Below are 115,343 nucleotides of genomic sequence, written 5' to 3' on the forward strand. Positions count from 1 at the left end.
CGCTACCGGCCCCGGTGATTACGTAGGTTTTCACCTCATTCATGGCCTGGGTACTCGGTTGTGTTGAGGATTCTGCTGAATGAGCCAACCGGGAAGTTCGACCACTGCCCTAGATCATCACCCGTATGGCCGCAAATCTTTCCGTCGCTGCGGTGTTGCTTCAGGTCGATCAGCACCAGCCCGAGCGTAGGAATGATCTTTTCCCGCCATACGAACAGATAGAGCTCGTTCTCCAGCTTGAAATAATGGCAGCGGTCCGTATCGGCCAGCCCACGTTCAACGCCACTCAGGCAATGCCAGCTGTAGAGGTTTTCGTTGAGATAGATGTGTTCATAAACCTCATGAGGACTGTAGGCGTAGCAGTTGCGGATGCCGACCAGTTCGTGGGTCGGCTGATGTGGGTGATTCGCTTCCGACGGTGATGTACCTGAATAAAGGCCCTGTATCGTTCCATGAGTGAACTGCGCCGAGACTGGCGTCAGATCCTGGCCCGACAAGGCACACCTGAACAGATCGCTGCGCTGATCATCCTGCGTTGGGAGCTGCCCGTAGACCCGCGTGAAAACGCCTTGCTTCACGTCCAGCACGAGGCTGATCGAGGCAGTGGAGGTGTCGGTCTGCTGAAGGAAGTCGATCAGGTAGATCCCTTCTCGGATGGAAGTGACACGAGAGGCCGCCTCGTGAGATATCGAGTGGTCTGCTGAGGACCAGCCAACCGCATTTTGGCTGAAGCGGTAGGTAATGGATTCGCCGGACGGGCCGTCGAGCACTAGCGTCCTGCCGTTGAGGTCGTTCGAGACAGGCAATGTGTAGTTGTCGAGGTTGAAGCCATCGGACAGTGCGCCTACGGTGATCCAGTCCTGTTGTTGGGTCATGTCATACACTCCGTTTGATAGGTCAGGTCATCATCCACCAGCGGCCTGGCGCCCGGTATCAACCAGATGGTTGAGGTCGTCAGGAGAACGCTCACAGAAACAGGTACCGGATCAATTCAGTGCGGTTCGTGACGTTGAACTTGCGATACAGGTTATTCAGGTGCGTTTTAACGGTCGGTAGTCCCATATCCAGATGCCGCGCCAGCGCCTTGTTGCTCAGGCCATCCTTGAGTGCCAACGCAATGTCCTGCTCTCGAGGCGTCAGGCCGGTCAGGCGGGCTGTCTCGCCAGGTTCATGGATGAAGGCCAACGGCAGCGTAAGCTCCAGTAGACTTTGCAGGCCTGTCAGCCGCTCTATCTCTTCGGCTGTAAATGCGCCTAGTGCCCGTGTGCGCAGAAGCGAGATACCAAATGCCGGCCGTCCGGCCTGATAGGTCAGGATTTCGATGACATCGCAAATGGAGTAGGTATCGAGAAAGGTGGCGTATCGGCGCGAGCGATGTGCTTCTTGCCGAGTCGCTGCCACGCTGAGGGGAACGACTGCCAATCCCAGTTCGTGACAGCAGATGGGCCGCAGCGGATCAAATTCGCGGTAGACGTCCAGGTAGCACTGATGTACCTGAGGCGTCATAGTCAGCAGCTCGTAGTGGTGAGCCTCAAGCTGCTGATTTACCTGATAGAGCACGGCAGAGGAAGCCGGTACGATTCGCGTTACCGCCTGTAGGCATCGCTGTTTGCCTTCAGTGGCCGGCATCATGACGAAGGTCTGCCTGGGCTCTGATTTATGCAGCCGCGAGGTAGTGTTTGACAAACCCATCACTGACGACTTCCCACAGGACAGGTGTGCCCTTGGTGACAGACCAGCTGTCTCCGGTCTTGTAATGGGTACTTTTGCCCGTGGATTCGTCAGTCAGGATGACCTCACCATAAACAACCGTTGCCTGCTCATTGAACGGGTACACCATTCGGAACTTGCTTTTAGTGGTACCAAAATAAGCAGAGCTGACCGGATCGGTCGGCGCACCAAAGGTCATCTTGCCAAAGCACTTGCCGTCGCCTTCCAGGATTTCCGAACCCAGATCCGCTACGGTGCCCCAGGCTTCAAGATCGGTCAGTGCGGTGCCTTGTTTAACAGTGAATAACGACATGAAATGGTCCTTTTCGTTAAGGGGAAATATCAGCGGCGGCCTGTCATGTAGCCGGCGCTCTGATGCATGATCTTGCCCAGGCTGCAGATAACCGGGCGGAAATGGTCCTTGCCTATGATGTTGCTATGGCGAACCGAGCTGATCAGGTCGTAGCGGGCAGAACCCTCGCTCATGCCCTCAGACAGAACCTTGCAAATAATGTGGCTTGGCGTTACGCCGAAGCCTGAATAGCCCTGTACGTAGAACGCATTGGGCCGGCCGGACAAGGTGCCGATCTGGGGGAATAGATTGGCACCGCATGCCATCGGGCCACCCCAGGCCAGATCGATCTTCACGTCCTTGAGGTATGGGAAGATCTTGAGCATCAGATTGCGGTTCCAGGCCTTCAGGTCTTTGGGGATATAGTCGAGATAAGGCGTAGCAGCGCCAAATAGCAACCGGTTCTCGGCCGTAACGCGGTAATAGTCAATGACCGGGCGGATATCGCTGTAGGCCCCACGGATTGGGCTGATGCGTTCGATCAACTCATCCGAGAGCGGCTCGGTCATGATCTGGAACGCATAGGTGTTGATCGTTTTGGTATGGAGTTCCGGCTCCAGCTTGTTGAGGAAGCTGTCGCATGCCCAAAGCAGCTTGCTTGCCCTGACAGAGCCCTGCCCGGTGCGCACAGTGATCCGCTCACCATACTCAACGGCAAGGGCAGGGCTGTGCTCGAAGATCTTGACGCCATAGCTGGCTAGCGCCTTGGCCTCGCCCAATAGCAGGTTAAGTGAATGAACATGACCGCCGCCCATGTGCAACAGGGCGCTGGTGTAGGCTTCCGATCCAATGATGCGGCGGACTTCCGAGCCTGTCAGCAAGGCAATCTCGTGGCCGGAGTTCAGTGATTTGAACTCTTTCTCCCAGGTGCGTAGTGTCTTTTCCTGGCGTGCGTTAAAGCCCATGTAGCCATAGCCATGATGGAAGTCCGCATCGATATCGTATTTCTGAATCCGGCCCTTGATGATGTCAGCGCCTTTGTCACTGATCTCGAAAATAGTCTTGAGGCCGTCTTCACCTACCTGGTTCTTTATCTTGTCCAGGTCATGACCAATACCCGCCATGATCTGTCCGCCATTACGGCCCGTGCCGCCAAAGCCCAGGTAACGACCTTCGAGCACCACGATATTGGTGATGCCTTTCTCGGCTAGCTCAAGAGCGGTATTGATTCCTGAAAAGCCGCCTCCGATCACAACGACGTCGGCTTCGATGTCCGCATCGAGCGTTGGGAAGCTCAAATTGTATTTCTTGGTAGCGGTGTAATAGGTAGGCGTTTCTATTGTAATCATGGGGCTGCCTGGACGAACGAAAATAAAAGTGACCGTTTGAGCCACGCTAGCAAGCTCATGCCTCTATTAATGCAGCGTTCGGGTGGCAAGAATTGTTCCTGGCTGCCATGGGACTTGATCCTCGCTGCCGACCCGCCTTGACAGCATCCAAATCGTCCGCAACGACGTGATGTTGTGCAGCGGGCTCATCTACTAATGTGTAGCGTGACGTACCGTTTTGCGTCTTACTGCCGAGCCGCCATACCAAGCAGGCATCACTTATGTGGAGGCTACGGGTTTAATCAGGCGAAAGGGGGAGGGGTAGCGTTTGCAGGTACATTATGCGTGCGAGGCTGGAGCGCAGCAGACGGATCGTCCTGATGAATCGATACGCATCGGTGAGGTTTACGGCCCGTTCCCTCAAAAGGCGCTGGGAGTACCGCTCAGACGCCAGGCACCCCCTAGTTAGCTGCAAGCCGTTTAAGAAACGTCGCCGTTAGGCCTCCTGCACAAACACATCTCCAAGCCTTATTGTAATTTGCTTGATAATACCAGCCCATAAAAGAGCTTTCTTTTTCAGCCACTATTGGGTAATAGACAAAGCAAGACAGGCAACCGAAAGGGTGGTACGCGTCGCGTATCAGGGAATCGGCCTGCGTTCGGGCAAAATAGCGTTAAAAGAGCTGGTAGCTAACCGTCCAGTCGCACGTCGGGGTTTCCACGGCAACGACCATCAACCAATCACGGCCCTGGCCGTCTGGTTTGCTTGCAGAAAACAGGGTCGACAGGCGATTTCCATACACCGAGCCTTTATCGAGGCGCCAGGAGCGACCATAGCTTTCAACGCTTTGCAGGCACTCCAGTATCAGCCGGCCGGCCGGCTCCTTTAAAAGCTCGTACGTATTGCTAATAAAGTGACTCATACCTTGTTTGCTCCCTTTCAGTTCACTTCACCACCCGAACCCAAACTGCTCCCTGATACAACAGGCAGACCTTATCGCTAGACATGATCACATCGTGAAAATTTCGTGAAAAAAATGTAAATAGATTATTGGCTGGCTGCAAAGCACGGCGTACAGTCTGGATACGGAAATGCCAGAGTTCGTTGATATGGATCAGCCTTTTCCACGCGGCTACCCAGGTGCGCTTGATCAAAGTGCTGCAATGACATGCCTATCCCTTATATGAGCCCACCCATGAGTATCCAGCCTGCGCCATTGAAGCCCGAGAATCCGGACCAGCCGACCCTTTACAGTCGCACCGCTCAGTCGGACATCGAAGTCTTCAGGTTTGAGCAAGACGCAATTATGGTTGTGCGCAGTTCCGGCTCAGAAGCGTCTGAATCCACAGGTGAGGTTGATACTGCCGCGCTGCAGGCTCTGCTGGTTTCGCAGGAGATAAATGTCTCGCGAGCTTTTCTGCTTTGTCAGAAACACCCAGGCAGCTGGGCCTGTTATGACTATCGATGCGGTGAACTCTCAGCGGTCCGATTGCTGGAGCAGGATGGTCTCAGCGTATTGGCTTACATTTGTGATGAGTTGGAACTCAACGAGTATCCACGGGAGCTGGTGGATCAGATGTGCCGGAGCGAGGCGGGCAAGGTATCGTGACAACTACGGGCGATACCTCAGTTAAGTTCGAGTATGCCCTCACGAACAATCAATAGCGCCAATCCTATCAACGCTAATCCTTCAAGCTGAAGCATAGGGTCCAGCGGGTCGAATGCCAGGCAACCTGCACCGCTCAGGCAGAGTAATGTACCCAGAGCAAACAGCATTGCGGTTATCCTCCGTGATCATTATCAGGATCTGCTTTTACATTACGTAGTCATTTTACTCTAAGCCGTACGCCTTTTCAGTGGGTCGTCAAGTGATTCGCAAGCAAGGACGAAACGGCGCTGCAAGGATTGACAGGCGTTAAATCAAAAATGGTTACCTGAATGTGTGGGTAGCGTGCTCTGGCTGGGACTGGGTGACAGGGCCAGTCGCTGCTTTTAACGTCTCGTGTACTGTATGGGGTCTGATGAAAACTTTATAGTCACGGGGTTCAGAGATTTTTTTAAGGAGCCAGTCATGACGTTTGCGCGGCTTTGTCGTAGCGCGGTTGTCGTTGCGTTGATTCTCTATGGGGTTCAAGGTGTACGAGAAGGTTTCAATCCCCTTCACTGGTCCTCTCGAGACGTATTCGTCCTGCTGAGTGCATGGGCGATTTATCTGGTCATTCTGGTGGGTGAATCATGGCGTCGGGGACGGCATCAGCGATAAGGCTGTTCAACAAAAGAGAAGTCCGTCACAGGTGTGTGCACTTAACTGCAATCAGGTCGACAAGCGGTCTGTGACTTGGTGAACTTGTGGAGGCAATTTGACACTTATATGCCAGCATTGCGTGCCATCTCGCAATGCTCCTTAATGGTCAAATAGCAAAACGCAGGTGATGTGATGCTGGCGCGAGTAGTTGCTCTTTTGGTGTGCATGGCCACAGGATTGATAGTAGCAGACTGGCTGGGACTGATAAGCAGGGTTTCGGCGCTTACACTGTCTGGCACCCTCAGCGTTGTAACGATGCTTTTTGCGTTAACAATTTCCGCACTCTACATCTATACCCGCCTGGATTGATTTCGTTCCATCAGGTTGCCTAGCGCTGGATAACCGGCAACGTGCTCAGAACTATTCATTGACTGAACGATACTGCAAATAGCACAAAGGGAGCCTAAGCTCCCTTTCAACCATGCTGCACGATGCCTTTTGTTTTTCTTGTATGGCCCTAAGCAACCCCTGGATGCTTCGGATGCATTATGTTGTCTTTAAGTGAACGGATTACTTTAGACACTTCACAAGTTCTAAAATGATCAGTTCGCTTCGCCACTTTCAATCTTGTTTTTGTTGTTTTGAAGTGATCTGTTTTATTTGTTGTTCTTGTTATACCAAGAATAAAGCAGGTGCCGTGCCAACTTTAAAAAATCCTTATTAATCAGTGATTTGAAGGTTTGGCCTGTTTTGGTGTTCCGATGCTGTTCCTGATTTCGTTACGCATTGACCCAGCACTGTCACCATGGCGTAACAGGATTGTTACGAAGGGCTTATCAGGCAGTTACCGGCAGGCTCAAACACACTGGGTCTTCAACAGCTCAAGCCCGAACGCCTTCTTCTCTTAGCCACTGATTGATCATTGCATGCGTTTTCGGCGCAGGCGTGATTAAGCATAGAGTGCTTTCGCTGGAGCCTGGACGATGTTGATGCAGGCACACAGCTCCATCGTAACGAACGATCCCCCGGGAGCGGATAAGGGTATCAATCGCCTGATGGCTATTGTTAACGTCTTGTCATCAATCATGTGCCTGTCTGAATGCCATTATGCAGCGCACTAACGCGACGGTCGCTTGTCCCACCCCCTAATGAGCTCGTTGGAGTCGAGCCTGTATCTGGAATAGGGGAGTCGGAAGGCATTCCATGATTGTTTACATTGTGATGAGCAGGCGCGCCGTATGATGCTGGTGCTGATTGTCGTACTGCCGCTGCTTGGCAGCCTGTTACCTGTAGTGTTTGATCGGGGCGGTCGACGCCTGCCTGCCATTGCGGCCTCGATACCCGCGGCGATTGCCTTCTTCATCCTGTTGAATTTGCGCTCCAGGTTGGCAGAGGGAGCCGCCATCACTGTTTCGTACACATGGCTGGAAAACCTGAGCTTCAACCTGAGCCTTCGTCTGGACGGGCTGAGTTTTCTTTTTGCCTTGCTGATTCTGGGGATCGGCCTTCTGGTCATTCTCTACGCGCGATACTACCTATCGTCTGAGGAGGCCATTGGACGATTCTACAGCTACCTGCTGTTATTCATGGCAGCCATGCTGGGGGTCGTTCTTTCCGAAAACGTGCTGCTGATGCTCGTCTTCTGGGAAATCACCAGTCTTTCCTCGTTTCTGCTAATCGGTTTCTGGTCCCATCGCTCCGACTCGCGGCGCGGGGCGCGAATGGCCCTGACGATTACTTCAGGCGGGGGGCTTGCCCTGTTGGCAGGCATACTGTTGCTGGGGCACATTGCAGGCAGCTTCGAGCTGAGCCACATCCTGGTTTCCGGCTCACGTATCGTCGAACATCCTCTCTATCCGCTGATGCTGGTGCTGATTCTGCTAGGTGCCTTTACCAAGTCTGCCCAGTTTCCGTTCCACTTCTGGCTTCCTCACGCGATGGCAGCGCCCACGCCTGTTTCAGCCTATCTGCACTCAGCCACCATGGTTAAGGCTGGCATTTATCTCATGGCACGCCTGTATCCGGCTATTTCAGGTACAGATGAATGGTTCTATATCGTCAGCCTTACCGGGTTGGTTACCCTGGTGCTCGGGTCAGCCATGGCCTTCTTTCAGCAAGACCTTAAAGGGCTATTGGCCTATTCTACCATCAGCCATCTGGGCCTTATCACCTTGCTGTTCGGGCTGGATACCGACATGAGTTCGGTAGCTGCCATCTTCCACACCATCAACCATGCGACGTTCAAGGCCTCACTGTTCATGGCGGCCGGGATCATCGATCATGAGACGGGTACGCGTGACCTGCGTCGGCTGGGAGGGCTCTACCGTTACATGCCGCATACGGCATTGCTTGCGATCGTCGCGTCGTTGTCGATGGCAGGAGTGCCGTTACTCAACGGTTTCCTGAGCAAGGAAATGTTTTTGAGTGAGACCCTGGAGCAAGGGTTGCTGGGCCCGTTCAACTGGGTCATTCCCGTCGTCTCCACCATTGCCAATCTGCTCACCATGGCATATTCCGTACGCTTCATTCATCAGGCGTTTCTGGACAAGACGCCTGATCCCTCGGCAATGCCTCACTTTCCACCCCATGAACCGCCGTTCTGGATGCGCGCGCCGGTCAATATCCTCGTCTTGCTGTGTGTCCTGGTAGGTCTGATGCCTGAGCAGACCGTAGGCGATCTACTTGCGCTGGCGGCACGGGTTTCATTAGGCGGACCGTTACCCGAATACAGTCTGGCCCTCTGGCATGGGTTCAATCTGCCTCTTGTCATGAGCCTCATTGCGCTGGGCGGTGGCGTACTGCTTTACTTTGGAATGCAGCGTCCCCTGTTTCGCCTGTATAACCAACTTCCTGATGCCGAAGCGCGGGATGTGTTCGAGGGCGCAATCCAGTGTCTGGTCCGGCTGACCGTCCTGTTTACCGAACGTGTAGAGAACGGCTCGCTACAACGATACATGACGCTTATGCTGATAGGCGTACTGCTCGTAACCGGGAGTGCCTTGTGGGATCTCGAGGTAGTGACGGGGCCGGTGGCGATGACTCCACTCGACCCGGTTACCTCGGCAGGGCTGGTGATTCTTATGGCCGCCTCGATTTCAGTCGTCCTGTTCCACCGTCGGCGGTTGCAAGCCATCGTCTTTAGCAGTGTAGCCGGATTGATGGTGTCTCTGCTGTTTGCCCGGTTCTCGGCGCCTGATCTGGCATTGACTCAGTTGTCGGTTGAGGTTGTCACCACGGTCCTGCTGGTACTGGCACTGTTCTTCCTGCCCTGGCATACACCGCGTGAATCCTCCGCACTACGAAGAGGACGGGACGGCCTACTGGCGGTGGGATGCGGGGGATTGGTTTCTTTGCTGGCCTATGCGGTACTGACGCGGCCCTACGAGAGCATTGCGCAGTTCTTCCTGGACCGGAGCGTACCGGAAGGCGGCGGCAGTAACGTCGTCAATGTGATTCTAGTGGACTTTCGGGGGTTCGATACGCTGGGCGAAATCAGCGTACTGGCCATTACCGGCATCGCCGTCTACGCCATGCTGGACGGGCTAAACCCTAAACTTCCCGAGCGGGGGCTGGGTGGGTACCCCTGGATACGTGATCGGCACCCTCTGATGCTCAAGGTTATGGCCAAGCTCCTACTACCGCTGGCCCTGCTGGTTTCCGTCTTTATATTTCTGCGTGGCCATCAGTTGCCCGGTGGCGGCTTTATAGCTGGCCTGATCACAACGGCAGCGTTGATCCTGCAGTACATTGCCAGTGGGCTTCGTTGGACGACTGCACGCTTGCCTCTCGATTATCGCCGCCTGGCAGGCAGCGGCATTTTGCTGGCCGGGGCGACAGGGCTGGTCGCATGGTTGTTTGGCAAGCCCTTCCTGACCTCTGGGTTCACGCACCTGCATATTCCAGTGATCGGTGACGTCGAACTGGCCAGCGCGACGCTGTTTGATCTGGGCGTCTACCTAACCGTTGTAGGCTCCTCGTTGCTGACACTGGCGCATTTGGCCTCAAGCGGCCGACCGCAAGAGGAGGGCGTGTCCTGATGGAACTGTTATTTGCCATCACCTTGGGTGTGCTGACAGCGAGCGGTGTTTATCTGATGCTACGTGGACGTACGTTCCCGGTCGTACTGGGAATGACCCTGATCACTTATTCTGTGAATCTTTTTCTTTTTGCCATGGGGCGCTTGTCGACCGGTGCTGCCCCCATCATTGGTCAAAGCCAGACCTATGCTGACCCCTTGCCCCAAGCGCTGGTGCTGACTGCCATCGTCATCAGCTTTGCGATGACAGCATTCGTGCTAGTGCTGTCCATCCGTGCGGTTTGCGAACTTGGAAATGATCACGTGGACGGAGAGGAACAATGAGTCATGTGATCATCCTGCCGATTCTACTGCCGCTTTTCAGCGGGGCGGCCCTGTTACTGTTCAATAGTATGACATCGCAAAACAAACGGTACTTTTCAGCGTTGGCTACCCTTCTGCTGATCCCGCTGTCAGCGTGGCTGATCACTGTTGCTGCCCGCGATGAAATCGTAACCTACACCCTCGGTAACTGGTCGGCTCCCTTTGGCATTCTGCTGGTGCTGGATCGGCTGAGTGCGGTTATGGTGCTGATTACATCGGTTCTGGCAAGTGGTGCCATACTCTATGCCTGCCAGGGCGACGATGCTCGCGGCCCTAATTTTCATGCGTTATTCCAGTTTCAGGTAGCCGGCCTGAATGGTGCCTTTCTTACCGGCGACCTGTTCAATCTGTATGTCTTCTTCGAAATCCTGCTGATCGCCTCCTACGCACTGCTGTTGCACGGCGGTGGCAAGGAGCGCACAAGTGCGGGCCTGCACTACATACTGCTTAATCTCCTGGGCTCGTCGTTGTTTCTGGTGGCCGTAGGCGTGCTGTATGGGCTGCTAGGCACCCTGAACATGGCACATCTGTCTGAACGCATTGCACAGGTAGGGCCGGACGATGCCCCGCTGATTGCAGCCGCCGGGCTCCTGCTACTGTTAGTCTTTGCACTCAAGGCGGCCCTGCTACCTCTGTACTTCTGGCTACCACGTGCCTACGCAGGGGCAACGGCTCCGGTCGCTGCATTGTTCGCCGTGATGACAAAGGTCGGTGTATATTCGATTTTGCGTATCTATGCGCTGCTGTTCGGCCCTGACGCCGGAGCATTATCCCATCTGGCGCAACCCTTGCTGTGGCCTCTGGCCTTGCTGACCCTTGCCCTGGGGTCCATTGGTGCCCTGGCGGCGCGCCAACTTCAGGAACTGGTGGCTTATTTGGTGCTGGTATCGGTGGGGCTGCTGTTGGCTGGCATGTCGCTGGGACGTGTGGAATCGATCTCGGCTTGTCTGTTCTACTTGATTCATACCACATGGATTACCGGAGGGCTCTTCCTGCTCAGTGATATGGTCGCCAGGCAGCGAGGGGAAACCGGGGCCCGACTGGAGAAAGGGCCTACCCTGCGACAGCCCATGCTTCTGGGCAGCCTGTTTTTCATCGGGGCGGTGTCCATGGCGGGCCTGCCGCCGTTTTCAGGATTTTTTGGCAAACTGCTGATCCTGAAGTTTGCACCACTTTCGGAGGCGCGCTGGCTCTGGCCGGTATTGCTGATCTCCAGTCTCGGCCTCGTCATTGCATTAAGCCGGGCGGGCAGTACGGTGTTCTGGCGAGGCGGTGAGGACATCGCCGGGCAGGAGAGGGCAAATGGCTGGCGCCTGTTAGCCGTGATAACGCTGATGTCCGCCAGTGTCGTGCTGGTAGTCGTCGCAAAACCGCTGACGCTTTACCTTGACCAGGCTGCGCAACAAATCATGTCTCCAGCGGCTTACGCCAGTGCTGTATTACAGGAGGGTAGCCGATGAGCCGACTGTTTCCGCATCCATGGTTAAGCGCAGTTCTGGTAGTGCTCTGGTTGCTATTGGTCAACAGTATCAGTCTGGGAAGCTGGATTATGGGTCTTTTCCTGGGCTGGGCTATTCCACGGTTATGTACTCGAATGTGGTTCGAGAACGCGCGGCCCCAACACGGCTGGCTGACAGTTAAGTTGCTTCTTAGAGTTACCAGGGACGCACTCGTCGCTAACATTCAGGTAGCTGTACTGGTCTTGGGGCCGACACGGCGGCTCAATCCCATCTTTGTCGAGGTACCTGTGGATATTCGGGATGACCTTGGCCTTACCCTGCTCATGAGTATCATCTCGCTGACGCCTGGAACCGTATCGGCTGAACTCAATGAAGATCATTCCCTCATTCTGGTTCATGCACTCAACGAAGAAGATCCCGCGCAGCTGATTAGAAGTATCAAGACGCGTTACGAGCAGCCGCTGATGGAGATATTTCCATGCTGACCATTGTGATTCCTATTTGCCTGGCTCTATGTACCATTGCCGTGCTGCTGGCGTTTATCCGGCTGGTACGAGGGCCACATCAGTCCGATCGAATCCTGGCGCTGGACACCCTTAACATCAACGCGATTGCATTGATTGTACTGTTTGGCCTGTGGCTGGACTCAAACCTGTTCTTCGAAGCGGCGCTGATCATTGCGTTAATGGGGTTTATCAGCACGGTTGTACTGGCCAAATTCATTACCCGTGGCGACATCATTGAGTAAGGAGACATATGAACCCATGGCTTGAAGGTATCGTTTGTGTGCTCCTCCTGGTGGGTAGCGTATTTACGTTGATTGGCTCGATTGGGCTGTTACGGCTGCCTGATTTCTTTACCCGGCTGCATGGCCCAACCAAGGCCACCACGTTAGGCGTAGGCAGTACCGTCATTGCATCCATGCTGTATTTCACGACCCAGCACGATGGCCTGAGCCTGCATGAATTGCTGATTCCCCTGTTTTTGTTCATTACCGCGCCCGTCAGCGCTCAAATCCTGTGTAAAAGCGCAATGCAACAGCGATTGAAACGCACCGAAAAGACCAAAGGCGAACCCTGGCAGCCTTGAACCTATGTAAGGTGCGGCGTCTGCAGACCGATTGAACGTGCGCCTGTCTTCCGTTGAATTCTACCGATAGCCTTGCAAGGCGGCTGGGAAGCGCAGCAGAGCGGGTCATGACTCCGCAGCTGGCCGCCGCGCTCATGCTTTGCCCGTCGCGCTATAGACCTACCGTTGTCACGAAGAGCCAGAACGTCGCAGGGCTGGACCGTATATCGTCGATGGTTTAGTGAACGACTCCGGCCCGTTGCCCCTCACATCTGTAGGTTTTGAATACCTCATACACCGGCCAATGCACCAGACAGGGGGCGTTATGTTTTTCGATAGTTGGAGTGGGTTGATCCGGGTCATCGTAGTCGGAACGGCGGCCTATGTCTGTTTGATTGCGCTTTTGCGTATCTCGGGCAAACGGACATTGGCCCAGCTCAATGCCTTTGATTTTGTCGTGACGGTAGCATTGGGCTCAACCCTGGCTACCGTGCTGTTGTCGTCCAGCGTGGCGCTGGCAGAAGGGTTGACTGCGTTCGCGCTGCTTATTGGTCTGCAGTATGTGGTTACGTGGAGCAGCGTTCGCTGGCCAGCTGTGCGTAAGCTGGCCCGATCGTCGCCGTCCCTGTTGGTTTACCAAGGGAAATGGATGCATGACAACCTACGGAGCAACCGTGTCACGGAAGATGAAGTCATGCAGGCCCTGCGGACTCAGGGAAAAAGTGCATTGAATGAAGTCGGTGCGGTGGTGCTTGAGACAGACGGCAGTTTTTCCATCCTCCAAAATGCACCTGAGCAGGCGCTTTGAGAAAGGCGATACCAGCGGCACTCAATTAGTACTCACGCTTCAGTTCGGCCCGTAGCTGCTCAAGTCGCCGCCGGTCTTCGTCCATTGCCAACGCCTGGCTGGCACGCGTGTAGGCCAGCTCGCTTTGCCTGACAGCAGCGACGCGCATCGCATCATTATCCAGGTGGCTAAGGGAAAAGAGTGCTTTTTGCAGGCGTATGTTTACCTCGATCATGGCTGCGCCATCCCGTGCGATTGGGGTAAACAGATCGTCGAACAGGTCATTCACGTCAAGGGGCCTTATGTAAATGCGGCTTAAGACCTGTTCGATTGGAGGTGAACATTTAGGCCGATTTGCCACACAGGCGAGCACTCTCACTGCGCGTCCAATGACATCAATGGCTGTACCCTGATTATTGAAGCCTGGGGACAGCGCTCGTGAGGCGATCTCGGCCATTACCGAAAGGCCGAAGCGAGGATCATGTTCAAAAGTACGTTGCTCACCCATGACAAAGGCATTCCGGAGCTCGTCGTCACATTGCTCATTGAGTCCGTCTACCCATGCTAAAGGGCAACCAGGATCAACGAAACTGCCAGGCAAGACATTCACGTATACGCGACTTCGCTCATGTTTGGTCAGCTCCGCCAGAGCCGGCATGTCCAGATGCTGTATATACCCAATCCGGTTTGCGTATACAGGGCGGCCTAGGGTTTTATAGAAGGCGTTCTCCGGTAATGGATTGCCGCCCAGGTAGGGTTGCTCCAGGCGGTGCTGTAGCGCCTTAAGGGTGACACGTTCAACTTGGGCTGTGGTTTCGCCCACCCGACCTAGGCTACTTAAGCGATCAATCCAGCGTAGCAGGGCATAGATAATCAGGACGATGACCGAAAGCGTTACCGCAAACAGAATAACGCGCCCCTTGGCGCCATAGAGCCCAGTGCTTAGCGCAACGATTCCGACAAGACTGAAAATAAACGACCCAATAAAGGTCGAAAGAGCATTTTGTGTAGTAGGGTCCTCTACCAGTAAAGAGGTTGCCCGTGGGGTAAGTTATTGGTGGCTGAACTGTAGGCTGATACTGTGGTGCTTAGAGAAAAGGTAGTAACGGCCAGCATACTTGACGCAATGATGCCCAAAATATTGTCAACGGCATCGGCGCCGATCTTGGTAGGAAGCTCATCTGGAATGTACGGGGCAAACACTAAGGCCAGTAGAGCGGTCACAACGCCCAATACCGAAAAAAGCGTTGCCCTAAACCAGGGGCGCTTGCTCTTCCTAAGTAAAAACCATTTCCATCGTTCGACCATTGCTCCGCTCCATCAACTACCCAAGTTTCTATAGCGACCCGGCGCTCATGGGTGGGTTCGGTTGATGTCCTCTTTTCCTGTGACTAGGGGAGCGGTGTCATGCCGTGACCAAACGAAAAGTTGATCTGCTTTATTACTTGCGGCGCCCCTTGTTGCATGACCCAGTCGCTCGTTTAATGCATAGGTTGCGCAACCTATCTTCAGCTCTTGCCTCGTTGCGCTCCTGGAGATCTCTATTACGCTGAAAATGATTTCGCGTAATCATTACAGGTGTTTCATGAGCGTCAATGCAAGAGCGATTCCCCTTTCCCTGGTATGCCTATTGGCCGCCTGCTCCAGCGGCGGTAATACGGAGTCCTATGTCACTGCGCCCGGTGCGCCCAAGCAGGCGATGACCAAGACCCTGGAAACCGGTGCCGACGTGTTGCAGAGCAAGCCGCCTATCGAAGCCCTCAATGCCTACCTGGACGGTTTCCACTTCTACAACGGACACCCACATGGGCAGATGGAAGCTCATCACTACTGCTCGGTCCTTAACGAGCAGGTCATCCAGTGTGTCATTTATGACGGCAATACCAGGGATGCCAAGATCATGGGCGTGGAGTACATCATCGATGAGGCGCTCTTCAAGCAGCTGCCTGCCGCGGAGAAAGCCCTGTGGCACAGCCATGTCCACGAGGTGAAATCGGGGCAGCTGGTAGCACCCGGGATCCCCGAACCGGCGGAGCATAAGCTGATGGAAAAGCTTGTTCATACCTATGGAAAAACCTGGCATACCTGGCACACAGACCAAGATAAGACGCTACCGCTGGGTGTCCCTCAGTTGATGATGGGATTTACTGCCGACGGCCAGGCCAATCCACAGATGGTCGAGGCGCGTGATCGTCGTATGGGCATCGACAGCAAGGCGAAAAAAGCTGCCCGGGCCGATATCGTTGCTCCGGCCATCGATCCCGATGCCGATGCCTGGCAAAAGGGAAGGATCATCCAAATCAAGGATCCCACTGGGTCTCAAAATCATGGCGCGCATTCGCAGCCCTGAAGATAAAACGACCCAGGCATGGTTCTTGTGCCTGGGTCGATTGCACAAGGCTCAGCTCAGCCGGTTATAGCCGCCCGGCACGCCCCGCTTGGATAACACCCACTGCCACAACTGGATATTCCGGGCGCGAAACGCGGCAGCGCAAGACTGCAGGTAATACGTCCACATGCGATAGAAGCGTGTGCCGAGTTTTTTCTCAAAGCTTGGCCAGGCAGCATCAAAGTGCTTGAACCAGGCCATTAGCGTCTTGTCGTAATCCGCTCCGAAGTTATGTAGGTCTTCAGTCACAAATAATTCATCAAGGGCATCGCCTATCTGACCAATCGAGGGAAGGTCCCCGTTAGGGAAAATATACTTGTCGATCCAGGGATCGGGAGAGGAATGCCGCTGATTCTTGCCAATGGTATGGAGCAGAAAGAGTCCATCATCCTTCAGGCAGCGATGAGCGACCTCCATGAACGTCCTGTGGTTCTTGCGCCCAACATGCTCGAACATACCAATGCTGACGATGTGGTCAAAAGGCTCATCCAGGTCGCGATAATCCTGCAGCCTGAATTCGAGCGGCAGTCCTGCGTATTGGCGTTTGGCAAACTCTGCCTGTTCTCTTGAGATCGTAACCCCTACACACGTAACGCCATAGTGCTCCGCTGCGTAGCCCATGAAACTGCCCCATCCGCAGCCGATATCCAACACCTTCATGCCGGGACGCAGGCTGAGCTTTCGGCAGATGAGGTCAAGTTTGGCTTCCTGCGCAGAAGCAAGGTCCGTCGCATTTTTCCAGTAACCGCAGGTGTACGTCATCCGCGGATCCAGCATGGCGGCATAAAAGTCATTACCGAGATCGTAATGTGTTTGCCCAACCTGCCAGGCACGGCTTTGGGTCTGAAGGTTGAACAGTTGACTTCTTAGGTAATGAAACACCAGCCGCGACGGCTGTATGCGCGAGGACAAGTCTGCCTTCAGGATGCGGTAGATGAATTCATCCACCCGATCGACATCCCAGTCGCCATTGACGTACGTCTCGCCCAGGCCCAGATTACCTCGGGCGAACGCCTGCTCCGGGACTCCCTTGTTATGCAGCCGGATGTCCCAAGGGTTGGAACCGTTGACCTTGATTCCAGCAAGATCGAGCAATTCTTCGAAGTAGTCGAACGTTCGGGTATGGTCGGGACAGTAAAGCTCTTCATCCTGATGCTTGTGCGAAACTATAGCCATGCGCCTTTATCTCCTTGATCCTGTCAAAGTTGCTCATGACTTCCGTGAACGTACTGCTCCTTTTGATTGAATAAAATGTACAGCGGATGTGGTAGGCCAAAAGAGTGCTTTGAGTGAAATAGTGTTTTTCTATTTATATGAAACGTGGAGTGCACCTGGCCTCGAAAGTGCTATCGCTGAATACACATTTTGTAAAATTTACTGATGGCATTTTGTCCAATAAGTTCGCGGCGAGGCGCAGGAAAAACGCGTCCATGAACATTAAGTTCGCAGGGAGGAGGAGCGAAAAAATAGCTCCAGGTAGAACCACGCTCCTGAGCTGACGTACCATATTTCTCCTGCCCGCGCTTTTGCGCAGCGGCTTCATACCCCTTGCTATTGCCTCGGAGTCCCATGTCTGTTCGGATCTGTGTTCTCGAAACCGATATTCTTGTCCCTGAACTGGCCGAGCTGTACGACGGCTATGGCGCCATGTTTGTTCGTCTGTTCGAGCAGGTGCCGGAGCAGGTTGAATGTACGGTCTATAACGTCGTTGAAGGCCACTACCCACCGGAAGGCGCCCGTTTTGATGCGTATCTGGTTACCGGCAGCAAGGCGGACTCCTTTGGCGAAGAGCCCTGGATTCAACGCCTCAAAACTTATGTGCAACAACGTTATGAGCACGGTGACAAGCTCCTGGGTATCTGCTTTGGTCATCAGCTCCTGGCCCTGGCGCTAGGAGGGATGGCCGAACGCGCCAAGGGAGGGTGGGGAATTGGGGTACAGCGTTTCGAGGTCGCGCAGGGCTTTTCCTGGCAGCAGCCTCCGCTGGAGAATGTCACGCTGATCGTCTCGCATCAGGACCAGGTCACGGCGCTGCCTCCCGCTGCGCAGTGCCTGGCCAGTAGCGCCTACTGCCCGAATGCAGCGTTCATCATGGGCGATCAGGTGTTGTGTTTTCAAGGGCATCCGGAGTTTGTAGCCGAGTATGCGAACCGGCTATTGGTAAGGCGCCAGTCAGTCTTTTCCACCGAACAATACGAGACGGCTGTAGCCTCGTTGGAGCAGCCTCATCAGGGCGCCCTGATCGCGCAGTGGATGGTGAATTTTGTGGCAGCCCCTCGTAGCTAATAAGCCGACGCGATACAAAAAAGGCGGTCTGAAAAGACCGCCTCGGTATCAAAGCTCAATCATGCGTTGGCGCCTCGTAAGCGACCAATGCCGAAGAACAACAGGGCCAGCAGCGGCAGGCTACTGCCCACCAGAACGATAGCTGGCCAGCCGCCTCGTTCATAAACAGTGCTGGCTATCGCCGACCCTGTGGCACCTCCAATAAAGATGCTGGTCATGTACAGGCCGTTCAAACGGGCGCGGCTCTTGGCATCGAGCATATAGACGGCACGCTGACCCAGAACCATGTTCATCTGCACGGCAAAGTCGAGCAGGATGCCGGTTATTGCCAAGCTGACGACCCCATAAGGCGAATGAACCAGCGCCGGTAGAAAACTCAGGGCGGCAAGCAGCATGGCAACTGCCGAGGCACGATGGGTATGGCCTGCATCGGCAAGGCGTCCTGCAATCGGTGCAGACACTGCGCCGACAGCACCTACCAGAGCAAAGACGGCAATCTGGGTTTGCGACAGACCGTAATGGCGGATCAACTCAAGGGGCGCGGCCGTCCAGAAGAGGCTGAAGGCGGCAAACATCAACCCCTGATACAACGAGCGCTGGCGTAGCACAGATTCACGTGTGAAGAGATGAACCAGTGACAACAGGAGCTGGCCATAGTGTGCCTGGTGGGACGGTTGACGTGCGGGAACCACTTTCAAGACCACGCCGGCAATCGCCAACATGATCACCGCGCTGATAAAAAACACGGTACGCCAGCCGAAGTAATCGGCCATCAGGCTAGAGGCCGGACGTGCCAGCAGGATACCCAGCAGCAGTCCGCTCATGATGGTGCCCACAATGCGCCCACGTGACTGTTCGGGAGCAAGATGGGCGGCCAGCGGAATCAGTATCTGTACGGCCACCGAGCTGACACCAATTAGCAGCGAGACCACTAGAAAAACGCTGGGTTGGGTCGTAAGGCCCGCCGCCATCAGCATGACAGCCGAGGCGAGAACCGTGATAACCATCAGACGACGATTTTCCAGGAGATCGGCCAGAGGAACCAGAAGGAGCAGCCCCAGGGCATATCCGATCTGGGTCAGCGAGACGATCAGGCTAGCATCATGCTCGCTAAGCCCGACGGCGGGAGCGATCAGTTCGATGATGGGCTGTGAGTAATAGAGATTGGCAACAATGGCGCCACAGCAAAAGGCAAAAAGTAATACCAGCCCTTTTGAAAGAGTCGTAGGGAAATGCTCATGTTCAATCATCGATGCAGTACTCATTAGGATCTCCTGGCAAGGCAACGGTTATTCAATTCGGTTCAAGGTCTTTTCAAGAAAAGCGACGGGCAGGATGGAGCAGGACCCGCTTATTCGATGCGAGCGGGATATACGATCAAGTTCCTCGGAGGTCAGCCTGTAGGGCTGATGATCTATAAGGTTGCGTTTCAGGTAGTTCCGATGGGCTGTTAAGTCGGAAGTGATAACGCTCTTTTCTTATCTGCGCGTCTGGTACGGATGTGCGGTTGTTGCAAATGGACTCCACGCAAGGCACTACCCGATTGCCTGTATCCGCACGACTACTACCGGTCCCAAACCTGGAACAGAAAGCAGCCTGGGTGATGTTCTGGTCATTTGAATGCATGACGGGTGCCTCGTTCATCATCTTCAATGAGGCATACGTTAAAGAGTAGGGCAGAGTAAGAGAATCGGACTGCAGAGCAACGCAGCGTTGCGCCAGGGGCAATGGCTAGCTGATACGCAGGCTGGAAAGACGTTCCTCGCAGAATTCGATAAAGGCACTGACCCGCCTTGAGTCGCGCCGATTGGGCAGATACAGCGCCGAAATGGCGGCACTGGCCTGATTCGGATTGACGTTATGATCCGGGAACAGTCGAGTCAGTCGGCCGCTCTCGATATCGGCCTGTACCAGCCAGTCGGCCAGTAGGGTAATGCCACCATCTGCCAGCGCGACCTCATGCAGGACTTCGGCATTATTACTGCGTAGGCGTCCTTTGATAGCTACCCGACGGGTTTCGCCTTGTTTGACGAATGTCCATGTCTGTGGGGTTTTGCTAAAGCTGAAGCGCAGACAGTCATGACGAGTCAGGTCTTCTGGCTGATCGGGACACCCGCGCCGTGAGAGATATACAGGACTGGCAACCACGTAACGCTGAAAGTAACCGAGCGAACGGCATATCAGCTCATCATGGGCACCAGGTGAACCAAGCCGTATGGCCACATCGACCCGGTCGGCAAAGAGGTCTACAAGCGTGTCCGTCAGCTCCAGTTCCAAATCTACCTTGGGATAGCGTGCCAGAAAGGTAGCCAGGAAAGGGGCAAGATAAGCTCGGCCAAACGCCGTAGGGGCGGTGACCCTGAGCGGCCCGGCAGGCTCAGTACCCTGGTCGTGAACCTGGGCATCGGCTAACTCCAGATCTTCCAGAAGCTGTCTGGCCTTGATGTAATAGAGTGATCCTGCCTCAGTTACGGTGACTTGACGCGTGGACCGGTTCAGCAATGTCGTTCCCAACTCCTGCTCGAGTGCATCCATGAGGCGTGTAACGGAGGAGGTCGCAACGTTCAGCGATCGCGCTGCGGCCGAAAAGCCTTTCGTATCGACAGTCTCTACGAACCAGCGCAGCGCCAGGAACTTGTCCATTGCAGGTTTCCATAAACGTAACTGAGAGACGGGCATCATAAAGCACCCGCCTTGGAACAGAAGGGGCTCGATAGGCTGATATCAATCCCAGGCCGGTGCAAGGCCTGCCGGGTTGGTCTGACGCAGTCCTCTGTCAAGGCCGGACAAGGCAGCCATATCCTTGGCCGCCAGGATGATGCCGTGAGCGGAAAAATTTTCTACCAGATGCTCCTTGCGCGTCGCGGTAACCACGGCGGAATGACCTTGCTGCAGTGTCCAGGCCAGGGCGACTTGTGCCGGAGTGATGGCCATGCGGTGTGCAATCTCCAGAACAACCGGGTCTGTTAACACCTTGCCTTTTGCTAGCGGAGAATAGGCTGTAACGGCAATTCCGTGTCGCTGCATCAGATCAACAGGCCCACGATTAGCCTGATAGGGGTTCAACTCGATCTGATTGGTAGCAATAGACTCAGCGCCAATCGCCGCTATGGCCTGCCGCATCAGGGCGCGCGTGAAGTTGGCTACCCCAATGGATCGGACTAGCCCTGCGTCCTTCGCCTCGCGAAGAGCCGTCATATACTCGGCGAGAGGAACCAGGCCCTTCGGCGAAGGCCAATGGATCAGCGCCAGGTCTATATAGTCGGTTTTCAAGCGGCTCAGGCTTTCGCGCAAGCCCGGGATCAAGCGATCACGGCTTAAGTTGTCGACCCAGAGCTTGAGCGTTAGAAACAGCTGTTCCCGTATGACGTCGCTTTGGGTAATGGCGCTGGCGATAGCCACCTCATGCCCGTCGACCTGCGCAATATCGATGGCGCGATAACCTACGTCCAATGCCATCCTCACGCATCGCGTGACAGCCGTTGGCGCTAGGTGAGACGTCGCTAGACTCACTGCGGGCAGCGTCATGAGGCCTCCGGCAGGGCGCCGCGGGTAGCAGACCCTTCATTCCAGGCGTCAGCATGAGTGGTGCACGACATCCGCTGAGCCACAGGTAGCTGTGCGCTACGACACGCAGGTGAATAAGGAGACCGATTGAACCGTTGTAAAGACGGCAAGGCTGTAACGCTGGATGGGTGGGCTAAAGACGCCTCGACTGGGTGTTCTGCAAAAAGCTGATTAGCCGGCTGCGAACGATGACTGATTGTTTGCTGATTGAAATGTCTTGTCTGACGCCGGATGGTATGGCGTTTTAGACGATGCGCCGCCAGCAGGGTTGCAGCAAGCAGCAGCCCAGCAGCAGCCAGACCGGTAAACAGGTATTCCTGAACCATGTCCAGCGCCAGAAACACCGAAGTCTGAAAGGTATGCCCCAACAGGAGTGCGGAACCGGCCCACAGTATTGAACCTAGGGTGTCGTACACGAGAAATTGAGCCAGCGACATTCTTTGCGCGCCTGCCATCAATGTGGCGACTGCTCCCATGCCGGGTACGAATTTGGACACCAGCAACCACCGTGCACCCCGTTCGGTGAAGCGAGCCGAGCAGGTACCGGCGTTCTTGCGGTGAGAGAAGGGTAGTTTTGCTAACCATGTGAGAATGCGCTCGCCATGATGGCGCCCTGCCCAGTACCAGGCGAGATCTGCCAGAACACAAGCCAGCGAAGCGAGAAACAGAAACTCGACCAGCCTCATGGGAGCGTCGGCAGAGGCGCCAGAAGCGACCAGAAGCGGATAGGAAGGTAACGGCGCGCCCAACTGCTCGGCGAAGACATTCACGAACAGCAACACGGCATTTCCAGTCAGCAAGGCGTTCATCACGGACGACATGGCAGCGAGTCTCTTTGATCGTGCAGGGCAAGGTAGTACGCCCGCTGGGGGCGTACCGTAGGTTCAGATCAGGCGAGGGCGAGGCGGCGCTTGGAGCGAACACCGTCCAGGCTGAGGGCGCCGCCGCCGAATGCACCGATCTGCAACAGGCCACCGGCGATTGCGATGTTCTTGAGGAAGTGGATCAGCTGGTTCTGGTCGGCAAGATTGTTGTGAAAGACCACAGCCGTCAGGATGGTGAAGCCCGCCATGATGGCTGCCACCCAGCGTGTTCTGTACCCCACCAGCAACAGGCTGGCCAAACCTATCTCAACGCCGATTGCACCCAGGTAGGCCAGGAGTGGAAAGGGCATGCCGGAGGCCCCTATGTAGCCCATGGTTGCCGCAGGCGCTGCCAACTTGCCGATACCGCTGAACAGAAACAGAGTACCTAGCAGCAGACGTCCAACAGTGGCGGTAAAGGCTTGAGAGGAGTTTAGGGTAGTCATGTTCAGTTCTTCCATTAAGGGTTCAAGGGCTTCGCCGAGGTGCCGAAGCGGGTATGGAAGAAAGCTTAATGTCGCCCGTTTAAATGAGTAACTAGGTGAAAAACGAAAAATAGTCACATTTTGGTGGACAATAAACCCGAAGGCTGCTTCTTAAATAGAGCTGCCTGACCTCGGTCAATGAAGTAATACAGTGATAGGCCCACTTGAAAGCAGAAGAACGGCCTAAAAAGCACAATCAATAGCACATACGTTCCAAACACAGCACAACTGTTCAATCTCCGGCGGCGCAATTCGACGACAGTTGTCGTACATCTATTGCAGCTGGAGAGCTACCATGCCAACCGCCATTGCCGCCCCTGGGAAAGGCTTGATTGATCCTTTCAACCACACGTTGATCATGATCGACCATCAGTCACAGATGGCCTTTGCAACCCATTCCATCGATGCAGTGACTTTGCGCAACAACGCAGCGTTAGTAGCCAAGGCCGCCAAGGAATTTCAGGTATCCACCATTCTTACCACGGTCGCCGAAAAAAGCTTTTCCGGCCCGATCTTCGATGAGATCAGTTCTGTATTCCCAGAGGCCTCGGTGATTGACCGGACCAGCATGAATACCTGGGAAGATCCGCGTATTGCCGACCGGGTGAATACGCTCAATAAAGGGCGCCTTGTACTGGCAGGCCTCTGGACATCGGTCTGCATTGTGGGGCCGGCATTGTCAGCGTTGGAGCAGGGGTTTGAGGTGTATGTCATTGCCGATGCCTGTGGCGATGTCTCAACCGAAGCCCATGAATGCGCCATGCAACGCATGATTCAGGCGGGTGCCCGTCCCATGACCTCTCTCCAATATCTGCTTGAACTGCAACGGGACTGGGCACGTAGCGAAACCTACGATCAGACCGTGAAGACGGCCATTGCCCATGGCGGCGGTTATGGCCTGGGTCTGATCTATGCCAAGACCATGTTCAACGCCTCTGAAGGCCACTGAGCAGAGTAGGTGAGGTAAACGCCATGCCCCGGCCATACCCGATCGATCTAGGTCTGCTGTTCCTGCGCGCAAGCGGCGGCTTGCTGCTGCTTTGGGTGCATGGTCTTCCCAAACTCTTACATGTTCAAGAGCAAATACAGCTGATCGAAGACCCTTTGCATCTGGGTGCATGGCCGACGCTGTTGTCGGCCCTGTTTGCCGAGATCGTATGTCCGCTCCTGATCATCGTGGGGTTGGGTACGCGCCTGGCCTGTCTGCCTATTCTGTTCCTGCTGCTGGTGGCACTGGTTGTTGTACACCCCGAATGGACAATGGAGCAGGCTCAGTTTGGCTGGCTGCTAACGATCATCTTCAGCACGCTCGTCATGACCGGTCCGGGCCAACTCTCGGTCGATGCCTGGCGCGAGCATCGCCACGATCGGCGACCCCTGGCAAAGAGGTTCATATGAACGATGTCGATCTCAATCATGTGGTGACCCTGGTCATCCATCACCGAGTGAAGGCCGGCCAGCTCGATACGTACGAGGCGTGGCTGCGGCGCGCAGTGGCAGCTGCCAAGGAGGCGCACGGGCACCTGGGCGTCAATGTAGTCAGACCTCAACAGGCCGGTAGGGGTGTCTTCACGACCGTGGTGCGTTTTGCGAAGGCGGAGCAATTGCAGGACTGGATCAATTCGGACCGCCGTCGCCAGTTGGTCGAGGAGGTGCTGCCGCTACTAGAAGATGGCGACCACCCGCTAGTGCACGCGGATGCTGAGTTCTGGTTTACCCCGCCGCAGCCAGACGTGCAGAAGCCACCCCAGTGGAAGCAGGCGGTACTGACTTTTCTGGTGATCAGCCCCTTGACCATGGTCATCCCACAGCTGTGGCATCCGATATTTCTGCGGTTCCCGGTACTGAGCGGTTTTGTCCCCAGCAATCTGCTGATCACCTTTTGCATTGTGGTGCTGGTGGTCTTTCTCATCATGCCGAACGTGACGCGCTGGTTCGCGGGTTGGCTTAACGCTCAATAAGTAGGCAGGAGTAGCACCATGACGCATACCGTTACCGCCATGCTTGGCCCTGTCCCCTACCGCGTGACTCTGAGTGAGGGGACTCATCGCTGGCTGGCCGATCTGGCGCTACCCGAGACCGGGCACGTCGGCCCTGACCCTCACGAGCTGCTGCTGTCATCGCTGGGCGCGTGTACGGCTATTACGCTTGGACTCTATGCGCAGCGCAAGGGGTGGGTCATTGAGGAAACCCATGTGGTGCTGAACATCCTCTCCGAGGGTGGTACACCACATACCACGCGAATCGAGCGTGACATAGAACTGCTTGGTGCGCTTGATTACGAGCAGCGCCTGCGGCTACTCGATATCGCCAATGCGTGTCCAATCCATAAATTGCTGCGCGGCACGGTGGACATCGAGACGCGCCTGATGGAAGAGGTAGCGGATGATGCCTGAGTTCAGCTTCCTCCGTATTCCAGCCCGCTCTGCTGAGTTGGGGGCCGGCCTGCAGGTAGGCCGGGTTTTACCCACGCGGCAACGCCGTACCATCGGAGCGTGGTGTTTTCTGGATCATGCCGGACCTGCCGTACTGAATAACGGCGCCGGCATGAAAGTCGGACCTCATCCACATATAGGTCTGCAGACCTTTACCTGGATGATTGGAGGGGAAATCCTTCACCGCGACAGTCTCGGTCATGTGCAGCCATTGCGCCCCGGTCAGGTCAATCTGATGACGGCGGGGCAGGGTATCAGTCATACGGAGGAATCGACCTCGCACAACCTGCACGCTGTGCAGTTCTGGATTGCCTTGCCACCGCAGCGGCATGGATGCGCGCCGGGATTTACCCATTATCCCGATTTGCCCAGCTGGCATGCCCAGGGCATGGATATCACGCTGCTGGTTGGCCGTTATGAGGGGAGGCAGTCGCCCGTAGAGGTACATTCCAACCTGCTTTGCCTTGATTTGGCCGCCCCGCAGGGCGGTGCGCTCGATATAACACTTGACCCTTCCCATGAGTACGGACTGCTGATCCTGCAGGGCGAGGCGCGAGTTGCCGGTGAGAGTATCAAGGCCGATGAGCTTATCTATTTGGGCAATGGCCGCTCCTTGCTTGCGCTGGAACTGACCGCCGGAACACAGATGCTCATCCTGGGAGGGGAGCCCCTGGCCCAAACGCCTCTGATCTGGTGGAACTTCGTGGCTTACGACTGGAACAGCATTGCCAGTGCTCGTGCGGACTGGGAGAGCGGCAACGCCCGCTTCGGCACCGTTCACGGTTATGTCGGTGAGCCTTACCAAGCCCCACCTCTAAGTCGATCCGCCAACCCTGTTGCTACACAGCCAACCTGAAGGAGAACATCATGAGCACATTTACAACCCAAGACGGCACCGAAATCTATTACAAGGACTGGGGCAGCGGTAAGCCTGTTCTGTTCAGCCACGGCTGGCCATTGGATGCGGACATGTGGGAATACCAGATGCATTATCTGGCGTCCCGTGGCTATCGCACCATCGCATTCGACCGCCGCGGTTTTGGCCGGTCCAGCCAGCCCTGGACTGGTTATGACTACGACACCTTTGCTGATGATATTCACCAGCTGATCGAGCACCTGGACCTCAAGGACGTAACCCTGGTCGGCTTCTCCATGGGCGGTGGCGACGTGACGCGCTACATCGCCCGTCATGGTACGGCCCGTGTCGCCAAACTGGCGCTGCTGGGTGCTGTGACGCCCTTGTTTATCAAGACAGCTGATCATCCGCAGGGTGTAGATAAAAGCGTGTTCGACGGGATCAAACAAGGCCTGCTTAAAGACCGCGCCCAGTTTATCAGCGACTTCGGCCCGGTGTTCTATGGCACCAGCCGCGACCAGAAAGTCTCAGACGGCGTGATGACCCAGACCCTGAATATTGCCCTGCTGGCTTCCCTGAAAGGCACCGTGGATTGCGTTACGGCGTTCTCTGAAACCGACTTCCGCCCCGACATGGCCAAGGTTGATGTACCCACGCTGGTTATCCATGGTGACGGCGATCAGGTCGTTCCGCTGGAGGCAACCGGCAAGCTGGCCGCGGAAATGATCCAGGGAGCCGAACTCAAGGTATACGAGGGCGCACCCCACGGGTTTGCCGTTACCCATGCCGAGCAGTTGAATGAAGACCTGCTGGCGTTTCTCAACCGCTAAGCCGTTGCCGGCGGGCCTGATACGTCCGCCGGTTCATGGGATGTATGTATGCAAAGGGATCCCGAGAACCCGCGACGCCGCCAGGTCATCGCGAATGCTTCTCTGCTGGGCGCCGCCGGTGCGCTCTGGTCTGCACTGCCTTTTAGCAAAGGCACGGGTTATGTGTTTGGAGGAACCATGCAAGACGCTGATTTGATTCTGCACAACGGTCGTTTTCACACCGTGGATCGTGAAAAGCCCCAGGCCAGCGCCGTTGCCATCAAGGACGGGCGCTTTCTGGCAGTAGGCACCGATGCCGAAGTCATGGCTCATCGTGGCGCTGCGACTCAGGTCATCGACCTGCAACAGCGCACCTCAATCCCCGGTCTCAACGACTCACATCTGCACCTGATCAGAGGGGGCCTCAACTACAATCTCGAGCTGCGCTGGGAAGGCGTGCCCTCGCTGGCCGACGCCTTGCGGATGCTTAAAGCCCAGGCCGAGCGTACGCCAACGCCGCAATGGGTCAGGGTCGTAGGAGGCTGGAACGAGTTCCAGTTTGCCGAGCGCCGTATGCCAACGCTCGATGAGATCAATCAGGCAGCGCCGGATACACCGGTCTTTATTCTACACCTTTATGATCGCGCACTGCTCAACCGGGCTGCCCTGCGTGTGGTGGGCTACACCCGCGATACCCCCAACCCACCAGGGGGCGAGATCCAGCGTGATGCCAACGGTGAACCGACCGGCATGCTGATTGCGCGACCCAACGCCATGATCCTGTACTCAACGTTAGCCAAGGGGCCCAAGCTTCCTCTGGAGTATCAGGTCAACTCCACCCGCCAGTTCATGCGTGAACTCAACCGTCTGGGGCTGACCAGTGCCATCGACGCAGGTGGCGGTTTCCAGAACTACCCGGACGACTATCAGGTCATCCAGGAGTTGGCCGATGCCGGTCAGCTGACGGTGCGCATCGCCTATAACCTGTTTACCCAGAAGCCCAAGGAAGAGCTGGCCGATTTCCGCCACTGGACCGGTAGCGTCCAGTATGGGCAGGGAACCGACTTTTTCCGCCATAACGGGGCAGGGGAAATGCTGGTGTTTTCGGCCGCAGACTTCGAGAACTTCCTTGAGCCACGTCCGGATCTTGCACCAGACATGGAGGCTGAGCTTGAGCCTGTGGTCCGCCATCTGGTCGAGCAACGCTGGCCGTTCCGCCTGCATGCTACCTATGACGAATCCATCTCGCGCATGCTGGATGTATTCGAGCGCGTCAATCGCGATATTCCGTTTAATGGCTTGCCCTGGTTCTTTGACCATGCCGAGACCATCTCCCCGCGCAATATCGAGCGAGTAAAGGCATTGGGCGGCGGCATTGCGATTCAGGATCGCATGGCCTTCCAGGGCGAATACTTTGTTGACCGCTATGGTGCCAAGGCTGCACAGGCGACCCCACCTATCAAGCGCATGCTGGCCGAGGGTATTCCCGTCGGTGCCGGTACGGACGCCACCCGCGTGTCCAGCTACAACCCCTGGACCTCGCTGTACTGGTTGGTCAGCGGCAAGACTGTGGGTGGCATGGCGCTGTATGAGGAGGGTCTGCCCCGCGAGACGGCCCTGCAGCTCTTCACGCAAGGCAGTGCCTGGTTCTCTTCGGAGCAGGGCAAGAAGGGACAGATCAAAGCGGGTCAGTTGGCTGACCTTGCGGTGCTGTCGGCTGACTTCTTCAGCGTAGACGAGGAGGCCATCAAGCATATCGAGTCGCTGCTGACCGTGGTGAACGGCAACGTCGTCTATGGTGCGGGTGAGTTTGATCGCCTGGGCCCTCCGGCTATCCCCGTAGTTCCGGATTGGTCGCCGGTTGCCAAGGTGCCAGGTCACTGGAAACCGTCAGCCCCGCTTCAACAGCAGATGCATCAATGTGTGGGTTCCTGTGGTGTTCACGGCCACAGCCATGAGCGGGCGCGGCAAAAAGCAGTTCCGGTAAGTGATTACGCCGGTTTCTGGGGCGCCTTTGGCTGCTCCTGCTTCAGCTTCTGAGGACCTTGATGTGAGCAGTGCAGCGCCCGTAATGACGACATCTTCCCCCTGGAGTCCCTTACGGCAGGCGACCTTTCGCTGGCTGTGGCTGGCCAGCATCGCCTCCAATATCGGCACCTGGATGCATGAGGTGGGCGCGGGCTGGCTTATGACATCTCTATCGCCCAGTCCACTGGCGATTGCCATGGTTCAGGTGGCAGGCTCGTTACCAATGTTTTTCCTGGCACTGCCCGCTGGTGCGCTGGCGGACATTGTGGACAAGCGGCGCTATCTGATTGGAGTCCAGGTGTGGATGGCAAGCATCGCGCTGCTTTTAACAGCGCTAAGCCTGCTCGAACTTATGTCAGTAGCGATGCTGCTGATCCTGACACTGGCCATGGGCATCGGCACGGCCTTGATGATGCCCGCCTGGTCAGCGGTAACGCCTGAACTGGTGGACAAAGCGGAGTTACCCGCTGCCGTGGCGTTGTCCAGTCTGGGCATGAACGTCGCGCGGGCCATTGGTCCTGCGCTGGCAGGCGTTCTGGTAAGCCTGAGCGGCCCCTGGCTTACCTTTGCCTTGAACGCGGTGTCCTTTCTCGCTGTCATCGCAGCGCTCCTGGCGTGGCGGCGAACTCCCTCGGCTGCGGTATTGCCCGCAGAGCGCCTGTTTGGCGCCGTCCGGGTCGGCCTTCGCTATGCCTATAGTGCCCCTTCGCTACAGGCGGTGCTTGCCCGGACTGCCGCTTTTTTTCTGGGTGCCAGTGCCGGCATGGCCTTGCTACCGCTAATTGTGCGACAAGGATTGCAGGGCAGTGCAGCGGACTATGGCGTGCTGTTGGGATGTATCGGTATCGGTGCGATCGCTGGCGCTGTTGGATTACCCAAGCTCAGGGCCAGGGTACGAGGCGATTTTATTGTCGCAGGCGCCAGCGCAACGTATGCACTGGTATTAGTGGGGCTAGCCTGGATTCACTCCTTTGCTGGGCTGATCCCGGTCATGTTGATCAGCGGCGCCGCGTGGATCGCGGTGCTGTCCAGCCTTCAGGTCGCGGCACAGACCTCGGTACCCGCCTGGGTCAAGGCTCGTGCTCTGGCGGTCTATATTCTGATTTTCTTTGGTACCAGTGCCCTGGGCGCTGCGATGTGGGGGGCGGTTGCCAGCCATTTCTCGCCTAGTCTGGCACTGACTGTAGCCGCCGGTGTATTGCTCGTCGGGATCGTCCTGACTTGGCGCTTTCGCCTGCCCGTCACCCAAAGCGAGGACCTCGCGCCTTCGCTGCACTGGCCGCAGCCGGTGCTGGACCCGAGTCTCGACCGTGAGCGGGGGCCGGTGCTGGTCACGATCGATTATGTCATTGCTGTCGAGCAAGCCCAGGCGTTCCGGCAGGCTATGGTGCCGGTCCGCCATATGCGCCAGCGTAACGGCGCGTTTTCCTGGGGCCTCATGCAGGACAGCGAGAACCCCGAACGCTGGCAGGAGTTCTTCTTCGACGAATCCTGGCTGGCTCATCTGCGCCATCACGGCCGTGTGACTCAAGGCGAGAAACAGATCGAAGCCGCAGCGCGACGTTATCAGACGCCAGGTGTGCCGATCGCCATACGACACCTGTTGAGTAGTAAACCCTGAATTTACCTATTCGTGCCATCGGCGCGAGAGAGACCTGGTTTACCAGGCCCATGATCTGCCCCACAAATGAAAGGATAAAGCCATGACTACGCCCTACAACCGCCTTAACAAAGATGATGCCCTTGTTCTGCTGATCGACCATCAGGCCGGCCTGATTTCCCTGGTCCAGGACTTTACGCCAAACGATTTCAAGAACAACGTGCTGGCCTTGGCCAATAGCGCCAAGTTCTTTGGTCTGCCCACCATTCTGACCACTAGCTTTGAGAACGGCCCGAATGGCCCACTGGTGCCTGAACTGAAAGAGCTGTTCCCGGACGCGCCCTATATCCCACGCCCCGGTCAGATCAATGCCTGGGACAATAGTGATTTCGTCGAGGCTATCAAGGCTACTGGCCGCAAGCAGCTGATCATGGCCGGTGTTGTGACAGACGTCTGCGTAACCTTCCCGGCGCTCTCCGCCATTGCCGAAGGGTTTGATGTGTTTGTTGTCACTGACGCGTCCGGCACGTTTGACCAGACCGTCCAGCAAGCCGCCTGGGCACGCATGAGCGCAGCAGGTGTGCAACTCATGAACTGGTTCAGCGTGGCGTGCGAGCTGCACCGCGACTGGCGTAACGACATCGAAGGGTTGGGTGCGCTGCTCTCTAACCATATCCCCAACTACCGCAACCTGATGACCAGCTACTTCAAGCTGGCCGGCAAGTAATGCCAGGCTGGCCGCCTTACCGGGCGGCCGGCTATAAGGAGCACTCTTGAACCGGAACGACCTACGCAAGGTAGACCTGCAATTGCTGGTCATTTTCGAAACCTTGATGCATGAGCGTAACTTGACCCGGGCGGCTGAAAGACTATTTATGGGCCAACCCGGCGTCAGCGCGGCGCTAATCCGCCTGCGCGAATTCTTCAAGGACCCGCTTCTGGTCCGCAATGGCAAGCACATGGAGCCTACCCCTCGGGCATTGCAGATCCTCGAGCGGTTGCATCCTGCCCTGGATGGCCTGTCCAGCGCCATCAGTGAAGTGCACGATTTCGTCCCGCAGGCCAGCAAGGCGGTGTTTCGCATCGGCATGTCAGACGATGTGGAGTGTGGTCTCCTGCCCGCGCTGCTTGCCCACATCCGTACGGTTGCGCCCGGTTGCGTGCTGGTTGTGCGTAACGCGAACTTTCTGCTGCTGCCGGGTCTTTTGGGTAATGGTGAGGTCTCTATGGGGATCAGCTACACGACTCAACTACCGGCCAATGCCAAATGCCGAACCCTGCGTAAGATCCGTGCCCTGGTTATCCGGTCCGATGACCGTCCGGGACCGCTGACGCTGGAGGATTACTGTGCCAGGCCGCACGTGCTGGTTTCCATGTCGGGAGACCTGTGCGGCAACATTGACAAAGACCTTACCCGGTTAGGGCGCACCCGCCAAGTTGCCTTGGGCGTACCGCATTTCAACGGACTGAACGCTATCCTTGCCAATTCGGACCTGCTGGCTACAGTACCGGATTATGCGGCGTATGCGTTGGCCGCCGGTGGCACGTTACGGGTTGAAGAGCCGCCATTTCCGATCGAGCCGGCCAATCTTTCACTGGTCTGGCGCGCTGCGCAGGATACCGATCCCGGCGAGCGCTGGTTGCGTAACCAGATCGTGCAGTTCATGGGTGCCTCGGTCAATGATTAGCTTTTATCTGTCAGCGTACTGTCCAACAGCGCCACTTGGGTTTGGGATTCTTGAATAAGTAAGCGTAACCGCCTGTACGGGTACTGCTCCCGACAGCGCCTGCGCGCAACTCAAGTGTATGACGATGATACTTATGATCTGGAATGCCGGGCCTCGATTCCGCGAACAATCACAAAGGCAATCAACGCAACGACAAACACGACAAGATACATCCAGGCGATACTTTGTAATGTCTCAATCAACGAGCGATAAATCTCGAGCGTCCAGCGTTCTGAATTAAGCACCAGTACCTGAGCATCCGTAGTCGGCGCGCTGATATAGCGCTCAAGGTCGTAGATTCGCACGCCACCTGAAATACCTACCACAAAGCTGGCGAACGTGATGTATCGATGCCAGGCGCTACTGACGTCATCCTTGATAATTCGGGCCAGGACAGCCTGGGTCGAATGATTGAATAAGGCGACAACAATAGCGGAAGTAATGAATGCAACGACAAAAGTGGCGGCCAGTAAAGAAAAGAACATAGAGCCTCTCGGTTGCTACATATGAAATGGCATGTCCAGGCGGAAACGTGCGCCGCCCAAGGGTGAGGTGTCTGCAGCTAATGTCCCGTTTTGAGTCTCGATCGCTCTGCGGCTGATGGCAAGGCCAAGCCCGAAGCCGCCTGTTGTGCGGTCGCGGCTGCGGTCGAGCCGGTAAAAGGGCTCGAAGATCTTTTCATGCTCTGCCTCCGGGATGCCAATGCCGTCATCTTCAACAGTGATCTGATAACGATCCTGATCCAAAACACTTACGCTCAGGCGGATGCGGTGGTTACAGTAGCGAATGGCATTTCGGATCAGGTTCTGTAATGCTCTGGCTGTCAGACGAGGCTCCAGACTTACCCGCTGTTTCTCCATCGCCATGTCCACCTCCAAGAGGATTCCACGCTGCTCCAGTTCTTCAGCGAACCCTCCAACGATGCTATCGATAAACTCACCCAGATTGAGTTCGACCCGCTCCAACTGAGCGGCCACGCTGTGCAGCCGACTGTAAGACAACAGCTCCAGTACCAGTTCGTCCAGCTCGCGAACGTGACGGGTCATGTCCAGTAGGCGGGTACGAGAGGCTTCTGGAATATCTTCGGACAACGCCAGGGCCAGGCCGAAGTCGAGCCGGGAAAGCGGAGTGCGAAGTTCATGGGATACTGCATTGAGCAGCTCCTGCTGCTGATTGAGCAGGCGCTCGATATCGGTGGCCATCGAGTCGAATACATGGCCCAGCTCGGCAATGTTGGACCGTGAGGAGAGGTGAGCTCGGGCAGACAGGTTTCCCCTGCCCAATGCCGAGGCGGTACGCCTCAGCGATTCCAGATCCCGCCAATGAGGACGTAGCCAGAGCAGCAGACAGGCCAGAAGCGCTGCGCCTGTCAGGACGTTCATGGCCCAGAACAGCAGGTTGATATCCAGCGGAAGGGGGGGACTGGACTCTTCTATGAAATGCTCATTGTCCAGCGGAGCCAGGACCGTATCAGGCAGGCCATACTCACCAAGGCGTATGACCATAAGTCCCTGCTCAAGCTGCTCACGCTCATCCGGGCTCAATCGAGCATTCGCCATTTCTCGAAGACTGACCTCAAGCGGTGCAAAAGAGGTTTTGAGTTCCTTTTCCAACTGATCCCATTCTGTTTTGGGGCGCTCCAGGAATCGTTGCTGGATCAAGGCCATCTGACCTCTGAACTGATCCAGATTCCATGCAACGTAACGATCTTCAGATAATGAAACGACAAGTTTGGGTACTGCATAGTTGGCGAGGCTGAAGGTAACCAGCACCACCAGGTATAAACGGATCAGAACCTTCAGCATGACCGGTACATCCTAGTCTTCCCACTCGGAGCGGCTGAAGAGATAGCCCTTGCCCCAAACTGTTTTGATCTTGCGTGCTTCGCCAGAGGTATCTTCGAATTTGCGGCGCAACTTCGAGATGGCGACATCAATGGAGCGATCGATACCGTTAAACTCGATACCACGTACCTGTTGCAAGAGCTGGTCTCGACTCTGTACTTCACCGGCATGACGAGCCAGGGCTACCAGAAGATCGAATTCGCCTGATGACAGCTCGATCGGCTGGTCCCGCCACTGAACAACCCGTTCGGTTAAATCGATTTCCAGACGACCAAAGGTGACACGCGAAGCATCCTTGCGAACTGTTTCCGGCTGGCTGCGCCGGAGCAGCGTACGAATCCTGGCCAATAGCACCCGTGGTTCACAAGGTTTGGTGACGTAGTCATCCGCCCCCAACTCGAGACCGACCACTTGATCATGACTATCGTCGCGGGCGGTGAGCATGAGAATAGGAAGGCCAGCATGGTCTGCGCGGAGCTGGCGGCACACCTGCAAGCCATCAAGCCCCGGCAGCATAAGATCCAGGATGACCAGATCCGGGTATGTTTTCCGGACATACGCTTGAACCTCGTCGCCCCGGGACAGTATGGAAACCGCGAAGGCATGACGTGTCAGGTAGGTGGCAATCAGTTCAGCCAGGGCGGTATCGTCTTCGACCAGGAGGATGGTAGGCATAGCAGGGCACGCTGAAGGGTTTGAAAGAGCATAAACAAGCCCGACAGCTTCTGTAGCGGTCATTACACTTTTTCACAAATGCCCTACAAGCTTTTACAAAGCCGACAGGGCAGGGCTTTTAGCATGGCGCTGTTCCTGAAGGATGCACACCATGATGCCGCCCGTTAAGTTTTCCCTACGTCCCCTTTGCCTACTGATGTTACTAGCGCTGACAGGATGTGACCGCCCAGCGCCCTCTGCACAGCAAGCACCCGATACGTCTGTCACCGTCGAGACGATCAAACCTCAGCCGCTCAGCTTGTTGACTGAACTCAATGGCCGTTTGGTAGCGCCCCGTGTGGCGGAAGTCAGAGCCCGCGTAGCAGGCGTTCTGCTGCAACGGGTTTACCGTGAGGGAAGCCAGGTCAAGCAAGGCGACGTATTGTTTCGGATTGACCCCGCGCCGCTGCAGGCAGACGTCGACAGCGCCGTGGCAGGCCTGAAAAAAGCCCAGGCCAATCGCTATCAGGCCCATTTGCAGGCCGAGCGTTATTCTGCATTGATCAAGACTCACGCCGTCAGCCAGCAGGACTTCGAAAATGCGCACGCTGCCTTTTTGCAGGCAGAAGCCGAAGTCTCTGCTGCGCAGGCCACGCTCAAACGTGCCCGGCTCAATCTGGGGTATGCCACCGTCACAGCACCCATCTCCGGGCGCATCGGCAAGGCATTGGTCACGGAAGGCGCGTTGGTAGGGCAGGATAGCGCCACACCTCTGGCCATTATTCAGCAGCTCGAGCCTATATATGCCGATGTGACTCAATCCACCCGGCAGATCAACGCGTTGCGCCGTGCGCTGCGGGAGGGGCAGTTACAAACCGTAGGGGAGGATCAGGCCGCCGTAACGCTCGTACAGGATGACGGTACAGCGTACCCAATAGCCGGAAAACTCTTGTTCTCGGATCTTACAGTGGATCAAAGCACAGGGCAGATCACCCTGCGTAGCCAGTTTCCCAATCCGCAGGCTGACTTGCTGCCCGGCAGCTTTGTTCGAGTGCGTCTTGAGCAGGCCAGGAACGAGCGAGGTATCAGTGTTCCGCAGCGGGCCGTTCAGCGCGACTCGGCAGGGCAGGCTAATGTTTTGCTGGTCAACGCTCAGAATCAGGTTGAGGAACGGACGGTCCGTCTTGGCGGTGCCCAGAATGATCGCTGGATCATCGACGAAGGACTGCATGAAGGTGACCGCGTAATCGTTGCAGGCCTGCAATACGTCAGGCCGGGGATGCCTGTCCAGGCAGAAGAGGCAGGAATTACAACCGATGCACCTGCCGACAAGGAAGCCCGATAATGCCAGACTTCTTTATCAGGCGCCCGATATTTGCCTGGGTCGTCGCCCTGTTCATTCTGCTGGCAGGTGTGCTGGCCATTCCCAATCTTCCGGTGGCGCAGTATCCCAATGTTGCGCCCCCCCAGATCGAGATTACCGCAACCTACCCGGGCGCCACGCCGCAAACCCTGGATGAAAGTGTTGTCAGTCTGATCGAGCAGGAGCTTAATGGGGTCAATCACCTGCTCTATTTCTCCTCCAGCAGCAGCCAGGGAATGGCGACGCTTACGGTTACGTTTAAACCAGGCACTGATCCGGAGCTGGGCAAGGTCGATATACAGAACCGCTTGAAAACGATCGAGTCCAGACTGCCCCGAGCGGTTACGCAGCAAGGTCTGGAGATTGAAGAGGTCTCGGCCGGGTTTCTGATGCTGATCACATTGACGTCTACTGATGGACGCCTGGATGAAACCGGCCTGAGCGACTACATGTCGCGTAACGTCGTTAATGAGCTCAAGCGTATCGAAGGGGTAGGCAAGGCCCAGCTGTTTGGTGCCGAGCGCGCCATGCGAATATGGATTGATCCGCAAAAACTGGTAGCTTTCAACCTGACGCCGGCCGATGTTAGCCAGGCGATCAGCGATCAGAATGTGCAAGTGCCAGCCGGTAGTATCGGCGACCTGCCTACCCGCAGCACGCAGGAAATTACCGCAGCCGTACAGGTGAAAGGGCAGCTGTCTACACCTGAGGAATTCTCGGCCATCGTACTCAAAGCCAACGCCGACGGATCGACGGTTACCGTAGGTGATGTCGCACGGGTCGAAGTGGATAGCCAAAGCTATCAGTTCGGGACTCGCCTCAATGGCAAGCCGACCACCGCTGTGGCTATCCAGCTGGCGCCAGGCGGTAATGCGATGAGCACGGCTACCTTGGTCAAAGCCAAGATGAAAGAGCTGTCACACTACTTCCCGGCCGGTGTGAACTACGACATTCCTTACGATACGTCGCCGTTCGTCAAGGTCTCGATCGAAAAGGTGGTTCATACCTTGATCGAAGCCATGGTGCTGGTCTTTGCCGTCATGTTTCTGTTTCTGCAAAACCTCCGTTATACCCTGATACCCGCACTGGTGGTTCCTGTGGCCTTGATGGGGACATTTGCCTGCATGTTGGCCCTAGGATTTTCCATCAACGTGCTCACCATGTTTGGCATGGTATTGGCGATCGGTATCCTGGTGGACGACGCTATTGTCGTCGTTGAGAACGTCGAGCGAATCATGGCGAGCGAAGGCCTGACGCCTCGGGATGCCACGCGAAAAGCCATGACAGAAATTACCGGTGCGATTATCGGAATCACGCTGGTGCTGACGGCCGTATTCATTCCGATGGCATTCATGCCGGGCTCGGTCGGAATCATTTACCAGCAGTTTTCTGTCTCGATGGCGGTTTCGATTCTATTGTCGGCGTTTCTGGCGCTGAGCTTGACACCTGCGCTGTGCGCAACGCTACTCAAGCCGATACCGCACGGTGTACATCACGAGAAGAAAGGATTTTTTGGATGGTTCAACCGACGGTTTGATCATGCCGCGGACGGCTACCAGCGTTGGGTCGTCAATGCCATACACCGTACAGGTCGTTACATGCTGGTCTACGGTGTGCTGCTTGCAGGGCTCATGCTGCTCTTTACTCGCCTGCCGTCTTCGTTTCTGCCTATCGAGGATCAGGGCTTTACCATTACCGATATCCAGCTGCCGCCCGGAGCCAGCCAGAACCGCACGATTGAAATCGCACGGCAGATCGAAGCGCACAATGCTACGGAACCTGGCGTAGCCAATACCACCATGGTGCTGGGCTTCAGCTTTTCCGGCAGCGGGCAGAATGCAGCTCTGGCATTTACCACATTAAAGGATTGGGCCGAACGCCGTGTCGAAGATTCGGCCGACGCCATTGCCGAGCGTGCCAATATGGCATTTGCCGGACTGCAGGATGCCATTGCCTATTCGCTCAGCCCGCCGCCAATCGAAGGGCTTGGGACTTCCAGCGGCTTTGAGCTACGTCTGCAGGACAGAAGCGGAAAAGGATACGAGGCTTTGCAGAAGGCGCGGGATACATTGCTGTCTGCCGCTGCAAAAAGCGCCCTACTGGCAAACGTACGGGAGACCGCGCTGGCCGAAGCGCCACAGGTAGAGGTCAAAGTCGATCGGCTCCAGGCGAACGCTCTGGGTGTCTCGTTCGCCGATATCAGCAACCTGCTTTCGACTGCCATGGGTTCGGCCTACGTGAATGATTTCCCCAACCTGGGCCGCATGCAGCAGGTCATTATTCAGGCCGAAGCCGATTCCCGCCTTCAGGCAGAAGATATCCTCAAGCTTGAGGTGCGTAACACGTCCGGCAAGATGGTACCCCTGGCTGCCTTCTGCGAAGTAGTGTGGACAACGGGACCGGCGCAGTTGACTCGTTACAATGGCTATCCCGCCGTCAGCCTTTCAGGTGAGCCTTCGGAAGGGCACAGTACAGGCGAAGCCATGGACGAAATCCAGCGATTGGTCGATCAGCTGCCTCAGGGTTTTGGTCTGGAATGGACAGGACTTTCACTTCAGGAAAAGACCTCCGGCGCACAAGCTCCCTTATTGCTGGGACTGTCCTTGTTGATTGTCTTTTTGGTTCTGGCCGCGCTTTACGAGAGTTGGTCGATTCCAACAGCCGTTCTGCTGGTCGTACCACTGGGCATCCTGGGTGCCGTAGTCGCAGTCGTCCTGCGGGGCATGCCAAACGATGTGTTCTTCAAGGTTGGGCTCATCACCATCATTGGACTGTCGGCAAAAAATGCGATTCTGATCATCGAGTTTGCCAAGAGTCTTCATGACCAGGGCCATAGCCTATTCCAGGCCACCGTCGAGGCAGCACGTCTGCGTCTGCGTCCGATCGTAATGACCTCGCTTGCATTTATCCTGGGTGTGGTTCCCCTGGCTATTGCGACGGGTGCCAGCTCCGCCAGTCAACAGGCCATTGGCACAAGCGTGATCGGTGGCATGCTGACTGCTACCTTCGCGGTTGTCTTTGTTCCGGTATTTTTTGTGAGCGTCATGCATTGGGTCTCTCGCCTTACCCGCTCGCAAGCCAGAGGAGGGCAGCGCCATGAGTAAGTTGCCTGTTCTTCTACTGGCTGGCCTGCTGGGTGCCTGCTCTTTGGCACCTACCTACGAGCAGCCACCTGCACCCATACCAGCGGACTATCCGGTGGTATCAGCCCCGGTGAACCCAGCTGAAACGGTTCCGGCCTGGCAGGCATTGTTTACAGATCCGCGCCTGCGTCGGCTTATCGAGATTGGGCTAGATCAGAACCGTGACCTGCGTATGGCAGTGCTTCGCGTTGAAGAGGCGCGGGCGCAATACAGAATCCAGCGGGCGGACCTGTTGCCGAATGTGAGCGTAAGCGGCTCGGCAACCCGTCAGCGCTCCCCAGCGCTCGGGCTGGAAAACACCGGTGGGCTACCGGCTCAGGCCGTAAGCAGTGGAAGCCAAGTCACCAATCTGTATACCGTAGGGGTAGGGCTGAGCACGTACGAAGTGGACCTCTTTGGCCGTGTCCGCAATCTTCGAGATGCAGCCTTGGGTGAATATCTGGCGTTGCAGCAGACGCGACGTTCGGTTGAGCTATCACTGATTGCTGAAATCGCTACGGCCTATACCAACCAGTGTGCCCTGCGCGAGAGAATAGCCATAACCCGGCAGGCCTATGAGAGCCGTCAGCAGAGTCTGGAATTGATTCATCAACGTTTCGATTATGGGATTGGTTCTGAACTGGATATTGCTCAGGCCCAGACCCTGCTAGAGACAACTGCCAGTGATCTTGCCGCATTGGAGCGTAGTATAGGACAGGCGGATAATGCGATGGCTCTCCTGCTCGGTCAACCATTGCCTCATGATCTGCCGCCCGCCCTTTCGCTGGAAAGGCAGGGGTTGGACAAGCCCTTACCCACCGGGCTTCCAGCAGATCTGCTGACCCGCCGACCGGATATACAGGCTGCTGAAGCCCGGCTGAAAGCCAATTACGCCACTATCGGAGCTGCGCGCGCTGCGTTCTTTCCAAGCATCAGTCTCACGGGCAATACCGGTTTTAGCAGCGCAGAACTTTCAGACCTGTTCAACGGCGGTAATCGCTCATGGAGTTTTACGCCTCAGATCAACCTGCCAATTTTCACAGGCGGTCGTAACCGCGCACAGCTTGAGGTCGCGACGCTGCGCAAAGAGATCAGTGTGGCGGAATATGAAAAATCCGTACAGACCGCTTTCAAAGAGGTGTCCGATGAGCTGGTCGCGCGTCAGCCACTTCAGCGTCAGCTCGACGCCCAGGAGCGGCTTCGTGACAGTGCTGCCAGAAGCCTTGTCCTTGCACAGCAACGGTATCAGCAGGGGCTCGATGAGTACCTGACGCAACTGGATAGTCAGCGCACGCTGTATCAGGCTGAAAATACCCTGATAGACGCCAGGCTTCAGCTGGCCTTGTCACAGATCAATCTATTCAAGAGCCTTGGCGGAGGTTGGAGCCGAGACCGGCCTTAATCAAAGTAATGCATGTCTTCTGATGCTCCTTTGGATGGAAGACATGCCCTCAGGCGCCTACGTGGCGCCTTTTTTATAGATCAGACCATCGGCTGAATTGATCATGATCCCAGCCATGCAGTTCGCCCCTGCGGTCAGCCGGTGCGCCCTTATTATCTCAAGAGATAATATCCGTCCTGATGTGCGCCGTTATAGCATCCATTCTGCCAGAGCCTTCCGCTTCGGAAGGCAGCCTGCCAATAATAAAAGGATTGGGTGACGCTCATGATCACACTAGGTCAAGCCCAGGTATTTCTTCAACAAAGAAGGGTCTTGAGGAATGACGTAGTTCAACCCTTGGGGGCACGTGCATTCGACATATTGGAGCTGTTGCTGGAAGCAAGAGGGCAGGTGGTCAGCAAGGACGAGATCTTGCAGCGTGTATGGCCCTCGACAGTTGTTGAAGAAAACAACCTCCAGGTGCACATCTCCGCCTTGCGTAAGGCCCTTGGTTGCAACAAGGACCTGATACGAACAATACCAGGCAGGGGATATTTGCTCATTGAGCAGGATGAGAAAAGTTCTGCTTCCCAGACTCTGGCAGTGCCGATGAAGGTTGAAACAGGCAACCTCCTGGTAGGGCGCGACGAGCTTCTGCTACAGATCTATGATGCGCTGACGCGCAACATGCTGGTGACGCTCATAGGGTGTGGCGGTATTGGCAAGACGGCTGTGGCATTAACTCTTGCGGCCTCCATTCGAGACGAGCACACCAGAACGGTTTTTCAAGTCATGTTTGGCGATGAACAATCGCCTGATGGACTCTTGGAAAGGCTGGCCAAGGTCATGGAGGTTGAGCCGGGCTCCATCGAGCAGGTCATGGATCAGCTCAAGCAACGGTATGCAAACGATGAGCTGTTGATTGTGCTCGATAACTGCGAGCATCTGATAGAAGCCGTGGCCTCGCTGTGTGAGCTTCTGTTCGAGACAGGGCTTGCCTTGAAGATTCTGGTGACCAGCCGAGAACCATTGAGAATACGTAACGAGCATACGATCCGTATTCCACCGCTTGAGACGGTTGATGCTCAGTCTACACCTGAAGCCGTATTGGCCTGCAGCTCAACCCAACTACTGCTCCTTCGACTGTCAGGGCTTGATCCCTCATTCGTTACTGATGAGGCCAGTCTGGACTTGTTGGGCGAAGTGGGCCGTCTGGTTGATGGGGTGCCGCTGGCGCTGGAAATGGCTGCAATTCGCGCCTCAGCATTGGGATTGCAAATTTTGATCGACGAGCTCATCGACAGACCCCACATGCTCGATGCCAGTCTGAGGACGGCACCTGGCCGTCAACAAAGCCTGACGGCCTGTATTGAATGGAGCTACCGGCTGCTGGGGGTAGAAGAACGTACCGTATTGCTCATGATCAGTCGCCTGGAAGGGCAGTTTTCACTTGACGCGGTCTGTGAAGTTGCCAGCGGCCTGGGGTTTTCTCATCGACAGCTGATGAACAGCATGATGGGGCTCATTACCAAATCCCTGTTACTCACTGTTCCCTGCGGACCTTTCCACCATTATCGGCTGATGAGGGCGACCCGCAGTTATCTGCAGCATCAGGGGCATCCCGGTCATGACGCTTCGCTCAGACTGTGCTCATGAACAGGATGGTTCATGCTATGAAGGGAGGTGTTCATACCTGTGAAGAGAGTTACTGCATGACCGAGTCGTTCTGCCCTGAAGCCATCGCCTCATTAAAGGCACAGGGCTATGAGCCAGTGGTATATATCATTGATGACGAGGCCAGTATCTGTCAGGCGTTGTCACGTCTGCTCCGCTCGTACGACATTCGTTGCGAAACCTATTCAGAGCCTGAGCCGTTTCTAAATCAGCCTCGCCCTCCACAACCGTGTTGCCTGTTGCTGGATGTCAACCTGACGCAGGGAGATGGGTTTTCGCTACAGGATGAAATGAACCAGCGAGGGCTTACGTTGCCGATTATTTTCATTACTGGCTTCGGCACGATTCCGATGTCCGTACGGGCGATGAAGGCTGGCGCGCATGAGTTTCTCACCAAGCCATTCAATGATGACAATTTGCTACGGGTCGTTGCTCAGGCCCTCACACTGGATGCCCAGCATCTGGCCTACCGATTGGAAACGGAAACCCTGCGGCAGCGCTACCAGAGCCTTACACCGCGGGAAAAAGAGGTCCTCGAGCTGATTCTGAGCAGCCACATGGTCAAGCAGATTGCGCTGACGCTGAACATCAGTGAAATCACAGCGAAGGTCCACAAGCGACACGTACTCACCAAAATGAAGGCAAGGACACCCCTCGAACTGTTGAAAATCTATGAACGGCTCCAGCAGTGAGCCTGCCGGTGCGGCGAGACTTGCCACTCATGAGAACGCTATTATGACTGTCATCTGCATCGTCGATGATGATGCTTCCGTACGCAAGAGCCTGGGAAACCTCCTCAAATCAGCAGGCTATCGCCCAGCCAGCTTCGCATCGGGCGAGGCCTTTCTCGAATCAGACGCGGCGGATACGGCAGGGTGCGTGCTGCTGGATATGTGCTTGCAAGGCCTGCATGGTCTGGAGGTTCAGCAGCAGCTATTGATAACAGGCAAAAAGATCAGCGTGGTATGTATGTCGGCGCATGCCGATGACCAGATCAAGCAATGCGCTTACGCCGCAGGCGCTATCAGTTTTCTTGACAAGCCATTCGATGACTTGACGCTTCTGGAACGGATCAGCGTTGCGTTGGCACGGTATGACCAAACAAAAATATGACGGATTATGGGTATGAGTGGTCAAGTAGAGCAGGCACCTTTGGATGAGGCCTGGTTGCAGCGGCTTTCCTGGCAGCCGTTCGATGCCGGGAGAACTCACCGCTTCAGTGTCCGCGATCCGCTGACAGGTGAAACCTGGCTTGCCTGCACTGCTGCGCTACGGAGCAACAGGGGCGCCTGTCAGAGGCTTGAGCGGGAGTTCGCCCTACGCCATGTGTTGCAACCCGAGTGGGCACTGGTACCTGTTGCCTATATCTCAACGCAGCAGGGGCCGGCCCTCCTGCTCGATCATCAGCACGGGCAACCGGTCGGGCCACTTGCACCCGACGGCAATCGCATTGAATGCTTTATCGTCAGGGCTCTTGCCGCAACTCACGCCCTGGTTTGCCTGCATGCACAAGGTTTGCTGCATCAGGACATCAAGCCAGACCACTTTGTCCAAGTTTCTGACAGCGGAATACGCCTGACCGGATTTGGCAACGCGATATCGCTGTCGCAGGCCGAGGCTCCACGCAGCAGTGCCTTGCAGGGTACGATTGACTACATGTCGCCCGAGCAGCTCCACGGGGCGCAGGGTTGCGTAGACGTTCGCAGCGACCTGTATGCGCTTGGAATGACATTTTATGAGTGGTTGACAGGCAGGTTGCCGTTTACAGGAGGCGATGCGGTTGAGTGGTTCCATAGTCATCTGGCCCGCCAACCTGCACCGCCCAGTCATTTCGACACGACCATTCCGCCTGTACTGGATCAGATCATCCTGACCCTGATCGCGAAGAATCCCGCCGAACGTTATCAAACAGCCAAGGCGTTATCGCTGGAACTGGAGTGCTGCCTTGAGATGTTGAGGCAACCCGGACGCTCTACTTTTTCGCCCTCTATCACTCCTATTCTCAACATGCGCGATACCTTTGTTGGGCGGGAGCAGGAAATCGGCCATATGGCCGCAGCGCTTGATCGTATCAGGCGTTCGCAAGGATGCGAATTCATTCTGATAGAGGGTACTTCAGGCACTGGCAAGTCGGCGCTGGTCAGGCAGTTCGCCTCTGGTTTGCGCAGCCACGATGCCTGTTTTATCGAAGGCAAGTTCGACCAGTTGAAGCAGACGCCGTTTTCACCTCTGGTTCAGGCACTGAACAGCCTGGTGATAAGGGCGATGGGAGAGGGTAACGAGCAATTGTCCCTTTGGCGGCATTGCATTGACCAGGCGCTTGGCAAACAGGTCGGGCTGTTGATGAGTATTATCCCGGATCTTTACCTGATCACCGGCCCGGTCACCTATACACCCAGCTTGCCTTCCTACGAGCTACACGCTCGGCTAAACGAGGCACTGGTGGCATTGCTAGCGGTATTTGCCTCACCGAAACGCCCGCTCATTCTGTTTCTGGACGATCTGCAGTGGCTCGATACGGCAACGCTTACGTTTATCCTGCACGTGGTCAGGGCAAATATTCCTAACCTGCTGTTCGTTGGCGCATACCGCGAGAACGATGCGCGTCTGCAGAGTGAGTTTCAAACATTCCTGCAGCAGTTGACGCTTTCTTCATCCAGCCTCACCACGCTGCCGCTAAGGCCTCTGTCTCTGGACGAAACCGGCAAGTTGATTGAGCACTATCTCAAGAGCGGTGCTGTTTCCATCAACTTACTGGCTGGCGCGGTGCAGGACAAAACCGGTGGCAATCCGTTCTTTACGCAGCAGCTTATTCGCCATCTACTTGAGGAAAAGCGCCTTGAGCAGAAAGAGGGGCACTGGCAGTGGAATCTGGGATACCTCGAACAGCATCACTACGCCGATAACGTTATCGATCTGATGCTTAGCCGTCTTGAGCGGTTGCCTTCCAACTGTCTCTCGTTGTTACAGACATTGGCCCTGATGGGTAACGATACGCCGCTTGCCACGTTGGCAGGCTTGAATGGCTTGTCTGCAAATGATGCACAGCATCAGCTACAACCTGCGCTGAATGCTTCGCTGGTCAATCAGCAGGACGGCCGCTATCGGCTTTCCCATGATCGAATACAGGAAGCGGTTTATTGCTCGATACCTGAATCACAGCGTCTGAAGCAACATGCCCGGGTCGCCTGTTATCTGATCGATCGTATCGATACTGCAGGCCAACCCGAATCACGTTACGCCATTGCCTCACAGATTCTGCGGGCCGGTATTGCCGCATTTCGGGCTGCTGATTATTCGCTGATTATTACCGCACTGCTGAATGCGGCGCGGTGTGCCAAAGCCGCAGCTGCTACTCACGCGGCGCTGGAGTATCTACAACAGGCCGAAGCCTTGATGGATGCTGCGCGTCATCCCATGGACGACCAGCGACGTGCATTGAATCTGCTATACCTGCAATGCCTGTTACTATCCATGCAGCTTGAGGTAGTGCCTCAGCGGTTGGAGTTGGTCCTCGCTCAGCTGACATCGCCTGTCGAGCGAGCCGAGTTTCATCAGATCGGTGTAGAGCTGCGCGGCCTGCAATCCGACTACCAGGGTGCTGTGGACGTCGCCGTTATTGCATTAAAGGAGCTGGGTATCGACCTGGCCAACCTGAGTGCCCCATGGGACGAGATTGATCGCTGGCTCGACACTCATGGCATTGAGTCAGTCCTGCACTTGCCGCTGATGGCCAACGACGCGATGAAGCCGGTTGTAGGGTTGCTTTCCAGCATGATCATACCTGCGACGGTCGTCGATGCTGAGCTATCGTTTCGGCAGCAGTGCCACCTGATGCTTTTTACACTCAAACATGGCATGACTGGCGCCGGTGCAGAAGGCATGGCCTGGTTAGGGGTGTTGATTGCGCAGCGCCATGGCTCATATGCCAAAGGCTATGAGCTGGCTAGAACCGCGTTGCGTGTCGTGGAGCAACATGGCTTTCATGACGCTCGTGCAGCTGTGTTGGTGCCGCTGGATCAGGTCAGTGTCTGGACGCAGCCCATAGAATACGCACTGGACTATGCGCGACAAGCGTGTTCGGTAAGCTATACCGAAGGTAACCTGACGATATCGAGCTATGCCTGTATGCATATCGTGTTCGATCTCATGGTTGCCGGCAAACCCCTATCCGAGGTTCAGGAGCACCTTGAGCTTGCCCGCTCCTTTACCGATCGTATCGGTTTTCGGGATGTTCAGCTGGCCATCCAGTACTTTGAGCAATACATACGGCAGCTCGGCATAGCATACGATCCCTGTACACCGGCTCATGACGGTGTCCAGAGTGAGACGACAATAATCTTGTTCTGGGGAGCCCTGCTGCAGGGTATCGGTGCTTATCACTTTGGGTACTATGCTGACGCCCAGGCGGCGCTTGGACAAGCCGCTCAGTTGTCCTGGTCTGTACCGGCGCATATTCATCTGATTGATCTGCATGTGTTTCAGGCACTGACCTACGCAGCACTTGCCGGGACATGTCCGCTTGAGCAAACCTTGGCCGCTATAGAGCCCCATCGACAGCAGCTCAAAGTATGGGCCGATATCAACCCCAACGTCTTCAAGGACAAGGCAACGCTGATTGATGCTGAGTGCGCTCGAATCGCGGGCGACGGACTCAACGCTCTGGCCTTGTACGAAAAGGCTGCCATGCTGGCGGGCCGTTATGGGTTTACGCCTATTCAGGCCCTGGCTCATGAGTTGGCAGCCAGGCATTGTCTGGTTCATGACCTGCGTGTCGCCAGCCAAGGTCATCTGGACAGTGCGAAACGGTGTTATCAGGCATGGGGCGCACATGCAAAGGCCGCCCTCCTTGAAAAGTGTTATCCGTGGTCAGAGTCACCGCTACCTGGCAAATCGGCCACCCCAATCGAGGGCCAGGAAAGCCTGGATCTCATCTCAGTACTCAAGGCGTCCCAAGCGTTGTCACAAGAGCTTGAGCTGGACAACCTGATTGCCCGGCTAATGACGAATACCCTGATCCACGCAGGCGCCCAGCGTGGTGTTCTGCTCTTTGTGGAGCAGGAGCAGGCAATGGTTGCGGCCAGCAGCTGGGTTGAGCCGAATCAGGAAGTAGCCATCGATTTGATACGCGAACCTGCAAAGCCCGAGTGGTTGCCTCTCTCGATTCTCAATACTGCAATAAAGGGCAAGCAACCGGTTGTGCTAACCGATACACGTCAACCGTCGCGCTTTTCGGGAGATCTGTATTTTACCGACCATGAGGTACGTTCGCTGCTATGCCTTCCGCTGCTCAAGCAGGGCGAGGTGGTAGGCGTTCTGTATCTTGAGAACAGCCTCATACCGGGCGTTTTCACTCAGGAACGAACTCAGGTCCTGGAGCTGCTGGCGGCCCAGGCCGCCATTTCGTTGCAAACCGCTCGGCTGTATGAGGAGCTGGTAGCCGAAAATCAACGTCGACAAGCCGTTGAAACCGCACTTCGAGAAAGTGAAGGCTTTCTTAAGCTCGGACAGCAGATCAGTAATATTGGTATTTATCGCTGGAATCCCCTTACAGACGAGGCGGTGTGGACCTCGGAAATGTATGCCCTGTTTGGTGTTAAAGAAGGGGATATTCCGCCCGGTTACGTAGGGTTATGGGACTTCATTCACCCTGATGACCTAATTGGATTTAAGACCCACGTAGACAAGGCAGTACGCGCCAAAAGCCCGTATCGCTATGAGATCAGGATCACTACACCCGAAGGACTGGAGAAGCGCCTGGAAACCATGGGACATCTGGAAGGCAGCAGCTATATCGGCGCTGTTATTGATCTTACTGAAGTCAGAGCGACTGAGTCGGAGCTGCGTAATGCCCGGGCTGAACTGACGCGAGCGGCACAGGCAACCATCCTGGGTGAATTAGCAGCTTCTATCGCTCACGAAATTAACCAACCGCTGGCGTCCATCGTATCCAATGCCAGCGCTGGCATACGCTGGCTGGACAGACCTCTGCCTGAGCTTTCGGAAACCCGGGAAAGTCTGGAAGAAATCGCCAAGGAGGGTAAGCGGGCCGGTGACATCGTGCATGCACTCAAGTCTTTGACCAAGCAGACCACTCCCGATCTACAACCCTTGCCTATCGATGAGGTGATCGCCACGGTGCTTCGGCTGATCTCCAGTGAAATCGAGCATCGGCACGTCGTACTGGCCTCCCGCCTGTCTGCAGGTAATGCAAGAGTGCTCGGTGACCGCATCCTGTTGCAGCAAGTGGTACTCAACCTGGTCAACAATGCACTTGAGGCCATGCAGCAGGCTAGTCAGCCTCCCTGTCGGCTGGAGGTGTGTTCAAATGTTGTGGGATCGGAATATGTAGTGGTGTCGGTCGAAGATACCGGCGTAGGCATCCCTGACACGAACCTCGGGCAGCTGTTCGACGCGTTCTTTTCCACCAAGAACAGCGGCATGGGAATGGGGCTGGCGATCTGTCGCTCCGTTATTCAGTCCCATGGCGGAAGTATCCATGCCTATGCGGCCCGTAAGCGCGGCAGCGTGTTTGTGTTTACATTGCCGTTAGCGGCAGTGGGACAGGCATAGCCTGAAAGGGCCTCGAGTAGTCGAGGCCCTTATCGGTCATGGCATCATGGGTAATTCGTTGGGACGCAGATCGAAAATGATGACCTCGGCCTGTTTACCGTTGGCCAGCGTAAGCACCTGTTCGTTGCGTACACGCACGCCGTCGCCTTCCACCAGCGGTTGGCCATTGAGCTCGATCTGCCCCTGGGCGACATGCACATAGGCGTAGCGATCTGGCCCCAGGTTCAGTGTTGCCTGCTCTTCACCATCGAACAAACCCGCATAGACCCGAGCATCCTGACGGATTTCCAGCGAGCCCTGCTCACCTGTAGGTGAAAGGATCAGGCGCAACCGGCCGCGCTTGCTATCTTCCCCAAAATGCTTTTGCTGATAACGGGGCTCGGCGCCTCGAGTGTTGGGCACGATCCAGATCTGTAAAAAGTGTACAGGATCATTCTGGGAGTGGTTGTATTCACTGTGGGCGACTCCCGTTCCGGCGCTCATGAGCTGTACATCGCCCGGACGAATGACGGAACCTGTACCCAGGGTATCCTTGTGCTCAAGCGCACCTTCCAGTACATAGGAGAAAATCTCCATGTCCCGATGAGGGTGAGTGCCGAACCCTTTTCCCTGGGCGACTCGGTCATCGTTGATGACCAACAGATCCGAAAACCCTTGTTCTTGTGGGTTGCGGTAATTGGCAAAGGAAAAGGTGTGGAAAGACTTGAGCCAGCCATGGTTGGCAAATCCACGTTCGGTTGCTTTGCGAAGGGCTAACATATTCGGTCTCCTGGTCAATCAACAGTATGTTGTTACCTGTATCGGTATGCGACCAAGAGTAAAGCGATCAAGCGGGGTGATAAATCACTTGAAATGCGTAAAAAAGTCTCCATCTGGTTGACAGTAAGACGAGTCTGCTCGATCAGACAGGCTCCCTTTAGCGATACGCACAAACGTTCAATACAAGCCTCGTAAGTCAGTCTATTGTTATTGCAACCCGGGCGGATATCCGTATCGCCTGTCTGCCGGCTGACCCATGCTGGTTTCTAGGAGAATCTTCTATGGCCCGAACGACCTCTATCGACCGCTATCGCAACATCGGCATCGTCGCTCACGTGGATGCTGGTAAAACCACCACAACCGAGCGAATCCTTTTCTATACCGGCGTGAACCATAAAATGGGCGAGGTGCATGACGGCGCCGCGACCATGGACTGGATGGTGCAGGAGCAGGAGCGCGGCATCACCATTACGTCCGCGGCGACTACTGCATTCTGGTCTGGCTCGACCAAGCAGTTCGACAAATACCGGATCAACATCATCGATACGCCTGGGCACGTGGACTTCACCATTGAGGTGGAGCGCTCGCTGCGGGTACTCGATGGTGCGGTCGTGGTGTTCAGCGGCGCGGATGGTGTGGAACCTCAATCCGAGACGGTCTGGCGTCAGGCAGACAAATACCATGTGCCTCGTATTGCGTATGTGAACAAGATGGACCGTGCGGGAGCGGACTTCCTGCGCGTCGTTGACCAGATCAAGAAACGCCTGGGTCATACTCCGGTTCCGATTCAGCTGCCGATTGGCCGTGAAGAGAACTTTGTCGGCCAGATCGATCTGCTGAAGATGAAGGCCATCTACTGGAATGATGATGATCAGGGGATGACCTATCGTGAAGAGGACATTCCTGCCGAGCTGCAGGCTGAGGCCGAGGAGTGGCGCGAGCGCATGGTCGAAGCTGCTGCCGAAGCCAATGAAGACTTCATGAGCAAATACCTGGAAGGGGAGCCCCTGACCAATGATGAAATCCGCACGGGTCTGCGGCTGAGGACATTGGCGGGTGAAGTCGTTCCGGCTGTATGTGGCTCATCCTTCAAGAACAAGGGTGTACCCTTGGTACTCGATGCGGTCATCGATTACCTGCCGTCACCTACCGAGATTCCCGCCATCAAAGGCGTGCATCCTGACGATGCCGAGCGGACTGACGAGCGCCATGCCGACGATAACGAGCCTTTTTCGGCGCTGGCGTTCAAGATCGCTACGGATCCCTTCGTGGGCACCCTGACTTTTGCGCGGGTGTATTCGGGCGTGCTTTCATCAGGTGACTCGGTACTCAACTCGGTAAAAGGCAAGAAGGAGCGCGTCGGCCGTATGGTGCAGATGCATGCCAACACGCGGGAAGAAATCAAAGAAGTTCGCGCAGGCGACATCGCAGCCTTGATCGGCATGAAGGACGTGACGACCGGCGACACTCTGTGTTCGGTTGAAAAGCCGATCATCCTGGAGCGTATGGATTTCCCCGAGCCGGTTATCTCCGTAGCGGTTGAGCCTAAGACCAAGGCTGACCAGGAAAAGATGGGGATTGCCCTAGGCAAACTGGCCCAGGAAGACCCTTCTTTCCGCGTCAAGACCGACGAGGAAACCGGACAGACCATCATCTCAGGCATGGGCGAGCTGCACCTCGATATCCTTATCGACCGGATGCGGCGTGAGTTTAACGTTGAGGCGAATATTGGTAAGCCTCAGGTGGCCTATCGCGAGACCATACGCAATACCTGCGAAATCGAAGGCAAGTTTGTTCGCCAGTCGGGTGGTCGTGGGCAGTTCGGTCATTGCTGGATTCGATTTGCACCCATTGATGAAGGCGAGGAGGGTCTGGTGTTTACCAGTGAGGTCGTGGGTGGCGTGATTCCCAAGGAATATATCCCGGCTATTCAAAAGGGTATCGAAGAGCAGATGAAGAATGGTGTGCTCGCCGGGTATCCCTTGCTAGGTCTCAAGGCCACGGTCTTCGACGGCTCTTACCATGATGTGGACTCCAACGAGATGGCATTCAAGATCGCCGCCTCGATGGCAACCAAGCAGCTATCCCAGAAAGGGGGCGCGGTACTGCTCGAGCCCATCATGAAGGTCGAGGTGGTGACACCTGAAGACTACATGGGTGATGTAATGGGAGACCTCAACCGTCGGCGGGGCCTGATTCAAGGCATGGAAGATACCCTTTCCGGCAAGGTAGTTCGGGCCGAGGTTCCGTTGGGCGAAATGTTTGGCTATGCGACTGATGTTCGTTCGATGTCACAGGGTCGTGCCAGCTACTCGATGGAGTTCTCACGCTATGCGGAGGCACCGAGAAATATAGTCGAAGCGCTGATTAAGAAATCTTAAGGATCGTTTCAGATTCTTTTTGAGCCACGCTAGTGTCTTCAGGCCGACTACTTTCAGGTAGTCGGCCTTTTTTCGTTTCACCTGAGGCAAAAGGCGCTGCGATCACATATTAATACTTGATGACAGGCACCCATTCTCGTTTAAGAACGCTTCAACTTAAGACAAGGACCTTAAGGGTTCCCAGAGCCGATACTGGACACCAACCTTACCGCCTCAAGGAGCGTTGCAATGGCCACGCTGGGTTCCAAGCTATCGTACCGCTTACCTGCAATTACGGCTGAAAAGCCTGAGTCGAGTGTTCCTAACACTGCGCAGGTACTTATGCAGCGCCTCCTCGAAACGCTTGATAGCGTTCAAGACGCGGAAGGTCCGATTAGCCGTACCTTGATAGATGAACTGCAAGCCCGCCTTTTGCCAGACGCTTTGCACGTGACCTTACCGAGTGAGGATCGGATTGCCTTGTCTCGTTGGCAGGAACAGCTGGCCAAGCGTCTGATGATGGAGCAGTTGGACGATGGCCTATCGGTATCCGAAATCGCCAGTGCCTGCTCGTTGTCAAGAAGCCATTTTTCCCGAGCCTTCAAGAAAAATACAGGCGTTTCGCCACGTGACTGGTATCAGCAATTACGAATTGCCAAGGCCAAGCGGATGCTTCTGAACACGTGTTTGCCGATAAGCCAGATCGGTGCGGAATGTGGTTTTTCAGATCAATCCCATTTCACCCGCGTATTTACGAAGACGGTAGGATGCACACCGCTCAACTGGCGTCGCTCGGGAGACCAGCAGGTCATGCGGCAAGCCTGAGGGTTGCGCGGACTATGGGCATACCTACACCGCCAGATGGTCCTTGAGGAAGTTGGCGAATGTCTGGACGGCTCGGGATGACTGACGATGCTGAGGGTAGACCGCATAGAAGGCTGAAATGGGTGGCTGGTGCGCTTGTAAGACCGGCTGCAAACGCCCATCGTTGAGCGCGTCACTGACAATGAACACCGGCAGATAGGCAATGCCAAGACCGGCCACCGCCGCGTCCCGGACAACTTCCCCGTTGTTGGTCCGCAGCTTGCCTTTCACGGGTACGCATACGAGCTGGCCCTGGGTTTGAAATTTCCACTCTACGCTTTTCACATGGCCGTAAAGCAAGCACTCATGGTGACGCAAATCATCCGGTGTTTCGGGGGTTGAGTGGCGCTCCAGGTACGCCGGGCTTGCGCAGGCCGTCATTGGAATGTCCATCAGGCGCTTGGCGATAAGGGTGGAGTCTTCCAGTATCCCGCCACGGATCGCCATGTCATATCCCTCAGCCACCAGGTCTACTGATCGGTCATTGAGATCCAGCTCCAGACTGATCAACGGGTTTTCCTGCATGAACCTGGGCAACAGCGGGCTGACATGCAGCGTACCAAATGTCATTGGGGCCGAAACACGTAAAGTTCCGCGAACGTTCACGCCCTGGCTGGATACTAACTCCTGCGTTTCGTTGACTTCATCCAGAATCCGAACGGCCCGTTCGTAGAGGGTCATACCCAGGTCGGTAGGTTTCAGGCTACGTGTCGTCCGGTTGAGCAGGCGTACACCAAGTTCTTCTTCCAGCGCCATGGTTCTTCGGCTGACGTACTGTTTGGAAAGCCCCAGTTTTTCTGCCGCAGCGGTAAAGCTCTGCTCGTTGATCGTAGTTACAAACAGCCTTAAATCCTCGAATTGCATGGCCTGAGTCTCTTCCTGGTTGACAGTCATTCCTAGTGTACTGGCTTTTTCCAGATCTGGATGACTACTAGGCTCCTTCCTGTCATCAAACGTGAGGGAAGCGCATCATGAACACCTTTTTGCATAGTGCGGTTTACGTTATGGCTTCAGCACTGGTGTTGTATATGGCCGTAAGCGGATAACGGCATACCGCATGTGATTTAAAGTGAAATACTTTCTCAGGCAGGCTTTTTGAAGCAGGGCAGCTAGACTCAGAAAGAGGGTCACTTAAATAAGGACACGCCATGCCGTATACCCAAGAACTCATCGAAGAAATGAACCTTCTGGCTCGATATGACCTCAGCAACAGTCTGGCCGGTTTAAAGGTGCACCACGACGCCACGCAAGAAGTCCTGGCCGCTATCAAGCGACTTCATGAAAAGGGCCTGATCAGTCAAGTCGACGGTGGTTATCTGACAGGCTTGGGAAGGGATGCAGCAGAACACGCTCAGGTGTTGTTGACGATCTTGAACCCAACGGCGTAAGGACTGCAAAAAAGTCCTTCGTTGCGGGGTTAGTCTGAGTAAATCGTTATGATGGCAGGCTACGGTACTGTACTGAAAACCCAGTAGCCTGCCTGTTGATGCTGATACACCCGTCAAGTGATCGCGTCTATATGACGGCACACTCAGGCTGGATTGTATCAACCTCAACCTGTGAGTCCGAGTGTGCCACGCCCTCTATCAACGTATAGCGAGTAAGCAGTTCTTTTACAGACTCCGCTGAATTGAACATCAGCACGTCGATAATGGAAAGGGAAGGGACGAACTCAGCAGAAAGCTGAGGATAGGTCACTTCATCCATCTTGATGAAGCGCAATTGCAGCCCATGATTGGCGAAATAGTCAGGACAGTAGAGCGGGACGCCGCCGATTGAGTTGAGGTAGCGGGTGCCTTCCAGCTGCTGAACGATCCGAATGATGCGGTCCTGCTTATCCATCGCCCGGGTATCCGCCAGTTCTGAAAGCATCAGGATGGGCGTCTCGATTTTCATATACCGGCACAGGGCTCGAATCGAGTTTTCGGCGAACCGCGCAAGGTTACGATCCGGATTGGCAAAGATGCTTTTGAGCAGCGCCAGGACTTCTGTTTTATAGGGGGCTTTCTTGTAGGTGTGCTCAAGCATGGTAAGCAGTGCGTCTGCTTCCTGGTCGAACGTCTCTGACAGCCAGCGCTCATTGATAGCGGCCCGGCGACTGCCCTTACGCAGCGGAAAGGTAATCAGCTTGGGCTGACCATCGTGAGTTAATACCCGGTTGCGGTTCATCCAGGAGCCTTTGACGAACTGCAGGTCATCGACCAGCACAAAGACGTCACTGGCGGCGATCAGCTGAAAGTAGCCCAGGTAGGGAAACAGGTAGGGCTGCATCATCGAAATCGTTTTAAGCATGGTGCTTCTCCTTGCACGGCATGACAGGAATCGGGTAGGCGTGCGTTCGCGTAAGCGTTCTTGGGCCAGAAGCGGTATTGCAAGGCAGCAATACCGCTGAGGAAAGCCTGATCATTTTCGAATGACCGAAGGAATGATGTTGGTGAAGGGTTTGAATAGAACCTTGCGGGCCAATTGCAGGAAGGCCTGAATGCGGTTGCGGTGGGTCATTACAATCAGAGACTGGCTGAATACCTGGGTCATGAAATATTCATACAGGTCTTGCTGGCCGATGCGCTGGTAGTAGCGGGCCAGGCTGTAGTAGGCGTGCAGGCTCATGGCGGTGCGGTGCTTTTGCGGACGCATCGACAAGACACCATTCTTGTGCACACGGTAGGCAGCCGGACGGATTTCTTTCATGTACTTGCCTTTGCCGTGAGCGCCCAGCAATGACCACCAGCACATGTCCTCCATGCGCACACCGTGCAGCTCGGGCGGAAGGGCCTTGATCACATTGCGAAAGCAGACGGTGAGCGTAGAAAAGTACCGAGCCCGCAGCAGTTCCTGCTGACTTGCATCGCGCCGATGCAGTCCGGCCAGTTGAACGTTTCGGATGATGCCCTGCTCGTTGAACATATAGGCGTCGTGAAACGCCATCACATAGTCTTCATGGCGCTCAAGAAAGTCGACCTGCAGCTGTAGCTTGTGCGGGTCCGTCCAAAAATCATCACCTTCGCAAATGGCAATATAAGGGGTATCCAGCGAGGCAAAAATTTTAGTAATGAACGGAACACCCAGGCTGTATTGGTTCTGCTGCTGGTAGATAGGCTTGATGATGGAGGGATAGCGTGCGGCATATTCCTGGATGATGGTTTGTGTTCCATCCGTCGAAGCGTCGTCATGCACGATGACCTCGAAGGGAAACCGCGTCTCCTGAATCAGAAAGCCCTCCAGCGTTTCTCGGATGAACGCCGCTTGGTTGAAGGTCAGGCAGACAACACTGACCAGCGGCTTCTCATCAGCACCCCAGTGCTCCCTAATGACCTGTTCGGTTCTTGCTTCCATGATTAAACGCTCGGGGTTTGATCCAAGAGATACGGTTTTGAAAATACGGCTTTGGCAGACACAAACACCAGCAGCAGACAGAGCAGCCCTCGTCCCGCCAGACCTATAAAGGTCTCGATCCGTTGGCTGCCATCCAGGGCTGGCAGCAGCCAGTCGCCTACCGCCAGGCCGAGGGCTGTCATGGCGGCTATACGCAAGAGGTCCGACAACCAAAGGAAGCTAAGGCCCGGTGAATACCGCTCATGAACGATATGAGGCCAGATGACCAGGGAGGCAAGGCTGACCGCAAACCAGACGCCGGCAGCCCCTAGCGCGCTATGGGTCAGAATCCCATAAGCCATAAGCGGCACGCTGATAGCCGTTGAGCAGATACCAAACCAGACATGCATCCGCAATTGGCCATGGGCATATTGCAGATAGAATTGAAACCCGCTCATGGCCAGTAACGCGCTGCCAAGGACGTACCAGACCAGGACTGGACCGCTCCAGAGCGCTGCCTCGGCGTTGCCTGTCCAGGCATGGAGAAGCGCTTGGCCATGAAAGGCGATCACACCCGCCATGGGAAACAGCACACTGCAAAACAGACGCGATACGTTCAGGTATAACGCCCGCATCTCAGTCATTCGGCCTTCCGCTGTCAGCATGGTCAGGCGCGGCAACAGCGTTTGTACAAGGGGGTTGGTCAGCGACAGAATGCCGGTCGCGATCAGGGCAACTAAAGAGAAATAGCCGTATTCCTGCAACGTAAGCGCTTTGGAAAGCAGTACTTTATCCAACTGGGTTTGCAGCATCCACAGGACGGTACTAGACGACATACCCAGGGCAAACGGTAAAACAGGTTTGACCAGTCGCCAGTGAAATCCGGTCAGGCGACGAGGACGGGGCATCAGATCATAGGCTCGGTGAGCAAAGGACAACGTTTCCAGCAGCCCTACGAGTGTTTGATAGAGAAAGAAGTGCAGGGGCTGTGCGCTGACATAGGTAATAAACAGCAGCGCGCCAAAATACCGGAGCGTTGCAAAAAAGACATTGATGCCGTTGAGCCAATGATGCTGCTCCATGCCTTGAATACCGCTCTTGTAGAGCGTGGCGTAAAGCTTCAGCACTATCATCAGCCCCATCAGGCTAATGCACTGCCCAATCATCACGGGATCGAGCTGGTTCGCCTGCAGCCACCCATGGGCTATGGCATTACTGCCCATATGAATAGCCAGGCCGGTCAGCACGGCTATCGGCAGGATAAGCAGTTCGAACGAGCGCAGCAGACGGCCGGAGGTGTATCGGCTGTGTTGCTGAGTGCCCCGAAAATGAGCGATCTGACGGGCAAGCGCGGGCGACAGTCCCGCATCCAACAGATAAAGCCACGCCTGCATGGCCGTAAAAAAACCGATCAGGCCATAGGCTTCGGCGCCCATATGCCTGAGATAGAACGGCATGATCAGGATGCCGGCCAGCATTACATAGATCTGACCCAGGTAACTGAGCCCGGTGTTCTTGAGCATAAAACGTTTTAGGGAAGTGCTCACAGGGTGAACTTCTTGCACATGTTGGACAGAGGCAGGGCACTCATGGTGTTGAAAGTAAAGGCGTCCTGGTAAGGCCCGGACGTCTCGCGCTGCGAGCGTACAAGTTGTCTGGCCTCGACTTCTCTGAGCACCGTTTCGATAACCGTGCGCTGCGACTCCCAAGTAAGTCCGGGAAAGATCGGCAGACAGAGCACGCGTTTACTCAAGCCTCTGGAAATCCATTGAGGCTGCTGCGGCTGAAGGTATTCAACGGTATCGAGAGAAGGGTAGAAGTAGCGGCGTGGATTGATCTGCCTTTCGTTAAGCTGACCTGCCACTCTGAGCAGCTCGCTTTCTTCCTGCAGAGCGATTGGAAAATAGCTGTAGTTACGTTCGCTACCCGGCTGCTGATGCTGGAGATCCAGATAGCCTGCCAAGGCTAATTCATACCGATGACCGATTTCAGCCCGCTCCTCTAGGATCAGATCAATATCGTCAAGAACACACAGGCCCATTGCGGCAGAGAATTCGTTGAGCTTGGCGTTGATACCCGGACCACTTAATCGATTGCCTTCGGAGAAACCAAAGTTGGCAAGTTCACGGGCACGTTGAGCCAAATCATCATCATTGGTGACGATGGCGCCCCCTTCGATGGTATGGAAAACCTTGGTAGCGTGAAAACTCAAGGTACAGATATCGCCCCAGTTGGCAATCGATTCTCCCTTATAGCGAACACCAAAGGCATGGGCGCCGTCGTAGATGGTTTTCAGACCGTTACGGTCAGCGATTGCCTGGATGCGCTCCACATCGCACGGATTACCGAATACATGGGTTGCGACAATGGCTGAGGTGTCCTTTTGTAGCCTGGCTTCGATTTGGCCGGGATCAAGGTTCCAGGTGACAGGATCGATATCTGAGAAAACCGGACGAATATGCTCCCATTGCAGTGTGCTACTGGTTGCAATGAAGCTGAACGGTGTTGTGATTGCGCTACCTTGAATACCCAAAGCACGGTAGGCGATCTGAAGAGCCAGGGTACCGTTGCTTGTAAGCACGATATTCCGTACGCCTAGATACTCTTTCAGACGCTGCTCAAGCTGACGAGTAAGAGGACCATGATTGGTAAAACAGCCTGAAGCATATATCTGATCTATATAAGACTGGAGTTTGACTTTGTTGCCAGGGAAAGGCTGCGTAACATTGATCATTTTGTTCCTCGTCCAATGAGCAGTTAAACCTTTAAAACGGGATTGATTACTATTTATAGATTTCTCAATGTCGCCTATCTATACGGATGGTCCCAAGCAAAAGCAGCATCCCATTACAGCGGTAGCCTGAATCGTGTCTTTTTGTGAAACACGTAATAGGAATAGCCTGAGATTAATTAAGTTCAAATGGCTGGTAAGAATATTTGGTTATTGTTTTGCGTAAGTGGCTCAGGGACGGTTATATAAAGCTTTTAACATACAGGTTAATTAACAGTCTTGCATTCAGGCTTACATTCGCCTGTAGGCCTGTGTTGGCGGCGTATGTAAGATTCGGCGCTGGGAACAAGTAGAGTGTTGAAGCAGAGCGGCATTGAGCTTTTGATGCTTCGCACATAGGACGAAAACAAAAAAAGACACATCCTTTAATTATGAGAAATGGCTTGAAAATATTCCGGGTAAAAAAAGTTAAACGCTCGTTTTAATATATAAATAATTAATCCTTCTGCTGTCTAGGTATTAATACCTTTACAGCGCTTATTGTATATCGGTACAGTCACTTGTTTTAAAATGCCAGCATATGGGCATGGCGATCAGGCAAGTACTTATGACGTATAAGATGGTTTTTTTGGGCAGTAATGCCGCTGTTCTAGATTATTTTTGTTGCAGTCAAGATTTTGAGGTTGTGGGTGTCATTTGCGAAAGTCAGCTTTTGAATGACGACCTTTTAACCTGTACCGTTCTAAGAAATATTCCACTCAGCGTAGCTTCTTCCCATAAGGACATCGAAACGGCCCTGGCAGGTGTTAATGACATTGACTTCTGCGTCATTTGTTATTTCAGTCGGATCATCAAGCCCAATCTGTTAAGCAGGTTCACCTTCTTCAATATTCACACGAGCTACCTGCCAACCTATAAGGGAAAGCACCCACTCTTTCATGCCATCGCGGCGGGAGAGAAGGAGATCGGTATATCGCTGCACAAGGTTACGGTGGCCGTTGATGAAGGCGCGATCATCTCCAGAGAAAAGGTCGCTTTTTATTATTGGATGAGCGAAAAGGATCTGTTGCAGGCACTCTTTGCGAAGACACCTGTGCTTATGGGTGACCTTGTTCGTTATCTGAACGGTGAGTTGGAGCCCATTCAAAACAGCGAGGGCTCTTACTATCCGCCCTTCGCGGCAGCCTCCATCATCATCAACGAAAGCATGCCTGCATCAGACATCCTTAATCTCTCAAGAAGTCAGGCGTGCTACGCCGGTGTCCGTCTGGCGTACGGCAGTCAATGGTTCAGGATTCGAACAATTACGGTTTCCCAGATGAGTTCCCTGGGTGATCATGAAGTTTTCGGGCGTCTGCTCATAAACGGGCAGCAACCTATCGGCATGCAGATTGATCACACCTACTGTCTTAAATTTGCAGATGTCACTGCCGAATAGCAGTTGTTGCACATGCCTGCATCGGGCCGCCTATAGTGGCTGCCGGCGGCCTGTTCTCCAGTGGCGTAGGCGGATTTCATAACGTCCCTCACCTAGTAGCTGAAGTCATGACCAAGCTCCTGTTGCAGCCAGGCGAGAAAGCGCCTAACACGAGGAAAGTCCGAGTGGCTGCGGGGAAATACCAGATGGTGTGCGCTGACCGGGCTACAGAATTCAGCACCAAATACCGAGACGAGCTTGCCCTGTTCCAGATATTCACGTGCCAGCAGGGTGCTTTCCAGTGCGAAACCCAATCCATGGCTGGCCGCTTCGAGTGTCATGTAGGAACGGTCAAAGCTTAGTGAAAACGGAGCCTCGGGAAGTGAAAGACCTTGTTGGGCAAACCATTGAGGCCATTGGACCAGGGTTGCCTCAGACAGAATCAGATTGCATGTCAGCAAATCGTGAGGAGCCGCTATCGGCTGTTTCTGCAGCAGTGCTGGAGAAGCCATGACGGCTACATGCTCATGGCGAATCGTTCGTACTTCGAGCGTATTCCAGTTGGGTACGCCGTGGCGGATATCCAGATCGACCTTGTCCCGGCTGAAATGTAGCGCCTCGTAGGAGCATGACAGGTTGATCTGTATGTCAGGATGGCTGGCTTGAAAGGCTTCGAGGCGAGGCAGTAACCAAAGCAGGCCGAAGCTAGGTGAGGAGTGCAGGCGCAGGCAATCCTGACTGAGATCACTGCTGGCCCGTTGGGTGGCTGTTGCAAGCGTATCGAGGACTCCAGATACGTCCCTCAGGTATTGCTCGCCACAGGGCGTTAGCGTCACGCCTTTGGCTGTCCGCCGAAACAACGGACGGCCAATTAACGTTTCCAGATTGGCGATCTGATGACTGACCGCGGAAGGCGTTAGATCCAGTTGTTCGGCCGCCCTAGCAACGTTACCCAGGCGCGCTGCCATTTCAAAGGCTTGGATGGCCTTAAAAGGCGGAAGCGATAATAGGCGATTTCCTTCGCTGGGCATTATGTCTGTTCCCTCCTGTGAATACTGAAGCGTGCCAACGCTATATGCTGAATTTTTTTCAGCATAGAGTGACTTATTCAGGATTGCCAGCGCACTGCGAACCGAGGAATCTGCACATAACGGCCCGCCTTGAGCCGAATCCATAAAAATAATTCAGGAGCAGTCCTATGCTACTCGAAGGCAAGATCGCCATTATCACCGGTGCAGCTTCAGAACGCGGTATCGGCAGAGCTACTGCCAGAACCTTTGCTGAGCACGGTGCCCGCGTCGTTATTCTCGATCTGGATGAGGCCGCCTCGGCTGCTGCGGCGGCGTCCCTGGGTACCGAACACTTGGGGCTTGCCGCTAACGTAGCGAATGAAGCTCAGGTCAAGCATGCGGTAGCTAAAGTGCTGGAGCAGTATGGTCGTATCGATATTCTGATAAACAATGCCGGTATTACTCAGCCTCTCAAGACATTGGATATCCAGCGTCAGGACTACGACAAGGTGCTGGACGTTAGCCTGCGCGGTACGCTCCTAATGTCCCAGGCGGTTATTCCTGCCATGCGCCAGCAAAAGTCCGGCAGTATCGTGTGCCTGTCATCCGTCTCGGCCCAGCGCGGCGGCGGTATTTTTGGCGGTCCGCATTACAGCGCTGCCAAGGCAGGGGTGCTGGGTCTGGCCAAGGCGATGGCGCGTGAACTAGGACCAGACAACGTACGCGTCAACTCCATTACGCCCGGGCTTATCCAAACCGACATTACGGGTGGTCTGATGCATGACGAGCGCCGTCACGCCATCATCGAAGGCATTCCGCTGGGTCGTCTGGGCGAAGCCAAGGATGTCGCCAATGCTGCGTTGTTCCTGGCCAGCGATCTCTCCGGTTACCTGACCGGCACCACACTGGATGTGAATGGCGGGATGCTGATTCACTGACGTTTCAAGGACGAGCCTGCGGGTGGCTCGTCCCTCGTGCTGCCTCTGACGTTCCGGCGAGTCTCTGAAAACTCGTCCGGCCACTATAAGAACAAGAGATCAGACACCATGACGACACTTACCCTCGACGCGGTTGCGACCGCGCGTTCAAACGCCTATCGCAAGACAGCCTGGCGGTTGATGCCTTTTCTAATGCTCTGCTATCTCTGCGCCTACCTGGATCGGGTGAATGTCGGGTTTGCCAAACTCCAGATGATGAATGACCTGGCCTTGAGCGAGGCGGTCTATGGGCTGGGCGCTGGGATGTTTTTCATCGGTTACTTCCTGTGCGAAGTCCCAAGCAACATCATTCTGCACAGGGTGGGTGCCCGGCGCTGGATCGCCCGGATCATGATTACCTGGGGCATCATCTCAGCCCTGTTTGCCTTTGTCGAAACGGCATGGCAGTTCTATGTGCTTCGCTTCTTGCTGGGCATTGCCGAGGCAGGGCTAGCTCCGGGCCTGCTGCTTTACCTCACGTATTGGTTCCCGTCCTACCGCCGCGCCAAGATGACGGTACTGTGGTTTATCGCCATCCCATTGTCCGGCATGGTAGGCGGCCCGCTGTCCGGCTGGATCATGGAGCGTTTCGCCGGCGTGCACGGTTGGGCCGGTTGGCAGTGGATGTTTCTGATCGAAGCCGTTCCTACCGTTGTGGTCGGTTTGATGGTACTGAGTTACCTGAAGGATGGCGTCAAGGATGCCCATTGGCTGGATGACGATGAAAAGAAACTGATCAGCAGCGAACTGGCTGAAGATGAGCAGCACAAGGTCACCCATGCCTCGGCAGGCGCGTTTATCCGTGATCGTCGGCTCTGGCTGTTGGCATCCATCTACTTTTGTGTGGTGATGGGCCAGTATGCAATCACGTTCTGGCTACCTACCCTGGTACGCAACGCCGGTATCGCTGACCCCTTGCATATCGGCCTGCTGACAAGTTTGCCGTACTGCTGCGCCATTGTGGCGATGCTGCTGGCCGGCCGAAGCGGGGATCGACATCGTGAGCGTCGTTGGCATCTGGCTGTTCCCATGGTGGCCGGTGCGACAGGTCTGACACTCGCCGCGCTGCTGGGTGGTCATATCAGCGCCTCCATCCTGAGCCTTTGCCTCGCTGCTGCCGGTATTCTCTCTGCCTCCTCACTGTTCTGGATGCTGCCTACCAATCTGCTGGGTGGTGTTTCGGCTGCTGCCGGCATTGCCGCCGTCAATAGCTTCGCCAACCTGGCGGGCTTCTGCTCACCTTATCTGATCGGCTGGATCACCACGTCCACAGGCTCCAGTGCGATTGGCATGTACCTCATTACCGGTGTGCTGGCATTCGGGGCCCTGTTGGTCTTCCGTATCCCTGCTGCCTTGGTCAATCGTTGAGTTCAAGCAAGGAGTCATACCATGCAAACACAATCTGCTCCGACAGGCGCGCCCGATCTCGCGGAGCGCGCCTACAACATTCGCCGCCATGCCTTACGCATGGGGCAGGTGCAGGGTCAGGGCTATATCGGTCAGGCATTGGGGGCAGCCGATCTGCTCGCCGCGTCTTACTTCCATGCAATGCGTTATCAGCCGGAAAACCCCGAGTGGGAAGGGCGTGACCGTTTCTACCTGTCTATCGGTCATTACGCCATTGCGCTTTACGCCGCACTGATCGAGGCGGGCATCGTTCCCCTTGATGAACTGGAAACCTATGGTACCGATGACAGCCGTCTGCCGATGTCCGGCATGGCTGCCTACACCCCCGGTATGGAAATCACAGGCGGCTCTCTGGGACATGGCTTAGGGATTGCCGTAGGGGCGTGCCTGGGCCTCAAGCGCAAGCACTCCGAGGCGTTTGTTTACAACCTGCTTTCTGATGGCGAACTAAATGAGGGCTCTACCTGGGAGGCAGCAATGTCGGCGTCCCACTGGAAGCTCGATAACCTGATTGCCGTGATCGATGTAAACAACCAACAAGCCGACGGGCGTTCCAGTGAAATCCTGACGTTCGAGCCGATTGTCGATCGCTGGCAGGCCTTCGGCTGGTACACGCAACGGATCGACGGTAACGATCTCGATGCGTTGGTAACAGCATTCGATAATGCCAGGCAACACACCGGCCCCCAGCCTCGCGTCATCATTTGCGACACACGCATGGGTAAGGGCGTGCCGTTCCTGGAAACACGTGACAAGACCCATTTCATTCGGGTGGACGAGGATGAATGGGAAAAAGCCCTGGAAGCCCTTGAAGTCGGGAGAGTCTGATGAATACGCCAACCTCTGCAACTGTAACGGCCGAACCGGCCAAGAAGCGCCTGACTACATCGGCGATGATCGCATCCATTGCCGGCGAGGGCCAACCCACACGCCCAGCCCCCTTTGGTCATGCATTAGCGGCGTTGGCCGAGCAACGCAAGGACATCGTCGGGCTCTCGGCTGACCTTGCCAAGTACACGGATCTGCATATCTTTGCCAAGGCGCATCCAGATCGATTCTATCAGATGGGCATGGCCGAGCAGCTTCTGATGAGCGCCGCTGCAGGAATGGCCCGTGAGGGATTTACGCCATTCGCGACCACCTATGCCGTATTCGCCTCCCGCCGCGCGTATGATTTCATCTGCATGGCCATCGCCGAGGAAAATCTCAACGTCAAGATCGTATGTGCCTTGCCGGGGCTCACTACAGGTTATGGCCCGAGCCATCAGGCCACCGATGACCTGGCGATCTTCCGCGCCATGCCCAATCTGATGGTTATCGATCCGTGTGACGCATTGGAGATTGAGCAGGCGGTACCCGCTATCGCAGCCCATAATGGCCCGGTATATATGCGTCTGCTGCGTGGCAACGTACCGCTCGTGCTGGATCGATTCGACTATAAGTTCGAAATCGGAAAGGCCAAGACGCTCTGTCCAGGCAAGGATGTGTTGATCATCTCGACAGGACTCATGACCATGCGTGCAGTGGAGGCGGCTGATCAGCTCCTTGCAGACGGTATCGACGCGTCCATCCTTCATGTACCAACGATCAAGCCACTCGATGAAAAAACCATCCTGGCGGAGGCCCGAAAGCCGGGGCGGCTTGTGGTAACAGTGGAAAACCATTCCATCATGGGTGGTCTGGGGGAGGCGGTCGCCAGCCTGCTCCTGCGCAACGGTGTGACGCCGACGTTCAGGCAGATCGCGCTGCCGGATGCGTTTCTCGATGCTGGCGCGCTGCCCACTCTGCATGATCGCTACGGGATTTCCACCCAGGCGGTCGCAGCGCAGATCAAGGGTTGGCTGTAGTCGAAGCGACAAGGTGCGGATCACTGATCCTTACCTTGTCATTCTGTCTTCCTGCAATCCCTGACCGATATGCTCCCTTATGAAGACTCATGCTTTAGTTGATCCTGACTATCTGGCCTATGCCCAGCCACCCGGTGAGCCGTGGACCCAAGAAGCGCTACCCGCGATTCGCGATCGCCTGCGAGCCGGTTACCCGAGCGCGACATTTCCCGGTTATGACCCAGTTGCCATTCCAGGTCCGAGTTTAGGCATCAGTCTTCAGCTATGTGTTTATCGACTTGAATCCAAGCTGCACACTAACCGACCGGCCATTTTGTACCTGCATGGAGGTGGTTTCGTCGTTGGCGACACGGCCATGGTTGACGATTACCTGACTGAGCTTGCCCAAACATTGGGTGCAGTAGTCGTTGGCGTTGATTATCGCCTTGCGCCTGAAACGCCGTTTCCTGGGCCGCTGGAGGACTGTTATGCCGGTCTGGAATGGCTTTTCAAGCAAGCCGATACACTCCAGATCGACAGGCATCGAGTATTAGTGATGGGGCATAGTGCTGGCGGAGGACTTGCCGCTGCACTGGCGCTCCTGGCACGCGACAGAGGCCGTTATCCTCTCGCTGGGCAGGTGCTGATCTATCCCATGTTGGACTACCGAACCGGTACGGCTGAGGCACCTCTGTTGAACTCGAGTACGGGAAAATTCTACTGGACGCCAGAAGATAACCAGTTTGCCTGGAAATGCATGCAAGGCGCATATGAGCTAAGCGCCAGCCAGATGGGTTACTTCTCGCCCGCATTGGCTGATGACCTGTCCGGTCTGCCGACTACGTTCATGGCAGTAGGCGCGCTGGATCTTTTCCTCGAAGAAGACGTGCAGTACGGTATGCGGCTTTCGCGTGCAGGTGTGCCACTGGAGCTTCATGTTTACCCGGGCGTATTCCACGGGTTTGACCGTCTTCCTGGCCAGCGTTCCGACACCTGCCGTGCCGACATAAGTGCCGCGCTCAAACGCATGCTGAAGGTATCTCTTTAACTACAGTTACCACAGCCGACCCTGTCGGCTGTGGTAATCAAGAAGCTGCATCTGAATCTAGGACCGGCTTCCGAAGGAGAATAACAATGAGCGACTTGCCGATCATTGATGCACACCATCATCTGTAAGATCTGGATAAGCATTACTATCCCTGGCTCCACGAGGGCGTAAAACCAAGCACGCAATCGACTCAGGCTGAACAGATGACCGCTGCGGTCAACGAAATGACGAAGGTGGGTGAGGTTGCAGACTATGGAGCCTCCGCAGCCCAAGCAACAGGCACAGGTAGAGCAGGGTAATACGCTGATCGTCAATGCAGGCAAGGCGGTTCAGGCATTGGTTAGGACTATGGAGCAAGCCACCAATACGGTACAGATGGTATCTACCAACAATGCAGATATCGAGAAAATCGTGGCCGTCATTAAGTCAGTGGCTGAGCAGACCAACTTGCTGGCACTCAATGCGGCAATCGAGGCAGCACGGGCGGGAGAACATGGACGAGGCTTTGCAGTGGTAGCCGATGAGGTACGTTCACTCGCCCCGCGTACTTAGGAATCCACCCGCGAAATTGAAAGCATGATTGCAACCCTACAGGAAGGCACGGCTACCGCTGCCAAGGAAATGCAGTTAAGCCGAAGCATGGCGCGTGACACCGAGGTGCTGACAACGGATGCTGTTGCCGCGCTTCAAGGTATAAGCCGTGAGGTAGGCGCAATCAACAGCATGAACACTCAGATAGCCTCAGCGTCTGCACAGCAGAGCGTGGTGGCAGAAGAGGTAAGCACCAATATCAACCGTATTCATGGGGCAAGCCTGGAAACCTCAAAAGGCTCACAACATATCGCAGATGCCAGTCGTCAGCTTGCTGGCCTGGCAAGTCAGCTAGCGGATCGAGTCGGCGTCTTCCAAGTGTAATTTAGGTGACTGGATGGTTCAGGCTTCACAAGATTTTCTACTTTCATATAACGTCTGAATGAAATGCTACGTAACGAGTTGAAGGGCATGTTTGTCCGTCGATGACGGTCGGATTTGTCATTCAGGTCAGTGTGGTTCTGGTCATGCCTCCGATCCTTCCGCTTGTTCGGCGTTTGGCACGTTTCAGGTCTATGGGGCTTATTGTCTTGTGCTGGGTGTCTATCAGCGCCTCTGCCAATCCCAACTTGTCCCAGGTACTGGATGGTGCTCAAGCCCTTGGGCCGCTGGAAACGGTGATTGTCAGCCACGATGGGCAGGTGATGGCTGAGCGCGGTTATCGAGGGCACCGCACGACTACACCCACCAACATCAAATCTGCCTCCAAGCTGGTGGTATCAGCGCTGGTCGGTATCGCCATTGACAAGGGGGTTCTCAAAGGGACTGATCAAACAATCGCTCCGCTGTTGTCAGAAGACCTTCCGGCAAAACCAGATTTGCGGCTGAAGGACATTACGATTGGCAATCTCCTGTCCATGCAGGCGGGACTGGCGTCTACCTCAGGGCCGAACTATGGCGCCTGGGTTGCTAGCAGAAACTGGGTGAAAGCTGCCCTGGCGCGTCCTTTTGAAAACGACCCTGGTGGTCCCATGATCTACTCCACCGGCTCAACTCACCTGCTTTCAGTTATTTTGACCCGGCAAACCGGGCGCTCGACCTTGCAACTGGCCCAACTCTGGCTGAAACCTCTTGATGGTTTTGCCATTACCAGCTGGAGTCGCGATCCGCAGGGTATCTATATCGGTGGTAACGAAATGGCCATGAGCCCACGATCATTGCTGGCATTTGGCGAACTGTACCGGAGGAAGGGTGTGACCCAGGACGGTAGCCGTCTGATCTCATCCCGTTGGGTAGAAGAATCCTGGCAGGTTCGTACCTACTCACGCTATACCGGGGATGGTTATGGATATGGCTGGTTTGTTACGCGAATCGCGAACCAGGAGGTGTATTACGGCTGGGGATTCGGTGGGCAGATGCTGTATATCGTACCCCGCCAGAAGCTGACGGTCGTCATGACCTCAGATGGTAGCGCCTCGGCTGCGCACTCGGGGCATCGGGACGACTTGCACCGCTTGTTGGGCAGCATTATTGAGGTTTACGCGCAGTAAGGCTTTGCGATAAGAGTGAGGCAGTCTTCCGGACAGGTGGTTGCTCACCTGTCCGGTTTTACGCTCTGTCAGAGTATCAGGCTGCCTATCCAGGCCAGCACGAAAGCGATAGTACCAATGAGCGTTTCCATCACGGTCCAGGTCTTGAGCGTGGTTTTTTCGTCCATATCAAGGAAGCGGCCTACCAGCCAGAAGCCGGAGTCGTTTACATGGGAGAGTACGGTAGCGCCGCCGGCAATCGCTACGACGATAAAGCACAGATCGAACTGGCTCAGTCCACCGGTTGCGGCTACGGTTGGTGCCATGAGTGCGGCTGCGGTTGTGAGGGCAACGGTTGCCGAACCTTGGGCTACCCGTAGCGCCGCCGAAATCACAAAGGCCGCAACGATTACCGGAAGTCCGGTATCTGCCAGCATTTGAGACAGTGCGTCGCCAATGCCACTTGTACGCAACACACCACCAAACATGCCACCCGCGCCCGTCACCAGTACGATGGAGCAGATAGGGCCGAGTGCGCCGTCACATACTTTTTCCATATGCTTGCGGCTGTGTCGACCGCTAAAGACGATCAATGCAAAGAGCACGGTGATCAGCAAGGCTACTGGCGTCTTGCCCAGCATCCGCAGGAACTGGACCCATGTACTTTTGCCATCGACTGTACCCATAACGCTCAAGGTATTCAGGCCGGTATCCAGAAAGATCAGGATCAAGGGCAACAACAGGATAGCAAGTACGGTAGAGAAGCGGGGCGGGGTAACTGTCGTATCACGGTCAGCATCGGTCAAAAAGCTTGCCGGAATACCAACATGAAATTTCTTGCCCGACCACAGGCCGAACAGATAAGCGCCAAAATACCAGGTAGGCAGCGCGATGATGGCTCCAACGATAACCAGCAAACCGATGTTTGCACCCAGAAGTTCTGCGGCAGCAACCGGGCCTGGGTGCGGCGGAACCAGCGCGTGCATGGCGGCGAATGCACCGGCCGCCGGTAATGCATAGCTCAGCGTAGAGCCGCCCAGACGCTTGGCCACACTGAAGATGATCGGCAGCATCACGATCAGCCCCGCATCAAAGAAGATGGGAAAGCCGAAAAGCAGCGATGCTACGCCAAGTGCGAAGGGCGCACGGTGTTCACCGAAGCGATTGATCAGGGTGTCGGAGAGAACCTGGGCACCGCCTGTAATCTCCAGAAGACGTCCAATCATGGCGCCCAAGCCAACCAGCAATGCCACCGAGGCAAGGGTATTACCAAAGCCGGTCAATAGTGTCGGGACTACCTTGTCAAAAGGGATCTGCGTCGCGAGTGCCGTCAGGATACTTACCAGCACAAGCGCCAGAAAAGCATGGACCTTGAATCGCATAATCAGGAGGAGCAACAGAATTACAGCGCCTGCTGCTATGAGGAGCAATATACTGGCGCTGAGCGCAGTAGGTTCAGTCATGGTGGGCCACTTTCTATTGTTGTTGGTCGTTAGCGAAAGCCATACATGTGTGCGCCTGACGCCTGAGGACTACCAGAACGTCAATACCCTCGCTGCAACATGCAGTGAGGGTGAGGTAAGGAGCAAAGCCATACATGCCGGACATGTCGCCTCACATGTTATTGTTATAGATGAAGCGTTAACGGGATTCCGGCCGATCAGGCGCTTTTAACAGCCGCAAACGTATCGTTCCACCAGTCGGACGCCTGCTGGCTGATCACCTCGATGGGCAGTGTCGCGTCCACAACGAGGGTCGCGTCTTCCTTAAGAGGCGGCTCCAGCGCTGCAAACTGGCTATCCACCAGGCTTGCAGGCATGAAATGCCCAGGCCGGTTGGCAACACGCACGGCTGCGTCTTCACGGGTAAGATTCAGAAATACAAAGCCCAAGCCTGGAACGGCGGAACGGAGCTTGTCACGGTACTTCTGTTTGAGGGCGGAACAGGTGAGAACGGGCTTGATACCTGCGTTTACGGCATCAGCCATTTCCTGACCCAGGCGAGTCAGCCAGTCGGCGCGGTCTTCATCGGTGAGCGGAATGCCAGCACTCATCTTGGCGATGTTTGCAGCAGGATGAAACTGGTCACCTTCGATCAGGACACCACCACTGCGTTGAGCAATGGCCTCACCAATGCAGCTCTTACCGCAACCAGCCACGCCCATCACAACCAGGGCAGGGATATACGTATTCATAGGATTCTCCAGCCGAAGATAGCGCTATCTTTAATTAAGAAATCTGAACAGATAGCGGCTTCGTATGTTGTAGCTCTTGTTTGCCAGATGATGCATCTCGAAAACAATGACGATTGACTGCTTTAATTTTCGAGACAGCGCTAACTTAAGCATACCGCCCGGACTTGGCAAGCGCTTTTGATACCAAGGTTCCGCCAAAACGTGACGGGGTAAAGGCTGACGCCAGTTAAAAGATCAGCTCTCCGTTATCCTTTCGGGCTCATAAGGCCAGCGGTCTCAGCACCGTCAACGGTGAGCGTAGCGCCATTGATATAGCTTGATGCAGGCGAAAGCAACCAGTAGACCGCTTCGGCTACCTCTTGGGGCGAGCCCAGGCGGCCTGCGGGTATCCGTGAGGTAAGCGCAGCAAGATGAGCGGCATCCTGAATAACCTTGTCCATCATGCGCGTAGCGATCTGCCCAGGGCACACTGCGTTAAAGCGCACCTCTGAGCCATATTCCAACGCCAGCGACTGGGTGAGTCCCAGCAGGGCGGCCTTGGTTGCACAGTATGCTGCAAGTCCTTGTTCACCCGTCTTGCCTGCAATGGAAGACACTGTAACGACCGCGCCATGTGCTGCCCGCAGACCCGGAAGCGCATGCTTGATGTAGAAAAACACCGAGCGCGTGTTTACCGCGAAAAGATGATCCCAGGTGTCCTGAGTCATCGTGCCGAACTCACCACGGCTGGACATGCCGGCACTGTTGACCAGGCCGGACAGTCGGCCCTCTCCCAATGTCATTGCATGCGATACGACCTGTTGGCAGTCCTGCTCACTTAAGACATCGCCTGCCACGAAAACTGCTGTCTTCAGCCGTGTCTGCAGGGCTTGCCCTGCATTTTCGTCCCGGCCGGTAAAAACGACCTGATGCCCTTCAGCAACCAGTTTTTCAACTACCGCCGCGCCAATGCCCTGGGTGCCACCCGTTACGATAAACATGGTTTGCTCTCTACGTGGTTTCAGGGCGTGCCTGTTCTTAATCAAGTAAAGCGGGGTATCTCTAACGAACCAATGGCGGTGTATTGGCTCAGACCTATAACAAGCCAAGCCGTAGCCTATCGTGGAGCGGTTGTTGCTCTACCCGCATACTGACCTTCAGGCGTACCTTTTAATTATGGATCAAACGACCCAGCCTCTTGATCTTGCGCAGTGTGACAGGGAACCGATTCATATTCCCGGATCGATTCAGCCACACGGCATATTGCTTGCTATCGACCCTGATACCCAGACTATTCAACAAGTTGCCGGTGATACTGTGCGGTTTTTAACACGAAACCCTACTGACTTGCTGGGGCAGCCAGTCGATACGGTTTTTGGGGCCGAGGCCGCGACATCTCTTCTGACGCTCGAGCCTGATATGACTGAACCTTTGTATTTAGGCTCGTTGTCGCCGGCAGGCAACCTCGGTATGCCCGTAGATCTGACAGCACATATTTACAATGGTGTGCTGTTTCTAGAGCTGGAGCCTTCATCAGGCCATCGGGTCACTGCTGCGCAGAGGGTCGGCGAGATCCATCGGGTTCTTACGATTTGGAATGCCACAACCAGTCTGCACGCTCTGCTTAAGAGTGCCAGTGAGGAGTTTCGCCGACTGACTGGGTTTGATCGGGTAATGATTTATCGGTTTCTAGAGGATGGGACAGGGCTTGTCGCGTCTGAAGACAAGATCGATAGTCTTGACGCGCTCCTCAACCATCACTATCCCGCCTCCGACATTCCCAGGCAGGCGCGAGCGCTTTATCTTCGGAATCCCATCAGAACAATAGCGGATGCTGGGTATATACCTGCTCCGCTCGTTCCGGCATTGAACCCCATTACAGGTCAGCCATTGGACATGAGCGGATGCAGCTTGCGCAGCGTTTCGCCCATTCATATTCAATATCTTAAAAACCTGAACGTTACAGCCTCTATGTCCGTCTCGATAGTCGTGGATGGGCAACTATGGGGACTTGTCTCCTGCCATCATACCTCTCCCAAACGGGTCTCTTATGATATGCGCGAGACCTGTAAACTATTAGGGCAGACGCTGGGCCAATCGATTAAGGCGCATTTAGAAAAAGCGATTAACAATCAGGCGCAGCAATTGGCTTTTGCTCGTGAAGAGTTACTCAATAGGCTGACAGGGTTGTCTGCTGTTGAAGAAAGTATTCGGCGCTATTTGAAGGATGTTCAGCACCTTGTTCACGCAGAGGGTGCAGCACTGCTTCTTCACGGTAAGCTTACCCTACTGGGCAGTACGCCATCTGAGGAGCAGGCCCGAGCATTGATAGAGTGGCTTCTGGAGCCATCCATGCCGACTACCTTTGCGACCAAAAGTCTTGTAGATCATTATGAGCCTGCAAAGGTGTATGCCACCCAGGCCAGCGGCTTACTGGCGGTTGTAATCTCGCACAGTCCTCCGTTTGTATTGCTATGGTTCAGGGCCGAATATCTTGAAACCATTAATTGGGCAGGTAATCCCCATAAGCCAGTTGAGCCAGGTTCTACTCCTGGGCAGTTGACGCCGCGAAAGTCATTTGAAGACTGGAAAGAAACGGTTCGCTATCAAGCCAAGCCCTGGTCAAAGGCTGAAATAGATTCAGCCCGAAAGTTTGGCCGGGCGCTTCTTGATATGCGCATGAAAGACATGCTCCAAGGTCTGAACGGGCAGCTGCAGAAAATGCTGGTCGATAAGGAGGTTCTCCTTGCCAGGAAAGACTCGCTAACCAAAGAGGCGCAAGAGCACATTCAAACGCTGCATAAGCGTGAGGCCGAACTGAGTGCCATCCTGGAAAATACCAGTGACGGGTACATCTGTACGGATGAAAGGGGGGCTGTTACCGCCTGGAATCGCAAAGCCGAAGAGATCTTTCTCTGGAGTCGAGAAGAAGCAATAGGCGCGTCTATAGAGGATTTGATTATTCCGCCGATGATGCGTCAGGCTTATCGTGACGATTTGAAAGGCTTCCTCGCCAAAGGGGAAAGCAACAATGTGGGCAAGGTTGTCGAACATTCGGCGTTGCGTAAGGATGGGATGCTGATTCCCGTCGAGACACGCATCACGGCGATCCAGATTGACAGCCGTACGATCTTCAGCGCCTTTGTACAGGATATTACGCCGCGCAAACTCCAGGAAAAAGCGCGATTAAGAGATGCTCAGGAGGATGCTCTGACGGGCCTGGCCAACCGGCGTATGATGTATCGCTTTCTCAAGGCGAGGTTGGAGGCCAAGCCTACCGCGGAGAATCCGCTTTGGCTCCTGTACCTTGATCTGGATGGTTTCAAACCCATAAACGATACCCTTGGGCACGCGGCTGGTGATCAGATGTTGGTTGAGGTTTCTCACCGCCTGAAACAATGTATGCGTGAGGATGATCTTGTCTCCCGTATTGGGGGCGATGAGTTCGTCATTGTGGCCAGCGGTCTGCCAAACCGGGCTTTTATTGAAAAACTCTGCGAGCGACTCCTTAATAGTCTGCGAAAGCCTGTGTTGATCAATAAGCATGAGGTGAGTGTAGGATGCAGCATAGGGATCGTTTCGGCGCCGGAGGATAGCTGTCAGGCTGACGATCTCTTGCGTTTTGCCGATATAGCGCTTTACGAAGCCAAAGCGTCAGGCCGGAACACGTGGCAGTTTTACACCTCACGGATGAGTAGTCGTCTTCTGGTTCGGCGGCAACTCGAGACGGATCTTAGACTGGCCTTACGCCGAGACGAATTGCGCTTGGAGTTTCAGCCCCGTTATAAGATACGAGGTGGTCATCTAACAGGGGCCGAAGCCTTGGTACGGTGGCAGCATCCTCTACGCGGCTATTTAAGCCCTGACCATTTTATTTCCATTGCGGAAGAAACCGGCCTAATCGTGCCGTTGAGTGACTGGGTATTACGCAGGGCGTGCTTAGAGGCTACGCAGTGGAAGGACTCAGCCTTTGTCTCGGTCAATCTTTCACCGATAGAATTCAAGCGCAGTGACTTGGTAACTCGCATACACGCGGTTCTAGAGGAAACCGGGCTTGCGCCTGAGCGCCTGGAGCTTGAGATTACCGAAAGCGTTATGCTTGATAACACCAACGACGCCTTGGCTATTATGCGATCACTCAAGGAGTTGGGCGTTAGGCTAGCCATGGATGATTTTGGCACCGGCTACTCCTCATTAAGCTACGTCCATACTTATCCCTTCGACGGCATCAAGATCGACCGTAGCTTTATTGCCGCGTTGGATGGCTCGTCTAGTGGCGAGGCAATTATCGAAGCCATCATTGGTTTGGGTCGTGCCTTATCGCTCACTGTTACGGCTGAAGGCGTTGAAACCCAGGAGCAGCTTGAATTATTGACTCGGCTTAATTGCCATCAGGCACAAGGGTTTTATTTAGGTCGCCCCGCGCAGGGTGATCTGCTTATGACTCACTAGCATGATTTGTAGATACGCAACTTCCCTAGTACCACGGGGGCTTGGTTAAAGCAGCAAGGGATTCAACACTATCCGCTAAGTTTTTATTTAGAATTTCTGGCAGCGGAGGATGCGCCAGCAGCGCAGACCTGTGTGGAGGCAAGGGCAGGGTTGCAACAATACAGCTGGCAACCCTAGGCACCACTTCATGGTCGTTTGACTGGGGCAGGCAACGTAACCAGTTTTACATAATCACTCCAAAAGGCTTGTTGATCGATACCAAACACCACCTTGGCTTTCTGGGTGCCTAATGGGGGATTCTTGTGGTAGCCCAGTGACCTGCCGTAGTTCGGGCCAAAGTGAGTATCAACGTCAACCCAAAGGTCTTTCGATTCGGTTACCAGTTCCGGGTGCACCAGGAAGAGCGCCGGCAGACTGTCCCAGGTAAAACTCTGGTAGGCAGGGTCCTTGTCGAACTCAGGGCCCAGGACTGTCTTGTACAGGTCAGGGATAACCCCTTCAGCGGCCACGATGCGCTTGTAGACGCCTGCGTTGAAGATGACCTTTTCGCAGACGTCGTTGGGGAAGATCACATGCTCTATCGGCGAGCGTAAAACGATCCGTGCAGCCTCCGGGTCGAACCACCAATTGAATTCTGCTGCGGGCGTGGTATTGCCTGGAATCTCGATGGCGCCGCCCATGTACACGATCCGCTTGATCAGCGGCACGATCTCAGGTGCGCTGCGGATGGCCAGGGCAAGGTTAGTCAGCGGGCCGACAGCCAGAATTGTGACTTCGTGAGGGTGCTGCTTGATGCTATCGATAATGAACTGGGTCGCTGATTCAGGGCGTACCGTCGTATGGGTGGCGCGGCCATCTGGAGGCGAGATGAGCGCATCGGCTGAGGTCGGTCGTGGGCTCTTGAAAGCGCCAGGCCAGCCCGCGCCAAACAGTGCCTGTTCTTGCGGGTACGTCGAGAGGTCATGTAGAAGCGGGTAAGCTGCGCCAGAATAAACGCCGACCTCCTTTTCCACGCCCATACGCTCGACGGCCTTGAGGGCGTCTACCTGCTCTTGATCCACCCAGGCATTGCCGCTCACCAACGTCATGCCCAATAGCTCGATCCGTTTTTGCGCATGCAGTTGCGCCAGCATGATGAATGCCTGACCGTCATCATTGAGTACATTGAAGTCGGTATCGAAAATAACCTTGTCTGCAGCCTGTATAGGGCCTGCCAGAACGCCAAAGGCCAGGACGGCGGCGCAGTATTTGAAGAGTGCTCGCATCGGTTGGGGGCTCTTGTTTTATAGTGATGCAGCAAGTGAGACAGGTCTCATCTGCCCGAAAGCTGTATTGCCAAGCATAACGCAGCGGCAATGAACTCTGCCAACAATGACGTTCATTTTGGCAGGCCAATTCCTAGGCATAATGCAGAAATAGCGAAGCCCGGATAAGGTTTCCGGGCTTCGCGTAGAGGTCAGCTCTGATTACGAATTTTACTTCGTATCGGGAAGGGCGTATGCAATCAGATAATCACCCATTTTGGTGCCAAAGGAGCCGTGCCCGCCCGCCATGATGACAACGTACTGCTTGCCGTTGGCTTCGTAGGTCATGGGTGTGGCCTGGCCACCAGCCGGTAGACGTGCCTCCCATACCTTGTCGCCATTGGTCACGTTATAGGCGCGGATATAGTTGTCCTGAGTACCGGCAATAAACATTAGGTTACCTGCTGTCGAGATCGGGCCTCCTAGCATAGGGACACCAATTTTCAACGGTGGCAGTTGAAGCCCCTGCAGACTGTCCCGAATCGTACCGATTCGCTTACGCCAAACTACTTCGTGGGTTTTCATATCGACCCCGGCGACATAGCCCCAGGCCGGCTGTTTGCACGGAAGACCCAGCGGTGACAGGAACGCATTGATCTCTACACCAAACGGCACACCATATTGGGGCTGAATGCCCGTTTCGGTGCCGGTCCCTTTGGCGCCTTCTTCTGGCCACATGGGATTACCCGGGCCGCGCGGAATCAGCTTTGACACAAAGGGCAGCGCCATAGGATTCATTAACGCTATCTGGCGGTCGGAATTGACGGAAATTCCACCCCATTCAAAGACGCCAAGGTTACCGGGGAAAACAATCGTGCCCTGTTCGGACGGTGGCGTGTATTGACCCTTATAGCTTAGGCGCTTGAAGATCACGCGGCACATCAGCTGGTCGAACATGGTGGCGCCCCACATGTTCTTGTCAGTCAGTGTCTGGATGGGGGTCAGGTTCAAGGCGGAGCGAGGTTGCGTCGGGCTTACCCAATCGCCCTCTGCGGCACCCTGTGGTACCGGCACCTCCGTAATGGGCACAATAGGCTTGCCGTCACGACGATCCAGTACGAACAGATTACCCGCCTTAGTCGGTACGTAAACAGCAGGAACCGTGTCGCCAGATTCTGTCTTTACATCAGCAAGAGTAGGCTGGGAAGGTACATCCATGTCCCAGAGGTCATGGTGGGTAGTCTGATAAGACCAGACCAGTTTACCGGTCGAGCCGTTCAGCGCAACGATAGCACTGGCATAGCGCTCCATAAGCGGCGTACGGTGGCCGCCCCAGATATCAGGCGTGGCGTTACCTGTCGGTACATAGACTACATCGGCAGCGGCATCATAGGCCAAGGGTGCCCAGGCGTTGGGTGAGTTGTTAACCAGGGTCTTGCCGTCAGTCGGGATCGCATTGGGATCTTCTGCACCCGTATCGAATATCCACTGCAACGCGCCGGTATTGACGTCATAACCCCGGATAGCGCCTGATGGCTCATGGATAGAGAAGTTGTCAGTAACTGAGCCACCAATGATTACTGTAGTGCCCGTTACAACCGGCGGTGAGGTGGGCTGTAAACCACCTGGATAGGTGTAAGGATGCATCTCCTTAAGATCCAGCTCGCCATTGTTGGCAAATTCGCTACATGGTTGGCCATTGTCTGCGTTGATGGCAAAGAGACGGCCATCATTGACGGGCAGGAAGACCTTGCGTGGGCAGCTGGTCTGAGCCTGAGGTTTACCGGCGAGGCTGGCTGCAAACTCCGTGGTGTTGGCTTGATCGTAATAGGATACCCCACGGCAGGTCAGGTGCTGGTAGGAGGGTTCCGATTTAAGCTTGGGATCGAACCTCCATTTTTCCTTGCCTGTAGCCGGGTCCAGCGCTACCAATATCTGGTGCGTGGTGCAGATATACATGTTATCGCCAATCTTGATTGGGGTCAGTTCGTTAGTGGTTTCCCCCGAATCGTTTTCGGTTCTGGACTCGCCACTACGAAATGTCCAAGCGACCTGCAGGTCTTTGACGTTGTTTTCGTTGATCTGATTCAGCGGCGAGTAGCGCGTACCGCTTTGGGTCCTGCCGTAGGCAGGCCAGTCCGCCGGGCTGATACCCTCTACCGGCTGAGCCTGGGCAGGCTGGGTAGACGCCAGGCTGCCATTGATCTCCTGCGGATCATTGAAGATCGAATACACCAGTACGGCAATGGACAGCACCAGCGTTGCAGATAAAAAGGTTTTGCTGGCTCTAAGACCTGCGCCAATGCCACGCGTTACTCCGGGAATCAACAGCCAGATGCCCAACAGCCCGAGAATATTCAGGCGTGGTACGAGAGCCCAGAAATCGGTGCCTGCTTCCCAGAGGCCCCATACGAGCGTCACGAGCATCAGTACCGCATAAAGCCAGATCGCGGCGGTAGAGCGACGCGCGAGCAGAATAGCGCTGATCAGCAGAGCAATACCGCTGATCACGTAATAATACGAGCCGCCTAATACTGCAAGCCAGGCCCCTCCAATCACTAAAATTACCGCGAATATAACGGCGATAACCGCAGTGAAAGTTCTCAATCCAGACCTTGTCGATAAAGTGCTCATCAACTGTTTCTCTCTTTGTAAAAACGCGCGGATCCTTTAGTGAACTATCAAAGGCGTTATTGAATACCGAAACGGAATACGGTCGTGCTATTAAATACCTCCCCAGGTTTTAATACCGTACTAGGAAAGTCCGGTTGGTTCGGGCTGTTTGGATAATGCTGGGTTTCAAAGGCAAACGCTTCAGTCTGCCGATATACCTTGCCGCCTGCGCCCGTTACGTTCCCCTTGAGAGCGTTACTGGTATAAAACTGCAAGCCGGGTTCTGTAGTCAGGCACTCAAGTGTGCGACCCGTTCCATGATCAACGACCTTGGCCGCATCTTGTAACGCCTTTGGATCAGCGCCTTTGTTCAATACCCAGTTGTGGTCAAAGCCATGGGCATAAAGGAGCTGTGGGTCGTTGGCGCGAATGTCTTTGCCAATGGCTTTAGGCCTTCGGAAGTCAAAAACACTGTTTTCCACCGGTTGCAGGGTACCGGTAGGGATCGACTGAGCATCGGTGGGAAGATAATGATCGGCATTTATCTGCACCACCTGATCCAGGACTCCATGAGTACTGTCAGGTCCGGCCAGATTGAAGTAACTGTGGTTGGTCAGGTTGATGACCGTGCTCTTATCCGTCTGGGCCTGATAGTCAATACGAAATGTGTTGTCGTCAGAAAGGCTGTAGGTAACGGTTAGCTGGAGGTTGCCTGGAAACCCCTGATCGCCCTCTGGGCTGTTTAGCTTCAGGGCAGCCTTGACCACAGGGCCTTCAGTCACCAATGGCGTGACCTGCCAGATGCGCTTGTCATAGCCCTTGCTACCGCTGTGCAGCGTATTAGGACCATCATTTCGTTCGAGCTGATAGTTTTTTCCGTCAAGTGTGAACTGCCCTTTGGCGATGCGATTGGCGTAGCGGCCAATCAGAGCGCCAAAGTGGATGCCTTCACGAGCATCCACGACTTCGTAACCATGCAGATCATCGTACCCCAGCACAATGTTGGCGCGTTTGCCGTGTCGGTCAGGCGTAATGATCTCCGTAATAACACCACCAAAACTTAAAAAAGAGACGCTTATGCCTTTGTCGTTAGTCATGGTGTAGCGCGTTACAGAATGGCCATCTCGCGTGGTGCCGTAAGATTCCTGAGACAACGTCGAAGCAGCGCTGTATTGGCTGGCGAATATGCCTAAAGCAGCTACGAACAAACCTGAAGCCCGCATTGTTATAAGTCCACCTAATTGAGCAATACAGGTCAGAGTCAAAATGTTACAACTCGTTCGTTGCCAAAGTGCGATAAATACTGGATTAGATCTTTCACGTACAAAGTGTCAGGAAATTAGGCGGTTTGGACTTCTCTTTGGACTTCTATTCGTCTCTGCGTTAATAACTGAACGTAGCCTGATATGGCCGATTTGCCCGAGGTTTTCTGCAGTCGTGCGATATGCAGACAAGGCTGTACCTAATGAAAGTTTTAAGGGTCGTGAGCAAGCGGAACGAATAGTAATCCTTGAATTCTGTGAAAAATTTAAATGCTTTTAAGCGATTCAAAATTTTGTTTTCGTTGTGTGATTTAGAGCCGCTAACAAAACCCATTTCTGGTTGGCTGATATAGGCAAGCACAAGCGTGATACTCACTGAAATCTCTTACCCTTGCCCTGCCGCCTACGCTCATTTATGAGGTTCTGTTAGCAGCTCTTAGTAGATGCGCAGCGGCTGTAAACGATCAATGTCCGCTATGAGCGGATTCTGTAGAAAAAGTAGCTCCCTTGTCTGGCCTGCGGCAAAATCTCTGCATTGGCCGCCGGAGAAGCACGCAGCATGATGGGACAGTTACCGGAAGGGCAGCAGCGCCTGTTCTACTCGTTCAACCTGGAAGATCACGTCCCGGCCCAACACCTTCTGTGCAGCATTGACCAGTGCCTGGATCTCCTTGATCTGCGTACCTGCCTAGCGGATGTCTATTGCCCCAGCGGACGCCCCTCGATTGACTGGAATTGATAATCCGTATGCTGGTCTTTGGTTACTGCTATGGCATCCGTTCCGAGCGGCGATTGTGCGAGGAGATGCAACTGAACCTGGCTTATCGGTGGTTCTGCCGGTTGGGTCTGGAAGATAAAGTACCTAATTACTCGACCGTCTCCAAGAATCGGCACGGCCGTTTCCTTGACAGCGATCTGTTCCGCTGGTTGTACAATGAGGTACTTCGGCGCTGTATGGCGACTGGCCTGTTTGAGGGTAAAGGTTTCGCCGTCCACGCCAGCAGCATCAAGGCTGATGCCAGCCGGAAACGTGGGATGGTAGGGGATGAAGTAGACTGGCGTGGTCCAGCGCTTAGCAGCTGCGGAACCTAATTTTCAACAGAATCAGCGATGAGCAGAAGTTTGCTTTGTAAACATTTAGGCAACCTTGGCTCAGCGTAGGTGGAACAGATTAACAGATGTGAATTCCTTCAGTGGCAAGCAATTACATACAAGCTTTATCTTTTTGTAAGCCTTTTTTCTGGACTGATGAAGTTGTTCATGCTGACATAAAAAACCAGCCTGATATGGCTGGTTTTTGGGATGTCCAGGTTTCTTGATAATTAATACTTCACATGTTCGCCGTCATTAGGAACAACTACACGATCATCAAGCTTGTTTTCTTTAATATAAGCACGCATATCAGCGCGGCTGACAGTCGTATGGTTTACAGCGTCCATATGTACCGTAATGATTTTTGCGTGAGGTAACATTTCATATGCGTGACGAACATCTTTCGTTCCCATAATAATACCCGAATCCGGAAAATTCAGGTTCCGAGCATCACCAGTATTCAGTACTAACACATCGGGTTTGAATTTCACGATGGCCTTGTTGACGTCTGAGTTCCACAGGGTATCACCTGCAAAATATACTGTTTTATGGCCTTTAGCCTGGAAAACGACGCCCATGGCTTCACCGAGTATCTCGCTGATTGATGAGGCAAACATCTCGTCTGTACCATGAGCGCCGTGCGTTTTAACAACCGTAACATCGCCAAACTGCATGGAGCCATTCAGAACTTTAACGTTTTTAAAGCCCTGACTGCGGATTAGCTTTGCATCATCCTCATGCTGAGCAATGATGAGAATGTCTTTTGGCAGCTTTTTTTGTGCTTCAGGATCCCAGTGGTCCAGATGAGTATGGGTGACGATTACCCCTTCCACGCCGTTATAGGTATCTTCAATGCTCATAGGCAGTTCAACCAGTGGAAAACGCAGTTGGCTGTTATGGGTATTCTCGAAGCCGGGAAACGCATCTTTTCTGGCAAGCATAGGATCGATAAGAAATGTTTTGCCAGCAATTTCTATTCTCCCAGTTGCATTGCGGATTTGTTGATAATTATCGCTAGCAAAAGCGGAGGTCACTACTGCTGCACTCAGCGCAACAGCTAAAAAAAATTTATTCATTTTAATTCAAGCTCCAAATGAGTTATTGGTATTTATATAGGTCCTATCATTAACAGCATATAAAAGACATAAGTAAATAATGAATAATTTAATCTCCATTAATAAAGCTCTGGCGTTTAGAATTACTCATCTAGCATAGATGGTATATTGTCGGCATGACCATGCTAATCAGGACGTTTTTCGATGGAATCGGGTCATTAGCACTTTTGTTAGTCAGTTAATGAATGAATTAACTAGGGTCCGTCTGAAAAATACTAAGTTGCCATCATGAACGATCTGGAGTACCGCTCTAACTTATTGATTTTCGTAACAGCAAGACGCTAAAAAGAAGCTGTTAGGCCGGTAAAAAGACTTTTCAGGCAGACCTTAAGATTAATGGGGGTTTGCTGTCTGTTTTCTTTATTTTTAAGTCCCGCTTTAAAAAAGCAGTAGCCGCATCAACGTCTGGCTAGTTGCGTGCGTCTCTCTGCGTCGGCTGTGAATGCCGCGCAACATAATATGACCCATTTTCATTGTTAATTGGCTCTCAGCCTTCTCACTCCGGTCCGACTGCTCTCCTTATAGTCCTTTCGCCACCAGGCTAAAGGTTCAGCAGTTAAACAACGCTGCCGGTATTTCCATCTGCCAGCTTAACCGGGCCTGTCCCTGCGCAAGATAACTTCCATTGGGCAGGCTGACGCGGGGGCTGACGCTCTCCCGCCTGCTTAATTCCATTCCGGAGCTTCACTAAAAATGAGAAATATGCATCGGCAGGTCCTGATACTTGCGGGCTCGCAGGCCATCTTCCAGTCAATCTCGGTTCTGATAATGACGATAGGCGGGCTGGCGGGAGCCCTCCTGACGCCTGACGCTTCGCTGATTACCGTCCCCATATCAATGGCGAGCCTGGGAACGGTAATCGCGATGTTTCCTGCGTCATTATGGATGAGCCGGGCAGGCAGAAAAACGGGGTTCATTACTGGCACCCTGAGTGGGATCGTGGCGGCCGTCATTTCCATGATGGCAATGATCCAGCATTCATTTATGTTGCTGTGTTTCGGGATGTTCTTTCTGGGAATATATCAGGCATTTGCGCAGTTTTACCGTTTTGCTGCGGGTGAAGTTGCTCTCCCGGCTTTTCGCACCAAGGCCATTTCGCTGGTCTTGGCTGGCGGCGTCATCGCCGCCCTGTTAGGCCCGTTTCTGGCCAGTCGGGGAAGTACGCTGTTCAGCGTGGCCTATGTAGGCTCATTCCTCTTTATGGGCATAATGGCTTCGCTGGGTTTACTTCTGCTATCGCGTTTACACATGCCCGAGCAGACAGGTGATATAACTGGACAGGCATTTATTCGCCCATGGGTAAAGGTCATTACTCAGCCCGCTTATCTCGTCGCCCTTTTTTCTGGTGCCTCAGGTTTTGGCATCATGGTGCTGGGTCTCACCGCGACGCCCATTGCCATGAAGCACTACGGTTTTAACCTCCCGCAAATCGCTGCGGTCATACAGCTTCACATATTGGGCCGGTTCTTACCTTCCTTTTTTACCGGAAAGCTGATTGACCGGTTCGGCGTCATTAAAATTATGCTGGTGGGGATCCTTCTCCTGCTTGCGTATATCGCTCTGGTAGTTTCAGGCGTCACGTGGGGATTTTTTGCCGTTGCGCTAATCCTGATGGGGATTGGCTGGAATTTTCTCTACATCGGGGGAACCAGTCTGCTGGCAACCACTTACTCAACGCGTGAAAAAGGCGTTGCTCAGGCTGCAAATGACATGAGCGTCTTTATTTTCAGCCTTATCTGTTCACTCGGTGCAGGTCCTCTGCTGAATACATTTGGCTGGAAAATCATGCACCTCATTCTTCTTCCTTGGATCATCTGTCTGGTCGTGCCGATGCTGTGGTTAACCTGGCATCAGCGGCGCACGCAAGGGTCGGCGCTAAAGTAAGGTCTTCAGGAAAACCCGGTCAGCAGGCTGCAGGTGGGGCCGCATCCTTACCTGCGTCTGTAGCCACAGCCTCTTCATTCAATACTCTGCCTGGTTTTATAGGGAAAAATGTTTGTTGCCTTCTACAGCCTGATGCCTGTTTTCCTGGCTTTTGCGGGCGGATATTCGTTAAGTGCCGGTGTTTATCTTGCTAACCAGCCGTACTCCTGGTCAGCCACGCCGAGGCCTTTATCGATGCGGTCTCTGATCAGCGTATCCCCCTGAACGCTCTAGAAAAGCGTATGCATCACGTGCTCTCGGAACCGCGTCAATCAGCCATGACGCCAAGCAGATACGCCGCGTTATTCCCTTTAATCGTGGCACGACAAAAAGCGTGCAGTGAAGCGCATGCTCTAGACTAAGGACCTGATGTGAGAAAGACCCTTCTTTTATTATCGCCACTTGCCATGACTGTCTACACGGGTACCGTTCAGGCGCAATCGGCCCAGGAGCAAGCTAAAGGCTTTGTTGAGGACAGCCGTTGGGCGCTGCTTAATCGCTCGGTGTATGACCGTCGTGATTACCGTTATGGTGCACGCAGCAATGGCGCACGCAATGCCCTGAAACCTCGTAGCGAGCGAAACGGCTATGCGGAGGAGTGGGGCTATGGCCTGATGGGAACCTTCATTTCAGGATTTACGCCGGGAACAATAGGCGTGGGCGTAGATGCTCACCTCTATTACGGCCAGAAGCTTGATAGTGGGGGCGGACGTGCTGGCAAGGCGCGACTGCTTGGCATCGATAATGATAATCATGCGAAAGATAACATTGCCCGCGGTGGGGCGGCCCTAAAGCTGCGCACCTCATCCACCGTACTGTCATATGGTGAACAACGTGTCAAAACGCCCGTCTTCAGTTCAGCCGACAGCCGACTTTTGCCAGAGACCGCTACCGGTTTTTTCCTGAGTAGTCGTGAGTTCGAAAACCTTAACCTGGTCGCGGGCCATTTTACCGAGAGCACTGACCGTAACGCGTCAAGCCATGATCGAGGCTTTGTGGTGAATTACTCAAATGGCCTGCAAGGCAATAACGTTGATCTGGCCGGTGCGGTGTACAGCGGAGTGGAAGGTTTGACCGCCAGCCTGTATACCTCACGTTATGAGGATACATGGCAGCAACATTATATTGGGGGCGTATACAGCCATGCGCTTGAGAATGACAGTGCGTTATCCTTCAACTTCAATCTCTACCGTACTACCGGGATAGGGAAGAAGCTCTCTGGTCATATCGATAACACCACCTGGAGCCTGTTATCCAGCTATGTTGTTGATCGCCACACCTTTAGCCTGGGTTATCAGCAAGTTGATGGTAATACACCCTTCGATTATGTAACCCGCGGAGCTATTTACCTAAGCAATGCCGTAAAGCTTTCTGACTTCAATGCCCCCAACGAGCGCTCCTGGCAGTTACGGTATGACCTTGCGCTTAGGCCTGGCCTGGTCCTAAGTGCCGCCTACCTGCGAGGTGACCATATTGATGGTACCCATGTTGATCCTGACGGAGGTTATGCCTACCTGGGTTATGGCAAGGGAGGAAAGCACTGGGAGCGAGACCTTGAGGCCCGTTATGTTGTGCAGAGTGGCAAGGCCAAGGGTATGAGCGTCTCGCTAAGGTATAACGTGCACCGGGGCAATAAGGCACAGGCCGAGCTGGATGCTGATCAGATCCGTCTGGCCGTCGAGTTTCCTTTAAGCGGCACGTTCTAGCCGAGTAGATGCTCCATGTGAATTGGCGTTCCATTAGGCCTTGCTGTTTCGCCTGGCCATCATGCCGATAATCGTTACTTCATATTCGTACTAGAAGTGGTTTGCTTAGCGTCTTCGTCAGGTCAACCGATCAAGCGGTGCCGTACGGTTTTGGCTGCTGCCGGCTCTGTTCCCTATACTAACCGCTATGGACACAGGCTTAATCATCTCCCTATTTCCTTATCTGTTGATGTTTGCTGTTGCAGTGAAGCTGTCGCTTTCAGTTATCAACATGACAGGTATTTCTCAATAGGGGTACATCTGTTGCTGACCTAGTCACATTGCTGGAAGCCCCTGCAGGTGTCGCGCTGGCTTCACTGTTCATCAGTATGCCAATTCATGAGGTACTGGCGGTGGGATCCGGCCTTAGCTGGTATACCCAGTCAGGGACCCTGCTCACTCAGAATGTTAGGCACGGTAGCATTTTTAAGCGATCTGTTTCGCGGCGTATCAGCCCAACTGCTCAGCCCGCTGATATCAAGGTGCGGTTTCACCCATGCCGCATTGGTATATCTGGCTCGACGGCGCTTGATGTGAAGCTCCAAGTGATTGATAAGCACAGCGGTGCGGCCTATATCCCGTTTGCTCTCCCAATGATTGGAATCACGACGCTGGCCGTGCCCCTTTTGATCCCTTTCTTCTATCACCTTTGAGCAGGGTGGACAGCCACGTATTCGTGATTGCCCGGCTGACCAATGCAGTTGACCTGATTTCATCGACTAATGACCTGCGAGCTCATCACGGCATCTAGGCTTTGCCTCTTATAGTAAAGCCATACGCAGCAACGTTGCCCGTTAACAGTAAACAGGCTGGCTGCGGCATGAAACCTGAAGTATCACTGGAGTAAGAAATGAAGTTAACCCAAATCCGTAATGCCACACTCGTGCTCGAATACGCCGGTAAAAAATTCCTTATCGATCCTATGCTGGCAGAAAAAGAAGCCTGGGATGGTTTTGCCGGAAATGCACGTCCACATCTTCGTAACCCTATGGTCGCGCTGCCTGTGGCGGTAGAGGATTTGCTGGCAGTTGATGCCGTTATTCTGACGCATACGCATACCGATCACTGGGATGAAGCAGCGCAGCAGGCAGTGCCTAAAGATATGCTTATCTACACACAGGATGAGTGCGATGCGGCGTTGGTCCGGTCGCAGGGCTTTCTCAACATCCGCGTGCTGAAAGATGAAAACCATTTCGTAGATGGCCTTACGATATACAAGACCGACGGCCAGCATGGTAGCAACGAACTGTACGCAGATGCCGAATGGGGCGATTTACTGGGTGATGCTTGCGGGCTGGTCTTTACGCATCATGATGAAAAAACGCTGTATATTGCCGGCGACACCGTCTGGGTTAAACCATATGCAAAAAGCCTGCAGCGATTCCGACCAGACGTTGTGGTACTAAATACCGGCTATGCGGTTAACGATCTCTACGGCCCGATCATCATGGGTAAAGAGGACACGCTGCGCACGCTTAAGATGCTGCCGGCTGCGACGATTGTTGCTTCTCATATGGAGTCGATTAACCACTGCCTGCTTACCCGTGCAGAGCTGCGTGAGTTTACGCTTGAGCACGGTATTGAGGACCAAGTACTTATTCCGGCAGACGGTGAAACTCTCGCTTTCTGAAAGGCCACCATGCGTAAGTGAAGGAAAACGTTATAACGACCGGCTGCTCGTCGCCATGTGGCCGGTTAAAATCAGCGTCTCAGCTACTTGAGCTCTAGTGGCTGTCATTTACGAAAAGGTAAACATCATGTCTGCTTTGACAGTTGCTGTAATTGCCACGGCCGGATTTAGCCCGTTTCACTTTTCAGTGCCTTGTATACTTTTCGGGGCAGCAATGCCTGAGCCGGATCTGTTCCGCGTCGAAATCTGTGCTGACAGTCCGGGCGTTGTCCAGTCTGATATCGGACTGTCTATCAACGTGGAGCATGGCCTTGAGCGGCTTGACGTTGCAGACATTATCATCGTGCCTTATTGGAATAATCCTGATGAAAAACCCACTCAGGCACTGCTGGATAAGCTCATAAGTGCTTGGCAGCGTGGTGCGGAAGTGGTGGGCCTTTGCTTAGGTACCTACGTACTCGCTTATTCAGGCCTGCTCGATCAGCACCGTGCTGCTACACATTGGGAGTATGAAAAGGATTTTACTGAACGCTTTCCTGCCGTTCACCTGGACAGTAACTCGCTTTATACCAGCGATGAACGACTTATTACCTCTGCCGGAACTGCAGCCGGCATTGACTGCTGTTTGAATATTATCCGTGCCCATTACGGTTCGGCAGTGGCCAACCGGGTGGCAAGAAGGATGGTAGTTCCTCCTTACCGTGAAGGCGGCCAGGCCCAGTTTATAGAACGTCCGGTTCCGGGGTCCACGCGGGACAGCAAAATGAATGAATTAATGGATTACCTGCGCCGCAATTTGGACAAACCTCACGACCTTGACTCTCTGGCCGGCTTTGTCAGCATGAGCCGGCGAACGCTGACCCGTCACTTTCTGAAGGCCACCGGAACCTCGCTGGGAGATTGGCTTAATGCGGAACGGCTTCAGCGAAGCCAAGAGTTGCTGGAGACGACGGATCACAGTATCGAAAAAGTGTCCGAGATGACCGGTTTTCAATCTCCGATTTCATTCCGCCAGGGTTTTAAGGCGAAATTCAGCGTCAGCCCCAGCGAATGGCGGAGGTCATTTCGCGGCCCTGAACCGGTTGACCGGGAAAAACGGCTGGCGTAACAAGGAAACTCTGCATTTTATCCTCCCGGTGCAACCTTGCAGCATGCCTATGGCATCTCGGGCTTTAACACCAGCAGGCCGATCGTGCAGCAGTATCTTGTTGCCAGTTTAGAGCTGCTAACAAAACCTCATAAATGAGCGTAGGCGGCAGAGTAAGGGTAAGAGATTTCAGTGAGTATCACGCTTGTGCTTGGCTATATTAGCCAACCAGAAATGGGTTTTGTTAGCGGCTTTTATTGCATGCCGTTTCGAGTAGAGGCGTTGTCGGCGCTACATGTAATCGCGGCATTGAACCGCCCAAGCGATCAAGTGAACGACATAGCATTGAGAAACCAATATGCAGTCAAATTAATGAAGGTTTGCATAGACGACGTCTAAGTGACTCTCGAAGCACTAGCGGGCCGCTTGTGTCTCATTCGTTGTGTTCTCGATAAGCATCGCTTGTAAAGTGGTATGCGTGCCCTCGCCAGAATGTACTTTCTAACTAGCGATCGCTTGGCTCTGCAATGCACCTCCTGATGAACTTGGGTTTGCTGCTGCGGTTCTACTGGTGCATACCTTCCATGATCCAGAGAGGCTGACATGACTCGTTTTACTAACAAGGTGGTGCTCGTGACAGGAGCAGGATCGGGCATTGGTGAAGCAACTGCCAAACGCTTTGCGGAGGAGGGCGCTAAGGTCGTGCTGGTGGGCAGAACGACCGAAAAGCTTGAGCACGTGGCGCGTACGCTTCCGGCGGATAGCAGCTACATCAAGACCGCTGATGTCTCGGACCGGATTCAAGTAGAGCAGCTGATCGCGGATGTCATCCAGAAGTATGGCCGCCTGGATGTGCTGGTGAACAATGCGGGTACGGTGGCCCAGGGCAAGATTACCGAGGCTGATGTCGGCGACTGGCGCAAGGTCATGTCCACCGATCTCGACGGTGTGTTTTATTGTAGCCGAAGCGCCTTGCCTGAGTTGATCAAGCAGAAGGGCTGCATCGTCAATGTCTCCTCGGTCTCAGGCCTGGGCGGTGACTGGGGGATGAGTGTTTACAACGCGGCCAAAGGGGCAGTGACCAACTTTACCCGTGCCTTGGCAATGGACTTTGGTGAAGAAGGCGTCAGGGTCAATGCCGTATGCCCCAGCCTCACTAAAAGCGAGCTGACGGAAGATATGCTTGGCAATGAATCGCTTATGGCCAGCTTCAGGGAGCGGATTCCGCTGGGTAGACCAGCCGAGGCCGAAGAGGTCGCTGATGTCATTGCGTTCCTGGCCAGTCATGATGCCCGTTTCGTAAACGGCGTGAATCTCCCTGTCGATGGTGGGCTCTCAGCCTCCAATGGGCAGCCCAGACAGGCCTGATTTCTTCAAAAGCCGGTGTTGCGCCATGTGGCCGCAGCCCGGCGTTTACGTACGGTATTGCTTTATATCCACCGTTCGACAACAAACCCCGCTTCTGGCCTGTGTTTGTCATCAGTGCTAAATTGGTTGGTATGAAGTCAATTCGAGCCCATTTTACTTCTCTTGCCTGGATGCTGGTCGCCGCCGTCCTGCTCAATGGTCTCGCCTGCAGTTTTGGTCACAGCATCATGCATGGCCAGACATACCGCCTCCCGTCGCCCCACGAAACGACGGTGGAGATGGACCATCACGCACATCACCATGCTATGACCGCCGCGCCAGATATGCACCAGGGCAGTATGCCCATGGTTGACTCATCTCATGATTCAGCTATCAAGCAGCTTGCCATGAGCGATTGCGCCTTCGCTGGTACGCTTCCACTGGCGCTCATGGTTTTCACGGCGCTGAGCTGGCTGCTGCGTCATAAACGGCAACGCCTGTATCATCTGGACGCCAGTTGTCGACGACCTCCCCGTGACGCATTTCCCTGCCTCAATCCCCGCGCGCCCTGACAGCCACTGGCGGCATTTACTTACTAACCCTTAGTTGGCGGCAGCCATGTGTTGTCGTCGTGCTTAGCCGTGGTGAATTCTCATGTCAGGTTCTTCGCCAGCGTCGGTCCAGAATAGACCGGGCGCGTTTATCCAGTTACTCAAACGACTGCACTTCTATATCGGGCTTTTTGTTGGTCCTTTTCTTCTCGTGGCGGCGCTGAGCGGTATTGTCTACGCGTTGACCCCTCAGCTTGAGGACTACCTTTATGCCGATGCCCTGCATACGGATAGCCAGGGCGCTCCTCTCAGCCTTGCCGCCCAAGTGCGTGCGGCCCAGGCAGCGGTAGATCCGTCCTCTCGCATCACTGCCGTACGCCCTGCGCCTGCAGCCGGTGATACTACCCGGGTGATGTTCAACGCGCCGGGCCTAGGCGCCTCCGAGAGCCGTGCCATCTTTATCGACCCGGTGACCGGTGAGGTCAAAGGCGATATGAAGGTATACGGGACGAGTGGTGTCCTGCCATTACGTACCTGGCTGGATCAGTTTCACAGGGGCCTTCTGTTGGGTGATGTAGGCCGAATCTATAGTGAACTGGCGGCATCCTGGCTATGGGTCGCCACCTTGGGCGGCTTGGTGTTATGGGCGTCACGACGGAGTCGTACGCGTGGTAAGACGCCGGCGGGTCTACGCTCTCTGCATGGATCCACAGGGGTATGGCTGCTGGCAGGGCTGCTGTTCTTTTCGGCCACGGGGCTGACATGGTCACAGTATGCAGGAAGCAATATCGGCATTCTGCGTGCATATTACGGATGGTCGACGCCTGTTGTTTCGACGGAGCTGGGTAGCTCAACCACCATGAAGATGCCCATGGATGAGCATGCCGAACATCATATGCACATGGATAACATGCCAAAGATGGAAGCGGTTGATCCCGACGTGTTTGATCAGGTGATGGCCGCTGCACGTACCCAGCACATTGACGCGGCAAAGGTGGAAATCAAACCTGCCATGCAGCCGGGAAAAGCCTGGACGGTTAATGAAATCGACCGTCGCTGGCCTACTCATGTGGATGCGGTTGCTATCGATCCCGGCTCCTTGGCGGTGGTGGATCATGTCCTGTTTGCTCAGTACTCTCTGCCAGCCAAACTGACCCGTTGGGGTATCGATGCGCATATGGGGGTACTTTTCGGCCTTGCCAATCAGCTGTTGTTGATTGGATTTGCGGGTGGCCTTGTGGTCATGGTGGTTTGGGGATACCTGCTCTGGTGGCGTCGGCGTCCGACCTTTAATGATGTTCCTCAACCGAGTCTTATCGATGCATGGCGTGAGCTGGGCCTGGTTCAACGAATCCTGACGATTGTGATCTCGACGGTACTGGGGATCTGTCTGCCTGTATTAGGCGCCAGCCTGCTTGCGTTTCTAGCGGTGGATTTCATTCTGGGCTTCAAGGCTTCGTTTTCAGATCTCAAGCAAAGGCAGCTGTAGTACAAGAGAGAAAAACGCTGGCTGCACCGTGAGCGGTTAGCGTTTCTCCTCTCCAGTTCGCGTACTGCCAAAGCTGTCAGGACGATTAAGTAGGAACCCGAAACCAGAATTGACCACATAGGCAATACCCTATTTGTTCTGTGGAGGCTGATATGTCAGTAAAAGTGCTTGGGCCCGCTGAGCCAGGTTTTAGCCTTGGCAGCGATGATTATGGCCCAACGCCTGGGTTCAACGGTGGCCTGACTCAGCCATACGGCGGACAGGTTAATTTCGGTTCGCCTTCTGAGCTTGCCAGCCAGGGAAGGGAGGTCACGTTCGGCAAGGCTGGGGCTGGTCATTCCCCAGGTGGCGTCAAGGGAGCTAACGAAGAGGATTTGATGGCATTGGTGCGTGACTTGGTGCAGCAAATCCTTCAGATGATTGCGCAACGGTTACAGCAAAATCAGAACGACACGGGAGCATCCTCTCAGGGCCAAAGTAAGGGTAGGGAGGTAGGAAAAGCCACCGCACCAGCGGCTGGCAGTCCGGAACAACCTTCTGTAGCTTCTGGCCCTGCTGTAACTCCCGAAACTGACCCGCAAAAGGTAACGTCTGCAAACCTAGCCAGTAGTGACGGGCCCACTGCCGGTAGCGGTCCGCGTGCATTCAATATAACCAATACTCAGGACCATCCGATCAAAATAGGCCAATTCGATAAGAACGAGCAGTTGACCGCTGAGCTAACGCTTGAACCAGGGCAGACAGGCGTTATGAGATTCGAGAACGATACCACCGGACTGCTCAAGCAGGCGGATGCAGACGGACATTACCGCCCTGATGCCAGCCGGCTGGAATTCTTCAACGGCTTTATCAATACCAGTGACATCGATGGCCGAAACGCTTCGATCCATGCCACGGATAACAAGGGATTCGAGATTGGTGATAACAAGAGTATTGCTGACGCTGCGCCCAGCAATATCGTTACAGCCGATTCTGCTGGTAACAAGACCATTGCTGGCTTCTACGATGGTTCGACAGAAACCATGAATAAAGGCGGCCAGTTCATGACTGAGAAGCTCGGTACAGGCATGACTTACATGCACCCTGATGATGATCGTCTGCCCACTGGACAGAATCCGATGCGCCATACCGATTCGATGACATTGGATGTCACGTTTGGGAAGCCGTAAATAAAGTCGGTGACGCACCACATGGCAATATACAAGTACAGAAAGCCCGAGGTGCAGGGCTTTCGTTAAATCTTTTGCAGACAGTGCTAGCGACGACGATTCAAATCTCTCAGGCCAAACCAGAGCACCGCCTGGGTGCTAAAGCCGATAATCAGGACAAAAAGCCCAACTGCCATGAACGTCCAATGAGATGAAGCGTAGCCCAAGCAAACAACGACCGCCGCTACGATGCCAATGAGCAAAGGGATGCGGCTGAACCAGAGAGCTTCGTGATGAACTCGGGATTCAAGCATGGCAATCATTTCTTCCCTGTTTCTGCGCATTGGTGTCTACCTGTTTTACTAATGCGGAATGTGGCTCCCATGAGTATAGTCAGCATTTGCATTAACGTAGGCTGTCTAGCCGTACGTTTTACCTTTACGACCCACGGTCTGATAAAACTTAGTGCCCGGCAGGCACAGTGCGGATACATGATGCTTTAGAGTGGAAGAAGCAACGCGGCCATATTCCATTACGGCATCGCAGCGGCGTCTTTCCTCGCTAGGGCACCCTAGAGCAAACGCTTTGTTGATTATCCCTCATCCTAAAGAGGACACAACGTTCTGTCTTTAAGGTAGGTCGTTCAATAACGGCATCTGAGAAATTGGGTTCCCGATACAGCAGAGTAATAGTTTGAGGCTCCGCGAGTAATAATTCACTTACGGATGGCGGGTCGCTCCTGTTGCTCCTGCTGGATACCGATCTTGTATCCGAGCTGCGCAAGGCCGAACAGGGCTTCTGGTACGAGGGCCGATTTGAGGTTTATACAAGAGGTCATCTCCCGTTCAGCTGTTGATTAAAGGCGGCGTGTCTTACAAGAACCTTGGAAACCTCATGCTGACCTACTCCTTTGTATCGATTATTTACTTACCTTTACCGTTTCTGATGAACTTCTCATCCCCTAATTGAGTATCTTTACCGTGCTAGCGGTCCTGCTAGTAAGTTGAAGCTAGGCCTTTAGCCTGGATGGACGTTGTACTGTCTTATTCCTTTAAGAACAGATATCCGTCCGGGCTATTTTTCAGCTCGCCTCTAATAGCCCGTGCTATTGCAACGCTTCTACTTTGATATCAGCTCGGTATTTCTTGGTTCAGAAAAGGGTTGCAGTCTGACAAACAGCTATACCGTTTAGCCGGTCCTGTAGTGATACAGCGTTTTACGGCTGTCTATTAGAAGTACTTTCAGAAATGGGTAATCGTTCTTTGCAGGAGGTGTGGCATGCGCATACAAAGCAGGTTGTTGCAGAGAATATTGAAGAAGATACAGGCTGGGATGTCGGCCTTGGGTAGTTTTGCCTTACTTGCCCTTTTTACGATAAATCACTGATGTGAGACCTGCTAAAAGAGGCTCAGCGTCTTGTAAAGTGATCCTTCATAAACGGCAGGATGGTAGCCTCAATCAATCCCAACTGATGTGCCTGTGATGGAGCGGCGTCGTGGCTCTGGTCCGGGTAACGTCTTGAGTACTGAATTGATCCGCCTCGCTGGTGCCAGTGAGGTCTTCCTGCCGGTCGTCTTTCATACTGGATAGGATGTGGCTTTTAAGGTGCCGTATTTGCCTTGCTTATAAGTAAACCGCAACCGGACCTGCACACTGTTTCGAATTGTATCTAGATACCATGCTTACGAAATGGCACAGTACGGTACCAAACAATGAGTATAACGAGTACCGTTCATGTCCGTGCCTACTGCCCAGGCTGACACTTCCATCCGTTCAGCCTCTGCCGCCAATCCCCTTGTGATGAGCATTGTTTTCTCTTGCGCGCTCGCGCATCTGATCAATGACCTTATCCAGTCGGTTCTTCCGTCCATCTATCCCATGCTGAGGGAAAATTACGGCCTGACCTTTACCCAGGTAGGGCTGATTACGCTGACCTTTCAAGTCACAGCCTCTTTGCTGCAACCATGGATTGGTTTCTATACGGATCGATATCCAAAACCGTTTCTGCTTCCGGCTGGTGCTGTCTGTACACTGATAGGCATCCTGATGCTGGGTTTTGTCGATACCTTTTCGACCATACTGGTAGCCTCGGCGCTGATTGGGGTTGGCTCATCCACCTTTCATCCTGAGACCTCGCGGGTTGCCCGTCTGGCTTCCGGTGGCCGCTTTGGTCTGGCTCAGTCTACTTTCCAGGTAGGAGGCAACGCAGGAACCGCCGTAGGGCCATTGCTCGCTGCAGCGATCATCATCCCTTTTGGTCAATCCAATATCGTGTGGTTCGGCCTGTTCGGACTCTTTGCCATCGGCGTGCAATATCGGCTTAGCCTCTGGTATCGAGGGCACTTGAATACGGCAGGGAAAAAGAAGGGGCGTGAAGTTACGCATGGGCTTTCTCGGCACCAGATCACGGGGGCCTTGGTCGTCCTGGCCTTGCTGGTTTTCTCCAAGTATATCTATATGGCCAGCATCACCAGCTATTTCACGTTTTATCTAATCGAGAAGTTTGACTTGTCGGTGGCCAGCTCCCAGCTGCATCTGTTCCTGTTTCTGGGCGCAGTGGCAGCAGGTACGTTCTTTGGTGGTCCCATTGGCGACAGGATCGGGCGCAAGGCGGTAATCTGGTTTTCCATTCTGGGGGCCGCGCCGTTTACGTTGGCCATGCCGTACGTTGATCTCTTCTGGACCAGCGTGTTGAGCGTGATTATTGGATTTATCCTGGCGTCGGCCTTTTCTGCCATTGTGGTCTACGCCCAGGAGCTGGTGCCCGGCAACGTAGGCATGATCGCCGGTGTATTCTTTGGGCTTATGTTCGGCTTTAGTGGTATTGCAGCCGCAGCGCTGGGCCATCTGGCGGACCTGCGTGGTATCGAGTACGTCTACACGCTGTGCTCATTCATGCCGCTCTTGGGGATTCTTACGATCTTTCTACCTTCTACCCAATCTAAACGCACGCATTGAGCCGACATCTAACGTACTCCAAGGGGCAATCTGCTTGCCTCTTGGAGTCGCTGAGTTTGTTCGCCCCTAACTAGAGGTCTCGGCTAACTTTTTATTGCTTTTCCTTTTGGAAATTCCTGTAGTCAAGATAACCACCAAAAGCAAACATGACAGCGCTCAAAATACCTATCGCAGCGTAGTTTGTTCCAATCTTCGTCTTTATAAGGAAGTAAAGGCCGCTCAAGCCTGAACCCGTACGCGGGCACGGAACCTTGCATTGTCCATCAAACTATTACCCATACCGAAAGGATGCCATTAACATCCTGTAATGAAAGGACATTTTTTTAGCCAATCAGTAAGGGTGAATGAAAGTCCGGCCAGTTATGCTCATATCTAGCGGATGAATACTGGACACGTTAGAAGGAGTTCTATGGAGCACAACATTCCCCTTATTACGACGATTGCTGCGGGACTTGTTGTCGCGTTGATACTGGGCTTTTTGGCCGAAAAGATGCGAATACCCGCACTGATTGGTTATTTGTTGGCAGGCATTTTCATTGGCCCGTCCACACCCGGTTTTGTTGCTGACATGCACATCGCCTCGGAGCTTTCCGAGATTGGTGTGATGCTGCTGATGTTTGGCGTAGGGCTGCATTTTTCCATTGGTGACCTGCTTTCGGTCAAGCGCATCGCCATTCCTGGCGCTATCGTACAAATGAGTCTCGCCACGGTACTGGGCGCTGTACTGGCTCACTGGTGGGGCTGGAGCTGGGGTAACGGCCTTATCTTTGGTCTTTGCCTGTCGTGTGCCAGTACTGTCGTGCTGCTTAAAGCATTGGAGGCGCGCGGAGTGCTAGACAGCATGAACGGCCGTATTGCCGTCGGCTGGCTGGTTGTTGAAGATCTGGCAACCGTACTGGTGCTGGTACTGCTACCTCCACTGGCAGGCATGCTCGGTAGTACCAGCGAAGCATTGCCCGCGCAGGATGGGCCACTCTGGGTAACGCTTGGGAAAACCCTTCTGCAGATCGTCGCCTTCGTCGCGCTGATGCTCATTGCCGGACGCCGAGCGCTGCCATGGCTGCTCTGGCAAGTGGCGCGAACAGGCTCTCGCGAACTCTTCACGCTAGCGGTCGTCGCGATTGCCATCGGTATTGCCTTCGGTGCATCCAAGCTCTTTAATGTGTCTTTTGCGTTGGGTGCTTTCTTTGCCGGTATGGTAATGAGGGAGTCCAAATTCAGCCATCGGGCTGCCGAAGAGTCCTTGCCATTGCGTGACGCCTTCTCGGTATTGTTCTTTGTGTCCGTAGGGATGCTGTTCGACCCAATGATCCTGGTCCAGGAGCCGGTCCATGTGCTGGCCGTTGTGGCTATCATTGTGCTGGGAAAATCGCTGGCAGCGCTGGTTATCACATTGTCGCTACGCTATCCGCTCACTACCGGCATGACGGTAGCTGCGAGTCTTGCCCAGATAGGAGAGTTCTCTTTCATATTAGGCGGTCTCGGTTTGACGCTGGGGCTGCTACCGCAGGAGGGGATGAGCTTGGTATTGGCCGGTGCGCTCGTCTCGATTGCGATCAATCCGCTATTGTTTACCCTTATCGAGCCGGTACGCCGGTGGGTGCTGGCGCGCTCGTCGTTTGCACGCGAGCTTGAAAGCAGGCAGGACCCTTATGCTGAACTTCCCATGGATACGGACCGTAAATACCTGGAGCGCCAAATTGTTCTGGTTGGTTATGGACGAGTTGGGCGGCGGATAGCAAAGGTATTGGACGAACAGGGGATTCCTTACGTCATTGCTGAGCAGAACAGGGAAATGGTGGATCAGTTGCGTAAGGAAGGCAAAGCGGCTGTCTCCGGCGATGCTGCGGACCCTGCTGTGCTTATCCAGGCCCATATTGCCAAGGCTGCCATGCTGGTCATCGCAACTCCTGATCCACTCAACGCGCGCCAAATGGTAGAAACCGCTAAAACGTTAAATCCGGAAGTAGAGGTCGTCGTTCGTACTCACAGTGAGGATGAATCACAGCTCCTGCGTCGGGATGGAGTCGGTACGGTGTTCTTCGGGGAAGAGGAACTGGCGAAGGGCATGGCAAGTCATGTTTCAACTCGTTTTGTGGAGTTGATAGCTCATCGGTAACGGAGAGCGTATCCCAGACGAATCAATTTGAGGATGATGTACATAGCCATTATGGGCTAGTGAAGCAAGGCGTAGCTAATTACGCCTTGCTTCAACCTTACGTCACTGTTAGTGATGAGCGCTCAGACAAATTCCAACTCGGATAGCGCCGCTGTTATTTAAGGTATAGATCTCAGCTTGCAAGGCTATAAGCGGTTTACCAGGCCTCTAACCTGCATTGTGGCTTGAACATTCGATACACCAGAAGAGCAGAAACTGGAGGTTCCATCTGCTAAAAACAAGCTATACTATTGATAACCTATTAAGGTAACTCAGGTGTAGTGGTATCTAGAGATGACCTGCCTCTATCCCAACGATTACTCGCCTACCTGTTACATATACCTGTCATTAGACTGCTGAGAGAGCCATGCGCGCCCGTACATTGTCCTTCTTAAAACCTGGAGCACTTGAGCGTGAGCACTTTGACCTGTTACTGGAGGGTACTTCCATTCGGGGAGAACGGGTTATTCGCGCCTTGGAAGACTTTCTGATAAAAGGCGTACCCGTAACCGAGGCCTGTGAGAGTAATGGGGTAAACCGCAGCCAGTTCTACCGCAGGCTTTATGCCCTAGAAAGCGAGAGTGAACGAGCGAGACGCTTGAGCAAGTTTTATAACTACGCCAGTGATTGATACCCAGCCTCCCAGGTTACTGTTGAGCTGGCGGAACGTAGATTAATGCTAGCAATTTTTGCTTGATATACGCGTCGTAGAAGGTGCTCATCACCGCTGAAAGCCGAGCCGAAAGAGAGCCTTTTGCAAGGCATCTCTTTGCGGCGCCTAAGGGCTTAGCTTGCTCGTGCAGCGTCTCTGAGTGCCTTGACCTGGTCATGGTTTCGTTGCACCCCTTGCAGCTGCCGCTCTACGACAGCGCGAACATCCGCAGGCAAATCCTTTTCAAGCGCCTGCTTGTAGCTCTTGAGAGCGACATCTTCGCCGCGCTCGCATTCATTAAGAATCGCTTCGTCACTCTTACCTGTAATTGACGATTTGATATCGACCCACTTGCGGTGGAGGGCGCCCGATACGCTGGCCTTTTGCTCCGGATCACCGCCTAGCTTGGTTACGAGTTGCTGAAGCTCGGTTGCGGCTGTGCTGCAATCCTGGGCGCGGGCTGCCATGGTTGACTTGAGTTTCGGATCCTTCAGATCATCGGCGCATTCCTGAAACCCCTTGTAGCCATCCAGACAGGTTTCAATCAAGTCGTTCAGCTCAGAAATTACCGCTTTGTTATCCATAAAGATTACCTCCAGGCAGTTCAAATAGGTGTAGCCTGGTCTATACGACGAGGCTATTTAGCTGACCCGTTCCGGTGTGGCTTCGTTCAGTTCGTGATGGATGAACAGCGGTTTTGATGCAAAGGGAAGCTCTAAGCGCTTGGTTGTTTGAGCTACACCAGGAGCGGATCAGCTACGGAGTAGGGCGCGTCCTCAATGGAGTCTAGGTGAGGCATGAAGCGCGCTACGTTATTGAATGAATGAGTTTAACGGCGTAGCAATTCTCTATCCGTTGTAGGCCCGATTTCGATCAATATGAAAATAAAATAGGCGAGAGGCTATTACTCAAGTCCTCTCGCCTTAGTCCTGTCAGCCCTGATTACGCGGCCCTGGCAGTCGCCAGTAGGGACAGTTCTTTTTTCATCGCTGCAATTATGGCAGTCCATTCCAGCTCTTCGACATCAATAGGAAACTTGGCGAGAGCGTCCTGTGACATCCACTGCAACGGCCGACGTACCTGGGCATCGTTGAAAATGAAGCGGTTCTCCATCGCGAATCCATACGCTTCAACGATGACTCTATTAAGCTTTGCCTGTTTTTCATTCAGGTGAGCCAACGCCTCGTCAAACTCGTACTGATTCTCGAAATAGCTGATATGGCCAGCCATTTCAGCCACCTGACCCAATGTAGGAATATTGCGTGTGGCGGATGAACAATGGACAACCTGAAACAGGCTATTTGAAGGATCTACGGCATTTGCCAATAGCATATTGACGCAAATATCCACGGGGATCATGTCGTTGATCGCCGTTTTCATGGATGCTGGGAAATGTTTAACGCCTCCAAGTGCAATGGAGCGTATGAAAGCGGGCAGGGAGATGGAGAAATTGCAATAACCCCTACTTGGGTAGGCCCAGGCGCCTGTGACTGAGGTAATGCGCGCGACCATAATAGGGAGGTGAGGGTAGCGCTGGTGTAATAGGCGTTCCATCAGATTCTTTGAATAGGCGTAAGCATTAGGCCATTCACTAAGCCTTGCGCTGCCTCCTTTCGTGACGATCTCTTCCAGTTCAGATTCCGCCGTTGAGTCCTGATAGATTCGTTCCTCAATATGCTCCGTCGCTGAGCGATTACATAGCGCCCAATAGCTGGATGTAACCAAAAATAGTGCACGTTTTTCAAAGGTAGCGACAAGCGTTGCACCCTGTAGAGCAGACAGCGTGTTAGCGTGTACCTGATCCTGTATGTCGGTATCCCAACGGGTATACGCAGCCAGGTGGAAAACAATGTCCACATCTTTCCTGATTTCCTGCAGCCAAGAGGTGGCAATGTCCCAATTTTCCTTCCTGATATCGCCCTTTATCCATACGACTCGTTTGTCATAAGCATAAGCTTGGGAAGGAGGCGTTGTATGATAAAGGCAGTAAATCCGACCGACACCTTCGAGTTTTTCCGACAGGGTCTTGAGCAACATCGAACCAATAAAGCCCGTAGCGCCGGTGATCAGTACATTCTTTCCTTCGTAAGCCTTGTCCACTGATGTTCTCCACATGGGTTTATTACAGGACAAGTGGCCAGGAGTTACCATGTTGCTTTAAGCACATGAACTGCCTGCGCCTGACCGCAAGTCAGCACATCCACACTTTAGACTCGTCGCATGAAGCCTTTATGAAAGGCCTGAGATAGAGCGGCAGGAACCGCTTGTGTAGGTTTTACACCACAGCCTCATTAAGCCTTAAATACAAAAGCTAGGAATAGCTTTAGCCAGTGGGTTACCTTTTTAGAAAACCTCTGATTTGCTCAATTCTTCTTATCAGCATTTGTGAACCGGCAAACGGATAATGCAAGAGGGGGACAATCAGTCACGGAAGGGACTTAAAAGTGGCTTTAAGCGCTGGCCAAAAGCCAAATAGAAAATCTGATAGCAGAGTCATGACCCTATTTGACGACTTTAAAGTCAGTCGCAGGTAAGCCTTAGCTGCTTACTCGTACAGGTTCCGATCAAAGGCTACGTAACTTATTTTTTCAGCAAGGCAACTTTTTAATTTGGCTCTGTCCTACCATTTAGCGGCCAGTCACTAATTACCTATCTATTGAACGTAGGGATAGCAAAAGTCGCCAAGGGAATGGATAACATCAATAGAGGTGAGAATAATGACAACTACCCTCCAGCAGCGCCGTGAACAGTTGAATGCTCTAATGGAAGAGTCGCGGGCCAAGGCAAAAGCCTTGGGAATCCACTTTGACTTCAGGAAAGCGAGGCTCGCGGCGCGTAGCGTTGTGTTGGGTAAGTAAAAGGCAACATGGTTTAAAAGCCTGGCCGCGATGCGATAAAGACTGTCCGTTTCGCATTGCAAGAAATGTTGGTGCAGGTTATTCAGATAACCTGCACCACGCTTCGACACAAACCTGACGATCAGTGCGTTAAGGTTAGGGCATTGCGTTGAGTAGGTATGGCTAAGCAGTTTGTTGCCGCTTGCGCCGATTCACCCGACCGACCTGAACACTCTCGGCAACCTGGTAAACGGACTTGGCCAAATCAACCGCAATGCGTTTCATTGCATCTGTCCCAGCGAACAGTCACCACTGTGTTATAGAAGAAATGTGGTGCAGCGAGAGTCCATTACAGCCTTCAAGGTCGTTCGCTTCGCTCACTGGGACTGGCTGAAGCTCGCCCTTTAGCCAAAACATTAGAGATTTTATGCTTAGCGACCGTACGCTTGGTTTTTTGGAAGGCTTAGCAGCCGCGTCTAATACCGTATATCAAGAAGGCGGTCTTCTGTTTACCTTCAAGTTCGCTCACCAACAGGCGCATAGAGGTTTGGATGAGTCTTCAAGTGTGCGCTGCTTAGGCTTAAGCGATGAGGCTATCGAAGAATTGGCGCGTTTCTTCCAGGGCTCGCTTGGTCAGTACACTAAAGAAAAACCATCTCGAAACGCACTAGCAGTTGCCAATGCTTTAATTGAGCACCTTCAGCATGATCTCCAATTCCAATTTGCTGCTCTTCAGGTTGAGGACGGAGATTATGGAATGAGGGTCCAGATTGAAATGATTCAGCAGGCCAAAAACAATCTCTATTGTCTAGAACTTTGGTGGTCTGTCGATTAGGTTCTAATAGCGCGTTCAAATTGTTCTGTGCTCATTAGGACGAGCTACGTCCATCTTTGAAGCCGCTAGTGCTATATCTATTTCGAACCATACTACTGCCGTGCCTGGGGGCTTGATGCCTCACCGCGCAGAGTCACACATATTGAAAATAGTTGAACGCCATTACTACCGGATCGAAGAGGGAATAACCGAATCGACAGCTTGCGCAACATCATTCAGGATCCACGTGTAGCACTACTTTTTCTTCTCCCTGGTGTAGGCGAGACCCTTCGTGTAAACGGGACAGCTAAAATCACTCTTTAGCCTGATCTTCTTTCGCGTTTTGCTGTAAACAACCAGGCACCCAAAACAGTAATCCGGGGCAGCGTTAACGCTGTCTACTTTCAGTGCAGTAGATCTATTATTCGCTCTGGGCTTTGGGATGATACCAGCCACATCAACCGGGCCACATTACCAACGCCGGGTCAAATATTGAAAGTGTTATCCAGGTCGGAAATTGATGGCGACGTCTATGACCGTGCGTTGCCTGGCCGGCTTGCGAAAATACCTTGTATTAACCCCTCTTTGCTCTAGCAGTAGCACTATAGGGCGTTACGGCCGCCTACTCTGCAGGTTGCTGAATAGGCAGCCGTATAAGCGTGGTACTTACTGAAGCCAGCCTTCAACCACGTCAGCACCATGCTCAGCCTTCCAGGCTTTGAGCGTCTTGTGGTTGCCGCCTTTGGTCTCGATCACTTCGCCTGTCTCCGGGTGCTTGTAACGCTTGACGGAGCGTGCACGGCGGGGTGCCTTTTCTGGGTGCGCAACCAAGCCACGTGGTTTGCGAGAATAACCCGGATCAATAATGGCAATAATGTCGCCCAGGTTTTTGCCATAATCGCTCATCAATGTTTGAAGCTTGGATTCAAACTCGATTTCACGCTGTAGAGATTCATCGTTTTTGAGAGATTCGAGTAGCTGTAGCTGGGCCTTTAATTGTTCTTCGGCAGCACGAAATTCTGCAAGCTTGGACATAAATACCTTAACGTTTATGATGTGAAAGTTTCACCCGGATACGCCTTAGCCGGCACGTCTGGATGACTTAAAATATAATAAGAAGCTGGCGCTAGTCTACGCGATTAATGTGGTCAAAAGTATAGTCGTTCAAACTTAAGTAACCGGCTTGCTCACCTGATTAATGAACATCTTTTTGAAGCAAGTCACTAAAGCACGGATCAGCGACCCGTTTCAGGCGACAGCTGATTACTCAATAGCGCCTGCCACTGTTTCACAGCTGCCTTGAAGTCGATGGTGTGTCATCAGGGTAGGTTAGTTATTTTTAGGCAAAAATAACATCATCAAGTAGGGCGCGGAGTCGTCTATTTAAAGCCTATGGTCTAAGACTACCTTAAAAGCAACCGCGGTGTATCGCATACTTTCAGCAATGATTGCACATAGCTTTAGTAAGACGTGAGTCTAAGGTAAAGATTGATTGTCTCGCCAGAGAGCCGTGCGCACTGATGATGAATAATGCCGCCTATTTATTACCACCTTAACGGGTACGAGATAGAAGGTTTTTGGTATTGATGGCAAGAGCTGATCCGACTGCGTGCAGGAAATACCTTATTTCGTAACCCCGGCGCCCATCCCTGGGCCGTGGCGGCTTATACAGCCTGGGGAATCTCATCCATCAGCTTGTCTAGGGTAATCGGGAGGTCGCGGATGCGTTTGCCGGTAGCGTGATACACCGCGTTGGCGATAGCAGCCGCCAACCCTGTAATGCCGATCTCACCGATACCGCGTGCACCAAACTCGTTGAGGGCATAGTCAGGATAATCAAGCAGTATCACGTCCAGTTCCGGCGGCTGGTCGGCATGTACCGGCACCATGTACTCGGCGTAGTCATTGTTGGTGGGCATCGCGTTGCGCTCGTCGTAACTGGTAGCCTCGAACATTGCCATGCCAATAGCCATTACGATCGCACCCTCCACCTGATTCGCAGCGGCCTTGGCGTTGATGACCTGACCGACATCTATCGCGCTGACCACCCGTGATACACGCAGACGAGAGATACCCGGGTCCCAACGTACCTCCACGAAATGAGCACCAAAGGAGCGGATCGAAACATCACTCTTATCCGCTGTCTCGGTTCGGGCTTCGCCTTCAGCACTGCTCAAACGCCGTGTAGTAAGTAGGTTGGCAAAATCCAGCGCTTCGCCATCCTTGACCAGCCGGCCATTAGCGAACTCCAATGCTTTGGGGTCGGCACCCTTGAATGGCCCGTCCTCTATAGCAAAGCTCTTTAGTTGCTCAATAGCGTCCCGGGTAGCCTCCGCCACGGCGGGTAGAACGCTGGCGGTTGCCCAGGAGCCGCCAGAAACGGGGCCGGGCGGAAAGGATGAGTCACCCAACTGTACAGTGATCTTTTCCAGTGGCAGGCCGGTGATCTTGCTCACGGCCTGGGCAACGATGGTATAGGTGCCGGTCCCGATATCCTGCGCGCCACAAGTGACGTAAGCCGTCCCATCGGCACGCAGTGATACTCGGGCCTCACAGGCGCAGCGCATGGCATCCCAGTTACAGGCCGCCAGGCCATAGCCGATTACCTCACGGCCGTCTCGCATTGAGCCGGGTTCTGGGGTTCGCTTGTCCCAACCAAATTTGGCTGCGGCCTTCTCGAAGGCTTCCTGAAGGTGATTACTGGACCAAGGCATGTCTTTGCTTTCGTCCCGAGTCGAAGCATTGAGTTTGCGAAATGCCAGCGGGTCCATGCCAATGGCCTCCGCCATTTCATCCATGGCTGACTCCAGTGCGAACAGACCCGGTGCAGCGCCCGGTGCACGCATGGACGTAGGCGTACCGTGGTTGACCTGCAAGGTCGCATGGGTAACAGCCAAGTTAGCGCAGCTATAGAGACTCTTGGTCACGCTACCGCAGCTTTCAGTGTTCTGGTCAGTAAAGGACGTACTGTTGACCGATTCATGTCGTACCGACAGTAGCTTTCCCTGGTCGTCCGTGGCGAGCCGCAGTCGTTGCTCGGTGGCTGGACGATGGCCGGTGGTAGTAAACATTTGTGGACGTGGCACCACGAACTGTACAGGACGACCTACAAGTCGCGCGACAGCGCAAGTAGCAGGGGAGTGCGGCCACGCCCAGAGCTTGCTGCCAAAGCCCGAGCCTATAAAGGGCGATTGCAGTTCAACCTTGTCCGGGCTCAAACCAAAGATACGGGCTAAGGTGTTGCGGTGCACGATTACCGACTGCGTGGATTCATACACGAATAATCGATCACCTTCCCAATAGGCGGTCGTGGCGTGCATCTCCATTGGGTTATGGGTTTCGACAGGCGTGGTATACGTGACATCGATGCGATGGGCTGCCTTGTCAAAACCAGCCTGTGGGTCTCCGCGTGAGTAATCCGAGCCGGCAGTTTTGGGCGACTGCTCCTTTTTTGCTTGCGCGAGTGTGGCTAAGGTGGGTTCTTCCTTATATTCAACCTTGACCCTGTAGGCCGCTGCGCGGGCTTGTTCAAAGGAGTCGGCTACCACCATGGCCACGAACTGACCGGCGTAATAAACGCGGTCGTCCTCGAACGGCAGACGGCTTTCATCAACCTTCACAAGCCGGTCAATCTTAGCTGGGTTCAGCTTCATCTTGGGTGGGCGATAGAGTTCAGTGAAATGGCCGTGGTGGAAGATCCCGAGTACGCCCGGCATGCGCTGAGCCTCATCGGTATCGATACGGGTGACACGGCCGCTGGCGATGGTGCTGTAGACGCCATAGGCATACGCCATGCGTTTAAGTCCATGATCGGCAGTGTATTGGGCATGGCCGGTGACCTTGAGTCGCCCGTCGACTCGCCTGGGTCCCGCGCCGATGATGTCGTTCATGCCATACCTCCGGTAAGTGTCTGCAGGTTACGTACGATGGCCTGCTGAGCCAGGGGGATTTTGTAGGCGTTGTGCCGATAAGGCGTGGCACCCTGTAGCGCTAGCTGCGCTGCACGGCGGAAGGTCTCGTCATTGGCGGGCTGACCGCGTAATGACTGTTCCGCTTCATGGGCTCGCCAGGGTTTGGTGCCGACGCCTCCCAGCGCAATACGCGCGTCGGTGATGCGATCACCCTGCATCTGCACGATGACGGCGCTCGACGCCAGCGCGAACTGATAAGAGGCGCGATCGCGCAGTTTTAGGTAGCCCGAACGGCTGCTGGCCAGTGGCGGTGCAAGCGTTATGTAAGTAATCAGTTCGCCGGGCGCCAAGGCGTGTTCACGTTCGGGGGTGTCACCGGGCAGCAGATGGAAATCGAGGAAGTCGATCGTCCGCTCACCCTTGGGACCTTGTACATGAACAGTCGCACCAATAGCCGCCATCGCCACGCACATGTCGGATGGATGCATAGCGATGCAGTGTTGGCTAGTGCCTAGGACAGCGTGGACCGAACGATGGTCACCCTCGATCGCCGAGCAGCCACTGCCAGGCTTGCGCTTGTTGCAGGGCGAAACGTTATCGCGAAAATAATGGCAGCGCACCCGCTGCATGACGTTGCCAGCCGTGGTGGCTTTGTTACGTAATTGTGTAGTGGCGCCTGCTAACAGTGCCTGAGACAGCACGGGATAGGCCTGGACAATGTAATTGTCTTGAGCCAACGTTGTATTGGTGACCAGGGCACCGATACGCACGCTGCCATCGTCCTGGCGCTCCAGTCTGTTGAGGCCTACACGGTTGATGTCCACCAGCCGTTCGGGCTGCATAACGTCAAGCTTCACGAGATCAAGGAGCGTGGTGCCGCCAGCCAGGTACATCGCCTGGTCTGACTGGCCAGCCTTTAGCGCTTGCTCGGTGCTGGTTGCACGATCAAATTGAAAGTTACGCATCAGCTGACCCCCTTCACCTTGCCGCGGGCCGACTGTATGGCCGCAAGAATGTTTTTGTAGGCACCGCAGCGGCAGATATTGCCGCTCATGGCTTCGCGGACGCTGGAATCGTCACTGCCAATGGAGGGGTCATTGAGAATTGCCACAGCGCTCATGATCTGGCCAGAGGTACAATAGCCACACTGATAAGCGTCGTGTTCCCAGAAAGCTTCCTGGACTGGATGCAGTTTGCCGTCTTTTTCTAGGCCTTCAATAGTGGTGATCTCATCACCGTCATGGCTGACAGCCAGCGACAGGCAGGAATTCACTGCCGTCCCGTTCACATGCAGGGTGCAGGCACCACATTGACCGTGGTCACACCCTTTCTTGGTTCCGGTTAGCTGCAGACGGTCACGCAGTACATCAAGCAGTATGGCGTTAGCAGGAATATTGAGTATGTGAGCCTGGCCGTTCACCTTCAGGGTGATCCTTTGCTCGCCAGGTTGCAGAGGTTGTTGGGTATCGTCGACAGGTGCGGCCTGAATGGCCTGAACCCAGACTGGAGCCGAGGCGACGGCTAGGCTGGATACACCCACAGACTTAAGAAAGCTGCGGCGGTTGGGGGATATCGAGTCGCTCATGGAAGTCCTCATCGTTGGGACGTTCCGTCTCGCCACAAGACTTGACCCGCTCGAAAACGGCCGCGCATGCCTGATACATGCGTTATCCATTTGCCGACGGGGCTGGCTCGCAGCGATCACGGGCACGCCCATTCAGGAGTGGTCACAGACGGCTCACCGCTTCTGCGTCAGCAAGGCCGCTTTAGACGGACCGCCTTCAGGACAGAAAGGTCCGGCAATAGTCATACGTTTTCCGACCATTGATTACAGGATGTGTGTTTCGAAACTTGCGATGAAGCAGGCCGTGCAGAACATCCTTCTTGTCGTATAGGTCGCCTCCTTCTGCTGGAGCATGTCGAAGGGTCGGATCGGCAGAAGCCCCGGCGTAGAGCGCCTTCAGAGGTTTCAATATGTTTCATTCAATGGGCTGCCGTGAACTAACACATAAGCGCTGCGTTCCCTTGCTATGGCATCGCCGGCAGGCATCTGACCACCGGTACACCTGCATACGGTTTTTGCAAGACATAACAGAGAAAAGGAGCTCCCGTGACCACTGCACTTCATCCGACCTATAGAGTTACACCCGGTCCGCTGCATGCAATACTGCTTGCCGGAACCGTGCCGCTGTTTCTTGGCGCACTGCTCAGCGACATTGCCTATTCCAAGACATACCAGATCCAGTGGAACAACTTTTCGTCCTGGCTGATTGCCGGAGGTGAACTTTTCTGCGGGCTGGCGCTATTGTTCGCGTTGGTCAATCTGATCCGTGCCGACCGTAAGGCCGGGCGGCCGTTGATGTATTTCCTGCTCCTGCTGATTACCTGGATACTAGGGCTGGTTAATGCCTTCGAGCATGCAAAGGATGCCTGGGCGTCGATGCCTATGGGGCTGACCCTCTCGGTAGTCGTAACGCTGCTTAGCGTTGTTGCAGCCTGGATCGGCCTGACCAACCTGCGCTCAGGAGGTGCAAGATGAGAAATTCGAATGCACTGACGATACTGAGCATGGCGGTAATGCTAAGCGCGTGTGGCGGTGGCGAGGGGGAAGCCACCCAATCACACGGCGGTGATCCAAAGCTACCTGATCCCGAGCGCGGCCTGCTGCCGAGTATGAAGATTGCTGACCCAGCACCCTGGGGTGATGAAAAGCCAAAAGTGCCTGAGGGTTACGACGTCAGAGCGATCGCAACGGATCTTAAAATCCCGCGGCAAACCCTTGTACTACCCAACGGGGACATCCTGGTGGCGGAAGGCCGGGGCGGTAACGCAGCGAAACTCAAGCCAAAAGATGTTATTGCCGGGGTCATCAAGGCGGAAGGCAATACCAAGATAAAGGGGGGCAATCGCCTTACATTACTGCGCGATGCAAACGGTGACGGTACCTACGAGGTTCAAGAGGTTTTTGCCGAGAACCTGAACGCACCGTACGGTCTGGCTTTATTTGAGGGCAAGTTGTACGTGGCCAATCAGGATGCGCTGGTGCGCTTCGACTATGTGGATGGTCAAACCAAGGCCAGCGGTCCACCGACCAAGATTACCGATCTGCCTGCGGAAATTAACCATCACTGGACTAAATCGCTGACGGTCAGTCCCGATGGTCGTTTTCTCTACGTGGGCATCGGCTCCAACAGCAATATTACCGAGCGCGGCATGGAAGCCGAGGTAGATCGCGCAATGGTCTGGCAAGTCAACGCTGAAACGGGCGCTCACAAACCCTATGCGACCGGTCTGCGTAACCCGACAGCATTGACCATTCAGCCGGAGACGGGGCAATTATGGGCCGTGGTGAACGAACGGGATGAGCTGGGCCCTGATCTGGTTCCGGATTACCTGACCTCGGTTCGTGAGGGCCAATTCTATGGCTGGCCCTACAGTTATTGGGGCAAGAACGTCGATCCTCGAGTGAAGCCAGAGAATCCGCAAAAAGTTGCTTCTGCCATCGCGCCAGATTACGCGCTGGGCTCCCATGTCGCCGCGCTGGGTGTGGATTTCTCAATACCGGAAATGGGTGACAAGTTTGCCAATGGCGTATTTGTTGGCGAGCACGGCAGCTGGAACCGAAAGAATCCGGTCGGTTACAAGGTGGTCTTCGTACCGTTCAGCAACGGACGCCCGTCCGGTGATCCTGTTGATTTTGCAACAGGGTTCCGTGGAGATGACGGGAAAACCCGTGGCCGTCCGGTGGGCGTAACGGTCGATCCGCGCGGTGCGCTCATCATCGCTGATGATCTGTCTAACACCGTATGGCGGGTGACGCGGACGCAGTAGTTGGTTCTGCGCAGGACGGTCCTATAGGGCCGTCCGTACCCACCAAGGAAATATCAGGGGCAGTCAGCGGATACGTCTCGTTATCTATCCTTTATCTACCACTCTGATCCTCTGGCGCATCGCTTAGCAGGTAATGCACTGTTAAAGATGTGTGCTCCAGTGCAATGCCATTAATGCGATGTATGCATTAGTCGATCACTAATATGCACTTATCAAATCAATATTTTTTCTCCACTCTTCTTGTTACAAAAAGACATATGCCTTCTGCATATGAGACAAGACGTGGAGTGTTCTATGGTTCCTGCTCATGGCCACCGTGCCGCTTCTGGCTCAAAGATTGGTGCAATATTCCGCGTGACGTCGGGCAACTTTCTTGAGCAGTTTGATTTCTTCCTGTTTGGCTTCTACGCCACTTATATCGCCAAGGCCTTTTTTCCAGCTAGCAGCGAATTTGCCTCCCTGATGATGACCTTTGCAGTTTTTGGCGCTGGCTTTCTAATGCGCCCTCTGGGGGCTGTAATTTTGGGTGCATACATCGATCAGGTAGGGCGTCGCAAGGGCTTGATCGTAACCCTTTCGATTATGGCTGCCGGGACCTTCTTGATCGTCCTGGTGCCGGGTTATGACAGCATAGGGTTCTGGGCCCCCCTGCTCGTGCTAGTTGGCCGTCTACTCCAGGGCTTTTCCGCAGGTGCCGAACTCGGTGGTGTATCGGTCTATCTGGCCGAGATTGCGACTCCAGGTAAAAAGGGGTTCTATACAAGTTGGCAGTCAGGCAGCCAGCAGGTTGCCATCGTAGTAGCCGCGGCTTTGGGTTTTGGACTCAACCACTGGCTTTCCGAGACTGCAATTGCCGATTGGGGCTGGCGAATCCCGTTTCTGCTGGGCTGCTTGATAGTTCCGTTTATCTTCGTGTTACGACGCAAGCTTGAGGAAACTCAGGAGTTCAACACTCGCCGTCATCATCCTGCAATGCGCGAGGTCTTAAGGACTCTGCTGGACAACTGGACGGTGGTAGTAGCTGGCATGCTGATGGTCGCCATGACCACCACGGCTTTCTATCTGATTACCGTTTATGCGCCTACGTTTGGCAAGACGGTACTCAAGCTAAGTGCCTCGGACAGCTTGCTGGTAACGCTGCTCGTCGCCGTCTCAAATTTTATCTGGCTGCCTATTGGCGGGGCGCTATCCGATAGATTCGGGCGCAAGCCATTACTTATTGCGATGACTGCACTTGCTATCGTGACCACGTATCCAGCCCTATCATATCTGGCGGATGCGCCCAGCTTTGGGCTTATGTTAGGCGTTCTGCTGTGGCTGTCGTTTCTTTATGGCTTATATAACGGCGCCATGATTCCTGCGTTAACCGAAATTATGCCGGTTGAGGTCAGGGTGGCAGGCTTTTCGCTGGCATATAGCTTGGCTACCGCTGTGTTTGGAGGATTTACCCCAGCCATTTCAACTGCTCTGATCCAAGCGACGGGCGATAGGGCCGCGCCTGGTTACTGGATGAGTTTTGCAGCTATCTGCGCACTGTTGGCGACGTGCTACCTGTATCGCCGCAGCTCCTTGCAGCTGCAGACCGCCTGAAACACCCCTGTATCGTCTATAAGCGAGAATAATCATGACGGCATTTATCAAGAGAAGTGTGTTCGCAGTAGCTCTGCTGGGATATAGCCTAGTGGGAACGGCTCAGGCAGCAGATCTAAAGGTAATGATATCCGGTGGGTTTACTGCCGCCTATCAACAGTTGGCACCAGAATTTGCCGCCCAGCGCGGGGATACTTTACAAACGAGCCGCGGTCCTTCGATGGGCAAGTCTCCCGAGGCTATTCCAAATCGCCTGGCAAGAGGTGAACAGGCCGATGTAGTCATCATGGTCGGATATGCTCTTGATGAGCTGATCAAACAGGGCAAGATTCAGGAGAACTCTCGAGTTGAGCTGGCCGATTCCCGTATAGGTGCAGTGGTTCGAAAGGGCTCCCCCAAGCTTGAGATCGATACCGTGGAAAAGCTGAAAGCCTCACTGCTGAAGGCCGACTCTATCGCGTATTCTGATAGCGCCAGTGGTGTATACATTCAAAATCAGCTGTTCAAGAAACTCGGTATTGAAACCCAGGTAAAACCGAAGGCAAAGATGGTTGAAAAGGATCCGGTAGGTTCCATGGTTGCCAGGGGAGATTACCAATTGGGGTTTCAACAGGTGAGTGAGCTATTGCCTGTGCCTGGCGTAACCTTTATAGGGAAAATCCCTGAATCGGTTCAGTCGGTTACCCGTTTTGCAGGTGCTATTCCCAAAGGCGCAGCGCATCCAGAGGAGGCTAGAGCATTGCTGCAATACCTCTCATCCAAGGAGGTTCAGCAGCAGGTCCGCTCGACGGGGTTGGATTCAGTACCTTAAGCCGGCCTGTTTGACGGCTGCGCTTTCATATCGATAAGCAGCTTTTCCAAAGCGGCTGCGGCTGGAGAAAGGGCGCGGCCGCGCCGTTTGATAATACCTACGTGACGCTCTACAACTGGATCAATAAGCGGCACACTGGTGAGAACCGGATGATGGCCAGCCGGCAGGGCCATGGCAGGGACCGCTGCAATGCCAAGTCCTGCTTCAACCATACCCAGCATGGTCGTCACATGACGGGTCTCACAAATACTAAGACGCTCCGGTGCAATATGAGCAAGTGCCTGGTCCAGCAGAAAACGATTACCTGATGTCTTGTCGACTACAATGTAGTCGTAGCGATAGAACTCCTCCCAACGTACCGCTTTTTTACCTGCCAGCGCATGATCACACCGACAGGCCGCGACATAAGACTCCTGTACCAGCCATTCAAACTCTACGTCCTGATCGAGATTGCCGGAAAAGCTTAGGCCCAGATCAGCCTCACCGCTGATAACAGCCGCAGATACCTTGTTGGCACTGGTATCAATCAGCTTTATGCGTACCTTGGGATAGATAGCATGGTAGCGGGCGATAACACTTGGCATGAAGTAATATGCCGCAGAAGGAACGCAGGCCACGGTTACCCGCCCCGTACGGTTGGAAGCCACTTCGCTTATTCCTAGCAGCGCATCATCCAGGTCATTGAGGAGGCGTTCGGCCCGCGGTGCAAATGCCCGACCTACCATGGTAAGGCTTACTCGTCGTGTGGTTCGCTCGAACAGCTTTACCCCGAGCGCCCCCTCCAGTTTATCGATGCGACGGCTCAAAGCCGGTTGAGAGATGTAGATCGCATCGGCAGCAGCACGAAAACTCTTATGCTCAACCAGAGCACAAAATGCCTGAAGATCATTTAGGTCGAAGTTGACGGCCATCGTACTCACATAACTTGTGCTGGATAATAGGCATATACTATCGGATATAGATATGGCAAACCGCTTTTATGGGCATAATTTGATGCAGCCCTTAATCGCGCCGTTATGTGCTAACCCTCTCGCCCTTAGGTAAGTTAAGGCGTTCCTCCCAAATAATACGTAACTGTGAGTGAGAATGCTGGAATACATCAGTTCTGACTGTTCACGCTTGAATACATTTTTCGAGTAATGGCTATACCACTTAGAGCATTCGAAACATGCGGATCGGCTATAAGAGTAGGATCAAATCGCCTAAATTTTTAGGTCTATAGCAAGGAGTAGCTTTTGTTGAGGTGATTGAAAAAACTACTTGGTGTAAGTTTGATCATATGCTGGACTAAGGGGTTAACAGGATCCGGCTAGATGTCCAACATTTAGGGTTCCTCGCTACCGCTATATAAAAAATAACTTAAACATTCATAGGAAGGAGGAATACTTCCCTTTTTATAGCGTTTAACGTGTTGGATAATAACCTGAAGATTAAGCGCTTGGCTTTAATTGATAACGCATAACGGACTAAATGATTCGAGTTGCCGGTTCTTTTATATTTCCTTGCAATATCAGAGGAAGACATTATGGCATTGGCGGATCATAACGTTATTGCTTTTAAGATACCGATTAAATCCGCATTTTCCTAACTTGTCTTGCAGACTTATAAGGATCTTGTTGCAGTATTGATAGTTATTAAAAGGTTAGTCGTGGCTGATCTGTTTCTAAAAATAAACTAAGTGTTTCATGACGTAATAAACGTACCTGTCCATTTGTCGGATTTGATGGCAATCAGTTTTTCTGAATCTACGCTGTTGTTACCAGTGCAACTGGTAACTATCAAGATCAGAAGAAGGATGCGGTCTCTCTGGTTAACTGGCCTACTGCCATCTTTAAGGCCATATATTAGGTATAACGACAAGGAAATCGATATGCGTCTTCACCACCTTTTCACTGCCACAGCCCTAACCCTTGCAACTGCTACTGCAATGGCTGAAATGAATGAGTCTGAGATTAACCAGGCTGGGGATGGCAATACTGCTGAGCTTACCCAAGCCGGAAGCTCTAATAAGGCAGTACAGAATCAACTGGGCATCAATAGTAGGCAGATCGTCGAGCAGAATGGGAACACAAACTCGGCTACCGTTTTTCAGGCAGAAAATACCAACGACGCTGAATCAAGAGTTTACCAGACGGGTGACAATAACCTTGCGACCATCTACCAGGAAGGCGGTAGCTATGCTGATGTAAC

General features: G+C 54.2%; 99 protein-coding genes and 4 pseudogenes (2 of these 103 running past the window's edge). 61 read left to right on the plus strand and 42 right to left on the minus strand.

What is annotated here, in order from left to right:
• The 6 genes from JQR86_RS20515 to JQR86_RS20540 form a co-directional block, all read right to left on the minus strand.
• Positions 1–43, minus strand: the 5' portion of a protein-coding gene (locus tag JQR86_RS20515; protein ID WP_074826026.1) for an SDR family NAD(P)-dependent oxidoreductase. Its footprint begins 743 nt before the window's first position; only the first 43 of its 786 coding nucleotides appear in the window; the start codon lies at positions 41–43; the stop codon falls past the left edge of the window.
• On the minus strand, positions 36–875 hold the full coding sequence (locus JQR86_RS20520) for a MoaF C-terminal domain-containing protein (protein ID WP_407363750.1): 840 nt from the start codon (positions 873–875) through the stop codon (positions 36–38). The genes JQR86_RS20515 and JQR86_RS20520 overlap by 8 nt, the downstream gene beginning before the upstream one ends.
• 91 nt (positions 876–966) lie before the next feature.
• On the minus strand, positions 967–1,632 hold the full coding sequence (locus JQR86_RS20525) for a helix-turn-helix transcriptional regulator (RefSeq protein ID WP_407363752.1): 666 nt from the start codon (positions 1,630–1,632) through the stop codon (positions 967–969).
• 25 nt (positions 1,633–1,657) lie between these two features.
• Entirely contained in the window at positions 1,658–2,023 is a 366-nt protein-coding gene (locus JQR86_RS20530) for a cupin domain-containing protein (protein ID WP_074826021.1), read from the minus strand.
• Positions 2,024–2,052: 29 nt separating this feature from the next.
• Positions 2,053–3,351: an NAD(P)/FAD-dependent oxidoreductase gene (locus JQR86_RS20535; protein WP_434155349.1), complete on the minus strand. Its 1,299-nt coding sequence runs from the start codon at positions 3,349–3,351 to the stop codon at positions 2,053–2,055.
• 653 nt (positions 3,352–4,004) lie between these two features.
• Positions 4,005–4,253, minus strand: a complete 249-nt coding sequence (locus JQR86_RS20540) for a hypothetical protein (RefSeq protein ID WP_434155350.1) — start codon at positions 4,251–4,253, stop codon at positions 4,005–4,007.
• A gap of 273 nt (positions 4,254–4,526) precedes the next feature.
• Between JQR86_RS20540 and JQR86_RS20545 the strand changes: the two genes are divergently transcribed.
• Positions 4,527–4,940 (plus strand): hypothetical protein, encoded by a 414-nt coding sequence (locus JQR86_RS20545; RefSeq protein ID WP_407363756.1) that lies wholly within the window; start codon positions 4,527–4,529, stop codon positions 4,938–4,940.
• A 17-nt stretch (positions 4,941–4,957) separates the two neighbouring features.
• Here the strand turns inward: JQR86_RS20545 and JQR86_RS20550 are convergent, their stop codons facing one another.
• Positions 4,958–5,107, minus strand: a complete 150-nt coding sequence (locus JQR86_RS20550; protein ID WP_010799047.1) for a hypothetical protein — start codon at positions 5,105–5,107, stop codon at positions 4,958–4,960.
• Between the two features lie 295 nt (positions 5,108–5,402).
• Here JQR86_RS20550 and JQR86_RS20555 point away from each other — a divergent pair, with 295 nt between their 5' ends.
• The 8 genes from JQR86_RS20555 (at position 5,403) to JQR86_RS20590 (ending at position 13,311) form a co-directional block, all read left to right on the plus strand.
• Positions 5,403–5,594 (plus strand): hypothetical protein, encoded by a 192-nt coding sequence (locus JQR86_RS20555; RefSeq protein ID WP_010799048.1) that lies wholly within the window; start codon positions 5,403–5,405, stop codon positions 5,592–5,594.
• Between the two features lie 1,220 nt (positions 5,595–6,814).
• Entirely contained in the window at positions 6,815–9,613 is a 2,799-nt protein-coding gene (locus tag JQR86_RS20560; protein WP_434155351.1) for a monovalent cation/H+ antiporter subunit A, read from the plus strand.
• Positions 9,613–9,936 (plus strand): Na+/H+ antiporter subunit C, encoded by a 324-nt coding sequence (locus tag JQR86_RS20565; RefSeq protein ID WP_010799052.1) that lies wholly within the window; start codon positions 9,613–9,615, stop codon positions 9,934–9,936. The genes JQR86_RS20560 and JQR86_RS20565 overlap by 1 nt, the downstream gene beginning before the upstream one ends.
• A complete protein-coding gene (locus tag JQR86_RS20570; protein ID WP_434155352.1) occupies positions 9,933–11,435 on the plus strand; it encodes a monovalent cation/H+ antiporter subunit D in 1,503 nt (500 codons plus the stop codon). The genes JQR86_RS20565 and JQR86_RS20570 overlap by 4 nt, the downstream gene beginning before the upstream one ends.
• Positions 11,432–11,920: a Na+/H+ antiporter subunit E gene (locus JQR86_RS20575; RefSeq protein WP_010799054.1), complete on the plus strand. Its 489-nt coding sequence runs from the start codon at positions 11,432–11,434 to the stop codon at positions 11,918–11,920. Before JQR86_RS20570 ends, JQR86_RS20575 begins: the two co-directional genes overlap by 4 nt.
• Positions 11,914–12,183, plus strand: a complete 270-nt coding sequence (locus JQR86_RS20580; RefSeq protein WP_010799055.1) for a K+/H+ antiporter subunit F — start codon at positions 11,914–11,916, stop codon at positions 12,181–12,183. Before JQR86_RS20575 ends, JQR86_RS20580 begins: the two co-directional genes overlap by 7 nt.
• Positions 12,184–12,191: 8 nt before the next feature.
• Positions 12,192–12,524, plus strand: a complete 333-nt coding sequence (locus tag JQR86_RS20585; protein ID WP_010799056.1) for a Na+/H+ antiporter subunit G — start codon at positions 12,192–12,194, stop codon at positions 12,522–12,524.
• 304 nt (positions 12,525–12,828) lie between these two features.
• Positions 12,829–13,311 (plus strand): DUF421 domain-containing protein, encoded by a 483-nt coding sequence (locus tag JQR86_RS20590; protein ID WP_219652163.1) that lies wholly within the window; start codon positions 12,829–12,831, stop codon positions 13,309–13,311.
• Positions 13,312–13,336: 25 nt separating this feature from the next.
• Here JQR86_RS20590 and JQR86_RS20595 read toward each other — a convergent pair whose 3' ends face one another.
• Positions 13,337–14,317, minus strand: a complete 981-nt coding sequence (locus JQR86_RS20595) for a DUF2254 domain-containing protein (protein ID WP_434155468.1) — start codon at positions 14,315–14,317, stop codon at positions 13,337–13,339.
• The gene (locus JQR86_RS20600) at positions 14,311–14,598 is read right to left on the minus strand and encodes a DUF2254 family protein (RefSeq protein ID WP_434155353.1); all 288 of its coding nucleotides are present in this window, start codon (positions 14,596–14,598) and stop codon (positions 14,311–14,313) included. Before JQR86_RS20600 ends, JQR86_RS20595 begins: the two co-directional genes overlap by 7 nt.
• A gap of 277 nt (positions 14,599–14,875) precedes the next feature.
• On the opposite strand from JQR86_RS20600, the gene JQR86_RS20605 reads away from it, so the two are divergent.
• Positions 14,876–15,640, plus strand: coding sequence for an OBAP family protein (locus JQR86_RS20605; RefSeq protein WP_312271665.1), 765 nt, complete (start codon positions 14,876–14,878; stop codon positions 15,638–15,640).
• A 51-nt stretch (positions 15,641–15,691) separates the two neighbouring features.
• On the opposite strand, the gene cfa is transcribed toward JQR86_RS20605, so the two are convergent.
• Positions 15,692–16,855: a cyclopropane fatty acyl phospholipid synthase gene (gene cfa, locus JQR86_RS20610; protein WP_312271664.1), complete on the minus strand. Its 1,164-nt coding sequence runs from the start codon at positions 16,853–16,855 to the stop codon at positions 15,692–15,694.
• A 393-nt stretch (positions 16,856–17,248) separates the two neighbouring features.
• Here cfa and JQR86_RS20615 point away from each other — a divergent pair, with 393 nt between their 5' ends.
• On the plus strand, positions 17,249–17,965 hold the full coding sequence (locus JQR86_RS20615; protein WP_434155355.1) for an amidotransferase: 717 nt from the start codon (positions 17,249–17,251) through the stop codon (positions 17,963–17,965).
• Positions 17,966–18,024: 59 nt separating this feature from the next.
• Here JQR86_RS20615 and JQR86_RS20620 read toward each other — a convergent pair whose 3' ends face one another.
• The 5 genes from JQR86_RS20620 to JQR86_RS20640 form a co-directional block, all read right to left on the minus strand.
• Positions 18,025–19,230, minus strand: coding sequence for an MFS transporter (locus tag JQR86_RS20620; protein ID WP_434155356.1), 1,206 nt, complete (start codon positions 19,228–19,230; stop codon positions 18,025–18,027).
• Positions 19,231–19,696: 466 nt separating this feature from the next.
• Positions 19,697–20,608 (minus strand): LysR family transcriptional regulator, encoded by a 912-nt coding sequence (locus JQR86_RS20625; RefSeq protein WP_312271662.1) that lies wholly within the window; start codon positions 20,606–20,608, stop codon positions 19,697–19,699.
• An 81-nt stretch (positions 20,609–20,689) separates the two neighbouring features.
• Entirely contained in the window at positions 20,690–21,493 is an 804-nt protein-coding gene (gene dkgB / locus JQR86_RS20630) for a 2,5-didehydrogluconate reductase DkgB (RefSeq protein ID WP_434155357.1), read from the minus strand.
• Positions 21,490–22,353 (minus strand): DedA family protein, encoded by an 864-nt coding sequence (locus JQR86_RS20635; protein WP_312271660.1) that lies wholly within the window; start codon positions 22,351–22,353, stop codon positions 21,490–21,492. Before JQR86_RS20635 ends, dkgB begins: the two co-directional genes overlap by 4 nt.
• A gap of 68 nt (positions 22,354–22,421) precedes the next feature.
• Positions 22,422–22,841, minus strand: coding sequence for a DoxX family protein (locus JQR86_RS20640; RefSeq protein ID WP_434155359.1), 420 nt, complete (start codon positions 22,839–22,841; stop codon positions 22,422–22,424).
• 334 nt (positions 22,842–23,175) lie between these two features.
• Between JQR86_RS20640 and JQR86_RS20645 the strand changes: the two genes are divergently transcribed.
• The 10 genes from JQR86_RS20645 (at position 23,176) to JQR86_RS20690 (ending at position 32,296) form a co-directional block, all read left to right on the plus strand.
• On the plus strand, positions 23,176–23,829 hold the full coding sequence (locus JQR86_RS20645; protein WP_407363787.1) for a hydrolase: 654 nt from the start codon (positions 23,176–23,178) through the stop codon (positions 23,827–23,829).
• A 23-nt stretch (positions 23,830–23,852) separates the two neighbouring features.
• Positions 23,853–24,278, plus strand: a complete 426-nt coding sequence (locus JQR86_RS20650; protein ID WP_312271657.1) for a DoxX family protein — start codon at positions 23,853–23,855, stop codon at positions 24,276–24,278.
• On the plus strand, positions 24,275–24,841 hold the full coding sequence (locus JQR86_RS20655; protein ID WP_312271656.1) for an antibiotic biosynthesis monooxygenase: 567 nt from the start codon (positions 24,275–24,277) through the stop codon (positions 24,839–24,841). The genes JQR86_RS20650 and JQR86_RS20655 overlap by 4 nt, the downstream gene beginning before the upstream one ends.
• 18 nt (positions 24,842–24,859) lie before the next feature.
• The gene (locus JQR86_RS20660) at positions 24,860–25,276 is read left to right on the plus strand and encodes an OsmC family protein (RefSeq protein ID WP_312271655.1); all 417 of its coding nucleotides are present in this window, start codon (positions 24,860–24,862) and stop codon (positions 25,274–25,276) included.
• Positions 25,266–26,171, plus strand: coding sequence for a pirin family protein (locus tag JQR86_RS20665; protein ID WP_434155361.1), 906 nt, complete (start codon positions 25,266–25,268; stop codon positions 26,169–26,171). The genes JQR86_RS20660 and JQR86_RS20665 overlap by 11 nt, the downstream gene beginning before the upstream one ends.
• A gap of 11 nt (positions 26,172–26,182) precedes the next feature.
• A complete protein-coding gene (locus tag JQR86_RS20670) occupies positions 26,183–27,001 on the plus strand; it encodes an alpha/beta fold hydrolase (RefSeq protein ID WP_404628498.1) in 819 nt (272 codons plus the stop codon).
• 177 nt (positions 27,002–27,178) lie between these two features.
• Complete coding sequence (locus tag JQR86_RS20675; protein WP_434155469.1) at positions 27,179–29,020, plus strand: amidohydrolase; 1,842 nt, start codon at positions 27,179–27,181, stop codon at positions 29,018–29,020.
• Positions 29,021–29,051: 31 nt separating this feature from the next.
• On the plus strand, positions 29,052–30,629 hold the full coding sequence (locus JQR86_RS20680) for an MFS transporter (protein WP_434155362.1): 1,578 nt from the start codon (positions 29,052–29,054) through the stop codon (positions 30,627–30,629).
• A gap of 82 nt (positions 30,630–30,711) precedes the next feature.
• Positions 30,712–31,335 (plus strand): isochorismate family cysteine hydrolase YcaC, encoded by a 624-nt coding sequence (gene ycaC, locus JQR86_RS20685; protein WP_219652179.1) that lies wholly within the window; start codon positions 30,712–30,714, stop codon positions 31,333–31,335.
• Between the two features lie 46 nt (positions 31,336–31,381).
• Positions 31,382–32,296 carry a LysR family transcriptional regulator gene (locus tag JQR86_RS20690; protein WP_434155363.1) on the plus strand — a complete coding sequence of 305 codons (915 nt, stop codon included), beginning with the start codon at positions 31,382–31,384 and terminating at the stop codon, positions 32,294–32,296.
• 131 nt (positions 32,297–32,427) lie between these two features.
• Here JQR86_RS20690 and JQR86_RS20695 read toward each other — a convergent pair whose 3' ends face one another.
• The 3 genes from JQR86_RS20695 to JQR86_RS20705 are packed head-to-tail and all read right to left on the minus strand — an operon-like array spanning position 32,428 to position 34,854.
• The gene (locus tag JQR86_RS20695) at positions 32,428–32,820 is read right to left on the minus strand and encodes a hypothetical protein (protein WP_434155364.1); all 393 of its coding nucleotides are present in this window, start codon (positions 32,818–32,820) and stop codon (positions 32,428–32,430) included.
• Between the two features lie 15 nt (positions 32,821–32,835).
• Positions 32,836–34,140, minus strand: coding sequence for an ATP-binding protein (locus tag JQR86_RS20700; protein ID WP_434155365.1), 1,305 nt, complete (start codon positions 34,138–34,140; stop codon positions 32,836–32,838).
• Between the two features lie 12 nt (positions 34,141–34,152).
• Positions 34,153–34,854, minus strand: a complete 702-nt coding sequence (locus tag JQR86_RS20705) for a response regulator transcription factor (protein ID WP_312602148.1) — start codon at positions 34,852–34,854, stop codon at positions 34,153–34,155.
• A 151-nt stretch (positions 34,855–35,005) separates the two neighbouring features.
• Between JQR86_RS20705 and JQR86_RS20710 the strand changes: the two genes are divergently transcribed.
• The 7 genes from JQR86_RS20710 to JQR86_RS20740 all read left to right on the plus strand — a co-directional run bounded on the left by JQR86_RS20710 (position 35,006) and on the right by JQR86_RS20740 (position 48,946).
• Entirely contained in the window at positions 35,006–36,178 is a 1,173-nt protein-coding gene (locus JQR86_RS20710) for an efflux RND transporter periplasmic adaptor subunit (RefSeq protein ID WP_434155367.1), read from the plus strand.
• The gene (locus tag JQR86_RS20715) at positions 36,178–39,300 is read left to right on the plus strand and encodes a multidrug efflux RND transporter permease subunit (RefSeq protein WP_434155369.1); all 3,123 of its coding nucleotides are present in this window, start codon (positions 36,178–36,180) and stop codon (positions 39,298–39,300) included. Before JQR86_RS20710 ends, JQR86_RS20715 begins: the two co-directional genes overlap by 1 nt.
• Positions 39,293–40,720: an efflux transporter outer membrane subunit gene (locus tag JQR86_RS20720; RefSeq protein WP_434155370.1), complete on the plus strand. Its 1,428-nt coding sequence runs from the start codon at positions 39,293–39,295 to the stop codon at positions 40,718–40,720. Before JQR86_RS20715 ends, JQR86_RS20720 begins: the two co-directional genes overlap by 8 nt.
• A 264-nt stretch (positions 40,721–40,984) precedes the next feature.
• Positions 40,985–42,355 (plus strand): winged helix-turn-helix domain-containing protein, encoded by a 1,371-nt coding sequence (locus JQR86_RS20725; RefSeq protein WP_434155372.1) that lies wholly within the window; start codon positions 40,985–40,987, stop codon positions 42,353–42,355.
• 56 nt (positions 42,356–42,411) lie between these two features.
• Entirely contained in the window at positions 42,412–43,065 is a 654-nt protein-coding gene (locus JQR86_RS20730) for a response regulator transcription factor (protein ID WP_434155373.1), read from the plus strand.
• Between the two features lie 43 nt (positions 43,066–43,108).
• Positions 43,109–43,486 carry a response regulator transcription factor gene (locus tag JQR86_RS20735; RefSeq protein ID WP_407363814.1) on the plus strand — a complete coding sequence of 126 codons (378 nt, stop codon included), beginning with the start codon at positions 43,109–43,111 and terminating at the stop codon, positions 43,484–43,486.
• 12 nt (positions 43,487–43,498) lie between these two features.
• Positions 43,499–48,946 (plus strand): AAA family ATPase, encoded by a 5,448-nt coding sequence (locus JQR86_RS20740; protein ID WP_434155375.1) that lies wholly within the window; start codon positions 43,499–43,501, stop codon positions 48,944–48,946.
• 36 nt (positions 48,947–48,982) lie between these two features.
• Here JQR86_RS20740 and JQR86_RS20745 read toward each other — a convergent pair whose 3' ends face one another.
• A complete protein-coding gene (locus JQR86_RS20745) occupies positions 48,983–49,705 on the minus strand; it encodes a pirin family protein (protein WP_434155377.1) in 723 nt (240 codons plus the stop codon).
• A gap of 281 nt (positions 49,706–49,986) precedes the next feature.
• Between JQR86_RS20745 and fusA the strand changes: the two genes are divergently transcribed.
• A complete protein-coding gene (gene fusA, locus JQR86_RS20750; protein WP_019366274.1) occupies positions 49,987–52,086 on the plus strand; it encodes an elongation factor G in 2,100 nt (699 codons plus the stop codon).
• 228 nt (positions 52,087–52,314) lie between these two features.
• Positions 52,315–52,890 carry a helix-turn-helix domain-containing protein gene (locus tag JQR86_RS20755; RefSeq protein ID WP_434155379.1) on the plus strand — a complete coding sequence of 192 codons (576 nt, stop codon included), beginning with the start codon at positions 52,315–52,317 and terminating at the stop codon, positions 52,888–52,890.
• A gap of 24 nt (positions 52,891–52,914) precedes the next feature.
• Here the strand turns inward: JQR86_RS20755 and JQR86_RS20760 are convergent, their stop codons facing one another.
• Positions 52,915–53,823: a LysR family transcriptional regulator gene (locus tag JQR86_RS20760; protein ID WP_434155381.1), complete on the minus strand. Its 909-nt coding sequence runs from the start codon at positions 53,821–53,823 to the stop codon at positions 52,915–52,917.
• Between the two features lie 254 nt (positions 53,824–54,077).
• Between JQR86_RS20760 and JQR86_RS20765 the strand changes: the two genes are divergently transcribed.
• Positions 54,078–54,317, plus strand: coding sequence for a TIGR02647 family protein (locus JQR86_RS20765; protein WP_019366276.1), 240 nt, complete (start codon positions 54,078–54,080; stop codon positions 54,315–54,317).
• A 127-nt stretch (positions 54,318–54,444) separates the two neighbouring features.
• Here the strand turns inward: JQR86_RS20765 and JQR86_RS20770 are convergent, their stop codons facing one another.
• The 4 genes from JQR86_RS20770 to JQR86_RS20785 form a co-directional block, all read right to left on the minus strand.
• Positions 54,445–55,221: a WbqC family protein gene (locus tag JQR86_RS20770; protein ID WP_434155383.1), complete on the minus strand. Its 777-nt coding sequence runs from the start codon at positions 55,219–55,221 to the stop codon at positions 54,445–54,447.
• 111 nt (positions 55,222–55,332) lie between these two features.
• The gene (locus JQR86_RS20775) at positions 55,333–56,265 is read right to left on the minus strand and encodes a glycosyltransferase (protein WP_150346107.1); all 933 of its coding nucleotides are present in this window, start codon (positions 56,263–56,265) and stop codon (positions 55,333–55,335) included.
• A gap of 2 nt (positions 56,266–56,267) precedes the next feature.
• Positions 56,268–57,791, minus strand: coding sequence for a lipopolysaccharide biosynthesis protein (locus JQR86_RS20780; RefSeq protein ID WP_407363825.1), 1,524 nt, complete (start codon positions 57,789–57,791; stop codon positions 56,268–56,270).
• The gene (locus JQR86_RS20785) at positions 57,788–58,978 is read right to left on the minus strand and encodes a DegT/DnrJ/EryC1/StrS family aminotransferase (protein ID WP_434155385.1); all 1,191 of its coding nucleotides are present in this window, start codon (positions 58,976–58,978) and stop codon (positions 57,788–57,790) included. Before JQR86_RS20785 ends, JQR86_RS20780 begins: the two co-directional genes overlap by 4 nt.
• Positions 58,979–59,582: 604 nt before the next feature.
• Here JQR86_RS20785 and JQR86_RS20790 point away from each other — a divergent pair.
• Complete coding sequence (locus JQR86_RS20790; RefSeq protein WP_219652192.1) at positions 59,583–60,413, plus strand: formyltransferase family protein; 831 nt, start codon at positions 59,583–59,585, stop codon at positions 60,411–60,413.
• Between the two features lie 92 nt (positions 60,414–60,505).
• On the opposite strand, the gene JQR86_RS20795 is transcribed toward JQR86_RS20790, so the two are convergent.
• Complete coding sequence (locus tag JQR86_RS20795; protein ID WP_026003744.1) at positions 60,506–61,423, minus strand: LysR substrate-binding domain-containing protein; 918 nt, start codon at positions 61,421–61,423, stop codon at positions 60,506–60,508.
• A gap of 167 nt (positions 61,424–61,590) precedes the next feature.
• Between JQR86_RS20795 and JQR86_RS20800 the strand changes: the two genes are divergently transcribed.
• The 8 genes and pseudogenes from JQR86_RS20800 (at position 61,591) to JQR86_RS20835 (ending at position 68,741) form a co-directional block, all read left to right on the plus strand.
• Positions 61,591–62,340 (plus strand): SDR family NAD(P)-dependent oxidoreductase, encoded by a 750-nt coding sequence (locus JQR86_RS20800; RefSeq protein ID WP_019364260.1) that lies wholly within the window; start codon positions 61,591–61,593, stop codon positions 62,338–62,340.
• 108 nt (positions 62,341–62,448) lie between these two features.
• Positions 62,449–63,747, plus strand: a complete 1,299-nt coding sequence (locus JQR86_RS20805) for an MFS transporter (protein WP_010799083.1) — start codon at positions 62,449–62,451, stop codon at positions 63,745–63,747.
• Between the two features lie 21 nt (positions 63,748–63,768).
• Positions 63,769–64,614 carry a transketolase gene (locus JQR86_RS20810; RefSeq protein WP_404628522.1) on the plus strand — a complete coding sequence of 282 codons (846 nt, stop codon included), beginning with the start codon at positions 63,769–63,771 and terminating at the stop codon, positions 64,612–64,614.
• Entirely contained in the window at positions 64,614–65,633 is a 1,020-nt protein-coding gene (locus JQR86_RS20815) for a transketolase family protein (protein WP_434155387.1), read from the plus strand. The genes JQR86_RS20810 and JQR86_RS20815 overlap by 1 nt, the downstream gene beginning before the upstream one ends.
• A gap of 79 nt (positions 65,634–65,712) precedes the next feature.
• Positions 65,713–66,660 carry an alpha/beta hydrolase gene (locus JQR86_RS20820; RefSeq protein ID WP_404628524.1) on the plus strand — a complete coding sequence of 316 codons (948 nt, stop codon included), beginning with the start codon at positions 65,713–65,715 and terminating at the stop codon, positions 66,658–66,660.
• Between the two features lie 252 nt (positions 66,661–66,912).
• Positions 66,913–67,209: pseudogene (locus JQR86_RS20825) on the plus strand (methyl-accepting chemotaxis protein); the annotation flags it as partial.
• Between the two features lie 27 nt (positions 67,210–67,236).
• Positions 67,237–67,575, plus strand: a complete 339-nt coding sequence (locus tag JQR86_RS20830) for a hypothetical protein (protein ID WP_286788440.1) — start codon at positions 67,237–67,239, stop codon at positions 67,573–67,575.
• Positions 67,576–67,676: 101 nt separating this feature from the next.
• A complete protein-coding gene (locus tag JQR86_RS20835) occupies positions 67,677–68,741 on the plus strand; it encodes a serine hydrolase domain-containing protein (protein ID WP_434155390.1) in 1,065 nt (354 codons plus the stop codon).
• A gap of 68 nt (positions 68,742–68,809) precedes the next feature.
• Here the strand turns inward: JQR86_RS20835 and JQR86_RS20840 are convergent, their stop codons facing one another.
• From JQR86_RS20840 to JQR86_RS20850, 3 genes are all read right to left on the minus strand, one after another.
• Positions 68,810–70,183, minus strand: coding sequence for a GntP family permease (locus JQR86_RS20840; RefSeq protein WP_434155392.1), 1,374 nt, complete (start codon positions 70,181–70,183; stop codon positions 68,810–68,812).
• Between the two features lie 197 nt (positions 70,184–70,380).
• The gene (locus JQR86_RS20845; protein ID WP_407363842.1) at positions 70,381–70,914 is read right to left on the minus strand and encodes a gluconokinase; all 534 of its coding nucleotides are present in this window, start codon (positions 70,912–70,914) and stop codon (positions 70,381–70,383) included.
• 245 nt (positions 70,915–71,159) lie between these two features.
• On the minus strand, positions 71,160–71,894 hold the full coding sequence (locus JQR86_RS20850; RefSeq protein ID WP_434155394.1) for an SDR family NAD(P)-dependent oxidoreductase: 735 nt from the start codon (positions 71,892–71,894) through the stop codon (positions 71,160–71,162).
• Positions 71,895–72,069: 175 nt separating this feature from the next.
• Here JQR86_RS20850 and JQR86_RS20855 point away from each other — a divergent pair, with 175 nt between their 5' ends.
• Positions 72,070–75,345, plus strand: coding sequence for an EAL domain-containing protein (locus tag JQR86_RS20855; protein WP_434155396.1), 3,276 nt, complete (start codon positions 72,070–72,072; stop codon positions 75,343–75,345).
• A 185-nt stretch (positions 75,346–75,530) separates the two neighbouring features.
• On the opposite strand, the gene JQR86_RS20860 is transcribed toward JQR86_RS20855, so the two are convergent.
• The 3 genes from JQR86_RS20860 to JQR86_RS20870 all read right to left on the minus strand — a co-directional run bounded on the left by JQR86_RS20860 (position 75,531) and on the right by JQR86_RS20870 (position 80,425).
• On the minus strand, positions 75,531–76,610 hold the full coding sequence (locus tag JQR86_RS20860; RefSeq protein ID WP_434155398.1) for a nucleoside hydrolase: 1,080 nt from the start codon (positions 76,608–76,610) through the stop codon (positions 75,531–75,533).
• 210 nt (positions 76,611–76,820) lie between these two features.
• Positions 76,821–79,223: a glucose/quinate/shikimate family membrane-bound PQQ-dependent dehydrogenase gene (locus JQR86_RS20865; RefSeq protein ID WP_219652198.1), complete on the minus strand. Its 2,403-nt coding sequence runs from the start codon at positions 79,221–79,223 to the stop codon at positions 76,821–76,823.
• Between the two features lie 56 nt (positions 79,224–79,279).
• Entirely contained in the window at positions 79,280–80,425 is a 1,146-nt protein-coding gene (locus JQR86_RS20870; RefSeq protein ID WP_434155400.1) for an aldose epimerase family protein, read from the minus strand.
• A gap of 598 nt (positions 80,426–81,023) precedes the next feature.
• Here JQR86_RS20870 and JQR86_RS20875 point away from each other — a divergent pair.
• Positions 81,024–81,544, plus strand: a pseudogene (locus JQR86_RS20875) (transposase); the annotation flags it as partial.
• A gap of 242 nt (positions 81,545–81,786) precedes the next feature.
• On the opposite strand, the gene JQR86_RS20880 reads toward JQR86_RS20875, so the two are convergent.
• On the minus strand, positions 81,787–82,632 hold the full coding sequence (locus tag JQR86_RS20880) for an MBL fold metallo-hydrolase (protein WP_434155401.1): 846 nt from the start codon (positions 82,630–82,632) through the stop codon (positions 81,787–81,789).
• Positions 82,633–83,364: 732 nt separating this feature from the next.
• Between JQR86_RS20880 and JQR86_RS20885 the strand changes: the two genes are divergently transcribed.
• The 6 genes and pseudogenes from JQR86_RS20885 (at position 83,365) to JQR86_RS20910 (ending at position 90,424) form a co-directional block, all read left to right on the plus strand.
• Positions 83,365–84,555, plus strand: a complete 1,191-nt coding sequence (locus JQR86_RS20885; RefSeq protein ID WP_434155403.1) for an MFS transporter — start codon at positions 83,365–83,367, stop codon at positions 84,553–84,555.
• Between the two features lie 446 nt (positions 84,556–85,001).
• On the plus strand, positions 85,002–86,300 hold the full coding sequence (locus JQR86_RS20890; RefSeq protein ID WP_434155471.1) for an OprD family porin: 1,299 nt from the start codon (positions 85,002–85,004) through the stop codon (positions 86,298–86,300).
• 311 nt (positions 86,301–86,611) lie between these two features.
• Positions 86,612–86,992: pseudogene (locus JQR86_RS20895) on the plus strand (LysO family transporter); the annotation flags it as partial.
• A 197-nt stretch (positions 86,993–87,189) separates the two neighbouring features.
• Positions 87,190–87,969: an MBL fold metallo-hydrolase gene (locus JQR86_RS20900; RefSeq protein ID WP_434155404.1), complete on the plus strand. Its 780-nt coding sequence runs from the start codon at positions 87,190–87,192 to the stop codon at positions 87,967–87,969.
• A gap of 127 nt (positions 87,970–88,096) precedes the next feature.
• A complete protein-coding gene (locus JQR86_RS20905) occupies positions 88,097–89,077 on the plus strand; it encodes a GlxA family transcriptional regulator (protein WP_434155406.1) in 981 nt (326 codons plus the stop codon).
• 582 nt (positions 89,078–89,659) lie between these two features.
• Positions 89,660–90,424 carry an SDR family NAD(P)-dependent oxidoreductase gene (locus JQR86_RS20910; protein WP_434155408.1) on the plus strand — a complete coding sequence of 255 codons (765 nt, stop codon included), beginning with the start codon at positions 89,660–89,662 and terminating at the stop codon, positions 90,422–90,424.
• A gap of 137 nt (positions 90,425–90,561) precedes the next feature.
• Here JQR86_RS20910 and JQR86_RS20915 read toward each other — a convergent pair whose 3' ends face one another.
• Entirely contained in the window at positions 90,562–90,714 is a 153-nt protein-coding gene (locus JQR86_RS20915) for a hypothetical protein (protein ID WP_167670401.1), read from the minus strand.
• A gap of 343 nt (positions 90,715–91,057) precedes the next feature.
• Between JQR86_RS20915 and JQR86_RS20920 the strand changes: the two genes are divergently transcribed.
• Positions 91,058–92,443 carry a PepSY-associated TM helix domain-containing protein gene (locus tag JQR86_RS20920; protein WP_073449985.1) on the plus strand — a complete coding sequence of 462 codons (1,386 nt, stop codon included), beginning with the start codon at positions 91,058–91,060 and terminating at the stop codon, positions 92,441–92,443.
• A 152-nt stretch (positions 92,444–92,595) separates the two neighbouring features.
• Positions 92,596–93,612, plus strand: a complete 1,017-nt coding sequence (locus JQR86_RS20925; protein WP_434136344.1) for a hypothetical protein — start codon at positions 92,596–92,598, stop codon at positions 93,610–93,612.
• An 86-nt stretch (positions 93,613–93,698) separates the two neighbouring features.
• Here JQR86_RS20925 and JQR86_RS20930 read toward each other — a convergent pair whose 3' ends face one another.
• Positions 93,699–93,935, minus strand: a complete 237-nt coding sequence (locus JQR86_RS20930) for a hypothetical protein (protein ID WP_010799101.1) — start codon at positions 93,933–93,935, stop codon at positions 93,699–93,701.
• 371 nt (positions 93,936–94,306) lie between these two features.
• On the minus strand, positions 94,307–94,429 hold the full coding sequence (locus JQR86_RS20935) for a hypothetical protein (protein WP_312272321.1): 123 nt from the start codon (positions 94,427–94,429) through the stop codon (positions 94,307–94,309).
• An 896-nt stretch (positions 94,430–95,325) separates the two neighbouring features.
• On the opposite strand from JQR86_RS20935, the gene JQR86_RS20940 reads away from it, so the two are divergent.
• The 3 genes from JQR86_RS20940 (at position 95,326) to JQR86_RS20950 (ending at position 99,338) form a co-directional block, all read left to right on the plus strand.
• Positions 95,326–96,549 carry an MFS transporter gene (locus JQR86_RS20940; RefSeq protein ID WP_434155411.1) on the plus strand — a complete coding sequence of 408 codons (1,224 nt, stop codon included), beginning with the start codon at positions 95,326–95,328 and terminating at the stop codon, positions 96,547–96,549.
• 409 nt (positions 96,550–96,958) lie between these two features.
• A complete protein-coding gene (gene ybaL / locus JQR86_RS20945; RefSeq protein WP_150346085.1) occupies positions 96,959–98,668 on the plus strand; it encodes a YbaL family putative K(+) efflux transporter in 1,710 nt (569 codons plus the stop codon).
• Between the two features lie 406 nt (positions 98,669–99,074).
• On the plus strand, positions 99,075–99,338 hold the full coding sequence (locus JQR86_RS20950) for a PapB/FocB family fimbrial expression transcriptional regulator (protein WP_010799106.1): 264 nt from the start codon (positions 99,075–99,077) through the stop codon (positions 99,336–99,338).
• 155 nt (positions 99,339–99,493) lie between these two features.
• On the opposite strand, the gene JQR86_RS20955 is transcribed toward JQR86_RS20950, so the two are convergent.
• Entirely contained in the window at positions 99,494–99,943 is a 450-nt protein-coding gene (locus tag JQR86_RS20955) for a PA2169 family four-helix-bundle protein (RefSeq protein ID WP_010799107.1), read from the minus strand.
• A gap of 358 nt (positions 99,944–100,301) precedes the next feature.
• On the minus strand, positions 100,302–101,459 hold the full coding sequence (locus tag JQR86_RS20960) for an SDR family oxidoreductase (protein ID WP_434155413.1): 1,158 nt from the start codon (positions 101,457–101,459) through the stop codon (positions 100,302–100,304).
• Between the two features lie 617 nt (positions 101,460–102,076).
• Here JQR86_RS20960 and JQR86_RS20965 point away from each other — a divergent pair.
• The 3 genes and pseudogenes from JQR86_RS20965 to JQR86_RS20975 all read left to right on the plus strand — a co-directional run.
• Positions 102,077–102,217, plus strand: coding sequence for a hypothetical protein (locus JQR86_RS20965; RefSeq protein ID WP_010799109.1), 141 nt, complete (start codon positions 102,077–102,079; stop codon positions 102,215–102,217).
• A 406-nt stretch (positions 102,218–102,623) separates the two neighbouring features.
• Positions 102,624–103,031 carry a hypothetical protein gene (locus tag JQR86_RS20970; protein WP_407363869.1) on the plus strand — a complete coding sequence of 136 codons (408 nt, stop codon included), beginning with the start codon at positions 102,624–102,626 and terminating at the stop codon, positions 103,029–103,031.
• Between the two features lie 108 nt (positions 103,032–103,139).
• Positions 103,140–103,588, plus strand: a pseudogene (locus JQR86_RS20975) (MSMEG_1061 family FMN-dependent PPOX-type flavoprotein); the annotation flags it as partial.
• An 88-nt stretch (positions 103,589–103,676) separates the two neighbouring features.
• On the opposite strand, the gene JQR86_RS20980 reads toward JQR86_RS20975, so the two are convergent.
• The 4 genes from JQR86_RS20980 to JQR86_RS20995 all read right to left on the minus strand — a co-directional run bounded on the left by JQR86_RS20980 (position 103,677) and on the right by JQR86_RS20995 (position 108,506).
• A complete protein-coding gene (locus JQR86_RS20980; RefSeq protein ID WP_010799111.1) occupies positions 103,677–104,045 on the minus strand; it encodes a histone-like nucleoid-structuring protein, MvaT/MvaU family in 369 nt (122 codons plus the stop codon).
• Between the two features lie 629 nt (positions 104,046–104,674).
• Positions 104,675–106,900: a xanthine dehydrogenase family protein molybdopterin-binding subunit gene (locus JQR86_RS20985; protein WP_407363871.1), complete on the minus strand. Its 2,226-nt coding sequence runs from the start codon at positions 106,898–106,900 to the stop codon at positions 104,675–104,677.
• Positions 106,897–107,886, minus strand: a complete 990-nt coding sequence (locus tag JQR86_RS20990; protein ID WP_407363873.1) for an FAD binding domain-containing protein — start codon at positions 107,884–107,886, stop codon at positions 106,897–106,899. The genes JQR86_RS20985 and JQR86_RS20990 overlap by 4 nt, the downstream gene beginning before the upstream one ends.
• A complete protein-coding gene (locus tag JQR86_RS20995; protein ID WP_407363875.1) occupies positions 107,886–108,506 on the minus strand; it encodes a (2Fe-2S)-binding protein in 621 nt (206 codons plus the stop codon). The genes JQR86_RS20990 and JQR86_RS20995 overlap by 1 nt, the downstream gene beginning before the upstream one ends.
• 525 nt (positions 108,507–109,031) lie before the next feature.
• Here JQR86_RS20995 and JQR86_RS21000 point away from each other — a divergent pair.
• The 4 genes from JQR86_RS21000 (at position 109,032) to JQR86_RS21015 (ending at position 113,153) form a co-directional block, all read left to right on the plus strand.
• A complete protein-coding gene (locus tag JQR86_RS21000; protein ID WP_286788461.1) occupies positions 109,032–109,460 on the plus strand; it encodes a DUF2231 domain-containing protein in 429 nt (142 codons plus the stop codon).
• On the plus strand, positions 109,457–110,752 hold the full coding sequence (locus JQR86_RS21005; protein ID WP_434155414.1) for a PQQ-dependent sugar dehydrogenase: 1,296 nt from the start codon (positions 109,457–109,459) through the stop codon (positions 110,750–110,752). The genes JQR86_RS21000 and JQR86_RS21005 overlap by 4 nt, the downstream gene beginning before the upstream one ends.
• A gap of 294 nt (positions 110,753–111,046) precedes the next feature.
• Positions 111,047–112,342 (plus strand): MFS transporter, encoded by a 1,296-nt coding sequence (locus JQR86_RS21010; protein WP_312272542.1) that lies wholly within the window; start codon positions 111,047–111,049, stop codon positions 112,340–112,342.
• 34 nt (positions 112,343–112,376) lie between these two features.
• Positions 112,377–113,153: a substrate-binding domain-containing protein gene (locus tag JQR86_RS21015; RefSeq protein ID WP_312272541.1), complete on the plus strand. Its 777-nt coding sequence runs from the start codon at positions 112,377–112,379 to the stop codon at positions 113,151–113,153.
• Here the strand turns inward: JQR86_RS21015 and JQR86_RS21020 are convergent.
• Positions 113,150–114,064: a LysR family transcriptional regulator gene (locus JQR86_RS21020; protein ID WP_407364014.1), complete on the minus strand. Its 915-nt coding sequence runs from the start codon at positions 114,062–114,064 to the stop codon at positions 113,150–113,152. The genes JQR86_RS21015 and JQR86_RS21020 overlap by 4 nt on opposite strands.
• Positions 114,065–115,023: 959 nt before the next feature.
• On the opposite strand from JQR86_RS21020, the gene JQR86_RS21025 reads away from it, so the two are divergent.
• Positions 115,024–115,343, plus strand: partial view of a hypothetical protein gene (locus tag JQR86_RS21025; protein ID WP_407363882.1) — the beginning only. 835 nt of this gene lie beyond the right edge of the window; only the first 320 of its 1,155 coding nucleotides appear in the window; it begins with the start codon at positions 115,024–115,026; the stop codon falls past the right edge of the window.

This window comes from Pseudomonas sp. JZ134 (assembly GCF_051027695.1).
GTDB lineage: Bacteria > Pseudomonadota > Gammaproteobacteria > Pseudomonadales > Pseudomonadaceae > Chryseomonas > Chryseomonas luteola.

Excerpts from the sequence above, each read along its gene's own strand:
- JQR86_RS20655 (WP_312271656.1), top strand. The coding sequence starts at position 24,275 with ATGAACGATGTCGATCTCAATCATGTGGTGACCCTGGTCATCCATCAC.
- JQR86_RS20635 (WP_312271660.1), bottom strand. The coding sequence starts at position 22,353 with ATGTCGTCCGTGATGAACGCCTTGCTGACTGGAAATGCCGTGTTGCTG.
- JQR86_RS20930 (WP_010799101.1), bottom strand. The coding sequence starts at position 93,935 with ATGCGCAGAAACAGGGAAGAAATGATTGCCATGCTTGAATCCCGAGTT.
- JQR86_RS20580 (WP_010799055.1), top strand. The coding sequence starts at position 11,914 with ATGCTGACCATTGTGATTCCTATTTGCCTGGCTCTATGTACCATTGCC.
- JQR86_RS20620 (WP_434155356.1), bottom strand. The coding sequence starts at position 19,230 with ATGAGTACTGCATCGATGATTGAACATGAGCATTTCCCTACGACTCTT.
- JQR86_RS20800 (WP_019364260.1), top strand. The coding sequence starts at position 61,591 with ATGCTACTCGAAGGCAAGATCGCCATTATCACCGGTGCAGCTTCAGAA.
- JQR86_RS20650 (WP_312271657.1), top strand. The coding sequence starts at position 23,853 with ATGCCCCGGCCATACCCGATCGATCTAGGTCTGCTGTTCCTGCGCGCA.
- JQR86_RS20950 (WP_010799106.1), top strand. The coding sequence starts at position 99,075 with ATGCGCGCCCGTACATTGTCCTTCTTAAAACCTGGAGCACTTGAGCGT.
- JQR86_RS20545 (WP_407363756.1), top strand. The coding sequence starts at position 4,527 with ATGAGTATCCAGCCTGCGCCATTGAAGCCCGAGAATCCGGACCAGCCG.
- JQR86_RS20590 (WP_219652163.1), top strand. The coding sequence starts at position 12,829 with ATGTTTTTCGATAGTTGGAGTGGGTTGATCCGGGTCATCGTAGTCGGA.
- JQR86_RS20840 (WP_434155392.1), bottom strand. The coding sequence starts at position 70,183 with ATGACTGAACCTACTGCGCTCAGCGCCAGTATATTGCTCCTCATAGCA.
- JQR86_RS20740 (WP_434155375.1), top strand. The coding sequence starts at position 43,499 with ATGAGTGGTCAAGTAGAGCAGGCACCTTTGGATGAGGCCTGGTTGCAG.
- JQR86_RS20900 (WP_434155404.1), top strand. The coding sequence starts at position 87,190 with ATGAAGTTAACCCAAATCCGTAATGCCACACTCGTGCTCGAATACGCC.
- JQR86_RS20555 (WP_010799048.1), top strand. The coding sequence starts at position 5,403 with ATGACGTTTGCGCGGCTTTGTCGTAGCGCGGTTGTCGTTGCGTTGATT.
- JQR86_RS20920 (WP_073449985.1), top strand. The coding sequence starts at position 91,058 with ATGTCAGGTTCTTCGCCAGCGTCGGTCCAGAATAGACCGGGCGCGTTT.
- JQR86_RS20670 (WP_404628498.1), top strand. The coding sequence starts at position 26,183 with ATGAGCACATTTACAACCCAAGACGGCACCGAAATCTATTACAAGGAC.
- JQR86_RS20775 (WP_150346107.1), bottom strand. The coding sequence starts at position 56,265 with ATGGAAGCAAGAACCGAACAGGTCATTAGGGAGCACTGGGGTGCTGAT.
- JQR86_RS20855 (WP_434155396.1), top strand. The coding sequence starts at position 72,070 with ATGGATCAAACGACCCAGCCTCTTGATCTTGCGCAGTGTGACAGGGAA.
- JQR86_RS20575 (WP_010799054.1), top strand. The coding sequence starts at position 11,432 with ATGAGCCGACTGTTTCCGCATCCATGGTTAAGCGCAGTTCTGGTAGTG.
- JQR86_RS20865 (WP_219652198.1), bottom strand. The coding sequence starts at position 79,223 with ATGAGCACTTTATCGACAAGGTCTGGATTGAGAACTTTCACTGCGGTT.
- JQR86_RS20810 (WP_404628522.1), top strand. The coding sequence starts at position 63,769 with ATGCAAACACAATCTGCTCCGACAGGCGCGCCCGATCTCGCGGAGCGC.
- JQR86_RS20540 (WP_434155350.1), bottom strand. The coding sequence starts at position 4,253 with ATGAGTCACTTTATTAGCAATACGTACGAGCTTTTAAAGGAGCCGGCC.
- JQR86_RS20980 (WP_010799111.1), bottom strand. The coding sequence starts at position 104,045 with ATGTCCAAGCTTGCAGAATTTCGTGCTGCCGAAGAACAATTAAAGGCC.
- JQR86_RS21015 (WP_312272541.1), top strand. The coding sequence starts at position 112,377 with ATGACGGCATTTATCAAGAGAAGTGTGTTCGCAGTAGCTCTGCTGGGA.
- JQR86_RS20805 (WP_010799083.1), top strand. The coding sequence starts at position 62,449 with ATGACGACACTTACCCTCGACGCGGTTGCGACCGCGCGTTCAAACGCC.
- JQR86_RS20695 (WP_434155364.1), bottom strand. The coding sequence starts at position 32,820 with ATGTTCTTTTCTTTACTGGCCGCCACTTTTGTCGTTGCATTCATTACT.
- JQR86_RS20605 (WP_312271665.1), top strand. The coding sequence starts at position 14,876 with ATGAGCGTCAATGCAAGAGCGATTCCCCTTTCCCTGGTATGCCTATTG.
- JQR86_RS20860 (WP_434155398.1), bottom strand. The coding sequence starts at position 76,610 with ATGCGAGCACTCTTCAAATACTGCGCCGCCGTCCTGGCCTTTGGCGTT.
- JQR86_RS20905 (WP_434155406.1), top strand. The coding sequence starts at position 88,097 with ATGTCTGCTTTGACAGTTGCTGTAATTGCCACGGCCGGATTTAGCCCG.
- JQR86_RS20615 (WP_434155355.1), top strand. The coding sequence starts at position 17,249 with ATGTCTGTTCGGATCTGTGTTCTCGAAACCGATATTCTTGTCCCTGAA.
- JQR86_RS20965 (WP_010799109.1), top strand. The coding sequence starts at position 102,077 with ATGACAACTACCCTCCAGCAGCGCCGTGAACAGTTGAATGCTCTAATG.
- JQR86_RS20955 (WP_010799107.1), bottom strand. The coding sequence starts at position 99,943 with ATGGATAACAAAGCGGTAATTTCTGAGCTGAACGACTTGATTGAAACC.
- JQR86_RS20990 (WP_407363873.1), bottom strand. The coding sequence starts at position 107,886 with ATGCGTAACTTTCAATTTGATCGTGCAACCAGCACCGAGCAAGCGCTA.
- JQR86_RS20665 (WP_434155361.1), top strand. The coding sequence starts at position 25,266 with ATGATGCCTGAGTTCAGCTTCCTCCGTATTCCAGCCCGCTCTGCTGAG.
- JQR86_RS20755 (WP_434155379.1), top strand. The coding sequence starts at position 52,315 with ATGGCCACGCTGGGTTCCAAGCTATCGTACCGCTTACCTGCAATTACG.
- JQR86_RS20565 (WP_010799052.1), top strand. The coding sequence starts at position 9,613 with ATGGAACTGTTATTTGCCATCACCTTGGGTGTGCTGACAGCGAGCGGT.
- JQR86_RS20910 (WP_434155408.1), top strand. The coding sequence starts at position 89,660 with ATGACTCGTTTTACTAACAAGGTGGTGCTCGTGACAGGAGCAGGATCG.
- JQR86_RS20700 (WP_434155365.1), bottom strand. The coding sequence starts at position 34,140 with ATGCTGAAGGTTCTGATCCGTTTATACCTGGTGGTGCTGGTTACCTTC.
- JQR86_RS20795 (WP_026003744.1), bottom strand. The coding sequence starts at position 61,423 with ATGCCCAGCGAAGGAAATCGCCTATTATCGCTTCCGCCTTTTAAGGCC.
- JQR86_RS20640 (WP_434155359.1), bottom strand. The coding sequence starts at position 22,841 with ATGACTACCCTAAACTCCTCTCAAGCCTTTACCGCCACTGTTGGACGT.
- JQR86_RS20830 (WP_286788440.1), top strand. The coding sequence starts at position 67,237 with ATGATTGCAACCCTACAGGAAGGCACGGCTACCGCTGCCAAGGAAATG.
- JQR86_RS20985 (WP_407363871.1), bottom strand. The coding sequence starts at position 106,900 with ATGAACGACATCATCGGCGCGGGACCCAGGCGAGTCGACGGGCGACTC.
- JQR86_RS20645 (WP_407363787.1), top strand. The coding sequence starts at position 23,176 with ATGCCAACCGCCATTGCCGCCCCTGGGAAAGGCTTGATTGATCCTTTC.
- JQR86_RS20790 (WP_219652192.1), top strand. The coding sequence starts at position 59,583 with ATGACGTATAAGATGGTTTTTTTGGGCAGTAATGCCGCTGTTCTAGAT.
- JQR86_RS20845 (WP_407363842.1), bottom strand. The coding sequence starts at position 70,914 with ATGAATACGTATATCCCTGCCCTGGTTGTGATGGGCGTGGCTGGTTGC.
- JQR86_RS20600 (WP_434155353.1), bottom strand. The coding sequence starts at position 14,598 with ATGGTCGAACGATGGAAATGGTTTTTACTTAGGAAGAGCAAGCGCCCC.
- JQR86_RS20835 (WP_434155390.1), top strand. The coding sequence starts at position 67,677 with ATGACGGTCGGATTTGTCATTCAGGTCAGTGTGGTTCTGGTCATGCCT.
- JQR86_RS20530 (WP_074826021.1), bottom strand. The coding sequence starts at position 2,023 with ATGTCGTTATTCACTGTTAAACAAGGCACCGCACTGACCGATCTTGAA.
- JQR86_RS21020 (WP_407364014.1), bottom strand. The coding sequence starts at position 114,064 with ATGGCCGTCAACTTCGACCTAAATGATCTTCAGGCATTTTGTGCTCTG.
- ycaC (WP_219652179.1), top strand. The coding sequence starts at position 30,712 with ATGACTACGCCCTACAACCGCCTTAACAAAGATGATGCCCTTGTTCTG.
- JQR86_RS21010 (WP_312272542.1), top strand. The coding sequence starts at position 111,047 with ATGGTTCCTGCTCATGGCCACCGTGCCGCTTCTGGCTCAAAGATTGGT.
- JQR86_RS20730 (WP_434155373.1), top strand. The coding sequence starts at position 42,412 with ATGACCGAGTCGTTCTGCCCTGAAGCCATCGCCTCATTAAAGGCACAG.
- JQR86_RS20770 (WP_434155383.1), bottom strand. The coding sequence starts at position 55,221 with ATGCTTAAAACGATTTCGATGATGCAGCCCTACCTGTTTCCCTACCTG.
- JQR86_RS20710 (WP_434155367.1), top strand. The coding sequence starts at position 35,006 with ATGATGCCGCCCGTTAAGTTTTCCCTACGTCCCCTTTGCCTACTGATG.
- JQR86_RS20680 (WP_434155362.1), top strand. The coding sequence starts at position 29,052 with ATGACGACATCTTCCCCCTGGAGTCCCTTACGGCAGGCGACCTTTCGC.
- JQR86_RS20870 (WP_434155400.1), bottom strand. The coding sequence starts at position 80,425 with ATGCGGGCTTCAGGTTTGTTCGTAGCTGCTTTAGGCATATTCGCCAGC.
- JQR86_RS20760 (WP_434155381.1), bottom strand. The coding sequence starts at position 53,823 with ATGACTGTCAACCAGGAAGAGACTCAGGCCATGCAATTCGAGGATTTA.
- JQR86_RS20995 (WP_407363875.1), bottom strand. The coding sequence starts at position 108,506 with ATGAGCGACTCGATATCCCCCAACCGCCGCAGCTTTCTTAAGTCTGTG.
- fusA (WP_019366274.1), top strand. The coding sequence starts at position 49,987 with ATGGCCCGAACGACCTCTATCGACCGCTATCGCAACATCGGCATCGTC.
- JQR86_RS20880 (WP_434155401.1), bottom strand. The coding sequence starts at position 82,632 with ATGAATAAATTTTTTTTAGCTGTTGCGCTGAGTGCAGCAGTAGTGACC.
- dkgB (WP_434155357.1), bottom strand. The coding sequence starts at position 21,493 with ATGACGCTGCCCGCAGTGAGTCTAGCGACGTCTCACCTAGCGCCAACG.
- JQR86_RS20745 (WP_434155377.1), bottom strand. The coding sequence starts at position 49,705 with ATGTTAGCCCTTCGCAAAGCAACCGAACGTGGATTTGCCAACCATGGC.
- JQR86_RS20940 (WP_434155411.1), top strand. The coding sequence starts at position 95,326 with ATGTCCGTGCCTACTGCCCAGGCTGACACTTCCATCCGTTCAGCCTCT.
- JQR86_RS20890 (WP_434155471.1), top strand. The coding sequence starts at position 85,002 with ATGACTGTCTACACGGGTACCGTTCAGGCGCAATCGGCCCAGGAGCAA.
- JQR86_RS20720 (WP_434155370.1), top strand. The coding sequence starts at position 39,293 with ATGAGTAAGTTGCCTGTTCTTCTACTGGCTGGCCTGCTGGGTGCCTGC.
- JQR86_RS20935 (WP_312272321.1), bottom strand. The coding sequence starts at position 94,429 with ATGACCTCTTGTATAAACCTCAAATCGGCCCTCGTACCAGAAGCCCTG.
- JQR86_RS20725 (WP_434155372.1), top strand. The coding sequence starts at position 40,985 with ATGATCACACTAGGTCAAGCCCAGGTATTTCTTCAACAAAGAAGGGTC.
- JQR86_RS20815 (WP_434155387.1), top strand. The coding sequence starts at position 64,614 with ATGAATACGCCAACCTCTGCAACTGTAACGGCCGAACCGGCCAAGAAG.
- JQR86_RS20735 (WP_407363814.1), top strand. The coding sequence starts at position 43,109 with ATGACTGTCATCTGCATCGTCGATGATGATGCTTCCGTACGCAAGAGC.
- JQR86_RS20660 (WP_312271655.1), top strand. The coding sequence starts at position 24,860 with ATGACGCATACCGTTACCGCCATGCTTGGCCCTGTCCCCTACCGCGTG.
- JQR86_RS20850 (WP_434155394.1), bottom strand. The coding sequence starts at position 71,894 with ATGTTTATCGTAACGGGTGGCACCCAGGGCATTGGCGCGGCGGTAGTT.
- JQR86_RS20520 (WP_407363750.1), bottom strand. The coding sequence starts at position 875 with ATGACCCAACAACAGGACTGGATCACCGTAGGCGCACTGTCCGATGGC.
- JQR86_RS20765 (WP_019366276.1), top strand. The coding sequence starts at position 54,078 with ATGCCGTATACCCAAGAACTCATCGAAGAAATGAACCTTCTGGCTCGA.
- JQR86_RS20535 (WP_434155349.1), bottom strand. The coding sequence starts at position 3,351 with ATGATTACAATAGAAACGCCTACCTATTACACCGCTACCAAGAAATAC.
- JQR86_RS20705 (WP_312602148.1), bottom strand. The coding sequence starts at position 34,854 with ATGCCTACCATCCTCCTGGTCGAAGACGATACCGCCCTGGCTGAACTG.
- JQR86_RS20885 (WP_434155403.1), top strand. The coding sequence starts at position 83,365 with ATGAGAAATATGCATCGGCAGGTCCTGATACTTGCGGGCTCGCAGGCC.
- JQR86_RS20625 (WP_312271662.1), bottom strand. The coding sequence starts at position 20,608 with ATGGACAAGTTCCTGGCGCTGCGCTGGTTCGTAGAGACTGTCGATACG.
- JQR86_RS20525 (WP_407363752.1), bottom strand. The coding sequence starts at position 1,632 with ATGATGCCGGCCACTGAAGGCAAACAGCGATGCCTACAGGCGGTAACG.
- JQR86_RS21005 (WP_434155414.1), top strand. The coding sequence starts at position 109,457 with ATGAGAAATTCGAATGCACTGACGATACTGAGCATGGCGGTAATGCTA.
- JQR86_RS20550 (WP_010799047.1), bottom strand. The coding sequence starts at position 5,107 with ATGCTGTTTGCTCTGGGTACATTACTCTGCCTGAGCGGTGCAGGTTGC.
- JQR86_RS20675 (WP_434155469.1), top strand. The coding sequence starts at position 27,179 with ATGCAAGACGCTGATTTGATTCTGCACAACGGTCGTTTTCACACCGTG.
- JQR86_RS20715 (WP_434155369.1), top strand. The coding sequence starts at position 36,178 with ATGCCAGACTTCTTTATCAGGCGCCCGATATTTGCCTGGGTCGTCGCC.
- JQR86_RS20925 (WP_434136344.1), top strand. The coding sequence starts at position 92,596 with ATGTCAGTAAAAGTGCTTGGGCCCGCTGAGCCAGGTTTTAGCCTTGGC.
- cfa (WP_312271664.1), bottom strand. The coding sequence starts at position 16,855 with ATGGCTATAGTTTCGCACAAGCATCAGGATGAAGAGCTTTACTGTCCC.
- JQR86_RS20570 (WP_434155352.1), top strand. The coding sequence starts at position 9,933 with ATGAGTCATGTGATCATCCTGCCGATTCTACTGCCGCTTTTCAGCGGG.
- JQR86_RS20970 (WP_407363869.1), top strand. The coding sequence starts at position 102,624 with ATGCTTAGCGACCGTACGCTTGGTTTTTTGGAAGGCTTAGCAGCCGCG.
- JQR86_RS20785 (WP_434155385.1), bottom strand. The coding sequence starts at position 58,978 with ATGATCAATGTTACGCAGCCTTTCCCTGGCAACAAAGTCAAACTCCAG.
- JQR86_RS20560 (WP_434155351.1), top strand. The coding sequence starts at position 6,815 with ATGATGCTGGTGCTGATTGTCGTACTGCCGCTGCTTGGCAGCCTGTTA.
- ybaL (WP_150346085.1), top strand. The coding sequence starts at position 96,959 with ATGGAGCACAACATTCCCCTTATTACGACGATTGCTGCGGGACTTGTT.
- JQR86_RS20820 (WP_404628524.1), top strand. The coding sequence starts at position 65,713 with ATGAAGACTCATGCTTTAGTTGATCCTGACTATCTGGCCTATGCCCAG.
- JQR86_RS20585 (WP_010799056.1), top strand. The coding sequence starts at position 12,192 with ATGAACCCATGGCTTGAAGGTATCGTTTGTGTGCTCCTCCTGGTGGGT.